The 115,343-nt window shown below is 30.8% G+C and carries 88 protein-coding genes and 1 other RNA gene (2 of these 89 only partly in view); 9 read left to right on the top strand and 80 right to left on the bottom strand.

What is annotated here, in order from left to right; translation table 11 throughout:
- From AB8B23_RS09345 to AB8B23_RS09470, 26 genes are all read right to left on the bottom strand, one after another.
- Positions 1 to 420, bottom strand: partial view of a type II secretion system protein gene (locus AB8B23_RS09345; RefSeq protein WP_369712523.1) — the 5' portion only. Its footprint begins 30 nt before the window's first position; the window shows 420 of its 450 coding nt (coding positions 1-420); its start codon is at positions 418 to 420; its stop codon lies beyond the left edge, outside the window.
- A 252-nt stretch (positions 421 to 672) separates the two neighbouring features.
- Entirely contained in the window at positions 673 to 1,584 is a 912-nt protein-coding gene (fabD, locus tag AB8B23_RS09350) for an ACP S-malonyltransferase (protein ID WP_369712525.1), read from the bottom strand.
- Positions 1,585 to 1,718: 134 nt separating this feature from the next.
- Positions 1,719 to 2,084 carry a hypothetical protein gene (locus AB8B23_RS09355; protein ID WP_299570576.1) on the bottom strand — a complete coding sequence of 122 codons (366 nt, stop codon included), beginning with the start codon at positions 2,082 to 2,084 and terminating at the stop codon, positions 1,719 to 1,721.
- A 121-nt stretch (positions 2,085 to 2,205) separates the two neighbouring features.
- A complete protein-coding gene (locus AB8B23_RS09360) occupies positions 2,206 to 3,183 on the bottom strand; it encodes a beta-ketoacyl-ACP synthase III (protein ID WP_369712526.1) in 978 nt (325 codons plus the stop codon).
- A gap of 191 nt (positions 3,184 to 3,374) precedes the next feature.
- Entirely contained in the window at positions 3,375 to 3,566 is a 192-nt protein-coding gene (gene rpmF / locus AB8B23_RS09365; RefSeq protein WP_071125227.1) for a 50S ribosomal protein L32, read from the bottom strand.
- Between the two features lie 220 nt (positions 3,567 to 3,786).
- The gene (locus tag AB8B23_RS09370) at positions 3,787 to 5,085 is read right to left on the bottom strand and encodes a TIGR00341 family protein (RefSeq protein WP_369712527.1); all 1,299 of its coding nucleotides are present in this window, start codon (positions 5,083 to 5,085) and stop codon (positions 3,787 to 3,789) included.
- Positions 5,086 to 5,145: 60 nt separating this feature from the next.
- On the bottom strand, positions 5,146 to 6,342 hold the full coding sequence (locus AB8B23_RS09375) for a ferric reductase-like transmembrane domain-containing protein (protein ID WP_369712528.1): 1,197 nt from the start codon (positions 6,340 to 6,342) through the stop codon (positions 5,146 to 5,148).
- A 229-nt stretch (positions 6,343 to 6,571) separates the two neighbouring features.
- The gene (locus tag AB8B23_RS09380; protein ID WP_369712529.1) at positions 6,572 to 7,816 is read right to left on the bottom strand and encodes a GNAT family N-acetyltransferase; all 1,245 of its coding nucleotides are present in this window, start codon (positions 7,814 to 7,816) and stop codon (positions 6,572 to 6,574) included.
- Positions 7,817 to 7,969: 153 nt separating this feature from the next.
- An RNA gene (gene ffs, locus AB8B23_RS09385) (signal recognition particle sRNA large type) lies at positions 7,970 to 8,234 on the bottom strand.
- A gap of 102 nt (positions 8,235 to 8,336) precedes the next feature.
- Positions 8,337 to 11,705 carry an SNF2-related protein gene (locus AB8B23_RS09390; protein ID WP_369712530.1) on the bottom strand — a complete coding sequence of 1,123 codons (3,369 nt, stop codon included), beginning with the start codon at positions 11,703 to 11,705 and terminating at the stop codon, positions 8,337 to 8,339.
- 125 nt (positions 11,706 to 11,830) lie between these two features.
- On the bottom strand, positions 11,831 to 12,352 hold the full coding sequence (locus AB8B23_RS09395) for a DUF1439 domain-containing protein (protein WP_299570724.1): 522 nt from the start codon (positions 12,350 to 12,352) through the stop codon (positions 11,831 to 11,833).
- A 248-nt stretch (positions 12,353 to 12,600) separates the two neighbouring features.
- Positions 12,601 to 15,429: an excinuclease ABC subunit UvrA gene (gene uvrA, locus AB8B23_RS09400; RefSeq protein WP_369713928.1), complete on the bottom strand. Its 2,829-nt coding sequence runs from the start codon at positions 15,427 to 15,429 to the stop codon at positions 12,601 to 12,603.
- Positions 15,430 to 16,059: 630 nt separating this feature from the next.
- Positions 16,060 to 16,452: a hypothetical protein gene (locus tag AB8B23_RS09405; protein WP_369712531.1), complete on the bottom strand. Its 393-nt coding sequence runs from the start codon at positions 16,450 to 16,452 to the stop codon at positions 16,060 to 16,062.
- A gap of 22 nt (positions 16,453 to 16,474) precedes the next feature.
- Positions 16,475 to 17,230, bottom strand: a complete 756-nt coding sequence (locus AB8B23_RS09410) for a class I SAM-dependent methyltransferase (RefSeq protein WP_369712532.1) — start codon at positions 17,228 to 17,230, stop codon at positions 16,475 to 16,477.
- Positions 17,231 to 17,256: 26 nt separating this feature from the next.
- Positions 17,257 to 18,126: an ABC transporter permease gene (locus AB8B23_RS09415; RefSeq protein WP_147005131.1), complete on the bottom strand. Its 870-nt coding sequence runs from the start codon at positions 18,124 to 18,126 to the stop codon at positions 17,257 to 17,259.
- A gap of 46 nt (positions 18,127 to 18,172) precedes the next feature.
- A complete protein-coding gene (locus AB8B23_RS09420; protein WP_369712533.1) occupies positions 18,173 to 19,240 on the bottom strand; it encodes an ABC transporter permease in 1,068 nt (355 codons plus the stop codon).
- Positions 19,233 to 20,750 (bottom strand): ABC transporter ATP-binding protein, encoded by a 1,518-nt coding sequence (locus AB8B23_RS09425; protein WP_369712534.1) that lies wholly within the window; start codon positions 20,748 to 20,750, stop codon positions 19,233 to 19,235. Before AB8B23_RS09425 ends, AB8B23_RS09420 begins: the two co-directional genes overlap by 8 nt.
- A gap of 165 nt (positions 20,751 to 20,915) precedes the next feature.
- Positions 20,916 to 21,932, bottom strand: a complete 1,017-nt coding sequence (locus tag AB8B23_RS09430) for a hypothetical protein (RefSeq protein WP_369712535.1) — start codon at positions 21,930 to 21,932, stop codon at positions 20,916 to 20,918.
- Between the two features lie 19 nt (positions 21,933 to 21,951).
- Positions 21,952 to 23,760, bottom strand: a complete 1,809-nt coding sequence (gene uvrC, locus AB8B23_RS09435) for an excinuclease ABC subunit UvrC (protein ID WP_369712536.1) — start codon at positions 23,758 to 23,760, stop codon at positions 21,952 to 21,954.
- Between the two features lie 53 nt (positions 23,761 to 23,813).
- Positions 23,814 to 24,689: an RNase adapter RapZ gene (gene rapZ / locus AB8B23_RS09440; RefSeq protein ID WP_369712537.1), complete on the bottom strand. Its 876-nt coding sequence runs from the start codon at positions 24,687 to 24,689 to the stop codon at positions 23,814 to 23,816.
- Positions 24,690 to 25,147: 458 nt separating this feature from the next.
- Positions 25,148 to 26,665, bottom strand: a complete 1,518-nt coding sequence (locus AB8B23_RS09445) for an FGGY-family carbohydrate kinase (RefSeq protein WP_369712538.1) — start codon at positions 26,663 to 26,665, stop codon at positions 25,148 to 25,150.
- An 87-nt stretch (positions 26,666 to 26,752) separates the two neighbouring features.
- Positions 26,753 to 27,742, bottom strand: coding sequence for an amidohydrolase family protein (locus AB8B23_RS09450; protein ID WP_369712539.1), 990 nt, complete (start codon positions 27,740 to 27,742; stop codon positions 26,753 to 26,755).
- Positions 27,743 to 27,787: 45 nt separating this feature from the next.
- Positions 27,788 to 29,233 (bottom strand): PTS galactitol transporter subunit IIC, encoded by a 1,446-nt coding sequence (locus tag AB8B23_RS09455; RefSeq protein ID WP_369712540.1) that lies wholly within the window; start codon positions 29,231 to 29,233, stop codon positions 27,788 to 27,790.
- Between the two features lie 32 nt (positions 29,234 to 29,265).
- Positions 29,266 to 30,219, bottom strand: coding sequence for an NAD(P)-dependent oxidoreductase (locus AB8B23_RS09460; protein WP_369712541.1), 954 nt, complete (start codon positions 30,217 to 30,219; stop codon positions 29,266 to 29,268).
- Positions 30,220 to 30,255: 36 nt separating this feature from the next.
- Positions 30,256 to 31,278, bottom strand: coding sequence for a hypothetical protein (locus AB8B23_RS09465; protein ID WP_369712542.1), 1,023 nt, complete (start codon positions 31,276 to 31,278; stop codon positions 30,256 to 30,258).
- Positions 31,279 to 31,526: 248 nt separating this feature from the next.
- Complete coding sequence (locus tag AB8B23_RS09470) at positions 31,527 to 31,988, bottom strand: YhcH/YjgK/YiaL family protein (RefSeq protein WP_369712543.1); 462 nt, start codon at positions 31,986 to 31,988, stop codon at positions 31,527 to 31,529.
- A 383-nt stretch (positions 31,989 to 32,371) separates the two neighbouring features.
- On the opposite strand from AB8B23_RS09470, the gene adhP reads away from it, so the two are divergent.
- From adhP to mgtE (AB8B23_RS09490), 4 genes are all read left to right on the top strand, one after another.
- Positions 32,372 to 33,415 carry an alcohol dehydrogenase AdhP gene (gene adhP / locus AB8B23_RS09475; RefSeq protein ID WP_369712544.1) on the top strand — a complete coding sequence of 348 codons (1,044 nt, stop codon included), beginning with the start codon at positions 32,372 to 32,374 and terminating at the stop codon, positions 33,413 to 33,415.
- Positions 33,416 to 33,712: 297 nt separating this feature from the next.
- Positions 33,713 to 34,216: a flavin reductase gene (locus tag AB8B23_RS09480; RefSeq protein ID WP_369712545.1), complete on the top strand. Its 504-nt coding sequence runs from the start codon at positions 33,713 to 33,715 to the stop codon at positions 34,214 to 34,216.
- A gap of 339 nt (positions 34,217 to 34,555) precedes the next feature.
- Positions 34,556 to 35,902, top strand: coding sequence for a magnesium transporter (gene mgtE / locus AB8B23_RS09485; protein WP_369712546.1), 1,347 nt, complete (start codon positions 34,556 to 34,558; stop codon positions 35,900 to 35,902).
- Positions 35,903 to 35,947: 45 nt separating this feature from the next.
- Entirely contained in the window at positions 35,948 to 37,288 is a 1,341-nt protein-coding gene (mgtE, locus tag AB8B23_RS09490; protein ID WP_369712547.1) for a magnesium transporter, read from the top strand.
- Positions 37,289 to 37,565: 277 nt separating this feature from the next.
- Here mgtE (AB8B23_RS09490) and AB8B23_RS09495 read toward each other — a convergent pair whose 3' ends face one another.
- From AB8B23_RS09495 to AB8B23_RS09560, 14 genes are all read right to left on the bottom strand, one after another.
- Complete coding sequence (locus tag AB8B23_RS09495; protein ID WP_369712548.1) at positions 37,566 to 38,549, bottom strand: FAD-dependent oxidoreductase; 984 nt, start codon at positions 38,547 to 38,549, stop codon at positions 37,566 to 37,568.
- A 531-nt stretch (positions 38,550 to 39,080) separates the two neighbouring features.
- Positions 39,081 to 39,218 carry a hypothetical protein gene (locus AB8B23_RS09500; protein WP_178936259.1) on the bottom strand — a complete coding sequence of 46 codons (138 nt, stop codon included), beginning with the start codon at positions 39,216 to 39,218 and terminating at the stop codon, positions 39,081 to 39,083.
- A 66-nt stretch (positions 39,219 to 39,284) separates the two neighbouring features.
- Positions 39,285 to 41,513, bottom strand: a complete 2,229-nt coding sequence (locus AB8B23_RS09505) for a heavy metal translocating P-type ATPase (RefSeq protein ID WP_369712549.1) — start codon at positions 41,511 to 41,513, stop codon at positions 39,285 to 39,287.
- 31 nt (positions 41,514 to 41,544) lie between these two features.
- A complete protein-coding gene (locus AB8B23_RS09510) occupies positions 41,545 to 42,114 on the bottom strand; it encodes a hypothetical protein (protein WP_369712550.1) in 570 nt (189 codons plus the stop codon).
- A 14-nt stretch (positions 42,115 to 42,128) separates the two neighbouring features.
- On the bottom strand, positions 42,129 to 43,034 hold the full coding sequence (locus AB8B23_RS09515) for an Imm49 family immunity protein (protein ID WP_369712551.1): 906 nt from the start codon (positions 43,032 to 43,034) through the stop codon (positions 42,129 to 42,131).
- A 178-nt stretch (positions 43,035 to 43,212) separates the two neighbouring features.
- Complete coding sequence (locus AB8B23_RS09520) at positions 43,213 to 43,680, bottom strand: CopY/TcrY family copper transport repressor (protein ID WP_369712553.1); 468 nt, start codon at positions 43,678 to 43,680, stop codon at positions 43,213 to 43,215.
- 183 nt (positions 43,681 to 43,863) lie between these two features.
- Positions 43,864 to 45,267, bottom strand: a complete 1,404-nt coding sequence (gene lacG, locus AB8B23_RS09525; protein ID WP_369712554.1) for a 6-phospho-beta-galactosidase — start codon at positions 45,265 to 45,267, stop codon at positions 43,864 to 43,866.
- Positions 45,268 to 45,300: 33 nt separating this feature from the next.
- Positions 45,301 to 46,989, bottom strand: coding sequence for a lactose-specific PTS transporter subunit EIIC (locus tag AB8B23_RS09530; RefSeq protein ID WP_314114143.1), 1,689 nt, complete (start codon positions 46,987 to 46,989; stop codon positions 45,301 to 45,303).
- On the bottom strand, positions 46,990 to 47,307 hold the full coding sequence (locus AB8B23_RS09535) for a PTS lactose/cellobiose transporter subunit IIA (RefSeq protein WP_021744668.1): 318 nt from the start codon (positions 47,305 to 47,307) through the stop codon (positions 46,990 to 46,992).
- Between the two features lie 94 nt (positions 47,308 to 47,401).
- Entirely contained in the window at positions 47,402 to 48,379 is a 978-nt protein-coding gene (gene lacD, locus AB8B23_RS09540; protein WP_369712555.1) for a tagatose-bisphosphate aldolase, read from the bottom strand.
- Positions 48,380 to 48,405: 26 nt separating this feature from the next.
- Positions 48,406 to 49,338, bottom strand: coding sequence for a tagatose-6-phosphate kinase (locus AB8B23_RS09545; RefSeq protein WP_369712556.1), 933 nt, complete (start codon positions 49,336 to 49,338; stop codon positions 48,406 to 48,408).
- 14 nt (positions 49,339 to 49,352) lie between these two features.
- Positions 49,353 to 49,868, bottom strand: coding sequence for a galactose-6-phosphate isomerase subunit LacB (gene lacB, locus AB8B23_RS09550; RefSeq protein WP_369712557.1), 516 nt, complete (start codon positions 49,866 to 49,868; stop codon positions 49,353 to 49,355).
- 70 nt (positions 49,869 to 49,938) lie between these two features.
- Positions 49,939 to 50,361: a galactose-6-phosphate isomerase subunit LacA gene (lacA, locus tag AB8B23_RS09555; RefSeq protein WP_369712558.1), complete on the bottom strand. Its 423-nt coding sequence runs from the start codon at positions 50,359 to 50,361 to the stop codon at positions 49,939 to 49,941.
- Between the two features lie 507 nt (positions 50,362 to 50,868).
- The gene (locus AB8B23_RS09560; RefSeq protein WP_369712559.1) at positions 50,869 to 51,870 is read right to left on the bottom strand and encodes a LacI family DNA-binding transcriptional regulator; all 1,002 of its coding nucleotides are present in this window, start codon (positions 51,868 to 51,870) and stop codon (positions 50,869 to 50,871) included.
- 234 nt (positions 51,871 to 52,104) lie between these two features.
- Here AB8B23_RS09560 and AB8B23_RS09565 point away from each other — a divergent pair, with 234 nt between their 5' ends.
- From AB8B23_RS09565 to AB8B23_RS09580, 4 genes are all read left to right on the top strand, one after another.
- Complete coding sequence (locus AB8B23_RS09565; protein ID WP_369712560.1) at positions 52,105 to 53,526, top strand: phospholipase D-like domain-containing protein; 1,422 nt, start codon at positions 52,105 to 52,107, stop codon at positions 53,524 to 53,526.
- 143 nt (positions 53,527 to 53,669) lie between these two features.
- Positions 53,670 to 54,638, top strand: a complete 969-nt coding sequence (locus AB8B23_RS09570; protein ID WP_369712561.1) for a metallophosphoesterase family protein — start codon at positions 53,670 to 53,672, stop codon at positions 54,636 to 54,638.
- A gap of 347 nt (positions 54,639 to 54,985) precedes the next feature.
- Positions 54,986 to 56,797 (top strand): translational GTPase TypA, encoded by a 1,812-nt coding sequence (gene typA, locus AB8B23_RS09575; RefSeq protein ID WP_369713929.1) that lies wholly within the window; start codon positions 54,986 to 54,988, stop codon positions 56,795 to 56,797.
- A gap of 33 nt (positions 56,798 to 56,830) precedes the next feature.
- Positions 56,831 to 57,253, top strand: a complete 423-nt coding sequence (locus AB8B23_RS09580; protein ID WP_369712562.1) for a hypothetical protein — start codon at positions 56,831 to 56,833, stop codon at positions 57,251 to 57,253.
- A 166-nt stretch (positions 57,254 to 57,419) separates the two neighbouring features.
- Here the strand turns inward: AB8B23_RS09580 and AB8B23_RS09585 are convergent, their stop codons facing one another.
- The 9 genes from AB8B23_RS09585 to AB8B23_RS09625 form a co-directional block, all read right to left on the bottom strand.
- A complete protein-coding gene (locus AB8B23_RS09585; protein ID WP_369712563.1) occupies positions 57,420 to 58,421 on the bottom strand; it encodes an ABC transporter substrate-binding protein in 1,002 nt (333 codons plus the stop codon).
- Between the two features lie 202 nt (positions 58,422 to 58,623).
- Positions 58,624 to 69,492, bottom strand: coding sequence for an autotransporter-associated N-terminal domain-containing protein (locus tag AB8B23_RS09590; protein ID WP_369712564.1), 10,869 nt, complete (start codon positions 69,490 to 69,492; stop codon positions 58,624 to 58,626).
- Positions 69,493 to 70,659: 1,167 nt separating this feature from the next.
- Positions 70,660 to 71,379, bottom strand: coding sequence for an amino acid ABC transporter ATP-binding protein (locus AB8B23_RS09595; protein WP_369712565.1), 720 nt, complete (start codon positions 71,377 to 71,379; stop codon positions 70,660 to 70,662).
- Positions 71,376 to 72,089, bottom strand: coding sequence for an amino acid ABC transporter permease (locus AB8B23_RS09600; RefSeq protein ID WP_369712566.1), 714 nt, complete (start codon positions 72,087 to 72,089; stop codon positions 71,376 to 71,378). The genes AB8B23_RS09595 and AB8B23_RS09600 overlap by 4 nt, the downstream gene beginning before the upstream one ends.
- A 103-nt stretch (positions 72,090 to 72,192) precedes the next feature.
- Entirely contained in the window at positions 72,193 to 72,948 is a 756-nt protein-coding gene (locus AB8B23_RS09605) for a transporter substrate-binding domain-containing protein (protein WP_369712567.1), read from the bottom strand.
- 26 nt (positions 72,949 to 72,974) lie between these two features.
- The gene (locus AB8B23_RS09610; protein ID WP_369712568.1) at positions 72,975 to 73,742 is read right to left on the bottom strand and encodes a transporter substrate-binding domain-containing protein; all 768 of its coding nucleotides are present in this window, start codon (positions 73,740 to 73,742) and stop codon (positions 72,975 to 72,977) included.
- Between the two features lie 213 nt (positions 73,743 to 73,955).
- Positions 73,956 to 74,537, bottom strand: coding sequence for a 5-formyltetrahydrofolate cyclo-ligase (locus AB8B23_RS09615; protein ID WP_021744686.1), 582 nt, complete (start codon positions 74,535 to 74,537; stop codon positions 73,956 to 73,958).
- 39 nt (positions 74,538 to 74,576) lie between these two features.
- Positions 74,577 to 75,164, bottom strand: coding sequence for a bifunctional adenosylcobinamide kinase/adenosylcobinamide-phosphate guanylyltransferase (gene cobU, locus AB8B23_RS09620; protein ID WP_369712569.1), 588 nt, complete (start codon positions 75,162 to 75,164; stop codon positions 74,577 to 74,579).
- 96 nt (positions 75,165 to 75,260) lie between these two features.
- Positions 75,261 to 77,258 (bottom strand): elongation factor G, encoded by a 1,998-nt coding sequence (locus AB8B23_RS09625; protein ID WP_369712570.1) that lies wholly within the window; start codon positions 77,256 to 77,258, stop codon positions 75,261 to 75,263.
- 256 nt (positions 77,259 to 77,514) lie between these two features.
- Here AB8B23_RS09625 and AB8B23_RS09630 point away from each other — a divergent pair, with 256 nt between their 5' ends.
- The gene (locus AB8B23_RS09630; protein WP_369712571.1) at positions 77,515 to 78,735 is read left to right on the top strand and encodes a spherulation-specific family 4 protein; all 1,221 of its coding nucleotides are present in this window, start codon (positions 77,515 to 77,517) and stop codon (positions 78,733 to 78,735) included.
- Positions 78,736 to 78,790: 55 nt separating this feature from the next.
- On the opposite strand, the gene sufU is transcribed toward AB8B23_RS09630, so the two are convergent.
- The 31 genes from sufU to wzy all read right to left on the bottom strand — a co-directional run.
- A complete protein-coding gene (gene sufU, locus AB8B23_RS09635) occupies positions 78,791 to 79,231 on the bottom strand; it encodes a Fe-S cluster assembly sulfur transfer protein SufU (protein ID WP_021744690.1) in 441 nt (146 codons plus the stop codon).
- Between the two features lie 42 nt (positions 79,232 to 79,273).
- Positions 79,274 to 80,479 carry a cysteine desulfurase gene (locus AB8B23_RS09640; protein ID WP_369712572.1) on the bottom strand — a complete coding sequence of 402 codons (1,206 nt, stop codon included), beginning with the start codon at positions 80,477 to 80,479 and terminating at the stop codon, positions 79,274 to 79,276.
- A gap of 86 nt (positions 80,480 to 80,565) precedes the next feature.
- Positions 80,566 to 81,693 (bottom strand): Fe-S cluster assembly protein SufD, encoded by a 1,128-nt coding sequence (sufD, locus tag AB8B23_RS09645; protein ID WP_369712573.1) that lies wholly within the window; start codon positions 81,691 to 81,693, stop codon positions 80,566 to 80,568.
- A 42-nt stretch (positions 81,694 to 81,735) separates the two neighbouring features.
- Positions 81,736 to 83,148, bottom strand: coding sequence for a Fe-S cluster assembly protein SufB (sufB, locus tag AB8B23_RS09650; protein ID WP_021744693.1), 1,413 nt, complete (start codon positions 83,146 to 83,148; stop codon positions 81,736 to 81,738).
- A gap of 28 nt (positions 83,149 to 83,176) precedes the next feature.
- Positions 83,177 to 83,923: a Fe-S cluster assembly ATPase SufC gene (gene sufC, locus AB8B23_RS09655; protein ID WP_021744694.1), complete on the bottom strand. Its 747-nt coding sequence runs from the start codon at positions 83,921 to 83,923 to the stop codon at positions 83,177 to 83,179.
- Positions 83,924 to 84,076: 153 nt separating this feature from the next.
- Positions 84,077 to 84,889 carry a pyridoxine/pyridoxal/pyridoxamine kinase gene (gene pdxK, locus AB8B23_RS09660; protein ID WP_369712574.1) on the bottom strand — a complete coding sequence of 271 codons (813 nt, stop codon included), beginning with the start codon at positions 84,887 to 84,889 and terminating at the stop codon, positions 84,077 to 84,079.
- A gap of 32 nt (positions 84,890 to 84,921) precedes the next feature.
- On the bottom strand, positions 84,922 to 85,797 hold the full coding sequence (metF, locus tag AB8B23_RS09665) for a methylenetetrahydrofolate reductase [NAD(P)H] (RefSeq protein WP_039901456.1): 876 nt from the start codon (positions 85,795 to 85,797) through the stop codon (positions 84,922 to 84,924).
- Positions 85,798 to 85,857: 60 nt separating this feature from the next.
- Complete coding sequence (locus AB8B23_RS09670; RefSeq protein WP_369712575.1) at positions 85,858 to 86,805, bottom strand: acetyl-CoA carboxylase carboxyltransferase subunit alpha; 948 nt, start codon at positions 86,803 to 86,805, stop codon at positions 85,858 to 85,860.
- Between the two features lie 33 nt (positions 86,806 to 86,838).
- Positions 86,839 to 87,690: an acetyl-CoA carboxylase, carboxyltransferase subunit beta gene (gene accD / locus AB8B23_RS09675; protein ID WP_021744700.1), complete on the bottom strand. Its 852-nt coding sequence runs from the start codon at positions 87,688 to 87,690 to the stop codon at positions 86,839 to 86,841.
- A gap of 107 nt (positions 87,691 to 87,797) precedes the next feature.
- On the bottom strand, positions 87,798 to 88,772 hold the full coding sequence (locus AB8B23_RS09680; protein ID WP_369712576.1) for an RluA family pseudouridine synthase: 975 nt from the start codon (positions 88,770 to 88,772) through the stop codon (positions 87,798 to 87,800).
- 15 nt (positions 88,773 to 88,787) lie between these two features.
- Complete coding sequence (gene rodA, locus AB8B23_RS09685; protein ID WP_021744702.1) at positions 88,788 to 89,888, bottom strand: rod shape-determining protein RodA; 1,101 nt, start codon at positions 89,886 to 89,888, stop codon at positions 88,788 to 88,790.
- Between the two features lie 53 nt (positions 89,889 to 89,941).
- Complete coding sequence (locus AB8B23_RS09690) at positions 89,942 to 91,162, bottom strand: M16 family metallopeptidase (RefSeq protein WP_369712577.1); 1,221 nt, start codon at positions 91,160 to 91,162, stop codon at positions 89,942 to 89,944.
- Positions 91,163 to 91,205: 43 nt separating this feature from the next.
- Positions 91,206 to 92,282, bottom strand: coding sequence for an LptF/LptG family permease (locus tag AB8B23_RS09695; protein WP_026746822.1), 1,077 nt, complete (start codon positions 92,280 to 92,282; stop codon positions 91,206 to 91,208).
- Positions 92,283 to 92,295: 13 nt separating this feature from the next.
- Entirely contained in the window at positions 92,296 to 93,393 is a 1,098-nt protein-coding gene (locus AB8B23_RS09700) for an LptF/LptG family permease (RefSeq protein WP_039901458.1), read from the bottom strand.
- A gap of 70 nt (positions 93,394 to 93,463) precedes the next feature.
- Entirely contained in the window at positions 93,464 to 94,045 is a 582-nt protein-coding gene (locus AB8B23_RS09705) for a CvpA family protein (RefSeq protein WP_369712578.1), read from the bottom strand.
- 11 nt (positions 94,046 to 94,056) lie between these two features.
- Positions 94,057 to 95,154 carry an alanine racemase gene (gene alr, locus AB8B23_RS09710; protein ID WP_369712579.1) on the bottom strand — a complete coding sequence of 366 codons (1,098 nt, stop codon included), beginning with the start codon at positions 95,152 to 95,154 and terminating at the stop codon, positions 94,057 to 94,059.
- A gap of 33 nt (positions 95,155 to 95,187) precedes the next feature.
- Positions 95,188 to 96,159, bottom strand: a complete 972-nt coding sequence (gene secF, locus AB8B23_RS09715; protein ID WP_369712580.1) for a protein translocase subunit SecF — start codon at positions 96,157 to 96,159, stop codon at positions 95,188 to 95,190.
- Positions 96,149 to 97,360: a protein translocase subunit SecD gene (secD, locus tag AB8B23_RS09720; RefSeq protein ID WP_369712582.1), complete on the bottom strand. Its 1,212-nt coding sequence runs from the start codon at positions 97,358 to 97,360 to the stop codon at positions 96,149 to 96,151. Before secD ends, secF begins: the two co-directional genes overlap by 11 nt.
- Before the next feature lie 368 nt (positions 97,361 to 97,728).
- Positions 97,729 to 98,145, bottom strand: coding sequence for a Holliday junction resolvase RuvX (gene ruvX, locus AB8B23_RS09725; RefSeq protein WP_369712583.1), 417 nt, complete (start codon positions 98,143 to 98,145; stop codon positions 97,729 to 97,731).
- 148 nt (positions 98,146 to 98,293) lie between these two features.
- Entirely contained in the window at positions 98,294 to 100,909 is a 2,616-nt protein-coding gene (gene alaS, locus AB8B23_RS09730) for an alanine--tRNA ligase (protein ID WP_369712584.1), read from the bottom strand.
- A 49-nt stretch (positions 100,910 to 100,958) separates the two neighbouring features.
- Positions 100,959 to 101,573, bottom strand: a complete 615-nt coding sequence (locus AB8B23_RS09735) for a Type 1 glutamine amidotransferase-like domain-containing protein (RefSeq protein ID WP_369712585.1) — start codon at positions 101,571 to 101,573, stop codon at positions 100,959 to 100,961.
- A gap of 14 nt (positions 101,574 to 101,587) precedes the next feature.
- A complete protein-coding gene (lptB, locus tag AB8B23_RS09740) occupies positions 101,588 to 102,322 on the bottom strand; it encodes an LPS export ABC transporter ATP-binding protein (RefSeq protein ID WP_026746814.1) in 735 nt (244 codons plus the stop codon).
- Between the two features lie 1,006 nt (positions 102,323 to 103,328).
- Entirely contained in the window at positions 103,329 to 105,677 is a 2,349-nt protein-coding gene (locus tag AB8B23_RS09745; RefSeq protein ID WP_369712587.1) for an immunoglobulin-like domain-containing protein, read from the bottom strand.
- A 24-nt stretch (positions 105,678 to 105,701) separates the two neighbouring features.
- Positions 105,702 to 108,386: a DNA mismatch repair protein MutS gene (mutS, locus tag AB8B23_RS09750; protein ID WP_369712588.1), complete on the bottom strand. Its 2,685-nt coding sequence runs from the start codon at positions 108,384 to 108,386 to the stop codon at positions 105,702 to 105,704.
- A gap of 604 nt (positions 108,387 to 108,990) precedes the next feature.
- Complete coding sequence (locus AB8B23_RS09755) at positions 108,991 to 110,184, bottom strand: CDP-glycerol glycerophosphotransferase family protein (protein WP_369712589.1); 1,194 nt, start codon at positions 110,182 to 110,184, stop codon at positions 108,991 to 108,993.
- A 16-nt stretch (positions 110,185 to 110,200) separates the two neighbouring features.
- Entirely contained in the window at positions 110,201 to 111,034 is an 834-nt protein-coding gene (locus AB8B23_RS09760; RefSeq protein WP_369712590.1) for a glycosyltransferase family 2 protein, read from the bottom strand.
- 21 nt (positions 111,035 to 111,055) lie between these two features.
- Positions 111,056 to 111,829 (bottom strand): endonuclease/exonuclease/phosphatase family protein, encoded by a 774-nt coding sequence (locus AB8B23_RS09765; protein ID WP_369712591.1) that lies wholly within the window; start codon positions 111,827 to 111,829, stop codon positions 111,056 to 111,058.
- A gap of 167 nt (positions 111,830 to 111,996) precedes the next feature.
- Complete coding sequence (locus AB8B23_RS09770; protein ID WP_369712592.1) at positions 111,997 to 112,764, bottom strand: glycosyltransferase family 32 protein; 768 nt, start codon at positions 112,762 to 112,764, stop codon at positions 111,997 to 111,999.
- 9 nt (positions 112,765 to 112,773) lie between these two features.
- Positions 112,774 to 113,247 carry a GNAT family N-acetyltransferase gene (locus AB8B23_RS09775; protein WP_369712593.1) on the bottom strand — a complete coding sequence of 158 codons (474 nt, stop codon included), beginning with the start codon at positions 113,245 to 113,247 and terminating at the stop codon, positions 112,774 to 112,776.
- Positions 113,248 to 113,268: 21 nt separating this feature from the next.
- Positions 113,269 to 114,210, bottom strand: a complete 942-nt coding sequence (locus AB8B23_RS09780) for a hypothetical protein (protein ID WP_369712594.1) — start codon at positions 114,208 to 114,210, stop codon at positions 113,269 to 113,271.
- A gap of 16 nt (positions 114,211 to 114,226) precedes the next feature.
- On the bottom strand, positions 114,227 to 115,343 hold the 3' portion of the coding sequence (wzy, locus tag AB8B23_RS09785; protein ID WP_369712595.1) for an O-antigen polysaccharide polymerase Wzy. The gene runs 278 nt beyond the window's last position; 1,117 of the gene's 1,395 nt are visible here — the last part of the coding sequence; its start codon lies off the right edge, out of view; it ends in the stop codon at positions 114,227 to 114,229.

Consider the following 115,343-nt stretch of genomic DNA (forward strand, 5'->3'; position numbering starts at 1 on the left):
CTTACTTCCTGCAGATACTTTGGCAAAAACCTCTCCATCCTGATAAACTACATTTCCTTCAATATTTCCAATCTTAAATTTCCCATTGCTTTCCAACCCAATTCCAAGTTTATTGAGATTTCCATGCTCTGTTAAAATATCCTGTAAATTCTTAGGTGCATCTCCACCATGATCAATGCTCCAAGAAGTTGTGGTATTATTAAGTTCCGCAACTGCTCCAATTACCTTACTTCTATTAGCCTTATTTAAATATTTCCCAACTTGTGGCACTGCAATTGCCGATATTATCGTAATAATCGCTACTACCAGTATCACCTCTACAAGCGTAAATCCTTTTCCCCTATCCTTTAATTCTTTGATTCTCTCCCTTTTTTTCATTTTTTCAATTTTACTCTTTTCTTTTTTTAAAATCTTATCCACGATTAACCACCTCTTTTTATTAATTTTTATTTAATAATTTATACTATATTTTTAAATAAAAGTCAATATATAAATTAAATTATTTTAAAAATCAATTAATTTTTTATAAATTATAGTTTTTTACATAAAAAAAGACTGTACCTAGAGATTTACTTCTAAGTCAGCCTTTATCACGCTTTTCTTATTTTTAAAATTTTAATTTTTTTAGTTTGTCGCAATATATATACAATCTATGAAAAGAAAAAGTATTTATTAGTTTATTGAATCTGATAAATTTTCAACATTTTCAATATTAATAACTTCAATTTCTTTATTAATTTTCTTAATTAGTCCTGCCAATACTTTTCCAGGTCCGATTTCATAAATTTTTGTAACCCCATTTTCAGCGAGTTTATTTATTGTGTCTACCCATTTTACTGGTCCAAATGTTTGGCTGTATAATTCATTTTGAATTTCATCAGCAGAATTTAAAATATTTGCTGTGGTATTTGCAATAATCCGAGTTGCTGGATTATTCCAAGTGTAATTTTCAAATTCTTTTTTCAAAATTTCTGCAACAGGTTTCATTAATGATGAATGGAAAGGTCCTGAAACTGCTAGAGGCAATGCTCTTCTTGCTCCTTTTTCCTTAAACAGTTCAAGATTTTTTTCAATTACTTCTTTCTTTCCAGCAATAACTGTCTGTTTTGGCTCATTATAGTTTACTGCCTCCACAATTCCATCAATTTCACCACATATATTTTCTACATCTTCTGCACTAAGCCCCAATATTGCAGCCATTCCGCCGTCAATATTAGCACTGCTCATTATTTCCCCTCTTTTTGAAATCAATTTTAATGTATCAATTTCATTTAAAACTCCAGCCGCATATAAAGAACTGTATTCTCCTAAACTATGTCCAGCCACAAAATCAGCGTTTATACCTTTTTCTTTTAATAATTTTGTTAAAACAACCGAAAATAGTGCGATTGCAGGCTGTGCATATTTTGTATTTTTTAGCTCCTCATCTGTTCCCTCAAAAATAACTCTTTTTATATCTTCATTATTTTTAAAAATCTCATCAATTAATTTTTTATTATCATCATTCACTTCATCATACAACTTTTTTCCCATCCCAGCATACTGAGTCCCTTGTCCTGGGAATACAAAAGCAATTTTTGACATAAAGTTCTCCTCTTATTTTCATATTTTTTATAATAAAATTATTCATTTTAATTTTACTTAAACCTTAAAATTTATTAATTTATTATTTTAATTTTGAAAAAATTCAAGTAATTTTAAATAAATATTCATTGTATTTATTTTTTTACTTCTTCTGCATCTACTATTTCTTCATTTTTTGATTCTTTAACATCTTTGCTACTAAATTTAGTTAATTTATTTTTATCAGTAATTTCCTTTACACCAAGTCCAAAGACAACTAGCCCTAAAATTAATGGAACTATAAATAATGGCAAGTCTTCCCATACATATTGAGTAACATATAAATATATTCCTACAATCAAGAAAATCCAACCATGTTTTTTCTTCTTAATAAGAAAATAACCTCCCACAAGAATCATTACAACCTGATAGTTTACAATATATTTCATAATATCCTCAGGTATAAATTTAAACAAACTTAAAACAATTATTACCAATCCCCAAAATATTTTTGAATTCATAATTTTCCTCCTATAATTTTTTATTTTTATTCATAAAATCACATCAATTTATTTTTCAAATTTATCTTTTTGTATTATTCTAGCTTTTCTACAAAAAACTCAATTTCTAATTATTTTACAACTATTTTGAAATTTCTACCAAAATCGAACCATAAGTCAGTCCACCACCAAATCCAGTAGCAACAAACTTATCACCCTTCTTAAGTTTTCCTTCCTTTATTGCCTCATCAAGTGCTATCGGAATTGATCCAGCCGAAGTATTTCCATATTTGTCCAAATTTACAAAAAATTTATCAAGTGGCTGCTTAAATCTTTTTGCAATTGACTCAATAATTCTGATATTTGCCTGATGTGGAATAAATAAATCAACATCATCAGCAGTTATTCCAGCCTGAGCCAATACATCTTCTACAGTTTCTGGGAAAACCCTTACTGCAAATTTAAATATTTCTCTTCCATTCATTTTCAGATAAATATCTTTATTATCAATTTTTTCTTTAGATATAGGCTCTTTAGTACCTCCTGCAGGCACTAATAATTCACATGCTCCAGAACCATCAGCTACAAGATGGCTCGCTAAATATCCTCCATTTTCCACTTCTCCAAGTACAACAGCTCCTGCACCATCTCCAAATAAAATACAAGTTCCCCTGTCAGTCCAGTCAATTACTCTTGACATTGCTTCTGCACCGATAACTAACACTTTCTTATAAATCCCAGCTTTAACAAAACTATGTCCAGCAGAGTAAGCGTAAACAAACCCAGTACAAGCTGCACTCAAGTCAAACGCTGCTGCATTTATTCCCAATTTATCCTGAACAAGTGCGGCAGTTGATGGAGTTCCATAATCAGATGTCATAGTTGCAACAATAATTAAGTCAATTTCATTTTTATCAATTCCTGCATCCTCAATTGCTTTTTGTGCAGCCCTAAATGCCAAATCTGATGTTCCTTCATTCTCATCTATAATTCTTCTTTCCTTGATACCAGTTCTAACTGTTATCCACTCATCATTTGTATCCACAATTTTTGCTAAATCATCATTTGTCATTATCTTTTCAGGTACATAAGATCCTGTTCCTAAAATTCCAACTTTCATATCTCACCTCAGATTTTATTTTTTATTCTCTATCTTTATTTATTTCTTTCTTTATAATTTTATACCAATTCCAGTTTAAAAATCATCTACTAAAGTCTATCATAATTCTATTAAAAATACAACTAAAAACATTCAAATTGAAAAATAATAAAATCAAAAAAAAAGCAAGACATAAATCCTGCTTCAACAAACTATTCAGCATCAGTTGCTTCATCATTTGCTAATACTTGTCTACCTCTGTAAACTCCTGTTTCCAAGTTTAATCTGTGTGGTCTTCTTATTGAACCGTCAGCTTCTACAACAATATTTGGAGCTTTGATAGAATCATGTGATCTTCTCATATTTCTTTTTGCTTTAGAGGTTCTTTTCTTAGGTACTGCCATTATTTATCGACTCCTTTCTAATTTTTATATTATTAATTTCTTTATTCAATATTGTAAAAATAATTATAAAAAATCATAATTTTTTCACATTTATACAAACTATTATAATAAATATAAAGCCATTTGTCAAGGCTTTAATATGTTTTTTCCATTTATTCACAAGATTTTTTATTTTTTTCTAACTTTTATTGAATTTCTGTTGCTTTAATTTTTCAAAAATTTATTTTTGATTCTCTTTAGATGATGTATTAACTTTTTCTTGCTTATTTTTTTCAATAATAATTTGATATTTTTTCTCAGTATCAAATTCGATATTTTTTATCTTTTCAGAAACTTCATCTGTCATTGTTTCATTCCCAACAACTAAAACAACAAAGTTTTCATTATTATTTGCATCTATCAATTTTCCAATTTTAACTTCGCTAATATTATTTGAAAAATTTTTATATAAAATATTTTCAACAGTTTTTAAATCATTTTCGAAAATTTCTTGATTTTTATTTTCAATCGGTAATGAAACATCTTCAGCATTTTCTTTTATTTTTTCTTCGTTCAGATATTTTGATAAGTCCTGTGCTGTTAAATACTTTTCATTGGATAACTGCTGTATTTTTAATTTATAGTTTTTCAATTTATATTTTTCCAGTTTTTTTTCTAATTTCTCAATATCCTGTTTTTTAAAGGCATCTCCTACAATTTTTAAAGTAACAGTTTTATCTTTTTTATTAATAGAATTATCAAAAACATAATGATTTTTTAATTCCCTTGAAATAAATTTTTTTAATGAATTTTCTCTCGCTGTATCTTGAACTAAAGTTGTTGCTGTATATATACTTGGAATAATTATGATTAAACTTACTATATAAAATATTATTTGTTTTTTTATTGAAATTTTATGTCCTGCTTCAAAAATATTTCCAGAATAAACTATCAAGCCAACTAATGTTGCTATCATTATAAAAAATACATTTATTATAAACAAATATCCTGCTCCAAGAAAAATTTTCAGATTCCCATGAGCAATCCCAAATCCTACTACACACAAAGGAGGCATTAATGCTGTTGCAATAGCTACTCCAGGAACTACATTTCCACCATCTTCTTTTGTTTTTCCAATTACTCCTGCAGTTCCACCAAAAATTGCGATTAAAACATCCCATAAAGTAGGATAAGTTCTTGCTAGTATCTGTGGTGTTGCATCATTTATAGGGCTTACTAAAAAATAAAAAGTGGAACTTACTACACTTATTAATATAAAAATTCCCAATCTAAAAAGTGACACATAAACTCTTTTTAAATTTCCATTTGATAATCCCAATCCTAGCGACTGAATTGGCGACATTAGTGGCGAAATCAACATTGCTCCAATAATTACTGCAACAGAATTTGTATTTAATCCTATTGAAGCTATAATCATTGCACAAATCAGAATAAACATTGTTTCCTTTGTAAAATCAGAATCTTCAATAATATTTCTTTTTAAAATCTTGTATTTCTCATGTTTTATTTTTTCTATCATTTTACCTCCATACATATTATAAATCTTAAATTTATTAAATTAATACTTTTCAAATTATATTTATTTAAATTTAAATCCTTCATAAACTAACTCAACAGTACTGTTTAACTTATTAAATACATTTGCAAAATTATCCATCATTTTTACTGGACCACACATAAAGACAGTTGTACCATTTTCTAATTTATAATTATCAAAATTTAAATATCCAGAAACCTTACTATCTACGAGATTTAATTTAAAATTAGGATTTTTCTGTGCGAATTGCTTCATCATATCTATATGAACTGCGTTTTCTTCTCCTCTATAAGCATAATAAAAATCAATATTTCCATCTATTTTTTCGTTCTCTCTGATGTATGAAATAAACGGAGTAACCCCAATTCCACCAGCTATCCATATTTGTTTTTCTTTTCCTTTTTCTAACAACATATGACCATATGCCCTATCAATTTTTACTTTTGTTCCTTCTTTAAGATTTTGGTAAATATCAGAAGTATAATCTCCTGAATTTTTTATTGTAAAAAATATTTTATTTCCTTTCCCACCAGAAATTGAAAACGGATGAGGCGCTTTCTCAAATCCTTCCTGAAAAATTTTAATAAAAGCAAATTGACCATATCTATAATCAAAATTTTTATCTAATTCTATTTCTAATTCTGTCGTATCATGATTTAATCTCTTAACTGATACTATTTTTCCATTATTTTTAAATCCAATTTTTTGATATAAAAATATTATATAAATTCCTGAAACAAGCCCTAAAACAGCATATACTCCTATTACTAAGCTCAATAAATTAACTGATGTAAAAGCTTTCCTTGAATACGTAAATCCATGCCAAAGACCAATTATATATGCTATAAATACTATTCTATGTATCCATCTCCATGTTTCATATTTTAATTTTTTTGAAATATATGCAACTATAACCACACTTATAAATAAATAGATTGCTATATCCCCCAATCTTGCTGGAATTCTCTCGCTCCAAAGTCCAAATCCCTTACTCTTATGGTGCATTACTAATAAAATTACTGAAAATACTGCCATTAATTTATGATAAAAATACATTTTTTCTATCCCATTAAACCATTTTTCTAATAATTTTACCCTTGTTGCCAACATAAATGTTAATGATAACGTAGTCAAAGCTAACCCTGCTGTAATATTTCTTGTAGCACCTGCACTAATCCAAGCATATAATGTTATAGCTATGCTAGCAAAAATAAAAGTTATTCCTTTAATTGATTTCATAATTTTTTCTTCCTACATAAAATATATTTTATTATATTATTATGTTATCCTTTCTCTGATTTATATTTTATAAAAAATTAGTATACAATATTTTACTTATAAAAAAATTTGAATTTATATTAAATTTTATTATACAAACTAAAAAAGATGATATTTTTTTATATTTTATTAATTTTACTAGTATTTCACTTTTAATAAAAAAATATTTCTTTAATAAAATAAACTTTAATCACTCTGAATAAACAGGCTCAATATGAATCAAAAGTCTTTTTATATTTTTATATTTGTGTTTAATTTTTTTTGAAATTTTATTTGTAATATCGTGTGCTTCTTCAATTGTCTTATTTTTATCCATTCGTACATCTACAAACATATAAATGTCTTTTCCAGAAGTAGTCATGCGAAAATCGTGCGCATTTTCAATTTCTTCAAATTGTAATATTTCTGAACGAATTTTTTCAATCAGAGCATCATCTTGTGAATCCAGCAATATCAAAGAATTTTCCTTTATCAGTTCATAACCGCTCTTTATAATATAGAGTGACACAATAAATCCTACCACTGTATCAAATGCAGGATGAATCTTTGCTAGAATAAGCCCAATCAAAACAGAAGTTGATATTACAATATCTGTCTTGTAATCGGCAAGAAGTGAATTTATCAAAGTATTATTATATTTTTTTGCTTTTTTTTGCATAAAAACCAATTGAAAAATTTTTATCAGTATTGCTAGAACAGTTATAATTATTGGAATAAATGTAGTATTTACATTATTTTCGCTGTTAAAGGAAATTAATTTTGAAAAATTATCTTTTATAAGCTCAAAAGCTGTTATCATTATAAATGTACCAATTATTACACTAAAAACAGACTCTATCTTTCCATGCCCAAATGGATGCTCCTTATCTTCAGGATTGCTTCCAACCTTTAATCCCACTATAACCAATACATTGGTAATCAAGTCAGAAAGTGAATTTAATCCATCAGAAAGCAACGACATACTGTAAAAAATTTTTCCAGCTATAATTTTTAATAAAGCCAAAACAATATTTATACAAATAGCAAACTTGGAAATAGATAACATATTTTTTTTCTGTCTTTTAGTTTCTGCCAGATTATTCAATATATATCCATCTTCTGTTTTTACAAATCGCTGTTTTTCAAGAAAATTATTCATTTTTTTATGATTAGTTATGATTAGTGAGTCAAAATTTTTATTTGTAATCCAATTAATTATATATTTTAAAAAAAAGGTTCCATATCCATTATTTCTCAATTTTGGTAAAATAAATATTTTTTTTAGTTCTGCAATATCATTAAAATCTAAGATTGCATACCCGTATAATTCTTCATCATTATATAAAAAATATATATCCTCCTTTTCTTTGTCAAAAGAAAATTTTGGATCTATCTCCAGTAAATCTATTAAAATTTTACTTATATTCTCCTTTTTATCCCATTCAACTACTTTCATCGTGAAACCTCCATTCGTAGCAAAAGAAACTAAACTAAAAAAAATAATTATTAAACCACACTTAGCTTTTTAAAACAAAACTAAATAAATTTAATTTTGAAAAAAATTTAGTTTTAAGATAATAATTTTAGTTACTTAAATAAAAACAAAAAGTCATACATCAAATTCTCGAAAACATTCTACCATCCGTTTCTTAATCCAAAAGCTCAAAAACAGCTACCCTGTAAACCTAGAGAAACTAACTTAGTGCTGCTTCGTTCCCGACCTGACACATTTCGCTAACTCTCTACAATACAGGACTATTTTATCAACACTTTTGAAATAAGGCATTGACACTAAAACTTTCCTCAAATTTGACATCACCTCTACTAAAGCGGGTTGTAGATACAGGGCACCGCTAACTCCCCGGCTAGTATGACTAAATCAGTATATCATTTTTCTTAAATATTGTCAATGTTATAAAATTTCTTTTTCATAAGCACTACAATCTAAAATTTTTGAAATTTTTCAAATCAATATGTTATTTTTCAAAACTCAAAAGTTCCATCAATTCTTTCTCATTCATCTCAAAAATGTCTTTTGATTTCTGATTATCACTTTTATTGTTTTTTTCCAAAATATTTTCACTCAACACTCGTTTCTTTTCCTGAAGTTTTATTATTTTTTCCTCAATTGTACCTTCTGTTATCAGTTTTATAACTTGAACACTTTTTTTCTGTCCGATTCTGTGAGCCCTGTCACTTGCCTGATTTTCCACAGCAAAATTCCACCACGGATCATAATGAATTACAACATCTGCTCCAACCAGATTTAATCCTGTTCCTCCAGCCTTTAACGAAATTAAAACAACCTGTCCTTCACCTGAATTGAATTTTTTGGAAATTTCCATACGTTCTTTTGATTTCACGCTTCCGTCTATGAAAAAATATTTAACTTTTTCTTTTTCCAGTTCTGCCTTTATTTCTTCCAGCGTTCCTAAAAATTGTGAAAATATGAGCATTCTGTGGTTATTTCCCAAAATATCTGGCATTAGTTCCTTTAAAAGTTCAATTTTAGCAACTTCACCTTTATAATTTTCATCAAACAGCTGCGGAGAATTACAGATTTGACGTAATTTTGTTAGAATTGCCAATACTTTTAGATTATTATTTTCTTCCTTATCAAATTCTCTAAGCTCTTTTTTTACCTGTTTTACGTATGCCATGTATAATTTTTTCTGTTCACTGCTTAATTCTACTATCGTATTGTTTTCTACTTTTTCAGGCAATTCTGTTAATACTTCCTTTTTTGTTCTTCTCAAAATAAATGGAGTAACTATTTTTTTCAAATTAAATATTTTTTTAGAATCTGGCTTATCTAATGAATTTTTATATTTTTTTCTAAATCTTGTTATGTTGTCTAAATAACCAGGCAAGATAAAATCAAAAATTGACCAGAGTTCCATAATGCTGTTTTCGATTGGAGTTCCTGTAAGTGCAAAATTTACAGAGCTGTTTAGCTTATCCGTTGCTTTTTTTACAAGGGAAGATACATTTTTTATATTTTGCGCCTCATCCAGTATTGCCACATCGAATTTTTTATTTCTATAATTTTTTACATCATTTCTAAAAGTCTGATAAGTTGTTATCAAAATTCCTTTTTCAGCTTTTTCAATTAGCTCTTTTCTTGTATTGGCAGCTCCTTCTACAAGAATTGGCTTTATATCCGAAAATTTATAAAATTCCTCCTTCCAATTATGCAAAAGTGAAGTCGGAACAATAATTATTCCAAACAAATCCTTATTTTCCAGCTGAATTTCCGAAATAAGCGAAATCGCCTGCAAAGTTTTCCCAAGTCCCATATCATCAGCCAAAATTCCGCCAAAGCCAATATCATACATATTTTTTAGCCAGTTAAACCCAATTTTCTGATAAGGAAATAGTTTTACCTTTATATTTGACGGCTCTTTAATTTCACGATTTTTTATTTTTTGGAAAAGATGCTTAAATTCCTCCATTTCATTTAATTCCTCGTTAATACTTCCAGAAATTTGTGCCAGCTGCAGGGCTTTTATCTTGGAAATTCTATTTTCTCCAATTTTCAAATCTGAAATCGCATCAGCAATCCCAATCATCTCTTCAGCAGTCCTGTTGGCAATTTTCACAAGTTCCCCGCTTGACAGCGTAATGAATTTTTCTTCATTCCTTACTGCGTCCAAAACTGTTTCCACATCTTTTCCATCAATTCCCTCAATATTGAAATTTACACTAAAAAGTTCATTTTCAGCATATTTTATATTGATTTCCACGTCAATTCTACGAATTTTCCTTATCTTGTCACTCACATTAATATTCACATTTTCAGCATATTTTTCGTCAATAATATCCGCCATCGCAAGAAATTCATTTTTGTCAATTTCCAGTACAATGTCAGCTGATTTAAGCTGTTTTGGCATATTATGAAATCTATTTCCCCAATGACAATGATTCTCAACAAACTTTGCATCTGCATATTTTTGAAAATTTTCAGAAATTTCTTTTTTTAATTTTTCATTTTTTTTAGGAATAAAATAGCCCTCATTTGTCTTAATACTTTCTTCAAGGCAGGAAATCGTTACTTGAAGTTTATTTTTACTATGCCCTTCTTCTACGAAAATATTTACTTTTCCATATTCTTCTGTAATTTGGACAACTGGAATTTCATATTTTGAAAGCACTTCCTTTATTTCGTTGACTAATTTTCCTGATATTTCATTTAGATATTCTGTTCCGCTCCTAGTTCCATCTGTAAGAGTATTCATTATCTCCCATTCCACATCACTCATTTTATGAAATTTCTCAATGTTTGATATGCCGTTTCTCAAGCTAAAATAACGGCTTGTAGATGATAAGACTATAAAATCCCTTAGAATTATTTTTTCTCTTCCACGTTTATCCTTCTGAAATGCAAATATCGGCTCATATTCTCCTGTAACATAAAGTGTCTTGCCTTCAGATCTTATTGTTTTTCTATTTTCTACAGCTGAAAATATCTGTTCTGCCAGCAACGGATTCATCGGCTCACCCTGCATTTTTCCATAATAACTGTTAAAATGCATTCCAAATCCCTGCTTATTCTTAAAATAGTCATCCAGATTCTTTATTATTTTTTTATCTGTTTCATTAAAATAATGCAAATCTGGATTGTAAATATTTTTTGGTGTAACTTCATAAGATTCTTTTTTTCCTATTGAACTGATAAAAGATTCCAAATCCTTTACATAATGCAAGCTTTTTTCTCCTGCCTTTACCCTCAAGGATGATAATGTCGGTACTATTTGGCTTATTTCCAGTTCCAGCCTGTATTCATTTTTTTCTGAATCTGGAATTTCATTCTTATCAAGCCTGTCCTTTAATTCCATCAGCTTTTCCCTGAACTCGTTAATTTCTTCTTTTTCAATTTGCTTGTAGATATTTTTTTCTTTTTCCCAAAAAGATTTTTTATCCTTTTTAAAAATTTCATCATACTCTTCATCTTCTGAAATTGCTATATAGCTATCAATATTTTCTTCCTCTTCTTCCCTTTTAAATTCCCTATTTTCCTCAAAATAAATATTTCCAGCCTCAATTTCCTTGTCAGCTGCTATTCCAGTAGCAATAATATGTTTACACGGTTTTCCAGTATCAGAATAATTTGGACAGTCACATTCATACACTATGCTTCCATCCTGTTTTCTATTACTTGCAAAATAAGTTATATCCACATAATAACTGTTCCTATAACTTCCTGCAACTCTTGATTTAACAGTTATCTTATCTCCTGTTTTTATAAGTGTAGTCAACTCCACTTTTTTCTTATTAAAATATCTAATTCCTCTATCCATGATAGATGAACTTGTGAATTTACTTAATTTCTTAAATAATTTTTCCAATTTTGTATTTTCCTTCCTAAAAAGTATCCTTACTTAATCTTATCAAAGAAATTTTGAAATTACAACTTTATTTCAAAAAAAATACAGCGAAATCTAAATTCCACTGTAATCTTAACTTATTCTTTTTAAGTTTGTACAAATAATTTCCCATTTTTTATAAACATATTTTTTACCTTAATTTTTTTCTTACCGTCTGGCTCATATTTATAAACTGGGTTTGTTTCTAAATAATTTGCTATTAATGACTTCATTGATCTTGCGACAGGCGTCGAAACCATATCTTTCCCATTTTTATCCAGTATTTTTTCTACTTGCATATCTACTAGATAAAGCTGGCTTGTTTTTTCATCAAACTTGATTTCGCTATTTATTTCAATAACTCCCTCCGACCTATCTGCCAAAAGTGAGGCATCATAATCTGTCACAACATAAATTCTGTTATCCTTAAATGAAATCTTAGGATTTTTTACAGTAATTTTCCCTACCAGGAAATTTTTTGTAATTGGAAATTTTTCCTTAGCCTTTGACTCAATTATTGAATTTGGCACACGAAGCGTCTTATTTTCCAAAAAATCGCAGGAAATTACTCCAAACATCATTATTAACATTAATAACGCCGTTTTTAAAAATGAATTTTTACTTTTCATAACCAATCTTTTTCTCCTTTTCTTTGTTACAATTTACTTGAACTTATAGTAAAACTAGTTTAAAACAGAATTCAAAAATCATGACTATTTTACTCAAACCCTAAATTATATAATTTCTAGCAGTTCAATTTTAAATGGGTTCGACTATATTTTAAAATAATTTTCAAGTATTTGCTTGACCTAATAATACAAAATATTATTTATTATTTCATATTTTTAAAATTAGTTTTATCTTTTATTACAAAATTTTACTTCAAATATTTTTTCAAAAATTTTGCTGTATGTGATTTTCGAGATTTTATTATTTCTTCTGGAGTACCTTGTGCAATAATCTGTCCGCCTTTATGCCCTCCTTCAGGACCTATATCTATTATATAGTCAGCATATTTTATAACATCAAGGTTATGCTCTATTACAAGTACTGTATTCCCCTTTTCTACAAGACGATTTAATACTTCCAGCAATTTTCTGATATCTTCAAAATGAAGTCCAGTTGTAGGCTCATCTAGCACATAAATTGTATTACCACGTGAAATTTTAGAAAGTTCTGTGGCAAGTTTTATTCTTTGAGCTTCTCCTCCAGAAAGAGTTGTCGCAGGCTGCCCCAGCTGGATATAGTTCATTCCTACATCAATTAATGTCTGCAATTTTCTCTCAAGAGTTGGAATATTCTTAAAAAATTCGTATGCTTCCTCAACCGTCATATCCAGCACATCCGAAATACTTTTCCCTTTGTAATGCACTTCCAACGTTTCCCTGTTATAACGTTTTCCTTTACAAACTTCACATTCCACATAAACATCAGGTAGAAAATTCATTTCAATTTTATTAATTCCAGCACCGCTACAGGCTTCACATCGTCCACCTTTTACATTAAATGAAAATCTTCCTTTACTGTATCCTCTTACTTTCGCATCGTTTGTCTGAGCAAATAAATCTCTTATATCATCAAATATTTTCGTATAAGTTGCAGTATTTGAACGAGGAGTTCTTCCAATCGGCGATTGATTTATGTCAATTACCTTTTCTAAATGCTCAAGTCCTTCTATTCCGCCATTTTCCAGCGGATATAATTTTCCTTTATTAAGTCTATTGTGAAGTTCTGGATAAAGTGTCTGATTTATCAATGTCGATTTTCCACTTCCAGAAACTCCTGTAACTACAGTAAATACTTCTAGTGGAATGTGTACTGTAACATTTTTCAGATTATTTCCCTTCGCATTTTTCAAAACAATTTCTTTAGTGGCTTTTCTTCTCTTTTCAGGTACTTCTATTTTTATTTTCCCATTCAAATATTGTGCAGTCAATGATTTTTTATTTTTCATAACCTGTTTTGGAGTACCTTCCGCAACGACTTCTCCACCATTAATTCCAGCTCCTGGTCCTATGTCAACCAAATAATCAGCTTCCCTCATTGTATCCTCATCATGCTCAACGACAATCAAGCTATTCCCAATATCTCGTAAATCCTTCAATGTTGCAAGCAATTTATCATTATCTCTCTGATGAAGTCCGATACTTGGCTCATCCAGCACATAAATAACACCTGTAAGCCTGCTTCCAATCTGAGTTGCCAGCCTTATTCTCTGAGATTCTCCACCAGATAGAGTTTTTGTCATTCTGGCAAGACTCAAATAATCAAGTCCCACATTTATCATAAATTTCAGCCGCTCTTTTATTTCCTTCAATATTTCAGCCGCAATTTGCATCTGCTTTTCAGTAAGTGTAATATTTTCATAAAATTTCAGCGCATCAACAACACTTATTTCTGTCAGGTCAATAATGCTCTTATCGTTTACAGTTATCGCCAAAACAACATCTTTCAGTCTTTTTCCCTTACAAGTCTTACAAGTTCTCTCCGTCATATATTTAACTTCCATTTCTTCTTTTGCTGACTCCGAAGCAGTTTCTCTATATCGACGTTCAATACCATTTACAATTCCTTCAAATTCTCTATTTCCATTATAACTAAAACTATCCCCGCTCCAAGAAAACTTAAACTTCTTATTACTTCCATAAAAAATTATATCCTTCTCTTTCCGAGTCAATTTAGACACCTTTTTATCCAAGTCGATTTTATGGGCTTTTGCCATTGCCGTAAATAAATCCCAGTTCCACCCCTTTTTTGTAGTCGCTCCTGGAAAAACAATTCCACCTTCATTAATTGATAAATTTTCATCTACAATTAATTTATTCTCATCCACTTCCAGCCTTGAACCAAGTCCATTACAAACTTCACAAGCCCCATAAGGTGCATTAAACGAAAACAGTCTTGGCACAACATCTGGAAAAATCACATCAGGATGATTTGGACAGGAAAAATTTTCACTATACTTGTTATCTTCTCCATTTACATTTGCAATAATTTTTCCATTAGAAAGCTCACTCGCTGTTTCAATAGCTTCTGTAATTCTACTCAAAAATTCCTTATCATCTTTTTTTACAACAAGCCTATCCACAACAACTTCAATATTGTGTCTTTTATTCTTATCTAAGTCAATTGTGTCATTCAAGTCCAAAATATCTCCATTTACCCGAACTCTCTGAAATCCTTTTTTCTGCAAATTCAAGAATAAATTTTTATGAGTCCCCTTTTTATCAATAACAACAGGTGACAATACAATCAGCTTATCCTTTTCATTCCGTCCATTCACAAGATTATCTACAATTTCCTGAATCGACTGTTTTTCCACCTTCTGATGACAAATTGGACAATGTGCCTCTCCAATATGTGCCCATAAAAGCCTCATATAATCATAAATTTCCGTAGTTGTCCCAACAGTTGAACGAGGATTCTTAGAAACACTTTTCTGCTCAATCGAAATCGCAGGCGAAAGCCCCTCAATACTATCCAATTCAGGCTTCTGCATTTGACCAATAAACATTCTCGCATAAGCAGACAAACTCTCCACATACCTTCTTTGCCCTTCCGAATAAATCGTATCAAACGCAAGCGAAGACTTTCCACTCCCCGAAACCCCTGTAATTACGACAAGCTCATTCTTAGGAATCTCAATATCAATATTCTTCAAATTATGCTCTCTTGCTCCAATAATTTTTATCTTGTTGTCTTTCATTTTCTTCAATGTTCCTCTCTCCTAAAATTCCTCCTCAATAAACCAATTCCTCTTTTATTTTTTTACTTTAGACTATTCTTATTAATAATAGTTTTTTTATTTTATATTCTTAATCTTTTTTAACGTAAGGGCATCAAACGCCATGCCCTTACAACCCCGCTTTACGCAAAACTTTCTTATAAAGAAAAAATAAAACTCGATTTTGAATCAAAGTTATTTTAATACAAATAGTCAAATATAATTTAAAATTTATTTCAAAATCTCAAACAGTTATTTTTTCTTTAACGAAATTTTGCTTCGTTTTTATTTCAGTTAAAAAAATTCTTTAGTTTTAATAAGTCGACGGAGCTTTTATTTGTTCAACTACGACTGTCTGACGACTGAAAGGAGGAGTTTCGGAGTTGGGCAAATAAAAGACATAGTATAGCCATAGGTATTGCGTAGCAATCTTGCCACAATTTTAATTATCAGGATAAACTTTTACTGCAAGATAAGGATTTGCGGCAATGAGCAATCCTGCAAAAATAAATAAAGAAAAGCTATTTATTAATAATAAATTTTTAAAGACAAAAAAGCCTGTTTCACAAATTTTTTTTACAATCTATGAAACAGATTTTTTCAATTATTATTTTAATCTAAATATTTTTTATATTCATTTGTTAATTCCAATATTCTTTGTTGTATTAAATTAATTTCTCTTATTGTTTGAGCTTTTTCTCTTGAACATAAACCATGAAAAATAACATCTCCAGTATAATTTTTCGATTCGGATAAATTTTTTATCCATATCTTTTGTGAATTAATTAAATTTTGTTTTAATTTATTATTTTTATCAAATTTTTGAATTAATTTGTTATATATTTCATTCATTTTTTCCCATTCATCTTTCAATTCGTCTAAATGATTTCTACGCTTTTTATCACAACTACTAAAATTTTCTCCTAATTTTAAAATAATCACTTCTGAACTTTTCGAAAAAGAAACTAAAGAAAATACCACAAATATAAAAATTATTTTTTTCATATTAATTATTCCTTTTATATTTTTATTCTTTTATTGCTCTTGTCGCCACAAAACTTGCAATATTAAGTTCATGCAACCTTCCAAATCCATTTGTATCATCGTAAATATCTGTTAGTCTAAATCCAGCCTTTAATTGTCCGCCTATCTGTTCTGATATTGTGTGGGAAAATTGAATTCCACAGTCCTGTTCTTCCAGCTGTTTTCTTTGCTCTTCGTTGACTAATGGATTGAATGGAAGACTATTAATGATTTTTTCTTCCTTTTCATCTACAGTATAATTTGTTCCAATATCCAGTCCGCACAATAAAATTCCACCTTTTTTCAAGATTCGGTAGCATTCTTTAAAAACTGGTTCAACTTTTTCAATGTAGCAGTTGCTTACTGGGTGGAAAATTATGTCAAAACTGTTATCTGCAAATGGTAATTTTTTTGTCATATCAGCTTTGATAATTTCTATTTCATATTTTTCACGTTCTGCAACCATTTTTTCAGCTTCTAGCTGTTTTTCTGAATAATCTAGCACAGTACAATTTGCACCTAAAGCTGTAAATATAGGCATTTGCTGTCCACCACCAGAAGCCAATCCTAATATTTTTTTATCTTTTAAGTTTCCAAACCATTCGTGAGGTACAGGATTTACAGGCGTTAAGAGAACATCCCAATTACCATTTTTGGTATTTAAATACGTTTCATGGCTAATTGGTTGTCCCCATTCCCAGCCTTCTTCAATCCAACGGTCAATTGTTTCTGCATTTATTTCCTGATAAGATTTTGACATTTTTATTCCTTTTTTGTTATCAAATTTTATTTTTCATACGGCAATCCTGATGCTTTTGGTGCTTTCGATTTTCCTACAAATCCAACTAATGCCAATAAAGTCAAAACGTATGGTATCATTGTCAAAAATTGCTGAGATATTGGTAACCCGATTGTTTTTGAGACATCTGCAAATGCTTGTCCGAAAGCAAATAATAGGCTTGCCAAAATTGCTCCTAATGGATTCCATTTTCCAAAAATCATTGCAGCCATGGCAATGTATCCACGTCCTGCTGACATATTGTTTGAAAAAGATGGAAGCAATACTGCTGTAAGATAAGCCCCTCCAAGCCCTCCTAATGCACCTGATATAAGCACAGCGATGTATCTTGTCTTATAAACACTTATTCCAACTGTATCGGCCGCTAACGGATGTTCTCCCACGGAACGAATTCTCAATCCTAAAACTGTTTTATATAAGAAAAAATACATTGCTATAGCGATTGCATAGATTATAATTATCATTAATGGACGATTTGCCAATGACTTTGCCAATGGAGTACTTCCAGCAGTTTTATAGATGGCTTTTATAGAATACGAAGTGATTGCAGCTGCAAATAAATTTATTGCAACTCCACTTATAATTTGATTTCCTTTAAGATTAATGCTTATTACTGCGTGAATTAGTGAGATTAAGACCCCCACTATCACTCCAAAAATTATTCCTAAATATGGATTTCCTGTAGCAATATTGACAACTGCTGTTGCAAACGCTGAACTTAGCATAATTCCTTCAAGTCCAATATTAACAACTCCACTTTTTTCAGAAATACACGCTCCTACAGCTGTTATTAAAATTGGAGGTGCTATTATTATTGTTTGTTGCAATAAATTAAATATTTGTTTTAATACAATCATTTTATTTTTCCTTTCTGACTCAATATTTTTTATTTGATAATTAAATTTATACCGTTTTCTTTTTATTAAGCATAAATTTAAATAAATTTTCTGACGCTACGAAAATAATTATTAATGCTTGTATAATAAATACAATATCTTTATCAATCTGGTATCTTTGCTGCAACATTTGTCCCCCAACTTCAAGTGCCGCATAAAATATCGCTGCAACTAATATTCCAAATGGGTTATTTTTTCCAAGAAGTGCTACTGCAAGTCCTGTAAATCCATAATCTCCCATTATTAACTCAGTGTATGTGTACTGTGATGCTCCACCTAAAACACGTTCAGCTCCTCCAAGTCCAGCACATGCTCCAGCGATTCCCATTGCCAAAAACATAATATGTCTTGGATTGATTCCTGCATTTTCAGCAACTGTATCACTTTGTCCGACAGCTTTTATTTCGTATCCTTTTTTAAAATATTTGAAAAAGAAAAATATTCCTATTGTCAGAAGAATTGCGATTATAAAACCAAAATTTAAGTTTTGTTTTGTAATTTTTGAAAAAAGTAGCGGTAATCTTGCTCCTTCAAAGATACGTGGAGATTGTGTATTTTGTGAAGCAGGATCTTTTAAAGGCCCATTTAACAAGAAATTTTGCACTTCAATCATAATATAGTTTAACATAATCGTACTGATTACTTCACTTACTCCAAATTTTGCACGCAACAGTCCAGCTATTCCAGCCCAAAGAAATCCAGCAATTATAGCCACAATTATTACAACAATCACATTTCCAAAAACATAATTTCTAAATGTGATTGCCCAGAAAGTAGCCGCAAGTCCTCCTGCAATCATTTGTCCTTGCATTCCTATATTAAATAATCCCGCTTTAAAGGCTACCATTGTGGCAAGTGCTGAAAATATTAATGGTGTTGCAATAAATAATGTCTTTGCAAGTCCACTAAATAATGGAGATCTTGGCGAAGTTTGATAAAAAGCTGCTCGCATCATATCGGTATAGGCTGTAAATGGATTTACACCTTTTGTTATCATTATCATTCCACCAATAATTAATGCGATTAATACTGCAATTATAGATGGTAGAAAATCCTTTATCTTATTTTTAATCATCTATTTTCCCTCCTGCCATTAATATTCCTATTTTTTCTGTTGTTGCATCTTTTCTATCCAAAATCCCTACAATTCTTCCCGAATACATTACTGCAATTCTGTCACTTAACGCCATTATTTCTGATAACTCTGCCGAAACAAGCATTATAGCCTTTTTCTGAGTTTTTTCATTCAAAATCGTATTATGAATCATCTCAATTGCACCAATATCGACTCCTCTTGTAGGCTGTGCCGCAATAATAAATTTATTTTCACGTTCCAGCTCTCTTGCTACAACGACTTTTTGCTGATTTCCTCCAGACAGTCCGCCAAATTTTATTTTTCCATCTGTAGGTCTAATATCGTATTTTTCTATATATTCATTAGTTTTTTTCTCAATTTCACTATAATCTAGCAATATTCCTTTAGAATATTGATCCTGAAGTCCTAAAGCCATATTCTCCTCTATAGTAAAATCATCAATAGTTGCTCTTTTATGTCTGTCTTCAGGTATATGGGAAAGTCCTTTTTCCTTAATAAGTTTTGGTGATTTATTTTCCAACTCATCGTTATCTATAAAATATGTTCCACCATCAACTTTTATAAGTCCTGCCAAAGCCTCAATAAGTTCAGTCTGTCCATTTCCCTGTACTCCGGCTATTCCCAGCACTTCACCTTCACGGATTTCAAATGAAACATCCTTAACTTTCTCAATGCCTCCACTTTTTATTGTCAAATTCTCAACTTTTACAACTACATCCCCAAGTTTTACATCCGGACGTTTCACTTCGAACAGCACAACACGCCCAACCATAAGATTGGCAATTTTTTCCTTTGTAGCTTCCACAGTTTTTAGTTCCCCAACGTCGCTTCCACGACGAATAACTGTAATATTATCTGATAAATCAAGTACTTCCTGTAATTTATGAGAAATAAAGATTATTGTTTTCCCTTCTTTTACAAGATTTCTCATAATTTCATAAAGTTCTTTTACTTCCTGAGGTGTAAGCACTGCACTCGGCTCATCAAACACCAATAGCTCCGCTCCTTTAAATAGCACCTTCAAAATCTCAATTCTCTGATGAATTCCAACTGATAAATCTGACACTTTTGCATCTGGATCAATATTCAGTCCATATCTTTCAGAAACTTCCCTAACCTTCTTTCTTGCAGTATTCAAATCAAAAAATACTCCACCCTTTTTAGGTTCAAATCCTAAAACCATATTTTCAGCAACTGTCAATGTATCAACTAGCATAAAATGCTGATAAACCATTCCAATTCCCAAGTTTGCCGCAGTCGTAGGACTTTCAATATCAATTTTTTCCCCTTTATAAAAAATCTCACCAGAAGTCGGAGAATACAATCCATTCAAAATCTTCATAAGCGTAGACTTACCTGCTCCATTTTCCCCAACAATTGCATGAATCTCCCCTTTTTTTACTTTTAGCGTAATATCATCATTTGCGACAATTTTTCCGCCCAAAAATTCTTTACGTATATTTTTCATTTCCAAAATATATCCGCTCATTTTTCCTCCTACTTCTCTAAGATTTATCCTTATTCAATATTTTTTCATCCATAAATCATTCATTCAAAAACTTTTTTAATTATTCTTAAATTAACAGAAATTTTTAAACAAACGATTTAAGATTTTATATTAAACAAATTTATTATTTACATAAAAAATATAATTTTAAAAAAAGTCTGATACATAGTAGTTTGAACTTGTTTTTAGCAAACTAAGTACTTCTATTGGCTTTTTCACGACATTTATCTTATAATCCTTGTAATAATATTTTGGATTTTTTCCTCCTATAAATACTACTGTATTGTTTTCATTATAAGTATAGCCATGATATTCACTATTTTCAAGTAGTAATGGTGTTCTTTTTAATTTTAGCTGATTTTTCGCAAGTTCTTCTATGATTTCGTTAGGAAAGCCTGTTAGATAAACATTTCTTTGAAGTTCTGGCAATACTGCCTGATCTTCTAGTTTATCAGAAATTAGAATATCTTTGTCAAATTTGTACACAGAATCATCTTTAAACTTGTTTAATCCTGAATTTTCATAAGTTTCTTTTATAAAAAATTCAACATTTGATTTTTCAAAATTTTCTACAACTTCTTTTCGATTGTTTCTCAACTCTTCAATCAAGAACTCCTTATCCAGTTCTGAATAAACGTTTTTGGGATTAAAATCAGTTTTATTTAAAAGTTCATAAAGTACATAAATCTGTCTATTCAAATATTCCTGATCTGTCCCAAGGTATTCTGTCAAATTAGCACCGCTTGACATTGCAACCATCTGCTGTCTATAATATTCATCCAAAGAAGATGCAGGCAGCTCTAATATTTTTTCCTCTTCTGAAAGCTGATCAATTTTTATATCCTGCATTTCCTGATAAAATCTATTTTCCAGAAGCAATGAATATTTCTTTCCTTTTTTTATATTTTTCAGGAAAGTATTAAATTCATTGTAAAATCTGTTTTTTCCAAACAAATCTGTCGGATAAGTAATTTCGAATAATTTTATCTCGTAACGCCCCGGTATAACCTTTCGCATTTTCTCTTCCCCATCAATCATCACTTTTACCTGATTAAATCGTGGCTGTTCTTCTTCCTTCCATTTTATCTCCTTTTTTATTTTATCAAAAAGAGCAAAACTCGTTATACTGCATCCAAGCAACATCAAAATTATTAATTTTTTCAAGTTTTTCCTCCTAATATTTTTATAAATTTTCTTTTATAGAAATCGCAATATTTTCTGGCACGACTTCCATCAATTCTTCCAATGTCGCATTTCGTATATTTTTTATCAATCCAAATTTTTTTATTAATTCTTTTTTACGTTTTGGACCAATTCCCGCAATATCATCTAATGCACTTTTTACATTTCGTTTACTTCTTAATTTTCTATGATGTGTAATTCCAAATCTGTGTGCTTCATCACGCAATCTTTGCAAAATTTTCAATGTTTCATCTGTTTTTTCAAATAAATATGGCTCACTTTCATAACTTTTAAAAATTTCCTCTTCCCTTTTTGCAATTCCAATTACATCGGTATACTCTATTTTTCCAAGTTTTTCCAGCACATCTACAGCTACACCTAGCTGTCCTTTTCCACCATCTATTAAAATTAAATTGGGCATTTGGTCATTTTCTATTTTGGAATATCTTCGTGTCAATGCTTCTCTCATCATTAAGAAGTCATCAGGTGTGTCTTTTACAGTAATCTTAAAATGTCTGTATTCCTTTGGCGTAGTTTCCCCATCCAGTGCTACCGTCATTGCTGCAACCGCATCTTTTCCCTGAATATTTGAAATATCAAAACATTCAATTCGGTAAGGCAAACTTTTTAACCGCAGTTCTTTTTTCAAATTACGCAATCCTTCCTGAACCATACGACGTTTTCTGTAGTATTTATCGACTTCTTCACGCAGGTTTAAATACCCCATTTCTAACAGTTGTAATCTTCGGCTATTTATTTTTGGAAAATGAAATTTTATTTCCCTATGTTTTTCAATTTTTGCCCATTCTTTTATTAAAAGTTCGCTTGACATAAATCTTTCATCACAAATGATATGCTTTGGAATATTCCTTTTTTCATAGTACGAAGTAATTAATCTCTCGAACAGGTTCTCCTCCTGACTTCTCTCCATTGAAATTATTGTATGATTTTTATTAATAACCTTCCCTTCCCGAATATTCAGCACACACAAAAACACATTTTCTCTTTTTTCCTCGAACACAAACACATCTTCGTCAATTTCCTTGCTGTATTCAATAATCTGTGTTTCAAGCATTTTTTTCAATACGCTCAACTTTTCACGTTCACTAATTGCACGCTCAAATTCCATTTCATCACTAAACTTTTTCATTCGGCTTTCCAGCATTTCAATAACTTTGTCAGAATGTCCCTTCAAAAAATTCTTGAAATTTTTGACATTTGTACTGTACTCATCTTCGATATCTTTGTATTTACAAGGTGCAGGACAAGTTTTCATATAATATTTTAAACAAGGTTTTGTTATTTTATCCATACTTCGATTGCAGTCTCGTACTGGAAATATCTTAATAAGCGACTTCATTGCAAAAAATATTCCCATTGGATATGGTCCAAAATATTCTGCATTTTCATTTAATTTTTTTGTACTTCTTACAATTTCCACTTTAGGAAATTTTTCTTTTGTAAACTTTATATATGGGTAAGTTTTTTCATCTTTTAATAAAATATTGTATTTTGGCTTATTCTTCTTTATCAAGTTATTTTCCAGAATAAGCGCTTCAACTTCTGATTTACAGATAAAAAACTCAATATCCCTAATATTTTTGACTAATTCCAGCGTTTTCTGATTATGCGAATTTACATTCATAAAGTAAGATTTCACCCGATTTTGCAAATTTTTCGCTTTCCCAACATAAATAATCTTTCCTCGAGCATTTTTCATTAGATAAACTCCTGGATGTGTCGGAATATCTTTATATTTAATTGGTGATTTTATTTCTTCTTCAATTTTCAATTTTTTTAATTTTTCCATATTTCTTCTTTTTCTATATTATTTTATAATTTGCATTCACATTTTTGAATAAATTAAATTTCTTTTTTCTCTCCCACTTCCCTGTGAAATTTTCCAATGTGATAGTCCATCCTTTGTGAAAGGTCATCATAAAGTTTATTCACGAAGGTAGCTGAACGATGCTGTCCTCCTGAACATCCAATTCCTATACGTAAATGAGATTTTCCTTCTTTTTCATATTTTGGAATTAGATACAAAAGCATATCTAACAGCTTTTTGTAAAATTCTTGGCTTTCTGGCAGTCCCATTACATAATCCTGAACTTCCTTATGATTTCCAGTTTTATTTTTTAAATTATCAATGTAATAAGGATTTGGTAAAAATCGTAAATCGAACATTAAATGCAAATCTAGTGGAATTCCATATTTAAAGCCAAAAGATGTTAAATTGATGCTTATTTTTTTTCTTTGATCTGAAAATTCCTTTTCTAAAATTTCCTGAAGCTCCTTTACCGATAACGTACTTGTATCAATCACTAAATCGGCTTTTACCATAAAATCTTTTATAATTTTACGTTCTGCTTTTATATTTGCAAGTAATGTATCATATAGATTTAGAGGATGTTTTCTTCTGGAAAGTTCATATCTGCTCAAAAGAACATCTGTTCTTGCATCCAGATAAATCATAGTATGCAAAATTTCCTCTTTATCCAGTACTTCAAGCTGTTTTGTCAATTGTTCTATAAACTCCTGATTTCTAACATCTATCGCTATTGCCACCCGATTTCTCTTTTCACTGCTAATAAATATCTCGTTCAAATACTGAAATAAATTAATAGGAAAATTGTCAATACAAAAGTACTCCCTGTCCTCAAAAAAATTCATTGCCTCAGATTTTCCAGCCCCACTCATTCCAGTTATTATAACCAGCTCTTTTTTTGCTTTATCCATAAAACAGCCCTCTTTACAAAATAAATTTATTTTTCATTTCACTTAAAATTATTATAGCATATCTCTTAATAAATATAAATAATTTTTCTTTTAGCAAATAAAACAATTATCACAAATATTTTATTCCAAAAAAAGACTACTTAAAATTTTAAGTAATCTTACATCCTATTTATTTTTTAATCATATCTTATAAGTTAATAAAAATCAATTTTTCTTTTTTATTTGAATATACAAAAAATATTGACAAAGCTAATAATTAATGAAATTGTTAAATTGAAATTTTACGAATATAAATTAAGATAATATGAAATGAAATACTAATTGTAATGAAATATTTCTACTATAAACACAAAGATTTTTTCAATACTCAATATGCAAGTTAAGATAAAAATTTCTATAACTAATAAAAATATTACCCACTTATTTTATCTTTTTCAAATGGATAATATTTTTAATTTTTATAATTCTTCATTTAATTTTTTTAAACTATGAAAAGTTGTATCCATACTTTTTAGGATTTCCTGATATACTTCATATTTTTTTATATATTTTTTATGTTCTTCTTCAACAGGCTCGTATCTGTCTTTTATTCTAACCATCTTTTTTATAGTGTCTTCCAACGAAGTTTTTTCTATTGCCTGATAACTTGCAATCGCTCCACCAAGTCCACCTAACTCACTTCCTTCTAAAGTTTCAACAGGAATATTTAAAATATCAGAAAAAATTTGACACCATTGTTTTGAATTAGTTCCGCCTCCTGAAATACGAATTACATCTGGTCTTTTCCCTAAATTTTTTTCCAGTTTATCCAAGTGCTGTTTATGAGAAAATACAATTCCTTCATAAACAGAACGAACCATTTCTAATTTTGTAGTTGTCGCTGTAAGTCCCAAGAAACATGATGGCGCCTCAGTACGGGTATTACTTCCATACAAGAATGGCAAAAATATAACTTTGCTATAAGAAGCCGTGGTATCTTTTAAAAATGCTTCAAGTCCAATATAAATACTTTCTGTTTCTTTTAGGCTGGACATTTCTTCAGACATCAGCATATTTAAAATAATATCTAGATTTCCAGCAGAAGTTGGACTCGATTCTTCTACTAAAAAATCTCGATTTGGAAAATACGAGTTCATTTGACCGCTTTCATATGATGCAGGTGTTTTCGATGGATAAGTATTTATATTCCAAGTTCCTGCAATAACACTAAATGTAGAGCTGTCTAAAACTCCAGAACCTATTGCACAAGCATCAATATCAAATAATCCACCTACAACAGGAGTTCCTTCTAAAAGCCCTGTAATTTCAGCAACCTCTTTTGTAACTCCTCCGACAATTTCATTATAATCAACTAATGGCGGCAGTGCTTCTTTCATTTCAGGAATTTCAAAAAATTCTAAAATTTCATCATCATAGGCTCCTTTTTCAAAATTAATCCAATGATTTCCCGAAGCATCTCCATATTCCTGATTTACTTTTCCAGTTAGTTTAAAACGAACATAATCCTTTGCAGATAAAATTGCTCCTATATTATTATAAGCTTTAGGTTCGTTTTCTTTTAACCAACGTAACAATACCGGATTTTGAACGCCAAAAACATGCTGTCTTGTCTTATTCCATATTTTTTTTATTTTATTTTCAAATTTATTAGCTAATTCTCCCGCTCTTCCATCTGTTGATAAAATTCCGTTCATAAATTCATTGTGATTTTTATCTAGTACATAAAGTCCTTTTCCGTGACCAACACAAGCGACTGCACTGATATCTCTTCCAGTTAGATTTGATTTTTTTAGAACTTTTTTTATCGAATCATAAATAGCTTCTGAAGTTTCTTTTAAATCAACTTCCCTGTAATCTGGTTTTACTTCTTTTCTCATCGTATGAAAAGAAGAGACACCAATTTCATTTCCATTTTCATCAAAAATAATAGCTTTTGTGTTTGTTCCTCCATAATCTATACTCAAAAAATATTTCATAAACTATTCTCCTTTTACAAAAAGTCAACATTAAGAAATACAAGAAGCAAAAGCTCCTTGTATTTCAAATTAAATATTTTAAAATTCTTAAATATTTATATCTATTCCTTCTGTTGCAGAATCAACAGATTCTTTTATAGCTTTTACTGCTTCAGGTTTAAAGTATACTCTCTGAGCATTATTATAGAAAACATCCTCTAATTCTTCTTTTGTAAAAATATCTACATTTTCAAGCCAAGTTGCTAATTCATTATAAGTGTTAAATGTTGCAGACCAAGGAGAATCTGTTCCCCAAATAAGTCGTTTTGCTCCCAAAATTTCTTTTGCAATAGTTACATTTTTGTACGAATTTGGAAATGGATAATCTTCAGGACTATCTATATCTTGAATAGCTGATAAATCAGTATAAATATTAGGATATTCCTTCCACATATTAAGATCCGCTCTCACTCTTTCAGGAGTTGCCGCATGTGGGAATGATAAATGACAAACTACAAAATCAATATTAGGATAAAGTTTTGCAAGATTTGCAATCGCTTGTGGCTGATGGCTTATTTGATCCCAATTACCATAATCTACTGTAACAACAAATCCAGGATAATCCGCCAAATAGTTAAATAATCTTGTTACAAACGGATCTGTATCTAGTCTAAATGGATTTGTATTTCTATATCCATGAATTCCTCCATCTTCACTTATTTCAAATTTTATTGCTCTAAACCCTAAAACTTCTACATATCTTTTAGTAATTTCAAGCGCTTCCTTAGCATAAGGATCTACTGAAAAGGCTCCTATAAATCTTTCTGGGTATTTTTTTATTGTGAGATAAGTGTAATAATTTTGATATCCATGTAAATGTCCTTGTAAAAGTACAGATTTTTCAATACCATTTTCATCCAGCAACTTTAAAAATGATTCTGCTGTAAATTCTGTATCTCCATAACCTTCAGGAAATAACTGAGTTACATCTCCATCATCCCATATTACTTTTCCATTTCCAAGCGGAGTCATTCTCCCTTTTTTATTGAATCCAGCAACTGCTTTTACAATATGTGCATGTGCATCTATTTTTTTCATATTTTTTCTCCTTTAATTACATAATTATAATTCAATTTTTCTAATTTAATCTTGTCCCATAAATATTTTTTCTTTACTTCCTTCAAATCCACTGTTTTTATCAGCCATTTTTTTCAAATAAGCATAGATACTTTCTCGTTTTGTTCTTAAAAAGAATAGTCCTACTAGATATACAACTATTGTAATTCCTATTAATATAGGATTTCCTGAAATCCAAGCAAAGAAAATTAGTGCATTCAGCGGTCTAGCTGTCAAATTAAAACTTGCTATTAATGCTGCCCCTGCAGGTAAAGCTTTTGTTGCAATTGCCGCACTTGTATAATACGGTGCTATAAAACTACTTGCATAAAGTCCTAAACTTAGCCAAATTATTCCATTTAATATTGTTTTTAAAATATTTCCTTTAGTAACAGCTATCATTGCTTCAATTATAAAAGGAATTGCGATTAAATCAACCATTGGCAATGTCTTATTTCCTGGCAAAACAAATGACAGTATTGCCATAACAGGAATTAATAACACTCCTGCGATAATTGTTGCAGGTTCTCCAAATCCTACTCCATCATCAACTGCAATAAACCATCTTCTTTTATCAGTTTCACGTTCATTTGAAGCATCTTGCTTTTTATTTTTTTCAACTGCTTCTGCAAGTGGTCCAAACGCTTTTGCAAATACTCCTGTAATCAATGGAAATATTGTCATAACAGCTGATAATGCAACAGCAAATCCTAAAATTTGTCCCCAGGCAGCTAAAGTTCCTAATGATTTTATATTCCCAAAAACTCCCATAATAAGTCCTAAAATTGCTCCAAGCATTGTCGGTTCTCCAAAAACTCCCAATTTTCTCTTTAATGTTTCTGGATTTAATTTTGATTTGTGAAGTCCCAATAAATTCCACAGAGGATCAAGAATAATCGCTGGAACTAATGATTCTACATTATGAATTGAATTGATTGTTGCATTTTTAACTCCATAATATTCAGACCATCTATCAGCAACTGTTTCTGATAAAAGCAGTGAGTAAAGTAACATAAAAATCATAAATGCAAATGACAATGCAAAATTTTGAGTAAATTGATATGCCATTGCTCCCCAAATCATATATCCAAAATTATTCCATAAATTTGATGGAACAAATACACGAGTTACTCCAATTACAAATAACAGAATTTCAATTAATAATCCAAATACAAAAAATGAAAGTCCAATAGTTGTTGAAAATGAAAGTTTAGAACCCATTTGCCAACCCATATCCACAACTTCCAACTTTAATCCTGTAGCTTTTACCATTTGATCAACTAACTGAGTTACTGCTGGCGCAAAACTTCCTATTACCCATCCAAATCCTGTAAGACCAATACCTGCATAAAGTCCGCTCATAATAGATTTTTTAACTTGTACTCCAAGTGCTACACTTACTACAAAAATCATTATAGGTACAACTACTGCTGGTCCCAGCGTATTAAATATATCACTAAATACTTTTAACATAATTTTCTCCTTAAAATTTTTATTTTAATTTTTTACGGATTTACTACATTTCTTGCATTTCCTGCAAAAAATTCAATAATGTTGTCAGCTGCTTCTTTTGCCAAAGTTATTCTTCCTTCAACAGTTCCTGTTCCAGCGTGAGGTGCCATAATCACACTGTCTAAGGCTCTTAATTCTTCTGAAACTTTAGGTTCAAACTCAAACACATCAAGCCCTGCTCCGGCAATTTCTCCTGTTTTGAGCGCTTCCACCAAATCAGCTTCCACTACAATTGGTCCACGAGCGGCATTTATAAGGTAGCTTCTATTTTTCATTTTTTTGAACGCTTCTTTATTAAATTTACCTTTTGTAGTAGGTAATCCAGGAGCATGGATTGTTATTACATCAGAATTTCCCAATAACTCATCAAACTCAACATATTTTACATTTAATTCTTTTTCCTTCTCTTCACTAAGTCTAAAAGTGTCGTGATACAAAACTTTCATACCAAAACTTTGAGCTAATTTTGCAACTGTTTGTCCAATTCTTCCAAATCCATAAACTCCTAAAGTTGCTCCTTCCAATGATAATCCTTGATATTTTCTTTCACTTGGATCAATCCAATTTCCATCTCTTACGATTTTATCGTAAAATGCCAATCTTTTTGCTGCGGCCAGCAACAGTGCAAAAGTCATTTCCGCTGTAGGAACTCTCACTGCCTGTGGTGAATTTGAAACTACAATTCCCTTGCTTTTTGCAAATTCAATATCAACATGGTCAAACCCTACCGCATTTAAAGAAATTAATTTCAAATTTTCTCCAGCTTCTATAAGCTCTTTGTCTGCTTTTTGCCCCATCAATAAAAGTGCATCATATTTATGAAGATTTTCCAGCACATATTCTCTAGTGAAAGGTTCTTCTGAATAAGTCACATCAAATTTTTCCATTAATTCTGTAAGTCCTTCTTTTGGTACAATCCCTGTTACTAATACTTTTTCTTTTGCCATTTGATACCTCCTATATTTTTATTTATCACTAAAATTTTAAATTTCTGAAATTTCATAAAGCGTCACTTTATGATTTCCATTATTTGCCGAAAATACATATGCTTTTCCAGTTTTTTCAAAGGCTATTGCATTACTTGATGCACATTTTTCTTCAATTATATTTTGAACAAATTTTCCATTTTCATAACTAAACAGCGACAAATCAGCTTTTCCACTTCTATAACCATACAAAAATACATTTTTACCTTGTAATTTTCCACCCCAGATAGCATGTCCAAACTCTGTTGGGTCTGGATATTTATATAATTCTTTTGAAAAATCTTCATTAAAAACTCTAAGTGTATCTCCATGAAATCCTTGAATTATAACATTTTCCTTTTGAGAATCGCCATCCAAATCAACTTGAACAATATCACTCGTTTCTTCGCCAAAAATTATATCAAGTCTCCAGTCTTCTGTGTCTGAATACTCAGGATAAGTTAATTTCACAATTCCTTCCACAGCTGTAATAAGTGAGTATCCTTCTTTTTGAACTTCATAATATCCATGATTTTTTAACAATCTTAACGGCAATTCTTTCAAATTTGTTAATTCTGCACTACCTAAATCAAATTCACCAACAAAAATTTTACCTTTATCAGACCAATCTTCGACAAATTTTTTAGAATTTGCAATCGTACAACCAACAAATAATATTTTTCCATCTTTTTGTTTTATCAAATCAAACCTATGCAAATACGGAAAATCTGAAATTTTTTTGACTTCCCATTTTTCATCTTTATATTTTCCATAAACAATTTGACATTCTTTTGAATTGAAACCTGGATAAAATTTTTGAGTTGCTAAGAAATCCAGCGTACCTGGCACTTGAATAATGCTCATTGTCCCACCTACAGTATCCCAGACAATTTTTTTTGAAAAATTATCATTTATATCATAAGCAAAACAAGAATTTTCAACTTCTGATGCCACCAGCAAATAATCTTTATCATCTTTTTGAATACGATTAACTGCATAGCATGATGGTAATTCATCCGAAAAAACCTTTTTTACATTCACTTTTTTCCCTCCTTTCCAAAAAATGATTACTTTAAAACAAAAGTTTTTTTAATTTAATAATAACTTAGATACATCTAAGCAAAACTTGAAATAATAATAGACTTGTTCGGCAACTTTATATTTTTTATCTCTAAGTAAGATGTCTCAATCCTTTTAGAGAAATATTTATCTCATTGTATTTTCAAATTTAATATCGTTATCAAACAGGTCTAATAAAGACTAAAATTATTTTAATTAAAAATAAAAAATTAAAGTTCCTTTAATGGTACTTTAAAGACAAGTTTTTTTATTTTCTTTGATTCCTTCACTTTTAATCCTGGCATATGCACATCATTTGGATACAGAATTAAAATGTCTCCCTCTTTTAACAGAACATTAAATAAAACATTACCTGAGTAAATAACTAAATCTTTTTCTTCTTCTATTTTCTCAACTTTCATATTATTTGAAGTGTTAAATGCCACATATTCCTCTCCACAAAGCATTATTTGTACATCCAAATTTTTTAGATGGGTTTCCATGATTTTATCTTCCTCTGTGCCAGTTTCGTAAGCATTTACATGCATTTTTATTCCTAAATCAATATCATACGCTCCACCATCAAGCTTTTTTAGTTCCTCTAAATTTATATTTGTATATTCAATACATTCTTGAACTTTTTTAGCAACATTTTTATTTTGCAAAGTATCTCTTAAATTTGTATACGTCATTTTGACCTCCGAAACATTTCTTTACTATCTATTAGTAAGTATAACTTGTTTTCTCCTTTTGTCAAGATTCAAAAAATGAAATTATAACAAAAATTTTATTCAATTTTTTCATCTTTTCTTTTACCAATAATTTCGATAATAGATATAATTTTATCACTTAAAATTTTAATTTCAAATAATAATGATAATTTCTAATTTTTAGGAAATTTTGATGTATTATTTTTACTAGGTGTTTCTTCTTTTATATATTACTTTAACATCTCAAATTATAAAAAAATTATTAAAAAATATTTGACTTTTTTAAATTTATGAGGTATATATTATTATATGAACATATTCACATATATCAATATGAATTTAAAAAGCTGAAAGGAAATAGTATAATGAAAGCGGTAGTAGTTAATCAAGAAGGAACTGGAATAGAAGTTGTAGAAAAAGAATTAAGAGGACTAAAAGCGGGAGAAGCGTTAGTTGATGTGGAATATTGCGGTGTTTGCCATACTGATTTACATGTGGCTCATGGAGATTTTGGAAAAGTTCCTGGAAGAGTTTTGGGACATGAAGGAATTGGAATTGTAAGAGAAGTTGCAGATGGTGTAACATCTTTAAAACCTGGAGATAGAGTAAGTATTGCTTGGTTTTTTGAAGGTTGTGGAAGATGTGAATACTGTATCAATGGACAAGAAACATTGTGTAGAGATGTAATAAACGCAGGATATTCTGCTGACGGAGGAATGGCTGAACAATGTATAGTTACAGCTGATTATGCAGTAAAAGTTCCAGAAGGATTAGATCCAGCTCAAGCCAGCAGTATCACTTGTGCAGGAGTTACAACTTATAAAGCAATAAAAGTTGGAAAACCTCAACCTGGACAATGGGTAGTAATCTACGGTGCAGGAGGATTAGGAAACTTGGCAGTTCAATATGCTAAAAAAGTATTTAATACTCACGTAATTGCTATTGACATAAATGATGACAAATTAGCACTTGCAAAAGAAGTTGGAGCTGACTATATTATAAATGGTAAAAAAGAAGATCCTGTTGCAAAAATTAAGGAATTAAGCGGACTTGGGGCTCATATTGCTGTAGTTACTGCTGTATCAAAAGTTGCATTTAACCAAGCTATTGATTCAGTAAGAGCCGCTGGTAAAGTTGTTGCAGTTGGACTTCCATCAGAAACTATGGACTTGCCAATCGTAAAAACAGTATTAGATGGTATCGAAGTAATCGGATCACTTGTTGGAACAAGGGAAGACTTAAAAGAAGCATTCCAATTTGGAGCAGAAGGATTGGTTGTTCCTGTAGTTCAAACAAGAACTATTGATGAAGCTCCTGAAATCTTTAAAGAAATGGAAGAAGGAAAAATTCAGGGACGTATGGTAATCGATATGCACTCACATTCTTGTGGTTGCGGACATAAACATTAATTTGTTTAATTAAATTTATCTAAAATAAGCAAAGAAATGTAATTAACTTAACTGTTAGTTACATTTTTTATTTTAAAAAGCTTCTACTATAGATGAAGAAATATAGGAGACTCTTAAATAAAAATATTCAACTGTTAAAAATTGACAATATATTTTTAGTAACACTAGTTTATAAAAAGGGAAAAATCTAAAATAATAGTTCATATTTGTAATATGTAGATTATTATGGTATACTACATTTAAATCTATTTAATTTAAAATTTTAATACAAAATGAGAAATTATGGAGGTGTTCACAATGGGATTTCATGAGATTAAAATTCAGGATTTTGATTTAAATCCTTTTACAAGTACAGGTAAAGACTGGTGTCTTGTCACGGCGGGAGATGAGAACGGGATAAATACAATGACTGTCACGTGGGGAATGATGGGATACCTTTGGCGAGGTCCTGTTATTTCAGTTTATATAAGACCTACAAGATATACTAAAAAATTTGTAGATGAGCAAAATTGTTTTTCTTTAAGTTTTTTTAATGGTTATAAAAAGGAACTTCATGTACTTGGATTAAAATCAGGAAGAGATGTAGACAAAATCGCAGAAGTTGGATTTAATCCAATATTTTTAGATGGTGTGCCTGCATTTGAAGAAGCAAAATTAGTTATTGTAGCCGAAAAATTATATATAGATGATATAAAACCTGAAAACTTCATAGATAAGAACATACCTGAAAAACTATACACAAAGGAAGAGCCTCATATAGTTTATACAGGAAGGGTAAAGAAAATATACGTAAAAGACTGATTTTTATTATCTGCATAAATAATTACAATTAAAGGGAAACTCTTAAATTGAGTCCCTTTTTTTATTAAAAGAAATTTCTTAGAAATTTATTGACAATCATTGGTTTGTCTGATAAAATTTTATGGGCATAAAGTTCATTTTTTAGAAATTTATGCTGATTTTATATTTTATGGAGGTGAATGTTTTGAACGAAGAAGTCCCGGAAGAGAAACTGAATAATCTAAAATTTACTAACCTATGCAAATAAAGGGAAGCTCTTCGTGTTGTTATTCTCCTAATTTTTAATTTGCATAAGAAGTAAAAAACTTTAACAAATTACAAAAAAGAAAGGAGATAATAATGGAAAACAACACTATTCAAACACTTATAAATGAAAAAAAATATTTTGAAATTAGAAAATATTTGAATGAATTAAATACTGTTGAAGTTTCAGAACTGTTAAATCAGTTTGAATCTTCTGAATTAATAATGATTTTTCGGCTACTTTCCAAAAACAGGGCAGCAGATGTGTTTTCATATTTGGATACAGACCATCAGGAAATGATTATTAACACTATGACTGATGTCGAAACAAAAAATATATTTGATGAACTTTATTTTGATGATATTGTCGATATTATTGAAGAAATGCCGTCAAATGTAGTAAAAAAGATTTTGAAAAATACTGATGCGAAAGATAGACATTTGATAAACCAATTGTTAAAATATCCTGATAATTCAGCTGGAAGTATTATGACAACTGAATACATGGATTTAAAAAAGGACATGACTGTATCTCAAGCAATTTCAAAAATCAGAAATACTGTTGAAGATATGGAAAATGTTTATACTTGTTATGTAATTGATGAAGTTAGAAAACTAGAAGGAGTAATTTCCTTAAAGGAACTTATTACGAGTGAAGATGACGTTCCCGTCCAAAGTATTATGAATAAAAATGTAATAAGTGTACACACAAATGATGATCAGGAAAAAGTTGCTGAAATAATAAAAAAATATAATCTTATTGTTCTTCCAGTTACAGATGATGAAAATAGACTTTTAGGAATTATTACAATTGACGATATAATGGACGTTGTGGAACAGGAAGCAACAGAAGATTTTCATAAAATGGCCGGAATTTCACCAGTTGAGGAATCTTACCTTAAGACAAGCGCTTTTACTATGGCAAGGCAGAGAATCAGCTGGCTTATTGTGCTTATGATTTCTGCCACATTTACAGGAAGAATTATAAAAAGTTACGAGGATGTACTACAGTCTGTAGTTATACTTTCCTCATTTATTCCAATGCTTATGGATACTGGAGGAAATGCAGGAGCACAATCTTCAACCATTGTAGTCCGTGCTTTAGCATTAGGAGAGGTCAATATAAAAGATACTTTTAAAATACTAAGAAAAGAGTTTCTTATTTCATTTATAGTCGCCATTGTTCTGGCAGCAATTAATTTTCTAAGGATTATATCTTTGACAAAAACTCCTTTGAATGTTGCCATAACAGTTTCGGTAACTCTTGTCTTTGTAGTTATAATTTCGAAAATAATAGGTGCTTTCTTGCCTATCATTGCCAAAACATTTAAAATGGATCCAGCAATAATGGCAGGTCCATTAATAACTACAATACTTGATGCCTTAACTCTTACTATCTATTTTAGATTCGCAGCTATATTTTTGAGCAACATCATAAAATAAATATTAAGTATCTATAAATAAAAAATAGGAAAGTAAGGAGGAAAAATGAAAGAAATAATTGAAGCTCTTTTGAAAGAAAAAAAATACTTCGAAATAAAAAAACAATTAAACGAATTAAATACAGTTGAAATTTCTGATATATTAAATCAGTTCAAATCGCCTGAACTTGTGATAATGATTTTTAGACTGTTGAAAAAAGATAAAGCGGCAGATGTATTTCCATATTTGGATTCAGAACGTCAAGAAATGATTATTCATGCATCGACTGATATTGAAACACGTGAAATCTTTGATGAACTGTACTTTGATGATATTGTTGACATTATTGAAGAAATGCCGTCTAATGTTGTAAAGAAAATATTGAAAAATACTGATAAAAAAGATAGACATTTAATAAATCAACTATTAAAGTATCCTGAAAATTCAGCAGGAAGCATTATGACAACTGAATATGTCGATTTTCAAAAAAATATGACTGTTTCAGAAGCAATTGAATTATTAAGAAAAACAGGAAAAGATAAAGAAAATATATATACATGCTATGTTACAAGTGAAAATGGAAAACTTGAGGGAGTACTTTCACTCAAAGAATTAATTGCAAAAAAAGACAGTACAGTAATTGAAGATATTATGAACAAAAAATTTGTAAGTGTTCACACAGATGACGATCAGGAAGTTGTCGCAGATTTGTTCAAAAAATATGATTTTATTGTTATGCCCGTTGTAGATCATGAAGGCAGAATTTTAGGAATTATTACAGTAGATGACGTAATGGATGTTGTCGATCAGGAAGTTACTGAAGATTTTCATAAAATGGCAGGGATTACTTCTTCCACTGATGATTCTTACTTAAAGACAAGCGTTTTTACAATGGCAAGACAAAGAATTGGATGGCTTGCAGTCCTTATGATTTCTGATACAATTTCAGGAAATATAATACAGGGATATGAAAAAGTACTTGCAAAATCAATTATTTTGACAGCATTTATTCCAATGTTAATGTCAAGCGGAGGAAATGTTGGTTCACAATCTTCAACTGTTGTAATCCGTTCACTAGCACTAGGGGAAATTTCTCCAAAAGATGCATTCAAAGTACTTAAAAAAGAATTCTCAATAGGTATTATGGTTTCAATAGTCCTATCAGTTTTAAATTTTGTAAGACTAATTACTTTAGAAAAAATAAATCCGACAATCGCCTTTATTGTTTCAATAACTCTTGTATTTACAATAATAATCTCAAAAATAGTAGGAGCATTGCTTCCACTTGGAGCAAAAATTTTAAAAGCAGATCCAGCTGTTATGGCAACTCCTTTAATAACTACTATTTCAGATGCTGTAACACTTATTATCTATTTTAAATTTGCTACAACATTCTTAAGACTTTAAAAAATAACAACTAAAACTTTTAGATATTCATAGATTGTATAATATATTGAGACAAACTAAAAAAATTTGAATATAATCATTTTAACTATATTGGAATAACTATAACTGTTAAATCTGTAAATGATGGAAAGAATTGGAAAATGGATAATGATGAAAATAAAGATTTTTTAATATTATTACTTTAAATATGTTTATTAATTAACTATATTAGTAACTTTATACTTACTTCTTTTTAAATAAAAATAGGGCAGTTCCTTGACTCCCTATTTTTTAATAATTAATATTTTGTAATTAGATATTCGAATGCTCCTAATGCAGCTTTTGCACCCTCTCCCATTGCAATAATAATTTGTTTTTGTCTGATGTTTGTAACATCTCCCGCAGCAAAGATTCCAGCTACAGAAGTTGAATTATTTTCAGGATTAATTACAATTTCTCCAATTTTATTTGTTTCAACCAAGTCTTTTACAACTTCGCTTCTTGGTGACAACCCAATTTCCACAAACATACCTTCTACATTCAATGTTTTTTCTTCATCAGTTTCTCTACTTTTATAAACAATGCTTTCAACAAATTCATTTCCATTCACTTTAACTGTTGCAGAATTTAAAATAGTTTTTACATTTGGCTGCTCAGCTAATTTTTCCTGTAGAACTTTATCTGCCTTTAATTCTGGCATAAATTCGATTAATGTAACTGATTTTGCAATTCCAGATAAATCAAGCGCTGCTTCTACACCTGAATTTCCTCCACCAATTACAGCCACATCTAGCCCTTTATAAAAAGGTCCGTCACAAGTTGAGCAGTAATGCACTCCTTTACCAACATATTCAGCCTCTCCAGGGATATTTAAACTTCTAGGTTTTGCTCCAGTTGCTACGATAACTGTTTTTGTTTTATAACTTTTTCCATCATCAGTTACCAAGATCTTATCTTTTCCATCTTCTTTTATCTCTTTTACTAAATGCCCTTCTTTAAATGCAATTTCATGCTCTTTTAAATGTTTTTCCAAAGTTTCTGCAAATTTAGCTCCAGTTGTCAAAACAGTTCCGATAATATTCTCAATTTCATTTGTATCAAGAACTTGTCCACCAATTTTCACTCCAACCATCGCTACATTAAGCCCTTTTCTAGCCGCATAAATTGCTGCAGAGACAGCCGCAGGCCCAGAACCAACTACAGTTACATCATAAAGCTTATTTTCATCAATTTTTGCTAATTTCCCTTCATTTAAAGCACCAAGATTCAAGCTAAAATCCATTTTCCATACCTCCAAATTTAATTTTTATTTATTTCATAATAATTTATTTAATTTTGTAATCATTACAATTTATTTTAATATAATTTTCCAAAATTGTCAACAATAAAATTTTAACTTTAATAAATGTTATATTTAATTTATCAACAATTTCCAATATTTTCTTACCTATTAAAAAATTAAAAATTAAACCCACTAGTTATAAATAACCAGTGGGCAAAGGTAGGAGAAAATCAATTCAAGCTGACTATCTTTGATGGCTAAAAATTAAGAAAAGAATGATTATAGCCAATAAAACAGTCCAGTCTTGATTAATCATCTTGACCACCCCAAATCTATATGCTTTGTTGTCGTTTAAGTTTGCGGAGCTTAATCGACAGAATATTATATCATAAAAAATACCCCCATTCAATTAAGAACGAGGGATTTTCCGCATTTTTTCTATAAGCATATAGATTGTTTTTTATTCAAAAATATTATATCATTTTTCAAAAAAAAATCAATACTAAAATTTTATATTTTTTTATACAGGAATCATTTCGTCAATTTCTCAAATGTTTTTTTATACTTCTTCAAAACTTTAGAAGAAATTATTTCCAATTCCTTATCTTCTGCAATTTTTACTGATTTATTCTCAACTTTCTTTGTTAAATTTCTTAATTTTGTCTCCATATTACTTACATCTTATAAAAATAATATCATAAATATGTCATCAAATTCAATCTATTTTCCGAAATATTATTTCACTTTAAAAAATTTCAATCTTAAAGCATTACCCAAAACAGATACTGAACTAAATGACATTGCAAAAGCCGCTATCATAGGATCCAATTTTGGTCCATTGAAAAATGCATAAAATATTCCAGCGGCAAATGGTATTCCAAGTACGTTATAAAAGAATGCCCAAAATAGATTTTCCTTTATATTTGTGATTGTTGCTTTACTTAATGCTATTGAACCCGCAACATCTCTCAAATCGTTTCTAATTAAGACAATATCAGCTGATTCTATCGCAACATCTGTTCCATTTCCTATCGCAATTCCAACGTTTGCCTGAGCAAGTGCTGGTGAATCGTTAATTCCGTCTCCAACCATTGCAACAAATTCATCTTTTTCCTGAAGTTCCTTTACTTTTTGAGATTTCTGATTAGGCAGCACTTCTGAAATTACATCATCTATTCCCACTTGTTTTGCGATAAATTTGGCAGTTTTTTCGTTATCTCCAGTTAGCATTATTGTCTTGATTCCCATTTTTTTCAGTTTTTCTATAGCTTCCTTGCTTGTTTCCTTGATAACATCTGCAACTGCAACAAGTCCTGCCAATTCGTTATCAATCGAAATGTACATTGGCGTTTTTCCTTCATTCGACAAAATATCATAATCTTTTTGAGAAATTTCCACATTGATTTTTCGATTTTCCATCAATTTTCTATTTCCAATTTGAACTTCCTTGCCTTCAAATGTTGCACGAATACCGTAACCTGGCATTGCCCTAAATTTTTCATACGGCTTAATTTCAATATTTTTCTCTTTTGCTTCGTTTACGATTGCTTCTGCCAATGGGTGTTCTGAATCATTTTCCACACTTGCAGCAATTTTTAACAATTCATTTTCATTATATTTCCCATAAGCAATCAAATTAGTAAGTATAGGCTTTCCTTTCGTAATCGTACCAGTCTTGTCAAATACAACTGTTTTTATTTTGTATGCTGTTTCAAGAGCTTCTCCACTTTTGATAAGGATACCGTTTTCAGCCCCTTTTCCAGTTCCAACCATTATTGATGTAGGTGTTGCAAGTCCCAATGCACACGGACACGCAATTACAAGTACAGCGATGAAAAACGACAATGCAGTAACCAATCCACTTCCACTCAGAAACCAAGCAATTCCTGTAATTATCGCAATCCCAATAACAATCGGCACAAAATATGCCGACACAATGTCTGCCATTCGAGAAATAGGAGCCTTTGAACCCTGTGCCTCCTCAACCAGCTTTATAATTTGTGACAAAACTGTATTTTTACCAATTTCAGTCGCCTCAAATCTGATACTTCCATTTTTATTTATACTTCCTCCAACAACCTTATCTCCAACTTTTTTGCTTACTGGCAAACTTTCTCCTGTCAACATTGACTCATCAACAGAAGTCGCCCCTTCCACAATTCTTCCATCCACCGCAATTTTTTCTCCCGGCTTCACAATAACAATATCTCCAACTTTTAAGTTTTCAATCAGAACTTCCTTTTCCGCTCCATTTTCAATAATTTTAGCCTTTTTAGGTTGAAGTCCGATAAGTTTTTTTATTGCCGATGAAGTTTGACCTTTTGTTTTTGCCTCCAGCAGTTTTCCAAACAAGATTAACGTAATAATTGCACCAGCTGACTCATAATATAAATCCATATGTGCTTCAGGGTCTACAATTACAATTCCAAAAGTTGCGTAAATTCCATAGAGTACCGCCGCCGTTGACCCAATAGCAATTAATGAATCCATTGTTGGAGATTTTCTTACTAAATTTTTAAATCCATGTGAAAAAAAATCTCTCCCAGCATAAATAATAGGCAAAGTCAACACAAACTGTGCCAAAGCAAAATTAAGCGGATTTACCTTAGGATTCAAAAATTCAGGAAGTACTGCCCCAAGCATATGCCCCATCGAAATATACAAAAGTGGAACAACAAAAATAATTGCCAAAATTAATCGATTTTTCAAGCTTTTTATTTTCTCTTGATAAAGTTCCATCTTTTTATCTTCTGTCATATCCTCAACCAGTCCATACCCAGCCGACTCCACTATTTCCCTAATTTTATCAAAATTGTACTTCTTCTCATCATATTCAATATTCAATTTTTCAGTTGCAAAATTAACTGAAGCATTAATATTATTATTTTTATTAAGTGCCTTTTCCACAGCATTGGCACAAGATGCACAGCTCATTCCAGTTACTGTATAATTTTCTGTTTTCATGTTATGCTCCTTTCATTTTTTCAAAAATTCATTAACAATTAAAATCTAATTCCTCTAACTTTGTTTCATTTATAAATTTAATAAATTCTTGATAGCAGTACTTGCTTATTTTATCATCCATTTCTTCCACAATATCATCAAGATCTTTACCGTCATCAGTATACTCTTCTTCCTCTTCGTTAAGCACTTGAAATTTTTTAACTAATCCAGGAGCTAATTTTTCTAAAACTTCTTCATAGTTTTCTTTCTTAAAAATTTTTTCATAAATAGCATTATTATTAATATCAAAATTTATGATCCCATACACTATTCCCATTGATAGTGAATAACTGCAAAAAATATAGTATAAATTATCTATTCCTTTATCTTTTGCAACTTCTTGAAGTTCATTTCTTTCCTGACTTGGAGAAAAAGTTCTTGCATAACTCCAATTGGCACGTCCCTGTAATGTTAGAAGTTTTTCATCATAATAAACAATTGTATCATATTCAAGTTCTAGTATAGCATCATAGATATCCAAATCATCCAGTATATCATCTTCTTTTATCATATTATCTTTTTTATATTTAATTCTTGTGTAAAAGTCTATTATCTCTGACATAATCTTATCACCTCTTAATCAATTGGTATAAATGTTGAATAACTTTCTGTCCATTCTCTCCATTCTTTTGGAGTTATTGTTTTTAAATCAAATTTTTTCATAAAATCGTATGGATCTTCATAACTTTCTAATGGAGTATTATCAATTATTTCTTTAGGGGCAACTTCATTGTCTATACCTAAATCAAATCCATGAAGCAATGCTATTTTTGCATATATTATAACATAAATATGTAAATAAAAACTATAGTTAGTAATACGATCTTTAACCAATACCTTTGCTATTTTAGGCATCATCATCATATCTATCGTTTCTTTCATTTTTTCAATATCCTTTAATGCTAAAGCCTTCAAAAATTCCATTCCATAAACACGGTATCTATAATAACTATCTCTAAAATTTTTAGATTTTTTCAAATATACTGAACATCGCTTTTTCACTTCTTCAAAATCACCAATCATTGCTAATAAAGTTGTCCTTGTTATAAAAAAATCTCCATATGTATTAGTTAAATTTTTATAAATATCTTTTTCTGAATCATAATCATTAGGTTGTATTTCCTCTATATTATTTTTTAAAAACACTATAAAATCAGGATTATTTGACATCAGCATATAAAATAAATCTGAATTATCCAAAAATACTTTCTCATCTAATGGTTTTGATAAAAATTCCAATTTAGCAATTATATAGCAATAATATCTACAAGTTTTTATATCCTTTTCTACAAATAATTTTTTTGAAGATAGTTGTAAATATGAGAAACCTATATTTCTCATACAACTTAGCTGATTTCCTTTTTTATTTTCAATATAATTAAGTCTTTTGTTTATTGATTCAAAATCTAATTGGTTACTTGTTTCATTCAAAATTCTATTCACACCGAATTCGTATTTAGTTTTTCCCGCTAGAATATTCATTCTATACCTCCAGTTATCAAATTTTATACTTACTAAATATGTTCTTCTTTTTATTTTGAGAAGGAGTTAAAACTCCTTACTTCATAATACCTTACTTTATTAACACTTACAGTTTTCCTAACAAGTCTATTACTAAAATAACAAATTACTCTTGTGATTTCATTTAGTACACTATATCTTAAATATGCTTATGTCCATTATGCTCACAATTACACTGCCCTTCAACACAATCACACAAAACTTCTTCCACAGCCGTTTTCCTCCTTTCCTCTACAGCCTTTAAAATCAAATCCAAGTCGTCAAAACTCAGTTCACTGTTCTCAATAACTTTCCCTATCATTTCTCCAACTTTCGTTTTACAAATTTTATCAAAAGTTCCTAATATATAACTGTTAGCAACTTCCTTTTCTGTAAAATCTGTCAAATAAATATACTTGTTCCCAATTTCCCTCTTTTTCAAAATATTCTTTTCCAGCAGCCGATTCAACAGCGTCTTTATTGTAGCCTGTTTCCAGTTCATTTTCTCACAAAGCACCTCTGCCACAAACTTGCTCGTAACTTCGCTATTTGCCCACACAACTCGCATTACTTCCCATTCTGCATCGGTTATATGCTGTTTTTTATCGATTCTGCAATTTTTTTTCACGTTCTCACCTCCTTTAATGTTTACGTTTGTAATCTTTTTACATTATATAGTTTACAACAGTAATCGTTTTTTGTCAAGTATTTTTTTGTTATAATAATTTTACAGGGTTTGTCACTCTAAAAATAAATTAAAATGTGAGAGCTTTTACACTCTCACACGAAAAAATTCAAATATATAAATTTTTTAAACTTCTTTTGTTTCTGATACTTTTTTATACCAATAGGCACTTTTCTTTGGATAACGCTTTTGTGTTTCAAAGTCTACGTAAAATAGTCCGTAACGTTTTTCATAACCATTTGACCATGAGAAAACGTCCATTAGTGACCAGAGGAAGTAGCCTTTTACGTTTGCTCCATCTTTTATTGCATCTGAAATTACTTCCAAATGTTGTCTTATATAATCTATTCTTGCATCGTCATATACTGTATTATCTTCAAAAACGTCTTTATAGCCTAAACCATTTTCAGTAATATAGATTTTTTTGTAATTTGGATAATCTCTTTTAACTCTTGAGATTTGATCATAAAGACCTTGCGGATAAATTATCCAGTCCCAGTCAGTTCTTGGGATACTTTCATTGGCTTTTCTTTGGCCTACCCCTTTTATCTGATATTTAGAACTTCCTTTATTTCCTGTTGCATTGTGAATAATTTCAGTTTCACCATCATATTCAGCCATCCAGTCACTCATATAATAGTTTATTCCAAGAAAATCGTTCAAATCTTTTGCAGTTTTCAATTCTTCAAAATCTTCTGCCCTTAAATCTAATTTTCCGCCATTAACTTTTAAAATATGATTCACACCATCCATTGTTTCTTTTGAATATTCACCTTTAAAAGTAGCATCCAAAATAAATTTATTATGAATAATATCGTCCAGTTCTGCGGCTTTCACATCTTTAGGATTGCTTGGATCATAAGGATATTTTGTCGGCAATGCACAAACCATTCCTATTTCCCCATTGTATCCATTTTGCTTAAATAAATTTACTGCTTTTGCATGTGCCAAAACCATATTATGATGTGACTGAAACAATTTTTCAAAGTCATATTTTATTCCTGGCGGAAATTTTCCAACCAAATATTGTCCGTCGCCAATAGGTCCTATTTCATTAAACGTTGTCCAATAGTTTACTTCAGTAAATTCTTCAAAACAAAATTTAGCATAATCTACAAAATGTTCTATATTTTCACGATTTAAGAAATCTCCATTTGAATGTAAAACTTCTGGCGTATCAAAATGATGAAGTGTTACAAATGGTTCAACATTTCTTTTTTTACACTCTGCAAACAATTTATGGTAAAATTCCACTCCTTTGTGGTTCACTTTGCCATAACCTTCAGGAAAAATTCTTGACCATGCAATTGAAATTCTTATTCCATTTATACCGAACTCTTCACAAAGTTTCAAATCGACTGGATATTGATGATAAAAATCACTCGCAGGTTCTGCCGTATACCAATAGTTTTCTTCTAAAAATTTATCCCATGCAACTGGTCCCTTCCCATCAGTTTTGATTGCACCTTCAGCCTGATATGCTGCTGTCGCTCCACCGAAAATAAAATCTTCTGGTAATTTTTTTGACATAATTAAACCTCTCTTAGTATTAAAATATATTAATTAATCTTCAAATTGTGCTTGTACAAAATCTAATGCACCTTTACCGTCACGAGTCAAACTAATATATTGAGCCCCTTCGGTTTTTGCTAACTTAATTCCTAATTTATCAGTTTCTGCCTTCATATCTTCAAAATTTGATGCAACTTGCGGTGCAAGAATAACTAAATCAAATTCAGGAAGTATTTCACGGTGTGCACCATATCCACCTGCTGCAGCTTTAACTGGAACATTATGTTCTTTTGCCGCCTTATTTAAAGCGTTGGCCAAAAGTCCGCTTGTCCCTCCACCAGCACATAATACAAGTACATTTGTTTCTTTCGTTATATTATTTTGAACAACACCAGCTTTTTCAAGAATGTTATCTGCTTTTTTAGTGTTGAAATTTGCAGCAACTTTTTCTTTTAATTCATCGTTTGTTTTTCCTAAACGTTCTTCCTCAAGAATCTGCTTATCGTATACTTTTACAAACGGATAATAGATAATAAAATCTACAACAATTAAAAGTGCTGCTAAAACAAATGATAGTACTTGAAGATTTGTTCCTAATATTATACCCAGTGGTCCTGGAGTTGTCCATGGAAGATTAGCAGTAAAACTGTTCATTCCAAGTACGTCTATAAATATTTTAAAAATCCACACATTTACTATTGGTGCAAAAATAAACGGTATAAAGAATACAGGATTTAATACAATTGGAGCACCAAATAGAATTGGCTCATTTACACCAAAGAATGTAGGTACAGCAGAAGCACGTCCAATAGCTTTATTTCTCTTGGATTTACAAAGCCACATGAACATAAATGGTACAATTAAAGTGGCTCCAGTTCCTCCCATTGTAACTATAAACATTTGTGTTCCTGAAGTCAAAATTTTATCTGCATGATGTCCAGCCCTCATAAGGTTTAAATTTGCATCTATATTAGCATAAGTAACAACTGCAATAGCTGGCTCTACAATTGAAGGCCCATGAATTCCGACAAACCAGAAGAAAGCATAAGCTCCAAATATAATAGTAATTCCTACATATCCATCAGCTGCTGAAAATAATGGTCCAAAAAGTTTACCTACTGCTTCTGCAACTCCTGTTCCAATAAAGTGACGCACAAAAATCTCAAGAACATAAAGTAATACTATTGATAAAGTAAATGGTATTACATCTTTAAAAACTTGTGAAATATTAGGTGGAACTTCTGACGGCATTTTTATAGTTACTTCGTTTTTTACACAGAATTTATAAATTGTTACAATTATAAATGCTGCTAAAAATGCAGTTAAAAGTCCTTTTGTACCTAAGAATCCAGTTGAAATTCCACCTTCAATCGGATCTGCCGCTAATAACAGCAGTCCAACCATTGAAGCTAAAAGTGTAGAAAGATAATTAATTTGATTAGTTGCCGGCATAGAACGATTTACAGAATCTGTTAATGATTTAGCTGTTGTTCCTGCTACTAAAAATGCTAAGATTCCCATAGAATAACCGTATGGTTTCATTAATAAAGCCTCTATATTTTTTGGCCAAAAAAATCCAAAAGCATTTGGTACATAAGCAATTAAGATAAAAATACTAGAAAATAGTATAACTGGCATACCAGCTATAAAACCATCACGAATCGCTCTTAAATATATATTCCGAGATAATTTTTCAAAAAAAGGCTTTCCTTTTTCTATAAATTCAATCAGTTTTTTCATTTACTTTGCTCCTCTTTTATATAATTCTATCAAATGTTTCATTAATTCTTTCAATAATATTGTCGTCATTAAATGATCCTGTCCATGAACCATAATAAAACTCATTTCCAAATTTTCTCCAGCTGCTTCTTTACCTAAAATATCTGTTTGTGAATTATGAGCACCAACCAAACATTCCTCAGCTTCTTTTACTAAATTTTCTGCTTCTTCGAACTCTCCATTTTGTGCTTTATTTAATGCTGTCATCAATTTAGATCTTGCATCTCCTGCATAAGCCACTATTTCAAATCCAACCATTGTAACATCTTCTTTAGTCATAATTCTCTCCCTTTTTACATAATATTTTTATTTTTCTAACTATATTTTTTTAATTCTTACTTTTGTTTTTTTTATTTTTGATTTTTCTAAAATCTTATTTTTCCTTCCAAGATGTTGCTGTTCTTTCAACCACTTCATTTAGTTCTTCGATGTTTTTTCTTCCAATTGTATTCAACCATTCCACAGTTGCTTTTTCACCTTCCTTAGCAAACACTTCTACTCCATTTGCCCAAGTAGCTCTTCCACATAGTACTCCATTAAATTTAGCACCTGAATCATGAGCAAATTTTAATGTCTCCTGAAAAAGTTTTGCACTTACTCCAGCACTTAGGTAAATATATGGCAATGATGTTGCTTCTTCCTGAAGTTTGAAGTAATTTGCAGCTTCTTCTTTTGTATAAACAGTTTCTCCATCGCTAAACCCTTCTACAAATTTCATATTTACTGGAACTTCCACTTTTAAAACATCAACATTGTATCTCGGATCTGAAAATACTTTCATTGCTTCAATAACTTTTCTAGGTTTTACTTTTGCATATTCTGCCGTGCTGTTGTCATCAATTTTACAGTCGTAACTTAAAATTTCCAAAAAGAAAGGTATATCTTCTGCGACACATTCAGCTCCTACTCTTTCCATATATGCTTTTTTCTGAATATTAATTTCTTCACTTTCATCTACGTCATAATACAATAAAAATTTTACTGTATCTGCCCCTTCTTCTTTTAGCCTTTTAGCCGACCACTCAACAAGGCAGTCTGGCAATCTTCCAACTGCATTTGCATCATATCCTGTCTTTTCATAAGCTAATAATAATCCAGCATCTTTATCTCTAGCTTTTGCTGCATCCAATCCGTATTCAGGATCTAATAAAATTGAAGAAGAATATTTTGTTAAATGTTTTGAAACTAATACTTTAAACTCCTTTATTTGTTCAGCTGTTGCTTCAGATTCTTGATGTTTATTTAACATCTTTTTCAAAGCTCCTCTTTGGTCAATTGCTAACGCTGATATAAATCCATTTTTATCACTTAAATTTTCTAAATATTTTCTTTTTTGTTCAGTTAATTTCATTATTTATTCCTCCTTATAAATTTCGTTTAATATTCAACTATCTCAATTTTGCTAAATACTTTTTCATAATTTTCCAAATTTACAAATCCTGTCAATTTTTCCATCGCATTTAACATTCCCAGCGTATTAGCCTTCTTCAATAAATTTTCGTCACTTGCATTTTCATAAATTGCCGATGTAATTCCAGCCACTGTGGAATCGCCAGAACCTACAGGATTTACAACTTCTATTTTTGGAATATTAACTTTGTAAAATTTATCATTATGCTTTGCAAAAGCGCCGTCTGCTCCGAGCGAAACTATAATCCATTCAATTCCGTCAAATAATTCATTTTTCAAAGTTTCCTTTAATTCTCCAATGTCTTTCGATACTTCTTTCCCAATCAACTGCGATAATTCTTCTGTATTAGGCTTTATAACTTTTGGCTTATATTCATGCTTTAAAACTTCCAGCAACGCTTTTCCTGAGCAGTCAAGTACAACAGGCTTTTCATATGTATTACAAATTTGAATCATTTTTGAATAATAGTCATCTTCCAGCCCATTAGGCAAACTTCCTGAAATCGAAATAATTTCAACTTCTTGTACTAATTTTTCAAAGTATTCCAAAAATTTTTCACTTTCAGATTGACTGATTGTAGGCCCATTTTCCAAAATTTCTGTCTGATTTCCTTCGTGTAGAATTGCAATACAGTTTCTAGTTTCCCCTGAAATTTCAAAAAATTTGTTTTCTATTCCCATTTCTGTTAATTTTTTCTGAATATCCATTCCTAAAGCCCCGCCTATAAGCCCTGTCGCAACAACTTTATCCTCTAGCTGTTTTAACACTCTTGTTACATTCAGACCTTTTCCTCCAGGTGTCTTGCTTACTTTAGAAATTCTGTTTACTGTATCTAAATTAAATTTTTCCAAAGGATATGAAATATCAACAGACGGATTCATTGTTACAGTTAAAATCATTTTATCCAGCCCCTTTAATCTTTATAATCTCCTCTGTCCCATTTTTCCAAGAATTCATTGAAAAAATTATCATTTTTCTGTTCAGGATTTATAGTTTCCACTTCTTTTATTTTTGCAATCAGTTTTTCACTTTCATCATTTTTTTTATACTCAGCCTTTATAAAAGCTTCCACGATATCAAATAATAGTAGTTCTCCTATTATCTTCCCACCAAATCCAATAACATTTGCATTTAAATATTCTTTTGCATGAATTGCAGTCGTCATATCACGCACTAATGCTGAACGTACTCCAGGAACTTTATTTACACCATTATTAATTCCAACACCTGTTCCACATATACATACTCCTAAATCAGCTTTTCCGCTGACAACAGCTTCTCCAACTCTTTTTCCATAAATTGGATAATGAGTACGTGTAAAGTCATAAGTTCCACAATCTAATACTTCATAACCTTTAGATTTCAAAAAATCTGACAATGCAATTTTCACATCTGTTACAATATGATCACATCCAATAGCTATTTTCATATCTTTACCATCCTTTTTCATTCATAATTTAAATTTATCTATACATATTTACTCAATTCTTTTGTCCTAATTAACACATTTTATTTAACATATCCACTCTTATTTGATGTCTACCGCCATCATATCCTGCTCTTAAAAATTCCTTTACAATATTTTTAGCAAGTTCTGTTCCGACAATTTTAGAACCCATAGTTATTATTCTTGAATTATTATGTCCTCTTGTCATATATGCTGAACGTTCATCTGAAACTTCTGCAGCAATCATTCCCTTTATCTTTGTAGCCACCATAAAACTTCCATCGCCATACGCATCAAATACAACCCCAAGACTATCCTCGTCTGCAAGAACTTCCTTAGCTACTGCAACTGTCGTATCAACAAAATCTCTATCTGCTGATTTGTCAACAACATCAAATCCATTTTGAATCAAGTAATCTTTGACAATATCTTTTAATTCTTTACCATCTACGTCAGCACCTAATACAACTTTCATTATTTTTCCTCCATTTTCTAATTTTTTCTCTACGTAGTTTTACTTTTTCCAAATAATATATTATTTATCTCACAATTGAAATATACCCCAAAAAATCGAAATTACAACACGTCAACACCCCTAAAAATAAGGGTTGTTTAGTAAACAAAATTTTTTTGTTTATAATTTTATATTTATTTTAAAAATTGATTTTGGTAAACATATAAGTTTTTTCTTGATTTGAAATTTAATTTTTTTTGTAAATTTTTTAATTTGAAAAGTAGTAACATCATTTTAAGACTAAGCTCCTTTTAAAAATAGAAACAAATTTTTATAACAGAGTTATTTGACAACTAATTCATAATTATTCAACTTTTTTATTTTTTATTCTTTATCAAAAAGATTTATAATAAATTCATTATTTAAACAAAATTTAGTATAAAAACTGAAAAGTAAAGATATAATTATTCTTCTAAAATTTAAAAAAAATGAAACAAAAATAAAAAACGAGGACATTTATTGTCCCCATCAAATACTTCCACAGCTCTCCCTTTCAATCAGTTCCACAGGCAAATAAACCTTTTTCCTGTAACTTCTATTGTGTTCTATAAGTTCCACTAGTACATTTATTGTTTCTTCGGCAATAATTTTTGTATCAATTCTAAGTGTTGTTAGTGGTGGATTCATATATTGGGAGATTTTTAAGTCATTAAATCCAATAATCGAAATATCATCAAAAATTTTTAGTTTCCTCTCCCTTACAGCTTTATAAGCTCCCATGGCAATAGAGTCATTTGCACAAAATACTGCAGTTGGCCGTTCTTTTAACTTAAGCATTTCCCTCATCATTCTGTATCCTGATTCTGCAGAAAATTCGTCCACTTTTACAAATTTTTCATCATACAGTTCATATTCCTTCATAATTTCAATAAAATACTGCTCGCGAAAATCCACAAGATTTCTAACTATTTGATTTCTTCCACCAAGCAAACCAATTTTTTTATGCCCCAGTTTCGTCAAATAATCAATTACAATTTTTACTGAATGTTTCATATCAAATTTTATATAGTCAATAGAATTATCAAAATTATAGGCATCCACACAAATAATATTATCATTCAGCGACTTTAAAAAATCCAGCTGGCTTCTTTTTATTTCCCCAATCACAACAATGGCACTGGAAATAATGAAATTCATCAAAATTTCCTCATTTTTTTCAAATGTCTGCAACTCAAAAACTTTACTTTTTATCCCTTTTTTCTTCAACGCATATTCCAAATCCAGCCGTAATGATACAAAATATGGATCCTCACTTTCTATCCTTTCATCAAAGGACTTTATAATTGAAATATTTAACTGCGTACTTTTTCTTTTTGTATTTTTTTTCTTATAATTTAGCTCCTTAACGGCTTCCAGTACCCTTCGCTTAGTTTCTGCTGTAACCCCAAAATACTCATCATTATTCAAAATCCTTGAAACAGTAGCAATTGAAACTCCTGCGCGCCTTGCAACATCTCTAATCGTAGACATCTTTTTACCTCTCAGCAATCTTAAATTTTATTATCATTTATAATATGCTTTACTTAATTTTCTATTTGTTTTTTAATATATTTTTTCAATTTTTTTAATAAAAATACCAGTTAGTTTACTAAACGAAATTTTATAGGATCAAGTTATGGAAAAAATTATGAAAAACTGTTATAATTAAATTGTTTAAATTAAAAAATTATTTAAGTTTAACAGTTTACAAAAAGGAGAATTATTGTGAATAAAACAAATATTTTAATATTTATATTTTTACTATTTGGAACGGTTTCGTGTACGCCACTTTCAGAAGGGCTCACAATGAAAAGTGAAGTTTATAATGCAGACAATGTGGATTTTTATTATGATCTGACGTATAAAAAAGACGGAGAAACGCATTATGAAAGGCAGATTTGGGAGCAGGCCTATGATATTCTGGATAAGGCAGAGGATTTTTTCCTGATGGATATTTTTGTATTTAATGACTATCTTGGGAAAGGTGTCAAGGAAAAGCTGCAGCCTTTACCGATTGCAGAGGAGTTTGCACAGAAAATCCTTGAAAAAAGGGAAAAAGATCCGAATGTGGAAATATACTTGATACTCGATGAAAGTAACACTTTTTATGGAGCATTTGATAACAAAACTCATAAGAAGCTGGAGCAGGCAGGTGTAAAAATCGGATATGTGGATTTGACAAAATTGAGAGATCCGATGCTTGTTTATTCGGCTCCATGGCGTCTTTTTATACAGCCTTTTGGAAATCCAAAAAATCGTGGAAAAACTAAAAATCCAATTTACGAAGGTACTGACAAAGTTACAATACGTAGCATTTTACGAGCATTAAATGCTAAAGCTAATCACAGAAAACTTATTATGAATGAAACTACAGCAATGCTGACATCGGCAAATCCACATGCAGAAGGTTCAAAGCACTCAAATGTGGCATTTAAGTTTTCATCGCCAATTATTAAGGAAATTTACGAAGGAGAAAAGCCAGCTGCAAAAATTACTAAAAAAGACGGAAGTTTAAAGCAAAAATTACCAGATAAGGATTTTAGTAAAATTCCGTTTTCTAAAAATGACAAGCTAAAATTACAATATTTTACGAATGGAGCAACAGCTAAAGATATTTCCCAAGAATTAAAAAATACTCAGTTTGGGGAAAAAGTCATTATTGCCCAGTTTTTCCTTGCAGACAGAGGAATAATTAACGATATAAGAAAAGCTGCACGGCGTGGAGTGAAATTTGAGATAATTTTGAATAATTCAAATGCAGGACTTCCAAATAAAGCTGCTGCTGGAGAACTAATGAAATATGCAAGAAAACATAATTATGACATAAATGTCAAGTTTTACAATAAAGGAGAGGAAATGTACCACGTAAAAATGCTTTCCATCTTGAAAAAAGACTATTTGATAACTTATGGAGGTTCAACAAACTTTACAAGACGTAATATGCGTAATTTTAATTTGGAAAATGAACTGAAAATTATGTCAGCTTATGACCAGAAAATTTCCAAAGATATTTTGGATTATTATGACAGATTATGGACAAATAGAGATGGAGAATTTACATTACCTTATGATACAGAAAAAAATGAAAAGTTAATGAATGATTTGTTATTCAGGTTTATGGAAATGAATGGATTTGGGGCTTTTTAAAGATAAATGCAGGATTGCTCATTGCCTTAAATCCTTATTTTGCAGTGAAGGTTTATCCTAATAATTAAAATGATTTATTTAAGTAATTAAGAAATAAATATATAAAAAAATTTTGATTATATTAAAGAAAAAGAGTGATTTTTATGGAAAGTGAAATTAAGACGGATAAGATTAAGATAGAAAAGATAAATGAGAATGATTATAATCGAATTTTTGTAATGTCAGATATTCATGGACAGTATGATTTGTTTTTGAAAATGCTGGATAAAATCAAATTAAAAAGAGAAGATTTACTTTTGATTATAGGGGATATTTGTGACAGAGGTAAAAAGTCTTATGAAATCTATATGAAATGTATGAAAATGATAAAACTTGGGTATAACTTAAAGTTTATTTTGGGAAATCATGAAGATATGCTTCTTGAAGACTTGGAAAATGATTATCCATTAAGATATGAAACAGAATATTCAATTTATAGACATTCTAAATATTTTGAAAATAAAACTATGACAGAATGGCACCAAGAAAATTTTTTTGATGAAATTAGTTGGCTTGTAAAATGGCTCAAAAACTGTCCTTTAATAATTTATGGGAGTAAAAATATTTTTGTTCATGCAGGGCTTGATTTGAAGAAGGTTTTGGAAAAGCAAGAAAAGGAAACAGTGCTTTGGACCAGAGAAGAGTTTTGGCTTATGGAAAATGTAGAACTTGAAGAATACAAAGGTAAAAATATATATTTTGGACACACGCCTAATATAAATGGAAGAATTTCTAAAAAGACTGATAGAATAAAGGGGATAGACTGCGGTGCATTTTTCACACATTTTTTAGGATGTATAGAAGTAAAAAGTCAAGAGGGAATGTATGTTTATGAAGATGAATTTATAGAATTCGATGAGGTTTCAAGCAAAGTATTTTTGGAACTTTGGAATGAGGAAGTGGCAGAGTTTATAGATTCTGAAAAGTATAAGATTAAAAGTGGGAAAGGGGAAGTAATAATTTTAGAAAAATTAGATAAAAATGAAAAAAAAATTTTAGCAGATTTTTGGAAAAAATATGAAAAATTGCTTGGAAAAAATATTGCAAATTATATTAAAAAGAAGAAATTATAAGTTAAAAAATTTAGGGGAATTGACATTTTTAGAAAATATGATATAATAAATGTGTAAAAATCCCGAAGGGAGACTTTGTATAATATTTAAAAAAATGTGCTACAAATTAGACTGGAAAAATCCAGTCTTTTTTGTTATAATATTAGGTGAGTTTTAGCACAACTCACAAAATATTATATAAAGAAGATAGTGAGATGGTAGATTTCATTGCGATATTTATTCTTTTTGTAATTATTTATTACAGTTTGAATAGATAGAGCATGAATTTCATCTCTATTCCTTGCCCTTAGGGGGACATTTTAAAATTTAAGGAGGAAATATTAACAATAAATTTGTTAAAACAAAAAATGAACAAAATTAAAAATATTGCAATTATTGCACACGTAGATCACGGAAAAACAACTCTTGTCGATGCTTTATTAAAGCAGGCAGGGACATTTGGGGAACATGAAAAAGTAGATGAAAGAATTATGGATAGTAATGATTTGGAGAAGGAAAGAGGGATTACGATTTTTTCTAAAAACGCTTCATTTCATTATGATGGTTATAAGATAAATATTGTGGATACTCCTGGCCATGCGGATTTTGGTGGGGAAGTACAGAGAATATTGAAAATGGTAGATTCTGTTTTACTTCTGGTAGATGCATTTGAAGGTGTTATGCCACAGACTAAATATGTATTAAAACAGGCATTAGAGCATGGACTTCGTCCAATTGTAGTAGTTAATAAGATTGATAGACCAAATTCAGATCCTGATGCAGTTGTGGATTCTGTTTTTGATTTATTTGTAGATTTAGGGGCAAATGATATTCAGCTTGATTTTCCAGTAGTTTATGCGTCTGCAAAAAATGGATTTGCTAAACTGGAACTGGAAGATGAAGATAAGGATATGAAACCGCTTTATGATAAAATTATGGAGCATGTGGAAGATCCTGAAGGAGATGTGAATGAGCCGCTTCAAATGCTTGTTACAAATACTGAATATGACGAATATGTAGGAAAATTAGGAACTGGAAGAATTTATAACGGAAAAATTGAAAAAAATCAGGAAATTACATTAATTAAGAGAAATGGTAACTTGGTAAATGGTAAAGTTACTAGAATTTATGGATATGACGGACTTAAAAAAGTTGAAATGGAAGTAGCGTATGCTGGAGATATTGTAACAATTGCGGGAATTGATAAAATTGACATAGGAGAAACTGTAGCAAGCAGAGAAAATCCTAAGCCATTACCATTAATTGACATCGATGAGCCTACACTTGCTATGACATTTATGGTAAATGATTCACCATTTGCAGGACAGGATGGAAAATTTGTAACTTCGAGAAATATTTTGGAAAGATTACAAAAGGAAGTAAATCATAACGTGAGTATGAGACTTGAAATGACAGATTCGCCAGATGCATTTATTGTAAAAGGAAGAGGAGAGCTTCAATTATCTATTTTGCTTGAAAATATGAGAAGAGAAGGCTACGAAGTAGCAGTTTCAAAACCTGAAGTTATTTTTAAAGAAGAAAATGGACAGAAAATGGAGCCAATCGAACTTGCAATTATCGATGTTGCCGATGAGTTTGTAGGAGTCGTAATTGAAAAATTAGGACTTAGAAAAGGTGAGATGGTAAACATGAATCAAGGAAGCGATGGATATACAAGACTTGAGTTTAAAGTACCATCACGTGGATTAATTGGATTTAGAAATGAGTTCTTGACAGAAACAAGAGGAACAGGAATTATAAACCACTCATTCTTTGAATACGGACCTTTCAAGGGAGAAGTTACAGGACGAAGAAGAGGAGTTTTAATCGCAATGGAGCCTGGAACAAGCCTAGGGTACTCATTAAATAACTTACAGCCACGTGGAATCTTATTTATAGGACCAGGAGTAGAGGTTTACGAGGGAATGATAGTTGGAGAGCATTCAAGAGAAAACGACTTAGTTGTAAATGTATGTAAAGGTAAAAAACTTACAAATATGAGGGCCGCTGGAAGTGATGATGCTGTAAAATTAGCGCCTCCAAAAGAATTTACACTGGAATTAGCACTTGAATATATTGAAAATGATGAGTTAGTGGAAATTACGCCTAACTCTATCAGACTTAGAAAAAAATATTTGAATGCTAATGATAGAAAAAAATATGAAAATTCTAAAAATTAAATATTAATATAAATTAGTAGCGATGTGATTTTTATGGATAATATAAAACTGCAAGAAAAATTAAAAACCGAGTTGTCAGATGAAAAAATAAAATTTATTGAAAAATATAGTTTGGAAATAAATTCCAGAAGGCAATGGGTAACTAGAAGAAATAATACACCAGAGCGTTTGTATTTTTCACATAAGTTTATTTCACAAAATAATATTTTAGAAATAGTTTTTAGAAAATATCAGCTTTGTTTTGCAAAATTGAAATATTTTAGAGCAAATATTGAAAAGTATGATTTTTATAAATATACTCCAAAAGAAGGTTTTATAAAGACGCAATTGTGGGATGTAGAATTTTTTTATCATAGAAAATCAGAAAAAATAATAGATTTAAGATATTTACAGCAAATAAGAAAAGTGGAAGATTTTTTGGAACTTATCGAATGGCTTGATAGTTTTGAAAAATAACAAATAAAAACTGGAGCTAAAAAAATTTAATAGTTCCAGTTTTTTTTATTGTTTTAAATTTATAAAATTTATTAGACTTGTTCGGAAATTTAATATTCCTTATCTTTTTACATGTAATATTTATTTTGTTATATTTCTAAATTTATATAGTTATTAAGCAAAGCTGTTAATTTTTTTTAGTTTCTATCATTTTAGCCTGTTTTAAAATGCTGTCTGGTATTTTTATTCCTAATAACTGCATATTTTGCTTATTAATTTCTATTTGAAGATTTTTAACTGTTTCTATTGGGATTTCATTTGGCTTCTTGCCTTTTAATAAAATTTCCGCTGCTATTTCTCCAGAACGGTAACCGATATTGTAGTCGGTAGTTCCTTGTGAAATTAGCCCTCCTGCATTCGAGTAAACGTCATTTGTAGCTAGAATTGGGACTTTTGCACTATTAAAAACATCAAGTATTGCTTTAAAATATGATGCTACTGTGTTGTCCTGAATGGCATAGTAGATATCAATGTTCTTTGAAATAAGATTTGCCGCAGCAACCATTTCTGTACCATTTGTAACAGCTTTTTCTACTACTGTGAATCCATACTCTCCTGCCAGTTTTTTTAAATTATTTACTTCAGAAACTGAATTTTGTTCAGACGAATTATAAATGATTCCTATTTTTTTCGCTTCTGGTAATAATTCTCTCATTAATTTTAAATTTTCTGTAATTGGGGCTGCGCCACTTGTTCCTGTAACATTAGGAATTCCTACTAGTCCTGCACTTTTTGGATCTGTAACTGAACCAAATATAACTGGTGTTTCTTTTCCAATCTGATTTTTAGCCGCTTGTGCAGTTGGTGTTGTAATTGCAAATACCAAATCTTTTTTGTCTGCTGCAAATTGCTGCATAATTAGAGTCTGATTACTCATGTCATTATTTGCAATCTTGTCATCATAATCAACCTTTACTCCGGCTTTTGCTAATGCATCTTTAAAACCTTGCTTTGCTGCATTTAATGCTGGATGATCTACAATCTGTGACAATCCAATCTTATAAACCTTTTCACTAACTTTGGAATCCTTTTTTTGTTCCTGAGAATCATTACTTTTGTTATTTCCACAAGATAAAAGCATCCCTCCTAACATACCAAATAATAGTACACCTCTCATAATTTTTTTCATCTGTTTTCCTCCTAAAATAAATAATTTTTAAATCGTATTATTATTTTACCATATTTTTTAAAAATTTCCAGCATATTTTCATATTACTTTATCTTATAAACAAAAAAAGAGACTACTATTTCTAGTAGTCTCCTATAATTAAGCTATTTTTTTGTAGCCATTAAGATATTTTTTTCGCTATTAAAGCATATTTATTTTCTGATTAGTACATTAATTTCAATCCTAATCCTGCTTTAAAGTTATGTCCTTGTGTATCATATCCTGTATTAACAGTTAATCCCACTCTTCCATTATCCAATCCAAATTTCAAGTCAGATTTGAAGTTTCCTCTTCTATCTTCTTTATCACCTTTGATTGTGTAATAGTCTGTCCAAGCTCCTCTGATTCTTGCTTCGTTTTCTACATTGTTAATTCTTCCAAGTTCGTTTTCGTAGCTGAATCCAAGGTTTGCAGTAAAGTTAGTGTTCTTGAATACAGGTTGACTGTAACTGAAATCAATTCCAGCTTTAGGTTTGATTGAGTAGTAGTCATCACTCTTAATATCAAGTGCCATGTCTCCATCTTCATGGATTCCTGAGAATCTTCCATATTCAAAGTTTAATCCTATACTTGGAGTTATACTGAATCCTTTATTAAGTCTGAATACTTTTTGAAGATTTGCATTAACTCCTGCACCATAAGTATAATAATCAGATTTAGCTCTGAATTCTTTGTCGACTACCCAGTATCTACGTTTAGTGTTAGTTCTTCCGAAGAATCCATCTCCACCTATAGTTAACGTAAATGTTCCATACTCATCAAGTGGTGTTTGTTTATACAATCCTGATTTAAGCATTGCTTGATTTTCATATGATCTTGCAAGATCTTTAAATGTGAAGTAATTATTTACTGCACCTACATAGAATCCTGAACCTTCACCTAATCTAACTGTTTCATCTCCATGTAAATATACGAATCCTCCTGCATTACTTTCCCAATCAGGTTGTCCTGCTGTATCTGTCTTATACTCATTCTTTTGTCCGAATGCTTTGAATTTATTTGAATCTTTAGTAGCGTTTCTTTCACTTCTTAATTGAGCTACTTCACCACTAAGGATATCTGATGTTGCTTTAGTTCTTTGTTGGATTCCACCATAAATGTGTCCTCTCATTTGATCAAACGCTTGAGCAAGGATATGTCCTTCACCATTACCTAAGCTATTAAGTTTATTGAAGATCATTTTTTCTTCACTTCCAGGTCTTGCAATCTCATAAAGATTATCAAGGTTGTTAGTAAAGTTAATTAATGACTTATCATCGTCGAATGCAAATGAGTGATATGGAACTTTACTCATATACAATTCTCTAATTTGGTTATTGTCATCAATATTTGCAGAAACTTGCCATGTTAAGCTTGCTGATAATGGATTTACAGTAGCTCCTCCAGGCAATCTTCTCAATGCATCATTAAATGGTTTCAAGAATGAACTTCTTTCGATTGTTCCATCAGGATGTGTAATATCTCCAAATCTTAATGCTTTTGCATTTGTATACATTGTAGCTTCTGTACCGAAGTATAAATCAACTTTTCCTAAGTGTGTTAAGTTTTCAATACCATTTATAGGATTTGTATATCTAACACCTGATGTATCTACATACATTCCAATATTTGTTACTTCAGAAAGTTGATTTGTACGGTAGCTTGGCCATGCAGGGTTTCCAAATTCATCTCTAGTAGAAAGATCAATAATTCTAGTTCCACCTGTTTGAATACTATTTGTAAGAGTTATGTTACGTGCCCATTCTCCTATATTCTTAGCATCTGTATCAATATTTGTTATAGGTACTTGCACACCATCAATTGTAACTGTTGTAAGAGGTACAATATCAGGTCTTGTTATTGTAGTTCCTACACCTGTAGTCTTAGGATTTCCATTGCTTCCTTCTACAATTGAACTTTCAGATCCACCATACAGATCAGTTGCACCTTTACCGTCATTTCTTCCGTTATCTGCATCAGTCTTACCATTTAATTCTCCTGCAGTCTTAGCAGTTGCGTATCTTGAATCTTCAGATGTAACGTGAATAACATTTCCAGAACCATCTACAACGAATTTAGATTTATCTGTAACAATACCAGTTGAACCTGTTCCTGTTACGTTGATTACCCCATAGTTCTTAATGAATCCACCGTTTATCGCGATAACACCTTTAAGATTTTGAGCATTACCTGTGATTACTCCTGTAGATTCATTTACTCCCATAGCTCCTCTGTCGATATACATTCCAATCGCACTATCTCCAATCAGGTTAATAGTACCATAGTTTCTAGCTATTGAACCTTTACCTGTTGCTAACATACCGATTCCTGCTTTTTCTTGTACGTTGATTACTCCATGGTTTTCAATGTTTCCTTGTCCACTAGTTCTATCGTATACAGTTTCACCTTTACTGTTTGTTCTGTAATGGTTACGTCCTGCTCCCATACCTACTGAATACATTAAGTTTACAGTATCTGAAAGACCTGTTGTTATTGTTCCATAGTTTTTAGAAGCAACTGCAGTATTTTCAGATATAATACCCACATTACCATATCCTACAGCTTCATGAGTAGGATCTAGGCTACGTTTAGCAAGGTCATATTGGGATCTTAAATCAATAGTTCCTTTGTTTACTACGCTACCTTTTGTATAGTATGCAGTATTGTAATCTCCATCCATTGTAACATTTGCATACGATGTTGCATCTGATGCGTCATCTGCTGAGTAATAGTACACAGAGTTACCTTGTTCATATATTTCTAAAGGTCTTCTAGCTGGATTTTCTGTTGGTTTTGTAGATTTTACATGACCGCCTTGGTTGTTATCAGTAGAGTATGCAAGTTTAATTACAGGTGCATTTCCAGCTTCTCCAATTGTTACATTAGTATAGTTTCCTATGCTTCTTCCACCTGTTCTTTCAGCAAGAACAATTCCGTGTGAGAATCTATCAATTTCCATATTTGCACTTACATTTACGTTTCTTGAAGTATTTGAGAAATCTCTATTAGAATCAATATATACACCAATTGCAGAATCACGTTCTCTTCCAAGTTGAGATAACAAATCGTTAGGTTGTGCATATCCATTAGGTACCCCTGCACTTTGCTGTCTAGTTAATGTATATGGATTTCCATCTACATCAAGTCCTGTTGGTTGTATATGTCCAAGTACAGTATCATTACCTACTTTAATATCTGATTTTTTGATTTCTACATTTCCATCACCAGAGTAAATACCGTAACTGTTTCTATTTACTACAAACAATGAGTTAGTACCGTCAGCTTTTGCACCTGTAGTGATGTTATGTCCATAGATAGACCAGCTTCCGATATTTCTTGCACTTGTAGTATTTGATTTACCACTTGTAGTATCTCCTATCTTAATATCTCCATGATGTTCGATTGATCCAGAGTATCTGTCCATGTTATTTGAACGTATTCCAACATTGACTTTCTTCATATCTTCACGTGTCACATCAGAAGCTTTTGCTGGCATTAATGATTCATTAAGCTTGATATCTCCCCAGTTTATAAAGTTACCTCTATTTACTACAGCTCCATATGCTCTAAGGTTTGTAACTGAACTTGAATCCTCTTCAATATTTCCTTTATTTATAACTGTATCATTTACTAGAGGAGTAGCAGTATTTAGACCAGTATTAACTAATATTCCTGCAATACCTTTAGATGTTCCAGCATGAGAATTAGCTCTTTCATTTACTAAATTAACTTTATTTGTGGCAGATGCTGCAGCTTTATTTGAGAATAAAATATCAAGATCATTTTGTGCAGTTGTAACAAGTGAGTTATTTCTAGATCCAAATGCCATTGCGAATGCATTTTTATCGTTAGCACCGTTATAATTGTATTGGAATTTCTTCAGATGGCTTGAGTTTGTACCTACTGCTACATTTGTTGCATCCATTCCCCATAATCCTACTCCGTTATCTTGAGTTTCAACAGTGAAAGTATTAGAGTTTAGTGTGATATTAGTAGCTTCAGCAAAAATACCTACTCCATTTTTACCAGTAAGAATATTATTATTATTAGCACCAAATTGTCCTATATTAGTATTACTACGACTGTTTAATGTAAGGTTTCCACCAGCATTTGTAGCATTTGTAGCAGCATTATAGTTTCTATTGCTATTTACAACTGCGATACCTACACCACGTGCGTCATTATTTGTAACATTAGTATTTTGTACATCTATACCAGCTGCAGAGAGTCCGGCATCATTATATGTTACGTTGATATCAGATCTTAATGCATTCCCTCTATTTTCTGCATAAATACCTACAGCAAGATCTCCTTCGGCTTTAATCTTACCATTAATGTTCAAAATATTTATTTTGTTGTATGAAATAGACTCATCAGCATTCTTATCATAAGTTGCACGAGCATCTGAGATACCTACGATACCATAGTTTTCACCGCTTGGTGTTGATTCAGCAGTTGCTGAGAATCCTCTGTTTGCTCTTAGTGTAGACAATGAACTGTTAGCATTATATTTACCTGTTATTGTAATTTCACCGCTATTTGAGATGTTACTTGAGTCTGTTGCAAATATTCCATATCCATGATCTACAGTAATTTTTGCATTAGTTTTATTTTGTGCTGTTCCGAATATCACATTAATACCAGCAATATCAACTTTAGTACCGTTATGTCTAGTTCCTCCCCAAACATTAATCTCTCCAGAGTTTATAATTCCTGATTGATCAGCACTTGTTTTTTCCCAAACAGATTTCCCATTTACATCACCATCAAGATTTCTCCAACGACGAAGTGAATTTGCCATGCTAAGTCCTTGACCAGCTCTATATCCAGTAGCTATATCTCCAAATACTTTCTTATTAGCATCAATTTCGATTATTGTACTTTCCATAGAGATATCATTAAATGGATCATTTAATTTACTGCTATCATTATTTGAAGTTAATTTAACATCTTCAAGGTTTGTCTTATCAGCTGAAATTACTAAATGACCATTAAGTATTGTACTCTTAAATCTATTACCAACATCTGTACTGGTATCAGTAGCCGTATTAGGTGCAGTTGCAAATTTTTTGTTTTGAATTTGCATTCCTTCTGCATAAAATTTACCTATACTATCTAGATAACTAGCCGTACCTGTTGGTGATGTTCCTGCTGCATTTGTATTACCTAGATTATTCCATACTAACTTACCTGATGGTTGATTTATAATACCTAATTGAACTGCATAGTCATCATTCATAATAGCTGCTCTTACATTTTCCATTCCACGGTATTTAGCTCTATTATATTTTCCACCTGAATCTGCAGTATCTTTTGCATAATAATCTCTGATCAGTTCATAGCTTTGTCCTACTGTATAAGGTGCAGCTCCATTTCTACCATAAACGTTACCTGATAGAAGAATACCATCATACATATCTATGTTTGTATATCCTGCAGCAGTTTGATCGTTAAATGTAATTCCTGCATTATCAATATCTGATCGTCCTTCATAGGCTCCACGGTCTACATAGAATGGCGTAGTATTAGTGTGATCATTTGCAACACCTACACCATTTCCTCTACCATATCTTGCTACAGAAGAACTTGCATCGACACCTGTTACAGCTTGAGTAACAGAACCAACTTTAGATTTTGTAGAAACTGTATTTCCTACATTATTTTGATTTATGATGTCTCCTGCAAAGTAAATTTGCCCATTCTTTTCAGCAAATAATGCACCATGTTCACCTGAAATTACTGTAACACTTGCTTTCGTCGTAGTACTATCTTTTGAGAATCTTACTGATGAAGATATTTTATTTGTTGGATTGTTTGCATCAACTGTACCTTTCGCATAAGCTCCCATTCCATATATTAATGAAGATTTTGCTGCTGCTGGTGCTGTAGTTAATCCTTCTTTAGAACTTTCTGATCTTTCAGCTTTCTCAATAACAACAGATCCACCATCAATTGCAACAGCACCTATATTTTGATAAGTGTTTGCTAATTTAGAATCAGTAGCTACTAGTAATCCGTTTAGATTTCCAGCTCCATCATTAACAGTAGTATTTAATAAGTTATTATCTGCGGCTATCATTTGACCTTTTATTAAAATTGACGATGCATTGGCGTTAATAGCATCTTGCCCATCAGCATAACCAATTATTGAACGATATCCTCCTGCTCTTACATTTGCGGATGTTACTTTCCCACCTTTAGTAGCAAGAAGTGCTGTTCCTTCACGTGATACTAAGTCAACTCCTACTGCTGTAGTGTCAATTTCTGATCTGAATGCTGCAGATGGAAGGTTATAATATCCTGATAGTCTTCCATTAAATGTTCCAGTTGCATAAGCATACACTGAATTTTTTGAAGTTACTTTATCTGGAACATTATATCCAAAGTCTGAAGTTCCATTTTTAACATTAACTCCATCTGAAACTATATTAGATCCACCATTATTAGTATAATGGTTTCCAGCAACTACAACCTTAGTTCCATTCTCAGACCAAATTACAGTACTATCATTAGCTTTTTCATTAAGACCTATGTTTAATCCACCAAATTTAAGATCTGATAATTGGTCTGTACCGATAAATCCAACTATACCTTTTGTTAGATCTGATCTTTGTCCAGTATTTGCATATACCCCAACACTTCCAGCAGAATCTAATCCAGAACCTGTATCTGCTCCAATTACACCCTGTACAGATATTTTATTTGTACCTGTCAAATTAAAGACACCTGAGTCTACTTTGGTTCTATCAATTAGATTAAAAGTATTATTGTCTCTATTATTTTGGTAAGTTCTATTATTAAAGGCTAAGATCGCACTATTAGTACCATTCATGCTTACGTAGTCTAATCTTAATTTTCCGTCATTTACATAACCTAAATTTTCATATCCAATACCTCTGTTACCAGATATTCTGATTACCCCTGTATCATTAGAAGCTACAGGTACATGACCTAATTGATTGCTTAATGTAAAAGTATCCGCAAATGCATTGTTTAAGATACCAACATTATTAGCTCCTCCAGTAAGGGATATATTCCATCCTTTGTTACTACTTCCTTGTGTTATTGTTAAAGTCTTACCTAAGGTAGCTACATTATGTCCACTTTGGATATTAATACCAATATTATTAGCTCCATATCCAGTTATTCCTGTAGCTTGACCAGATCCACTATCACCTTCCATAATTAATTTATTGTTATGATCTCTGTTTCTTATTGTGATAAATACATCATCACCTGCGTCTCCTGAACCTGTTTGGATTTGAGTTGCCTTACCAATGTTAACATCTCCATTATACATAAAGATTCCAGTACCAGTACCATCTGCTGTTCCATTAGTTGAACCTATATTTATTGTTGTATTTTCAATTTTTTCAATTTTTGCTTGATCAGTATAACTATCTCCTACTAAGATACCAATATTACCGTTCTTTCCTCTAGCATTTCCATTAACATTGATAATAGTATTATCGATTGAAGCGATGGTTCTGTCGTTACCAACATAGATACCAGTATTATTTGCATCTGTTGTTAAAGCTGGTGATGTATTTACATCAAAAGTCATATTTGAAATCGTTACTTTATCACCAGTAGCACCACCAGCACCACCATAAGAACTACCTACAACATAGACACCATTACTGCTTGTTGCACCTGTAGCAAGAGGAGTTATGGCTCCGATTCTAACTGTACCATTTTTCAGATCTAATTTACCACCTAGTGCATAAATTCCATTTGAATTTGTTCCACCATCTAGATAGAAGTTTGTACCATTAACTGTTGCGACTTTTCCAGCTATACTTAAATAGATACCGTTATTGCTATTTCCAGTATTTGTGAAACTACCCCCTGAAACACCTAATGAAGCACCATCTAATATTCTTAAGCCATTACTTTCACCACTTTCTACATTAAAGTGCGTATTGCTTATTACATGGGCCCCTGTAGCACCTGTATCAATAAAGATACCATTGTTTCTCGATCCTGTGCCTTTTACAGTGAATGATGCATTAGATACGTCCAGGATACCTTTTTTAGTATAAATACCATTACTGTAACTAGGATTACCTCCTGAATTTCCTACAATAAATGTTGGAGTAGTACCAGTTCCGAAATTATAACCTATTGTTAATTTAGCTGCATCTTGGATGTTAATACCGTTTGAATAATTGTTATTTACATGAAAATGAGTTCCTGTAGATTTAATATTCTTACCAGTCGAATTTATGTATATACCATTAGATCTAGCTGAATTTATAGTAAACGTACCATCTTCTGTTTCTACAACACCTGTACTTGTTATACCATTTGCCCCTTCAGTTAGCGGTGCTGTTGTAGATGTTGCATTTGTAGTAAGCACAAAATCTGTTTTCTTAGTTTTTACTGTACCGTCATTACTTCTAATACCATTCGAATTTGTTGCATTTACAGTAATTGTACCTAATTCTGTAGTAATAGTTCCTTTTCCGTGATTATTAATACCATTTGAATTTCGTCTATTAATATCAATATCAACTTTATAAGTATCTATTGTTCCTGTATCTAAATTCATAATACCATTTGAGTCTTTTTGACTTACAACTATAGAACCTTTTCTCAATGAAATTGGCTTAGCTTTTACATTTACTATACCATTTGAACCAGTTGGTACAGGAGAAGTTCCCTCTGTAATGTTTATTTCAAAGTTTACTGCATCAAGTGTAGTTGCATTCTGGTCATTATAGATACCAGTATTACCTGAACGTTTCAAATTAATTATATTTTTATCAGTACCATTACTCAATAGGTATAAACTTCCATCATTTCTTATAGCATTTGAATCATTGTTATCAATATTAAAGATGTTATCTTGAATTTTTGTTGTACTAGCTTTCAAATTATTAATCGCATTTGAATTTTTTGAGTTAATGTCAAATTCACGTCCAGCTACACTTAAAGTAGCGGCGTCTGTTCCATTTCCATTATAAATAGCACTAGATCCAGTAGCATTTAAGTTAAGAGTGAATTTTTCACGATTACCTGTAGTATTAGTAATTAATGCATCACCAGTACCAGTATTAACTATAAGGTTTGATCCATTTGTTCTAAGTTCAAACGTTCCTCCTCTAACTATTAATTTCTTATTACTATAAATGGCATTTGAACCTGTAGCATCAACTATAAAAGTACCATCTTTAGTAGTTGCCGTAGCCAAGTTTGTTATAATATTAGAACCCGCTCCAGAAACATAAAAACTTCCTCCGTCAGTAGTCAATACTCCATCAGTACCAGCTCCAGCTTTATTTAAGATACCATTTGAACCTGCACTTGCTATGTTAAAAGTAGGAGTTGTAAGATTTACATATCCACCTTCATTATATATTCCATTACTTCCACTTGCCTTTGATTCAAGTATATACTTACTTGATGTATCATTATAAGTTCCTACAGTAGTAGTTGTTCTAAATACAGCTACAGCATTATGTCCTGTTTTAGTTTCAATCTCAAATTTATTTCCATTAGCTGTTACAGTATTAGAATTAGTACCTCCACCTACAGCAAGACCTATACGTGCAGTAGTACCTCCTATATGGAATGTATTATTATCAAAATTACTCATAGTACTAGTTGCATGAACTGCTGCATTAACACCTGTGTGGTTAGCAGTATAGTAAGTATAGGAATCGTTTAACATATAACTGTTACCACCTACTATTCCATCAACACTATTCCAACTGTAATAAGCTGGTGAGGGTGGTATTGGGATTGCAGGATGGTGTGTTATATTAGCTTGAGCTTGTACTCTAGCAAGTGCAACTGCCCAAGGAGTTTGAGGACTTTGTGCTATATATCTTGTAGTCAACATTTTTTCAATATCACTTACAGAAGAAGACGCAGTTACAGTTACAGTATTACCTGAACCTCCACTATCATCATCTTCTCCCCAAGTATCTGAAGAAACATTTGTAGAGACATTATCATATCTGATTTTAGCTTTTCCTCCAGCACCATTATAGAACCATCCAGATACTGTTTTACCTTCAGAATCAGCGTTTCCTAAATAAAATGTACCACCTGTTAATTGAGTTATAGTTGAAAATTTCATTGGATTTGTATATCTTGCCCATCTACGTAAATTATAAACTTCTGATTGTGGTGTACCTGCAGAATTTGCTGTTAAGAAAGTTGCTTCTGTTGGCATTGTAGCGGAAACACTAGGATTTACACCTGCAGCAGTACTTGCAGAACTATCATTAGCTGTACCTACACTACTATTAGAAGCTAACCCTGCATTTTCTACTGTATTAGAAGTATTTGACAAATACGTCCAGCTTTTATGACCTGTACCATTTCCAGTATTATTATTATCTAAAGAAAACGTTGCTCTATCAACTGTCGTACTAATAGCTCTAGGTGCATGTATAAAGTTATTACTTGGTGTTAAGCTCACATTTGTCCCTACTGGTGATTCTACTGCATATGTATATTCAGGCGCAGTAGGCAATGATAGAGAATCAAGTCTATCTATTTCATAAGGTCTATATGGCTCATGTATATTTGCAGGATTGATTGCCAACGAATTTGGCTCCTGATTTCTTGGTAAGTTTAATCTAGTTGCTCCATAAGCATTTTTCTTTGCATCAAACACATATTTAGTCAAGTCGTTGTTTCTTCTAAAGTATTCTAAATATTTTCCTCCACGACCTCTGTAAGAAGTTCTCCAGTCGTTATTAGTAAATCCTGTTGCATACTGGAAGGAAGCCCAAGGACTTTTTATAACATGTTCTCCTTGTTCCATAAGCATTACAAGTTCTCTTTCAGCCCCTTTAAGAGATTTTTCATTTTCCTGTCTTGCACGCAGGAAGGACTGTCTGAGATCCATTATGGATTCATACGCTTGTGATGACACTTCCTGTTGTTCCTGAACAACATCTGCTCTAAGAGTCTTAGGTGCTATTGTTAACATTCCTGTTACAAGGAATGTAATCAGTAAACTATCAGAATAATGTACATCCTTACATCTTTTTACAAACGATCGCAGATCTTTAGCAATCTGTCGTAAATTATTACTCATATTTTCCTCCTTTAAAGTTGAAATAGTCATAAGGACTATTAATCAATGTTTAAGTTTCATACACTCCTAAAAGTTACAGGAGATATTAGTCTTGTTAATCAGAAAATTATAACGAAAAATTCTAAAAACTGAACAATTATGAAATCAGATAATACAAAAACATTTTTGTAAGGAATATATTTGATAAAAGTATTAGGAGGTTCTTACCAGATATTACAAGTGATTTTTTGATGTAACAGTTAATTTATTGTTAAAATTTCTTAAATAAGTGATTGATAGTGATTTCAACAAGTGATAAATCCATGGCAATGCCATAAGTTTCCTGGGAACTATGTAAATACATATTTAACCAGGCTCTTCGGATAGATTCTACCCTGCTCATTTAACACCAAAAATATACCATTTTTGAACATAAAATATTTTATAGAAATAGATTAATTGAATTTTTATAAAAAAGCAATATCCATATCTATTTTAATATTCTAATAAGTCCTCAAAATAATTTAAAACTAACTTGACAACATTTCAACTTATCAACTTAAAATTTTCTAAAAATAAATCCCTTGGAGAATAACTTAAAAAATCAGATTTTCGGTTTAATGAAAAATAACATAATACAAAAAACTTATTGAATATTATGTTATATATTAGACCTGATTTTTCATGATTCTTATAATGAAATTATTTAAATTCAATTTTTAGAGACGAGATGAATTCTATGTCATTTTTTTATTCCTTTGTAGAATATTTTCATATTTTTCTGAAAATTCCATTCCATTGTCCAATTTTCTTAAAACTTAACGGATACAATAGCTCAATTAAAAAAAACTTATTATTCCTCAAGATTTTCCTTTTCATATTTAATAAAATTTTTATCCGCTTCATTTTAAAAGACTATTGAAACTATCTTAGTATACCTTATTAATAAAAATATGTCAAGTTTTTTCGATAAATAACATTTTCTATGTTATTTTATTTAATCAAAAATTAATTTATCTAACAATATTATTTCTTTGAGAACCAAAATTTTCCTAGAAAAAATAACTGTGTTTTTTTAAAATTTTAAATAAATAAAAAAACTATAAATTTTTTATTTATAATATTTTAATTTATATAGATTTCGGTAAAAAATTTTTTCTGAATATAGTTATTTTACTTTCTAAATATCTATAATACTTTCAAAAAATTTTGAGTTCTTTCATGTTGTGGATTTAAAAATACGTCTTTTGGACTTCCTTGCTCTACGATTTCTCCATCAGCCATAAAAATTACTCTGTCGCACACTTCCCTTGCAAATCCCATTTCATGTGTTACGACTATCATTGTCATTCCATCTTTTGCGAGTGATTTCATTACCTGTAGCACTTCTCCCACCATTTCAGGATCTAGAGCAGAAGTTGGCTCGTCAAACAATATTGCTTCTGGATTCATTGCTAAAGCTCTTGCTATTGCAACTCTTTGTTTTTGTCCTCCAGATAGGCTTGAAGGATAAAAATCTGCCTTTTCTTCCAAACCTACTTTTCTTAGCAGTTCTTTTGCCTTAATTTTTGCTTCTTCCTTATTCATTTTTTTTAGTGTGACTGGAGCTAAAATAATATTTTCCAATACTGTTAAATGTGGAAACAAATTAAATGACTGAAACACCATTCCTATTTTTTCCCTTAATTTGTCAATATTCAAATTTTTATCAGCCATATCCTCATTATCCACAAAGATATGCCCTCCATCAAATTCCTCAAGTCCATTTATACATCTTAAAAATGTACTTTTTCCTGACCCAGAAGGCCCAATTACACTTACAACTTCTCCTTTTTCTATATTTACACTTATATCTTTCAAGACAACATTATTTCCAAATTGTTTTTTTAAGTTTTTTATTTTTATCATACTTTTAGCTTCCCTTCTATTTTCTTAAATAAAGTTGACAAAATCTTGATTACAAGATAATAAATCAATGCAATAATTAGCATTGTTTCAAATGTCTTATAATTTGTTTTAAATGCAATCTGTCCTTTTCCCATCAAATCAGCAACTCCTATAACCATTAATAATGAGGTATCTTTTAGCGATGTAATGAACTGATTCAGAATCGCAGGTATCATATTTTTTATTGCCTGCGGCAAAATAACTTTTCTCATTGCTTTTCCAAAGGATAGTCCCAAACTTCTAGCAGCCTCCATCTGTCCTGCATCAATTGCCTGTATTCCTCCTCTGAAGATTTCAGCCAAAAATGCACCAGCATTCAAACTTATTATGATAATTCCAGCAATTTCAGGAGACATTTGCTGTCCACCCAGAATCCCTTTATTTATAATTGGTACAACTCCGAAATAAAAGAATATCGCTTGTACTAGAAGCGGCGTCCCCCTTATCAAGTCAATATATTCCTTTCCAATCCATTGTAAAGTCTTAATCAAATAAAAAGTAAAATTCTTCTTTTTCGTAGGTACAAAATTTATATATCCCACACTAACACCAATTAATACAGCAAAAAACAACGATATTACTGCAATTAGAAGTGTTGTCCCCAGCCCAATTAGAAATTCAATTTTGTATTCCATTAATATTTCAATATACGTCTTTAAATAGTCAAACATATTTTTTCCTTTCTAAAATCCAAGTTTCTAATTTAAAAAAGCAAATTAGCTCCAAAACTTTATATTTAACATTGTAAAAGAGCTTCATTGCTTTTTTCCTTTATTATTTTGTATATTTATCCACTATTTTTTGATATTCTCCATTTTCCTTTAATGTTTTCAATCCTTTATTAAATTTTTCTAATAGTTCCTTATTTTCACCTTTTTTAACCATAAATCCATATTCATTGCTCGTCAATTTTTCTGTTCCTATTTTGACATTTAAATTTGGATTTACTTTTATTGTATAGGCAATTACTGGATAATCCTCAAATGCGGCATCTGCCTGATTATTTTCAACTGCCTTTAATGTAGAAGCTGAATCTTCAAATACTCTTATATTTGCTTTTCCTTTTAAATTATCTTCAGCATATTTTGCTCCAGCTGTACCATTTTTTACAGCTAATTTTTTCCCTTCTAGATCCTTTACAGTTTTAATCCCACTATTACTTTTATTAACTAATGCAACAAGTCCTGATTCATAATATGGATCAGAAAAATCTACACTTTTCTTTCTTTCTTCAGTAATGCTTGCTCCTGCAATTACTCCGTCAAGCTGTCCTGACTGCAACGCTGGAATTAAACCTCCAAAATCCATTGGCTTAAATTCCACTTCAAATCCTTCTAATTTTCCAATTGCTTCTACTAATTCTATATCAATTCCAGTATATTTGCCATCTTTTTTATATTCAAATGGCGGAAAGCTTGTATCTATTCCTATTGTATATTTTTTCTTGCCATTTGCTGATTTATTTCCACAGGCAATTACTAACATTAATACCGTCATTAATATAATTATTTTTAATATTTTAGATTTCATAACAATCTTCCTCCAAATTTTAAATTTTATTTTGTGTATTTATTAATTATTTTCTGATACTCTCCATTTTCTTTTAACGCCTTCAATCCTTTGTTGAACTTTCCTAGTAATTCTTTGTTTGTCCCTTTCTTAACCATAAAACCATTTTTATCATTTGTTAATTTTTCTGTTCCTATTTTTAATTTTGCATCTGGAGTGATTTTTAAGGTATAGGCAATTACTGGATAATCTTCAAATGCAGCGTCTGCTTGATTGTTTTCTACTGCCTTTAGCATTGATGTTGTATCTTCATATACTCTTACTTGAGCTTTTCCCTTTAAATTTTCTTCAGCGTATCTTGCCCCAGCTGTACCATTTTTTACAACAAGTCTCTTTCCTTCCAGATCTTTCGCTGTCTTAATAGCTGTATTATTTTTATTTACAACCGCAACTAATCCAGCATCATAATATGGCTCTGAAAAATCTACCACCTTTTTTCTATCTTCTGTAATGTTAGCACCTGCAATCGCTCCATCAAGCTGTCCTGACTGTATAGCTGGAATAATTCCACCAAAATCCATTGGCTTGATTTCTACTTCAAATCCTTCTTCTTTTGCAATCGCTTTTATCAGTTCTACATCAATTCCTATATTCTGATTATTTTCCTTGTAGGAAAATGGTGGATAAATCAGATCTACTGCAATAATGTACTTTTTCTTTCCATCTGAAGTCCTGCCTTCATTCTTTCCACAAGCAACAGCTAGAATTAATAAAAATATCGTCAATGATATTTTAAGAACTTTTTCCATCTTCATACTCGTTTCCTCCTTAGTTTATAACGATTTTCTTAATATGATAAAATTCTAGCACAAAAAAAAATTATTGTCAAAATTTTGAAATTTTTGGTATTTTTTCTTATTTTTTCAAATTTTCTGATAAATTTTTCACATATTTATCCAAAAATTTTATTTTTTTATGTAAATAAAGTTTCAAATCGCGATTTAGGATTCTATAACTATTTTTATTAGCTATTTCAGCACTTTTTTCTCACTTACAACACAATCTAAAATTATATCATGTTCCTCCACAGGCACTTCATCAATTATCTGAAAATCATAACAAACTCCAATAAATAGAGCTTTATTATTTTTCTTTCTGACTTTTTCCAAAAAAGTGTCATAATATCCTCCACCAAACCCAATCCGATTTTTCTTAGAATCAAAGGCAAGAGCAGGAACGATGACAACATCCAATATTTCTTCATCATAAAAGTCGTTGGAAGAAGATTCATAATATCCAAATTTGTGTAAAATAAGTTCATTTTTATTATATTTATTGATTTTCATTTCTCTATTTTTGCTATTTGTAATTTTAGAAATAAAAAAATTTTTTTTTGGATGAAGTTCTAGTAACTTTGTGATTTTGACTTCAGTTTTCATATCCATAAAAATCATTATATTTTGAACATTCTCAATATATGAAGTCAAATTTTTTATAATTAAATCACTTTTTTTATTAATATCTTTATCAGAAAGAATATTCCTTTTTGCCAGAATTTCTTTTCTAATTTTATCTTTTTTTATTTGTAAATCTGTTTTTGTTTTTTTCATATGGAAATTCTCCTTTATAAAATCCCGTCTATTATTAAATTATTTTATTTTCATTGGAATTCCAGAAACTACAAAATATACCTCATCTGCCTTTTCTGCAACAATCTGATTCATTTTTCCAGCAATTTCACGAAAATATCTTCCAAGAGGATAATTTGGAACAAGCCCCATTCCCAGTTCATTTGATACAATTATTACATTTTCAAAATTTTGACTGACTTTAAGAAGTTCATTTACCGAATTTTCCACATTTTTATTTAATTTTTCCACAATTTGAACATATAAATTTTTATCAAAATTATCCCAGTCAATATCTCTTTCTTCAAAAATTATATTAGTAATCATATTTGTAAGGCAGTCTACAAGCATGTTGTGCTGTATTTCATTATTATTTTTAAAAAAATCATTTAATGAAATTTCAAAATTTTTGTAAGTTTCGGCGGTAATCCAATTGTTTTCACGTCTTTCTTTGTGTAGTCTAACCTTTTCCTTCATTTCCTCATCAAAGGCAATTGAAGTCGCTAAATATATATTTTCCTGTTTTCCATTATTTAATTTTAGCAGCATTTCTTCTGCGAACTTGCTTTTCCCGCTTTTTGCTCCACCAGTAACAAAAATTAATCCCATTTTTTCTCCTTTTCGTATTGATAATTTAGTAGTTTGATATTCAAAAAAAGAGAAAAATATATTGTTTAATTTCTCTCTTTTTCTGAAAAACTTTAGTTAGTTTCTATTTTTTCTGCTTTCAATTACTTTTTGTGCCAAATCTCCCATTAATTCTTCATATCTTACAAGTTTCATTTCAAAATATCCGCGTCCTTGTGTGATAGCTTTTAATTCATTAGCGTATTTGAATGTTTCTGACATTGGAGCTTCAGCAGTAATTTTTTGTTTTGTTCCTTTGTGAGCCTCCATTCCCATTACTTTTCCACGTTTTTTGTTAATATCTCCTATTATATCTCCAATGTATTCTTCTGGAACAATGATTGTAAGCTCCATAATTGGTTCGAGCAATATAGGTTTTGCCTCAAGCATTCCTTTCTTGAAGGCCAAGTTTGCTGCAATTTTGAAGGCCAGTTCAGAAGAATCAACATCGTGATATGATCCGTCGTATAAAACTGCTTTTATGTTAGTTACAGGATAACTTGCCAGCACCCCTTCCTTAAGAGATTCCCTTAATCCTTTTTCTACCGCTGGAATATATGATTTTGGAACGCTTCCTCCTGTAATTGTTTCTTCAAAGACAAAATCTTCATCGTCGACATATGAAAATTTAATTAATACATCTCCATATTGTCCATGTCCCCCAGACTGTTTCTTATGTTTTCCCTGAACATCAGAAGTACCTTTAATTGTTTCCCTGTACGGAACTTTTAATTCTACAGTTTTTATTGTTATTCCGAATTTTGCTTTTAATTTTTCAATAACTGTCGCAGAATGAAGTTCTCCTTGTACTCCTAGCACTGTCTGCCCTGTTTCAAGGTTTCTATGCCAAGTGAAAGATGGATCTTCTTCCATTAGACGATTAAGTCCAGAAGACATTTTTTCATCATCATTTTTGTTTAAAGGCTCTATTGCCACGAATAATTGTGGTTTTGGAAAAGTTATTTCCTTTATGGCAGTTTCTTTTTCATTAGTTGACAATGTATCAGAAGTTTTTGTACTGTTAAATTTTGAAAATACAACAATGTCTCCAGCGATTCCCTTTTGAACTTCTTCCATTTTATTCATAACGAATGTGTAAATTTTTCCAATTCTTTCTTTTGATTTTCTATTTATATTAAAAACTTCGCTATCTTGCTTAACTTCACCAGAATAAACTTTTGCGTATGAAACCTTTCCTAAGAAAGAATCAATTGTAGTTTTAAAAATTTGGCATGTAAATGTATTTTTTTCAGGCTCAATTTTTTTATTGTCATTAGGTGATGGCAAGAAATCCTTTACCATGTCAAAAGTTGTGTGAAGTCCAATATTTTTTAGAGTCGCACCGCAAATAACAGGAATTACAGAACAGTCAAGCACTCCCTGTCTAAGTCCACGATGAATTTCAGCTGTTGTAAATTCAATCCCATTAAAATATTTATCCATTAATTCTTCATCTGTTTCGGCTACCGCTTCCAAAAGCATTTCACGAATTGAATTTATTTCATCATCCATATCAGCGGGCATTTTCACAGTTGCACATTCATTTTTGTTTTTATCAAATTCCCTTGCAAACATATCAATTACATTAATATGCCCACGAAATTCGTCTCCTCGTCCCCAAGGTACATGAAATGGAGCGATTCTTTTACCGTATTTTTCTCTCAACTGTGAAAGAATCTTTTCATAATCAGCTTTTTCATTGTCAATTTTATTTACAAAAATAAATCGTGGAATATTTCTACTGTCTGTAAGCTCAAGAGCCGTTTCTGTCCCAACTGTTAAATCAGTAGTCCCGTCAACAATAATAATAGCTCCGTCAACTGCCGCAAGTCCAGATTCAACTTCTCCAAAAAAATCACTATAGCCTGGAATATCTACAAAATTATATTTTGTCCCCTGATATTCTATGGCATGAAGGCTGAGAGAACTTGTAATTTTAGTATCATTTTCATTACCTGTAATACGGCTGGCAAGTCCTGCTGTAAATTCAAGACCTTCCACCATATTACTTTTTCCAGAACCACTATGTCCTAAAATACCAATGTTTCTAATGTTATTGCTGTCATATATTCTCATAGCATTTCCTCCCTATACATTTCTATTTTTAACAAATTCTATCCTATATTAAATTTTAACTTGAAATTAGAAAAAATCAAGTTAATTTTATGATTTAATTATTTAAATTACACTTGTTATATTTCTAGAAAAAATTTTCCTTGTAATTATAAAAAAAAAATGCTAATATATATGGTAATATTCTTTAAAATTAATAACTAAATTTCCCAAATTTCTATTGGTTAAAAGGAGAATTTTATAATGAAAGGAGATAGTAATGAAGGAAAATTTTGAGAATAATACCGATTCTCTTTGGGAAAATACAGATGAAATTTATGATATTATAAAAAATAATTTAAAAAATGAAAACGAATTTAAAGTGGATTTTGGCTATACAGATGGTTTTCATAAAAGCAACAAGGATGATGATAAAAAAAATAATCACATTATAGATAATGACTTTGCAGAAAATGAAGCAACGATTCCTTATGTAATTATCAATCCTGCAAATGGTCCTTCTGACAAGGCTGATTATGACTATGTTGTTCAAATTAAAAAAAACAAGGAGCTTGGAATTAAAAATCTTGGATATGTAACTACAAATGAATATACTAAAAGTATCAAAAAAGTATGTTTTGAAATTGACAAATATATACATTTTTATGGCTCTGATAATATTTCTGGAATTTTCCTTGATGAAGTTTCATCAGGTACAAATCCATTGGAAATCGATTATATGGCACAAATATATAATTATATAAAAAATAAGTATCCCGACTCAATCATAGTTGCAAATCCTGGAGGAACAGTAACAGATGAGATGTCTAAATACTCTGATTTATGGCTAACAAGTGAAGTATCTGCAAATAACTACATCAATCATTGGACTCCAAGAACTTACAATTTTGAAAATAATCCTGAAAATGCAAGCCGTATTGTCCATGTTGTTCACTCTGCAAAACCAGAACAGTACGAAACTCTACTGAAATTGTCAAAAGAACGAAATGCAGGATTTTTAATGATTACAACCGATGTTCCAAATGTTCCTTACGAAAATTTACCACAAAATTTTGAAAATTTAATATTATCAATAAACAATCCTAAACTTGAAAATCTTTCAAATACAAGAAATGATTTAACTGAAACATCAATATTAGATAATTCATACATAAAATCCGAATCTATTGATTCAAAAAATTCTACATCCGAACAAATTATAAAAAATATCCAAACAGAAAGCTACAATCATAATTCAGACCAGTTTGTATCTTCTGGAAAATACAGTATCACTGGAAATCTTGAAATATCGAGCCTTGATTTTTGGAAACTTTTGGATTTTCATTATAAAGACAGCGTAAAAAACTTCTCCAAAAATGTATTCAATCCCCATTTTGACTTTGGATACAATATTTCAGAAGAATTTATCATAAATGCTTCAAATAAAATAAGTGAATCTGGAAACTTTGAAATTGATTTTAACAAGAACTGGAATATTTAACAAAAAAATTAGCTGTTTCATAAATATCATGATACAGCTTTTTTATATTATTATTCTACTTTTCACTCTTATCCACAATTACTTTTAATGAATGCCAGCTAAGTGTCGCACATTTTACTCTTGCAGGCATTTGAGCCACATATTCCATAAGAACAGCATCTCCTAATTTTTTACTTTCTTCTCTTGTCAATTTTTCTTCCTGCTTCATCATTTTGAAAAACAAATTTACTTTTTCCTTTGCTTCTTCCATTGTCTTCCCTTTTACCAAGTCAATCAGCATAGCCATAGAAGCCGTTGAAATGGCACATCCGCTTCCAATAAAAGCAGCATCTGTTATTACTCCGTTTTCATCAGTTTTTATTTCAAGCGTCAAGTCATCTCCACAGTTTGGATTATGTCCACGTTCTGCAAATGTCGGATTTTCAATTTCACGATTTAGTTCCTTACGTCTGCTATATTCGAGTATTGTCTGCTGATATATTTTTTCTAAATTCATATTAAACCTCCTTTTCAAATTTTTTTCTTTTATTTATTTTTCCTATAATTCAAAAACTTCCTTCACTTTTAAAAGCCCTTCTATCAGTTTATCAACATCCTCTTCATTGTTGTAAATGCTAAAACTTGCACGGCAACACGAAGGCACTCCTAAATACTTCATTAAAGGCTGTGCACAATGATGCCCTGAACGGACTGCCACATTATACGAGTCAAGTATAAATGCCACATCATGAGAATGCACATTTTTTACATTAAAAGCAATAATTCCAGCACGCTGAACATCTTTTGTAAAATATGTTTCTACAAAATCTAGCTTTTTCAATTTTTCTAAAGCAATTTTCGTAAGAGAATTTTCAATTTCATTAATTTTCTCATAACTTATTTCTTCGATAAAATTAATTGCTTCTTCCAGAGTTACTGCTCCTTCCACATTCTGAGTCCCGCCTTCAAATTTATTTGGAAGTGGTGCAAACGTTGATTCCTGTTCTGTTACAAATTCAATCATATCTCCGCCGTATAAGAAAGGTGGCATTTTATCAAGAATATCCTTTTTTCCGTACATAACTCCAATTCCCATTGGTGTAAATAATTTATGTCCTGAAAATACAAGAAAATCTGCATCCAATTTTTGAACATCGTGTTTAAAATGCAGCATCGACTGTGCAGCATCCACAAGAATGCGTATATTTTTATTTTTATTTCGTGCAATTTCAATAATTTCCTTTATTGGCTGAATAACTCCTGTAACATTTACCACAGCAGAAACAGCTACAAGTTTTGTTTTATCTGACAATTTATTTTTAAAATCTTCAATATCAAATTGTCCGTTTTCAGTAAGGTACACAAACCTTATCTTAGCATTTTTCTTTTTAGCTACAAACTGCCAAGGGACAATGTTTGCATGATGATTTGAAATTCCTAGAATTATTTCATCATTTTCGTTTATAAATTCCATTCCGTAAGAATAGGCGATTAAATTGATTGATTCTGTCGTACTTTTTGTAAAAATAACTTCTTCAGGATATTTTGCATTAATAAACTTCTGTACAGTATTTCGTGCATTTGCCATCAAGTTTGAGGCTTCCATTGATAAAGTATGCGAACCACGCCCTGGATTACCATTATATTTTTCATAGTATTCCATAATTTTATCCAGCACTCTTTTAGGCTTTTGTGAAGTTGCCGCTGTATCAAGATAGTGATTATTTCTATTCTTAAATATTGGAAATTCTTTTCTATAGTCCATTTTTTCACTCCCTATATAATTTTACCCACAAGCAATAAAAATTATATCACTTTGTGGGTACTTTTTCAAATTCATATTTTATTCTTTTAGATTCTTCTTTCCAGTTCTTCAAATAATTTCTCTCTTAACTTTTCGTCATCAATGTTATCCATTATTGGACGGAATGAAGATTCTACTATTAATTTTTTTGCTCTTCCTTCAGAAAGACCACGGCTCATTAGATAAAATAATTTTGATTCATCAACTTTTCCGACAGAAGCAGCGTGTTCTCCGATAACATCATCTTCACTACAAAATAGCGTTGGAATAGAGTCAGCCTTTATTTTATCATTTAATAAGATAGCAAATTCTCCTTCACGCCCTTCAGACTTACTCGAACCTTGCTTAAAGTAAAGGTTTCCACGAAATACTTTTTTAGCTTCATCTTTTACAGCCCCTCTTCCTTGAAGTTCCCCAATCGTTCTACGTCCACGGAAAACTACAGAATATTCCAAGTCCAGCTTTCTATCCTCATCAGCAAGGTATGCAGGCCATACATAAACTTCTGATGAATCTTCCTCAAGATAAGATTTATGGCTTATCGCATTAATCTTTCCACCTAGTTCAACGCTGTAATATTGAGTTTTTCCTTGACCTAAAGTTTCAATTTTTGATGACTCAAAATTAGAACTTTTTGTATTTAAAGTTTGTATTTTTATAATTTTTACTTCTGCATTTTTCCCAGTGAACACTTTTATAATTCCATTGTGATAAACTGGTGTGTCGTCTTCTGAATCATAAGTAATAATTACCGTAACTTTTGCAAAATCTTCCACTTCAATAACATTGTAGTCAACTAGAAAATTATTTTCTTTATTTGCACGATAATTTAAGTAAATTGGCTTTTCAATTTTTTTTCTTTCAGCAATTTTTAGGTACTTCCCTTCATTGCAAAAAGCAAGATTCTGTGTCTTAAAAAAGTCTCCTAGTCCATATTCATTATCATTTTTTAATCTTTCCAGCTCATCTATCGAGTCACTAATATTTTTTATAGCAACTCCTTCTTGATTTCCATGCTTTATTTCTAGATTATTAAATTTCTTAAATGTTTCAGGCTCTTCGTATTGATAGCCTACTCTTGTCCAATTAACTTTTTCAAGCTTTTTATATTGTTCAAACTTTTTCAGTCTGTATTCACTATTTTCAAGATTTTGTATGCTTGATTTTTCTAACATTTTTGCTCCTTCCATTTTTTCAGCAATTTGAGTTTTGCCTGTTTATCCGATTGTTCCTTCCAGCTCCAGTTCTATCAATTTATTAAGCTCTACAGCATATTCAAGCGGAAGCTCCTTAGAAATTGGCTCAACAAATCCTCTTACAATCATAGCTTTTGCTTCATCTTCGCTTATACCTCTTGACATAAGATAAAATATTGCTTCGTCGCTTATTCTTCCGATTTTTGCTTCATGTCCAATATCAACACTATCATTATTTATATCAATTATTGGTATAGTGTCTGATGTTGATTCGTTATCCAGCATTAATGATTCACATTCTACAGTTGATCTTGCTCCAGTTGCTTCTGGCAATACTTTTAAAAGCCCTCTATAAAATGCTGTTCCTCCATTTTTAGAAATTGATTTTGAATGAACTGTCGAACTTGTCTGTTTTCCTTGATGAATAATTTTACATCCTGTATCCAAATATTGTCCAGCTGCTGCAAATGTAACTCCTGTAAATTCACATCTTGAACGATCACCTTTTAGAATACTCATTGGGTAAAGCATCGAAACTCTTGATCCAAATGATCCAGAAATCCACTCAACTACTCCATCATCTTCCACTATTGCTCTTTTTGTATTAAGATTGTACATATTTCTTGACCAGTTTTCAATTGTTGAATATCTTAATCTTGCCCCTTTTCTTACAAATAATTCAACCGCTCCTGCATGCAATGCATTTTTTTGATATTTTGGAGCAGAACATCCCTCGATATAGTGCAAATCAGCTCCTTCATCTACAATAATAAGCGTATGCTCAAATTGCCCTGCTTCAGGTGCATTCAATCTAAAGTATGATTGTAAAGGCATATTTACCTTTACTCCTTTTGGAACGTAGATAAATGATCCTCCAGACCATACTGCTCCATGTAATGCCGCAAATTTGTGATCATTAACTGTAATTAATGTCATAAAATATTCCTTTAGCATATCTTCATATTCTACCATTGCAGTTTCAATATCTGTATAAATTACACCTTGTTCTTTCAATTCTTTATGAATGCTGTGATAAACTACTTCTGAATCATATTGTGCCCCTACTCCTGCAAGTGACTGCTTTTCAGCCTCAGGAATTCCAAGTCTGTCAAATGTATCTCTTATATAGCTTGGTACATCATCCCAGTTTTCATTCATAGGTGCCGAATCAGGTTCTAAATAATGCACAATATCATTTACATCAAGATCTGATAAATCTGGACCCCAGTCAGTCATAGGTTTTGAATTGTAAACTTCTAATGCCTTTAATCTAAATTCTCTCATCCATTCAGGCTCATTTTTTCTTTCTGAAATTTTTTTGATAATTTCAGGAGTAAGTCCCTTTTCAGCCTTATATTTATAATGTCCTTCGTCTTTTATATCATAGACACCACGTTCAATATCTGCAACATATGTTTTTTTTCTATTTTCCATTATTCCCACACTTTCTATTCTGTATTAATTATAATCCTAATTCTTCCTTCATTTTAGCATAACCATCTTTTTCAATGCTTTCAACTAATTCTTGCCCACCTGTCTTAACAATTTTTCCATTCATCAAAATATGAACAAAATCAGGCTTTAAATAATCCAGCACTTTATCATAGTGTGTAATTATAAGTAAAGCTGTATCTTTAGTCTTTAATTTTTGAACACCTTCAAATACAACTTTTGTAGCGTCAATATCAAGTCCAGAATCAGTTTCATCCAGAATAGCCAATTTTGGCTCTAAAACTGCCATTTGTAAAATTTCATTTTTTTTCTTTTCTCCACCAGAAAATCCGACATTTAAATGTCTATCTGCGTATTCGGGATTAATGTGAAGTTTTTCCATTTTTTCCACTAATTCATTATGAAATTGCATTAAATATTGCTTTTCCCCAGTAACAGCCTCTTTTGCCGTTCTCAAAAAGTCTTCTACAGTAAGCCCTGGTATTTCTTCAGGATATTGAAATGATAAGAAAATCCCCTTTTTAGCCCTTTCGTCGACAGCATCTTCATTAATATTTTCTCCATCCAAAATAATTTCCCCATCAACAAGCTCATGTTTTGGATGTCCCACAAGAATACTTGCAAGCGTAGATTTTCCAGCTCCATTAGGCCCCATAATTACATGAACTTCTCCTTTGTTTATAGTCAAGTTCAATCCTTTTAGAATCTCTTTCCCTTCTACTTCAGATTTTACATTTTTCAATTCTAACAAACTCATGTTAATTTTACCTCCAAAATATTTTATATATAAATTTATTTGTTTTACAAATTAAATTACACTTTATATTCTATCAAAAATTTGTAATAAAATCAATTATGAAAAAAATATTCTCTAAATAATTAACATACAGAGAATATTTTTAATAGATTTTTATTTTGTAGCAAATGCCTTATGATTCAAAGGTCCTGTATAATCATTCAATTTAAAGGATTGTTTCAGTCCTTCTGTAATTAATTTTTTTGTAGTCGCAACTGCTTCGCTTACTGTCGAACCTTTTGCTAGTTCTGCTGTGATTGAGGCGGAAAAAGTACATCCTGCACCATGATTCCATTCTGTGTCAATTTTTTCAGATTCAAAGAATTCAAAATCTTTTCCATCGTATAAGAAATCAATTGATTTTTCTCCAGCAAAAAATTTTCTTCCTTTTATAACAACATTTTTTGCACCTAAGTCACATATTTTTTTAGCCGCTTCCTTTGCTTCCTCAAGCGTGTCAATTTTTTCCATTCCAGCTAACTGCGCGGCTTCAAATAAGTTTGGAGTAACAACAGTTGCATAAGGCAATAAATGATTTTTCATGGCAATTACATTTTCTGGGAAAAGATTTTCAGTAGAGCCGCTGCTGACTTTACATACCATGACAGGATCTATCACAATAGGATTTTTCAGATTCTTCAAAATAGAGCCTACATACTCTATGATTTCTACTGTCGGAAGCATCCCTGTCTTTAATGCATCTACTCCAATTCCGTTTACAACAGTATCAACTTGCTCTTTTATAACATCCAATTCAATTGGAAAAACTTTGTGAGCCCAGCTATTTCTAGGATCCATTGTAACAATAACCGTAAGAGCATTCATTCCATAAACGCCTCTTTCCTGAAATGTCTTCAAATCTGCTTGTATTCCAGCTCCTCCACTCGTATCCGAACCTGCGATTGTTAAAACTTTTTTAATAGACATATTGCTACCTCCTATTTTATATATTTTAAAATTTATCTTGCAAATTCAATATTTTTCATAATTTCTCTTGCAATTTCAGGCTTGTTCATTGTATAAATATGAATTCCTTTAATTCCGTAAGCTAGCAATTCTATAATCTGTTCGCTCGCATACATTATTCCAGCTTTTTTCATTGACTCTAGATTATCTCCATATTTTTCTAATAGTTTATCCAATTTTTTAGGAACAGAACATTTTGACAACTCTATAATCCTTTTTATCTGTTTTGCATTTGTAACTGGCATAATCCCAGCAACTAAAGGAACTTTTATATCCAGCTTTTCAGCTTGTTCCTTAAATTTTATAAAAATATTGTTATCAAAGAACATTTGGGAAGTCAAAAAATCTGTTCCAGCCTCAACTTTATTTTTTAAATGGAACAAGTCCACTAAATCATTATTTTCATAATGTGTTTCAGGATAAAATGCTCCCCCAATTGAAAAATCATGAAATTCTCTATTTTTTCTCAAATCCCTAATTAATTCAGAAGCATACTTATAATCTCCTTTGTTATAAATCTCTTCTGTTTCCCCAACTGGTACATCTCCACGTAAAGCTAATATATTTTTTACATTATGATTTTTTGCTTCCTGGAGGTAATCATTAATTTCACTTTTTTTACTTCCTACGCAAGTTAAATGAGCCAGAACCTCAGTTTTTAGATTATTTTTTATATATGATGCCATTTCAATAGTTCCACCTTTAGTTTTCCCACCAGCACCATACGTAACGCTTATAAAATCTGGTTTATATTCTACAAGTTCAGCTGTAACATTTTTTAATTTTTCTTCAGAAAAATTTTTGTTTGGTGGAAAAATTTCAAAGGAAATTAGATGCTCTTTCTGTTCAAACATATCCTTTATTTTCATTAGACCTCCTAAGTTAAATATCAAATTATTCTTAATCAATTTATGCATTTTAAGCAGTTTTTATTCCTCAAAAAATTCCCCAATTTTTCTATATTTATCATATCTTCTTTTAAGCAACTCTCTTAGTGAAAATTTATCAATCCGTTTAAATTCCTTCACAACCATTTCTTTTAAATTTTGCGCTGTTTCTTTAAAATTTCTATGAGCTCCTCCTAAAGGTTCTTTTATAATTTCATCTATTACCCCGAGACTTTTTAGACTAATCGCATCCATTTTTAAACTTTTTGCAGCTTCTGCAGCTTTCGTTGAATCATTAAAAAGAATTGAGGCGCATCCCTCCGGAGAAATAACAGAATATACACTATTTTCAAACATTAAAATTGAGTCTGCCACACCAATTCCTAATGCTCCTCCACTTCCTCCTTCTCCAATAACAACAGACACAATTGGTACACGGAATCCAAACATTTCTGCTAAATTTTTAGCAATAGCCTCTCCTTGCCCTTTTTCTTCGGCTTCTATTCCAGGATACGCTCCAGCTGTATCAATTAATGTCAGAATTGGTAATTTAAAACGTTCTGCCATTCTCATTAATCTAAGAGCCTTTCTATACCCTTCAGGACTCGCCATACCAAAATTTCTAAAAATATTTGATTCAATGTCTCTTCCTTTTTGCTGCCCTATTATCATTATTTTATAACCATCAATTGTTGCAAGCCCTCCTACAATGGCATTATCATCCTTTGAAAGCCTATCACCGTGAAGTTCTATAAAATCCTGCGTCAATTCCTTTATATAATCCAAAGTATATGGTCTCTGAGGATTTCTTGAAATTTGAATTCTATTCCAGGCATCCATTTCATTTTCCTCAAAATCTCTATATTTATCTTCGAGGTTTTTTTCAAGTTCTGTTATTTGAGCAGAAAAATCAATGTTTCTTTCAGCTGAAAATCTTTTTAATTCGGCTATATTATCTTCCAATTCTTTAATTTCATCTTTTATACTCATATTTTTATCCTTTCGTTTGAAAAATTTTAAAGTTTACACTAATTTTTCCAATACTCTATAAATCGTTGTTTTTAAGTCTTTTCTTTCTGAAATTATATCAATCATTCCGTGTTCTAGCAAAAATTCTGCCCTTTGAAACCCTTTTGGCAATTTCTGATTTACAGTCTGCTCAATAACTCTAGGTCCTGCGAAAGCGATAAAAGCATTTGGCTCTGTTATGATAACATCTCCAAGCATCGCAAAAGAAGCTGTCACTCCACCTGTAGTCGGATCAACAGGCACAGAAATAAATGGAATTCCTGCTTCATTCAATCTTTTTACTGCCCCTGAAGTCTTTGCCATTTGCATAAGTGACAAGATTCCTTCCTGCATTCTTGCACCACCAGAGCTTGAAACTACTACAACTGGTATTTTTCTTTTAAGCCCTCGTTCCAATGCCCTTGTAATCTTTTCTCCAACAACTGAACCCATGCTTCCACCCATAAAACTGAATTCCATTGCGGCAATACTAACTTCTATCCCATTTATTTTTCCGACTCCACTAATTACACCATCTAACATACGACTTTTCTCACGTGAAGTTTCTAATTTTTCCTCATATCCAGGAAAGTTCAGTACATCTTTTGAATTAAGTGTCATATCTCTTTCCATAAAAGTCTCCTCGTCAATTAGAAGCTCAATTCTTTCAAAAGCTGTAAGCCTAAAATAATTTCCACATTTTGGACATACATTTAAATTATTTTTCAGATCCTCGTTATAAATAATCTCATTACATTGATTACATTTTTTCCACTTATTGTCATCTACAATATCAACTGTCAATTTTGATTTGGATGTAAGTGTTACATATTTATTTTTTGATTTTCTACTTGAAAATAAACCCATTTTCTTCACCTCTCAAGAATTTTATATTTTTAAATTAAAATAACAGGTGTTACAATACCCTATATGATACTATATTTATATTAGATTTTTCTTTGATAAAAATACTTTTAAAAAAATGCTTTGTCTATAATCGAAAAATTATAGTTGTCAAAAGAAAGTGAATAACAGCAAAGAAAAAATCTGCTACTTCCATCTTTTATACCATACTTCTTATCACCCACTATAAAAAGACCTTCGTGAGCAAGTTGAGCTCTTATCTGATGTTTTCTTCCAGTAATCAGTTCAATATCTAAAAGTAAAATATTTTTATTATTTTTTTCTAGTAATTTTAATATCTTTTTTGAATTTTCTAATTTATCAAGATTTATCTGCTTAAAATAAGTGATACTTTTTTTAGACTCTCCTAAAATATGCTTTTCAGAGACAATAACTTTATTTTCCATTGTTGTCAAATAATTTTCAATTTTAAAATCTTTCAAATTAAGATTTTTTTCTTTAAACTTAGGATGTTCAGTTACATTTCTATTATGAACAATTGCAAAATATTTTTTATGAACTTCATTATCTCTAATTTTTTGAGAAATATATCTAAGAAACTTTAAAGTTTTACAACCAATAACAAGACCCGATGTTTCAAAATCCAGTCTATTCGCAAAATTAATATTTTCACTTTTATAAATTTCCTTAAAAACTTCAGCAAGTCCATATTTGTGCCCTGTTCCTTTATGCATCGGAATATTTTCCTTTTTATTCACAATAAAAAAATCTTCATTTTCAAAAATAACCATTTTTTTATATTTTTCTAGATCACTTTCTAAAATTTTTAAATTTTTCTCCTTGGCTATATTCACACTGTTTCCTGTTTTTCCAATATTTCCTGAAGATAAATTTCTAATTATAATTTTATCATTTAGCAAAAGACGATAATTCTCTTTTGATTTTTTTCCATTAATTTTAATATCTCCAGACCTTATCGCTCCAAAAATCCTGCTAAGCGACTCTTCCTTAAAATTTTTTCTTAAATATCTGTCAAGCCGCATTCCTTCCATCTCAGAATTTACAATAACTTCCTTTTTCTCCAAGAATTTCCTCATTTCTTAATTATTATGAATTTTTATACTTTCAACTATCCCTATCATTATAAATGAAGCTAGAAACGAGCTTCCACCATAACTCATAAATAACAATGGTTTCCCTGTAACCGGAACAAGTCCAATTGTCATTCCTACGTTTACAATTACGTGCATAAAGATAACGCCCGCTATACCGTATAATATGAGGCGACCAAAATCATCCTGTACGATTCGTGATATCCTCATTATTTCAAAAATTAATGCAAAATATAGAAGCAAAACTAATGAGGAACCTACAAATCCCAGTTCTTCAGACAATACTGAAAAAATAAAATCGGTCTGTGCCTCAGGCAGAAATTCCAGCCTACTTTGGCTTCCTTGCAGAACTCCTTTTCCTAAAAATCCTCCAGCTCCAACTGATATTTTAGACTGTATTACATGCCATCCGCTTCCTTTTCTATCTGTTTCAGGATGTAAAAATGTCTCCACACGTGTTCTCTGATAATCACTTAGTACAAACTTGTAAATTGGATAAACTGATAACATTAGGACTATCCCTATTATCCAAATTGGCTTCATGTTTGCGCCATATAGAAAAATCATAAACAGAAATGCAGAAACTGTTATCAAAGTTGTTCCCAAATCAGGCTGGATAAGGATTAGCAAAATAAGTGGAGTTACTGGCAAAACTGCCCCAATAATGTCATTTAAATTATTAATTCCACTTTTATACTTGTTTACAATCCAATAAGCAATAATTATAACAATCGCTATCTTTACAAACTCCGACGGCTGCAGTTGAAACGGCCCTAGTGCAATCCAACGCTGTGCTCCAAGAGTCTTTTTCCCTGCAAATCGTACAAGTAAAAGCAAAATAACACATATACCGTAAATATGTCGAATGAAATATTTTACATTTTTATAATCAACTGCTGCTATTAAAAATACTAACACTGTTCCTATCCCAATCCACAGCATATTTTTTACAACCATCCCGCCCTGTCTTGTCGCACTATATACAAATATTGTACTTATCATTACAAGAGCATACACAATCAGTAATATCATTTTATCTATCCGACGGATATTATTTCTCATATCATTCAATCTTTGGTTTTGAAACATTTTATACTCCTAAATTCCTATTTTTATTTTTTAAATTATAAAATTTTTTTACTTTATTTATTAATATTTCCCAAAACTGTTATATTTTCTGCTAAATATTTCGTTTTTGCAAAAGTATTTACATCCTCAATTTTTACATCATTAACTTCATTTTTCATTTTTTCAGTATCTAAAATTTCATTTTTTCTAATATAATAATTTCCTATAATTCCCATTCTTGAACGTGGATTTTCCATTGCAAAGGCGATTCTGCTCATATATTTGTTTTTTGCTTTCTGAAGTTCATCTTCTGTAACTCCATTTTCACGTAACTTTTTAAATTCTGAAAGCGTTATTTCTATTGCCTTTTCATAATTTTCTAGATTCGTTCCAATGTACGTCGATGTCAGGCCTCCTGATAAATAATATTGATTATACGTATAAACAGAATAGGCAAGTCCATTTTTCTCACGGATTTCCTGAAAAAGTCTAGAACTCATTGAACCACCAATAATATTCGCTAAAATATCCGTATATATTTTATTTTTACTGTTATAATCTTCACTTTGATGAGAAATACAGATATTAACTTGATTTATATCTTTTGAGACAATTTTTTTTCCAGCATTAAATGAAAAATCTATTTTATCACGTCTATCAATCTTTTTATCACCTAATTTTGAAAAATATTGATCAATTTTCTGAATAATCTCGTTTTTATCAAAATTTCCAGAAACTACAACCAAAATATTGTCTTTTGTGTATCTTTCCTTATAATATTTTCTGATTTCATCTGCAGTAAAGCCTTTTACACTAGCTTCTGTTCCAATAATAGGCTTTCCATACTGCCCATTTATACTGTCTGCATAATTCATTTCAAATACTAAATCATCTGGCGAATCCTTATACATCTTAATTTCTTCCATGATTACATCTTTTTCTTTTTCCAATTCCTTTTCATCAATCGTAGAATTTGTAACAATGTCAAACAAAATATCTACAGACTTTCCTAGAAACTGTGTTAAGGCATTTATATAAAAAACTGTTTCTTCTTTAGTCGTATGTGCATTCACATTTGCCCCAAGATAATCAATTTCTTCAGAAATTTCAAAATAATTTCTAGTAGGAGTCCCTTTAAAAATCATATGTTCCAGTACATGAGAGATTCCTTCCTCCGTATCACTTTCATCTCGTGAGCCAGTTTTTACAAATACTCCAACTGAGCAGGTAGAAATACTTTCAAGCCTATCAAAAATAACTTCTATTCCACTATTTGTCCTTATCTTTTCTATCATACCATTCCCTTCTTTTTTATTTTATAAAAATCAAAAATATTTATTAGTATTCAGAATCCCTAAATAATTTTATTCCAACTATTAAAAATATAATTAACGGAATAAAACAAGCTGCATAAATTGGAACTGCTCCAGATACTGCCATTGAACGTAAAATCGTGCTGACACCATAATAGGCATAACCAATTATTACAGATAATCCTATATTTAGAGCTGCTCCCCCTCTTACATACCTACTTCCTAGTGAAAGTCCAATTAGACACATAACGAATGAAGATAATGCAAAAGATATTCTATAATAAAATTCTATTCTTAAATTTAAGGAATCTGCTCCAACTCTTGTAAAATAAACTACCTTTTCACGTAATTCAGGCATTGTCAAATTTTTTGCCTTGACTGGACTTGCCAGTACATCCTCCATTTTTGCAATAAATTTGAATTTTTTTGTATCAGCAGGTTTCATTAAATTAGTTTTATCATCGTACTCCTTTAAGTCTTTAAAAGTCCATTCATTTGTTTTTGGGTTAATTTTTCCAAAAGGAGAAGTGTATATTTTGCTTATTTCCTTAAAGCCTTTTTCAAATTTCAGTATTTCAATATGCTCCATGGTCCCAGTATTTTTATTTACGTGTTCACTAAAAAGTACTGTTTTTTTATCAATTTTTACAAAAATAAATTTTTTCTCCGCCTTGACAGGTTCCTTATTATCAATTTTTAAAGATTTTAAATTTTCTTTTTTAGTATTTGATTTTCCTAAAGCGTCGTAATTTAACCAAAATACGCCCATACTTACAAGAAATGAAAAAATCATTGGAAATAAAGCTATTCTTGCGAAACTGATTCCACTTGTTTTCATTGCTGCGATTTCCAGCTGTTTTGCCATTTTGCTTATACACAGAAGACTTCCAAGCAGAACTCCAAGAGGAGCTGTATTTGTTATTATTTCAGGTGTTCCGTATCTCAGATATCTTATGGCATCATGTCCTTTAAGCTTTCCGTCCATAATCCATCCTGTAAGACTAATACTTTCAGCTAGTAAAAATATTAAGAAAAACATCATCATTCCTAAAATAAAACTTTTTACATAGTTTAGAATTATATATTTATCTAATTTATTCATACTCCTCCTTTCGCTAATTTCCTTTATATTTCTTTATTGAAAAATATATGCACATTATAAATAAAACAAAATTAGGAACCCACATTGCAATGTTTGCTGGTACATTATTTTTTAACACCATGATCTTTGCATAACTTGCCATTCCTATATAACCAAATATAACAATCAAACTTATTCCAAAACTTATTCCTCTTCCACTTCGTCTATGCCCTACCGAAAGCAGTACTCCCAGCCAGCATAAAAATGTACTTGCAAATGGTCCTATAAGTCTTTGGTAAATTTCTACCTGTGCTTTTAATGCAGTTTCCTTTTCTTCAGGATTTTTTATATTCTGTTTATAAAATTCATTCAATTCTTTTATATCCATCTCTTTACGGCTTTTTTTTACTTCTTTCTTATTTTCCCTAAAAAAAGTAGTGATTGGTATTTCCTGCTCCTGATATAAAGCAGAAACTTGACTATTACCGTCTTTATCAAAAGCGTATCCTTTTACTTTCTTCAATCTTATAATTCCTGGATCAAATTTTGCATTTTCTGCAAGAAATACTATTGGATAAGGATTATTACCTCGTTTATTTATAATCAGAAAGTTTTTAGCTGTAGCTTTTTCATTATTTACTTCATCAATGTAAAATCCAAAGCCTTTTTCCTCATTTGTCAAAAAAACTTTTTCTTCTGACAATGAACTTGGTTTTGAAGCTAGAATTTGTTTTGTCTGTGCATTTATATTTTTTAAGGCACGGGGATTTACATATATTTCAAGTCCTAAACCAATCAATGTCAATATTATTCCAAAAATAAATGCTGGTCGAATTATTCTAAAAAGTCCTATTCCAGAACCTTCCATTGCAACAATTTCATTCGTTTCTGAAAGTCCTCCATAAACAAGCATTACCCCAAGAAATGCTCCCATAGGTATTGTTTGTACAAGAACTCCTGGTATAGCATAAAATAGATAGTCTATTATAGATATAAATGGCAAATCACTTGCAAACAGACGTTCCATAACTTCCATTATCACATTTAACATCATAATAAATGTAAATATGCTAATTCCAAATATTGACGGCAAAAAAAGTGAATTGTAAATATATCTGTCAATTATTTTCATTTTTATCAATTTTCCTTTTTTATTTTTCTTTTTATCTTATAATCATTTTTTTATTTCTGTACCAAGGTGTTTATTCAATATCTTTTGTTTTTTCAAATTTATCTGGTTTTGGATTTTTATAATTATTTAAAACGTCATCTATTACTTCTTTCTCTCTCTGGCTAACAACATATCTTTCCACATCATCTTTTATGAATTTTGGAAAAGAATCTGCAAATTTTAATGCATGTTTTGTCATAAACTGAACAGAAAGGCTTTTGTCCCTTATTTCACGTATTCTTTTACTTCCTATAGATCCTGTAATTACTGTAATATAAACAATAACTGCAACAAAGAATAACTCCATTATTCCGAATATCATTCCAGAAAATTTATCAAATCTTTTTATTTTTATACTTTTTAAAAATTTTCTATTAGCTATAAGAACGACAGAATAGATAATACATTGGACTAAAACTATAATAACAAAAATTTTTAACTGATTTTGAGGTTTAATTTTCTCTGAATTAAAAAAAAGTTTACAAATATAATTTGTTATAAAAATAATAAAAATATATTTAAACATATTGAAAAATTCCAAAGAGAATCCTCTTCTATATCCAAGAAAAATAAATATTATCAGTAAAACTATAAAGCCAATATCCAGCATCATTTTCCCTACCTCTATTTTTCCACATAAATTCTAGGTACTCTCTGACTTATTCCACATAAAATCTCATACGAAATAGTATTACATAAATCAGCAACCTCTACAACACTTATATTTTCACCAAAAAATTCTACAACATCGCCTTTTTTAGCTTCATTTTTCAATTCTTCAGGAAGTAAAATTATAAGCTGATCCATACAGACACGCCCTACAATCTCACATTTATATCCTTTATAAAAAACATACCCTTTATTTGACAAGTCACGCCTTACTCCGTCAGCATATCCAATAGAAACTGTAGCATAGGTCTTTCCAGCTTTTCCTTTATAAGTATTTCCATAACTTATAAAACTATCTTCCTTTAATGTCTTTATATAGCTGATTTTTGCAAAGAGAGACATTACTGGCTTAAATTTATACGGAGCTGTTTCTTCGTCTGTAACCCCTCCATAAAGTATAATTCCCACTCTCACAAAATCTTCTATGCTATCTTGAAACTTCAAAGTTCCAAAACTGTTGTGCAGATGTCTGTATTTTATTGATGATATTCCACTTGATATTTTTTCACACATTGCTTTAAATTTACTTTCCTGCAATTTTGTATAGTCTTTGTCACTATCCGATGATGAAAAATGCGAGAAAATTCCTATTGGATTAATATGACTGGCATTTTTAAGAATTTCATTCAGTTTTTCAGTCTCACTTTCCTGAAAGCCTACACGTCCCATTCCAGTATCTATCTTTATAAACACATCTGTAGTTTTCCCTTTTTCTTTTCCAGTTTTTTCCAAATATTCTATTTCCTCAAAATCTGTTACCATAAAATAAATATTTTTATCAGCAATCAAATCCATGTACTCATTTTCCACAGGTCCTAATATCAGCACCATAATATCATCATGAAGTTCTTTTATTTTAAGCGCTTCGTCACTTGTTGCAACTGCAAAATTCTTAATCCCTTTTTTTATAAGAGCATTACAAATTTCAAGCATCCCATGTCCATAAGCATCTGCTTTTATAACTGCTATTATTTTGTCTTTTGTCACAATTTTTTTTATCTCATCAATATTGCTATACAAATTATTTATATTTATTTCTGCCCAGCATCGCATTTTTCAATTCACCTTCTAAATTTATCATTTTGATTATACTAGCACTTTATCTTTTTCATCATATCCATTTACTGTTTTACCAGAACTTTTTATAACATCTTTAACTTTAGGCTCATTTTTACCTTTTTTCATTATATAAACCAAAGGACTTGCTACAAATACTGATGAATAAGTTCCAACAAGCATTCCTACAAATAGAGTCATACTAAATGTTTTTAATGTATCTCCACCTAAAATCAGAAGTACAATTACTGAAAATAGAGTTGTCAATGAAGTATAAATTGATCTTGTGAACACTTGATTTATTGATTTTTCAATAACTAGATCAAATGGTTCCACAGTTTTATTTTTACCTTTTCTATTTTTCTGAATATTTTCACGAATTCTATCAAATACAACAATCGTATCGTTAATAGAGTATCCTAAAATTGTAAGAATTGCAGCTATAAATGGAGTATCGATTTCATATTTAAGTAGCGCAATAACTCCAAAGGCAATAATAACATCGTGAATAAGCGCTATAACTCCTGCCAGAGCATAAACAAACTCAAATCTTATAGTAACATAAATAATAATCAGTATACTTCCTATTATTAAAGACTGAATAGCATTTGCAGTTAATTCCTTACCGATTACTGCTCCCACAGTTTCATTTTTTACAACTTCATATTTACCAGTTTTTTTACTTAACTCTGACATTATTTTTGTTTTTTGCGTATTATCAAGCTGCTCTGTTCTTATGATAACAGTATTGTCTGTATCTGAAAACTGAACTCTTTTGGCCTTTAATTTAGGAATTTCGCCAATTAAACTGTTTAATGTCTCATTTACTGCATTTTGATCAATTTTCTTATCATATTTTAATTGAATTAATTCTCCACCTTTAAAATCTACACCAAGATTTAGCTTTATTACAAATAGCGAAATCAATGAAATTATAACCATTATTGCTGAAATACCTAAAAAAAGGTTTCTACGTTGTATAACTTTTAAATTAATCTTCATTCAAAGCTCCTTTCCAGAACAGCTGTTCTCTTTTTATGTTAAATGTTTTTATGAATAATTTTAAAAATATTTTTGAAACAAATACTCCTGTAATTACAGTAGCAACCACACCAAGCGCCAATGTTACTGCGAATCCTTTAATTGGTCCAGTTCCTAGGAAAAATAGCACAGCCGCCACAAGCATTGTAGTCAGATTTCCGTCAATTATGGCAGGAAAGGCATTTTCATAACCTCTTTCAACCGCATCATGAAGCGATTCTCCAAGCCGCAACTCTTCCTTTATTCTCTCATAAGTAATTACATTTGAATCAACTGCCATTCCTAATGTTAAAATAAACCCTGCAATTCCAGGAAGTGTCAACGCCGCACCGATTCCGCTAAGTAATCCTAAAACTAGAACTCCATTTATTAAAAGTGCTATATCTGCAACAATTCCAGGTATTTTATAAATAGCAATCATAAATACTGAAATTACACCTAAGGCAATCAGCCCAGCTATTCCAGTCTGTCTTATCGAATCTACTCCAAGTGTTGCTCCAACTGTTCTATTTTCAACAATTTTAATTTCCACAGGCAATGCCCCTGATTTTAACAGATTTGCTAGATTATTGGCTTCTTCGATTGAAAATCTTCCAGTTATGATTCCACTTCCTCCATTAATTTCACTGTTAATTGTAGGTGCTGACTGTTCTTTGTTATCAAGCATTATTGCCAGCTGTTTTCCTATATTCTCCCTTGTAATCTTAGCAAAAGTATTTGCTCCTTGTGAATTTAATTCAAAACTTACAGAAGGCATCCCAACCTGATCTCTAGAAACTCCTGCTGTCTTTAATGCGGAACCTTCTAATAAAACAGGCCCGTAACCGTCCTTATTTTTTATTCTAAACTCAAGTTTCGCTGTTGTACCAATCAATTCAATAGCCTTTTGAGGATCTTTTATCCCCGCAAGCTCCACTATCAATTTGTCATTTCCACTAAGCTGAATAACAGGCTCAGCAACTCCAATACTATTTACCCTTCTTTCAATAATATTTTTAACCTTGCTCATTGTATCAGGCTCAATTTTTCCCTGTGCCTGTAATACAACTGATGTTCCACCACGTAAATCAAGTCCCAGTTTTACTTTATTAAAGTACAAAATAAGAGCTGGAACAAAAATTACCAAAAGTAACCAAACATAATGTGATTTTTTATTCTGCATTTTTTCATCCTTTCTTTTTTATTTTATTTAAATAACTATTCTTATAAATATGTTTAATACATTTTAAAATAAATATATTTTTATTACTTTTTAAGTTTTATTTATTTTTAAGTTTATTTAAGCAAGGACATCAAACGCCATGTCCTTGCATCCCGGCTTTACGCAAAACTTTCTTATAAAAGAAAAATAGAACTCGCTTTTCAATTTCAATTATTTTTAATATAAATAATTAAATATATTTCAAGATTTATTCCAAAAGCTCAAACAGCTATTTTTCTTTTAATGAAATTTTGCTTATTTTAAAATACATCAACGCTTATAATAAAATTTAATTGTTATCCTAATTAAAAATTTTATATTTAGAGTTTTTAAGACAATGTATCAAGATATTTCTGCAAAATTATTGACGCTGCAACCATATCTACTACTTTTCTACGTTCTTTTCCATTCTTTTTGGAATAGTTTTTTAGATAATGCTCAGCCTCTGTTGTTGTGTAACGCTCATCTACAAAGATAATCTGAATATTTGGAATACTCTTTTTCAATTCTTCCACAAATTCCTCTACTTTTTCCACCTGACGTTTTTTTGTGCCATCAAGGCTCTTTGGCATTCCCACAACAACTTTTTTTGTGCCTTCATCATCTAGTATTTCCTTTATTCTTTCAACAGGATTTGTCTTTGTTCTGTCAATTACTTCGAGAGCAGTTGCAAGAATTCCCAAAGGGTCACATTTTGCAACTCCAATTCTGACATCTCCCACATCTAATCCAATAAATTTTTTCATTTTTATTTCTCATTTCTTAAACAATTTGCCATTTTATAGACTTAATAAAATTATTTTTTAGATTATCTTGAAAGGGGAAGATTTCCCCCTTACTTAATAATATCTGCTTTAGTAAAAATCTAAACCTGTATATCTAAAAATAAATTTATTATAATTTTTCAGTTACAAATTCAAATGCTTTTTCAACAGCTTCTTTTACAGCACTTCCATCTTTTCCACCAGCCTGTGCAAAGTCAGGACGTCCTCCACCGTTTCCGCCAGCGACTTGTGCTGCAACTTTTACTATTTCTCCAGCCTTCACTTTTGAAATCAAGTCTTTTGTAACTCCAACTACGAAAATTGCCTTTCCATTGTTATTTGTTCCCAAAATGATGATTCCAGACTGCATCTTTTCTTTTCCTCTGTCTACAATCTCTTTCAGTTCATCAACATTTTTATCTTCAAATGAAGATTTTAGTACTTTCACACCATTTACTGCTTCAACATTTTCCAGCATTTCATTAATTTCATATTTTACAAGTTTTGTTTGCATTTCTTCATGCACTTTTACTGCAGCTTTCATATCTCCAATATATTTTTCGATAATATCAACAACATTTTTTTCGTCTGTTCTAAAAATATCAGATATTTCTTTTATTTTTTCTTCAAGCCTATTTACATAATTTAAGCTCTTATGTCCAGTTGTGGCTGTAATTCTACGTGTTCCAGAAGCAATTCCGCTTTCAGACTCAATATTGAATAATCCTATTTCTCCAGTTGATTTAACGTGTGTTCCTCCACAAAGCTCGATAGAATATCCGTCAATTTCAACAACACGGACTATATCTCCATATTTGTCTGAAAATAATGCCATTGCTCCTCTTGTTTTTGCATCTTCAATATTTTCATAATTTATTTTTACTTGTAAATTTGATAAAATAATGTCATTTACACCTTTTTCAATTTTTTCAATCATTTCTGGACTGATTGCTTCATAATGTGAAAAGTCAAATCTTAATTTTTCGTCATCCACAAGCGATCCAGACTGCTCTACATGTGTTCCTAGATTTTCTCTTAAAACTTTGTGTAAAATATGTGTAGCTGTATGATTTCTCTGAATATCTTTTCTACGGTTTACATCAATTTGCATTTTCACTTCCACGCCTACCGCTGGAGCAATTCCCCTTGTGATTTCAACCTGATGAATAAAGATATCATGTTTTTTAACCACATTTACAACTTTTCCTTCAAATTCTCCAGAAGTGATAATTCCTGTATCAGCAACTTGCCCTCCAGATTCAGCATAAAATGGTGTTTTATCAAAAATCATCTCATATCCTGAGATTCCTTCACTTTTGGCAATATGTAAAAGCGTGCTTTTTTCCTCAAAATTTTGTGAATATCCAGTAAATTCAGTTTTTCCATGTTTTTCAAAAAATTCATCTATAAATTCATCTTTTATCATATCAGAAATTGTTGTTCTGCTATCCTTTGAACGTTGCACCTGTTCTGCCAGTTTTTTCTCAAATTCTTCTTCTGATGCTTCAAATCCTTGATTTTCCAAGATTAATTTTGTAAGTTCAAATGGGAATCCAAAAGTATCATATAACTTAAAAGTCAGTTCAGCTGGCAATTCCTTCTGATTTTCTGCTTTTAATTTCTGAATTTCTTCTTCCAGCATTTCAGTTCCATTTTTCAAAGTTGTTGCAAATCTTTCTTCCTCCAGTCTTATAACTTTTTCAATATATTCTTGCTTTTCAGCTAATTCTGGGTATGCTTCATTCATTGTTTCAAGAACATAAGGCACTAATTTATAAAGAAATATATCTTCTTTTTCAAAAACTTTCTGTTTTGCAGAACTTCCAGCTCCAAAAGCACGTCTTATAATTTTTCTTAAAATATATCCACGTCCTTCGTTTGACGGCAATACTCCATCTCCAATCAAAAATACTGAGGCTCTAACGTGATCGGCAATAATTTTTACTGCTTCCTCACTTTTATTTCCTTGAATTTCAAGTACAGACTTTATCCCTTTTGTAATATTTGTAAATAAATCTGTATCAAAGTTGTTATCCTTGTTTTGCACAACTGAAGCAATTCTCTCAAGTCCTGCCCCTGTGTCAATATTTTTTTCTGGAAGCGGTACAAGTGAACCGTCTTCAAGCCTGTTCCATTCAGTAAATACCAAATTCCAGATTTCTAAAAATCTATCTCCGTCATCTCCTGGCTTTCTGTCAACTTCTTCGTTATTTTTTCCCATATTCTGAGTATCGTAATAAATCTCGCTGCAAGGCCCGCAAGAACCTACAGGTCCTGCTGCCCACCAGTTATCCTCTTCTCCAAGCCTAACAATTCTTTCTGATGGCACTCCAATTTCCTTGTTCCAGATTTCATAAGCCTCATCATCTGTTTTATACACAGATACCCAAAGTCTGTCCTCTTCCAGTTTCAATACTTTCGTTATATACTCCCAAGACCATTCAATAGCTTCCTTTTTAAAATAATCTCCAAACGAGAAATTTCCTAACATTTCAAAAAACGTATGATGTCTAGGCGTTCTTCCAACATTTTCCAAATCATTAGTTCTAATACATTTCTGATAAGTCGTAATCCTTTTAAATGGTGCCTCCTTTTCTCCCAAGAAAAACGGTTTAAACGGTACCATTCCTGCTACAGTCAGCAATAAGCTCTTATCATCTGGTATAAGCGACGCACTTTCAAAATGTTTATGCTCTTTTGATTTAAAAAAATCTACAAAACTTTTTCTTATTTCATTTCCTGTCATTATTTGTTTGAGATTGTCAAAACAATCCCGCTCCTTTCCTATTGTATCTTTATTTTATTATTGTAAAATTATTATTTTCAACCAGTATTGCTTCTTTATTATTAATCAATTTCAAATCCAATTTATCTTTATATAATTCAACCATATTTCTCGAACCTTCCACAAAAGGCTCTTCTTCAAAATGAGGAACTATGTAAAAGTCTACTAGATTTAATCCTGTATAATCATCTAATTCTGTTGCCAAAGTCTTATCATCCACTATAGAGGCATACTCTATGTCAGGAGCCGCTATTACTGAACCTGCCGATTCTCCAATATATAACAGTCCATTTTCTATTCTTTCCTTTAAATAAGGTATTAAATTTTTTCTTTTTAATTCTTGCAATAAATAAAATGTATTTCCACCAGAAATAAAAATTATTTTCGCTTCTGACAATTTCTCTTTTGCAGTCTTTTCTGAAAAAATAGAAACATCAAAATTTTCCACTTCATAACCAAAATCTTCAAATGCCTTTTGAGTAAGATGTATGTATTTTTTATATTCGTCTACATTAGTTGCTGTGGGAATAAATAGTATTTTTTTACTTTCAGTATTTTTATTCAAAAAATTTTTTACAAGTTCTATACTTTCGTATAAAGACGATGTTAAAATCATATTTTTCAAAAAAATCATCCTCTCTAATCAAGCTTGAAGTTATCCCCAAGATACACTCTTCTAGCTGTTTCATCATTTGCAATCTGCTGTCCTGTTCCTGCAATCAGAATTGTACCTTCTGCCATTATGTAAGCTCTTTCCGTAATCCTCAATGTTTCACGCACGTTATGATCGGTAATCAATATTCCGAGTCCACGTTCCTTTAACTGCATTATTATATTCTGAATATCCTCAACTGCAATCGGATCTACTCCCGCAAAAGGCTCATCAAGCAGTATAAAGTCTGGATTTGTAGAAATAGTTCTAGCAATCTCCACACGTCTACGTTCCCCTCCAGAAAGTGCATATCCCAAGCTTTTTGCTACATGAGATAATTTAAATTCCTCAATTAAATTCTGCATTGTAGCAATTCTTTCTTTCTTTTTGACTCCTCGCATCTCTAAAACTGACACAATATTTTCCTCCACAGTCAAGTTTCTAAAAACAGAGGCCTCCTGTGGCAAATATCCAAGTCCTAATCTAGCTCTCTTATACATAGGCAAAGTTGTAATTTCCTCTCCGTTGTACATTACTCTTCCATGATTTGGCCTTACAATGCCTGTAATCATGTAAAAAGTAGTTGTCTTTCCTGCTCCATTAGGTCCAAGAAGTCCTACAACTTCTCCCTTTTCCATCGACAGGCTCACACTTTTTACAACTTCCCTGTTTTTATATATCTTTTTCAAGCTATCGGCTTCTATACTAATTTTTCTAGCCATATTTTCTCCTATTTCATCATTATCATTCAAACAATTTTACTTTTATAAGTTATTACTTCGCTATATTATAAATCATTTTTACTTTTTTTTCTACTTTTTTTTAAAATTTACAAGCTTTCTAAAATTATTATTTTATCTTTCTATCCAAATACTCTACATTCAAATATATTATACTATGCAAAATTATAAAAAATATAACCATAAAAGTATTAATAAATTCCCCAGCAATTACACCAAAATTAGAAATTAAGAGTAACAAGTTAATACCTAGCTCTTCAAAAAGTGAAACTATTGGAAGTAAAAAAATAAATATTGCTGAAAAAGAAAAAACAAAACAAAGAATACCAGGAAATACCATTTTTAATTTATTTCCTTTAATTAAATGCAAATTATAATCCCAAGATTCTCTTAAATCAAATGGTCTTGCAGAAAATAACGGTATGAAGTAAAATAAGTAAATCCAAAAAATTACTAGCACCACCAAAGACACTATTCCAAAAGCTAAATTAAATTCATCCAAAAACAAAGGAAAAGGCAAATATCGAAATATGTAACTAATTATGTAATATATCAAATATAAAAGGAAAAATTTTGAGGCTGATTTATCTAATCTTGAATAATTTTTCTCTTCTATTTTAAAAATTATTTTTTGATAAAACAGAAAAAATGCCAAATAATAACAAAATTTAAAAATTTGAAGTATATTTGTAAATGATGAAATTCCAGTACTCACACTGATAAATCCTATAGTAATTTTGACACAAGATATAAAAAAGAAAAAAAGTATCCACCACACATCATTCTTGTCAAATATAAATTTCCCTAATACAAAAAAAGTATATCTTATTTGTTGAAAAATATTTAAATTCTTTTCTGTTAATTTCTCCTGTAATTCTTTCATATCCATATTTTTTTATAATTCCTTTCTTTTTTAGTTTTATTTAATAAAATCTTAAATACATATTTAAAGAAAAGTGAGTATTCTCTACCCACTTTTTCCATATTATTAAAATTGTTTTTGATAAGATGCACCGCCATATCTTAATGTTGCCACATTTCTATCTCCATTTTTACTCCAAGAAATCGGTACATCTATTGTTCCTTTATTTACGTTTACTCTTACTGATGAAGGTAAATTTCCACCATCTTCTGGAACATAAATATTTTTTGCAGCTCTAACGAGCATTTCGTGAGCTGATTCTGTTGGAACACTTACATTAAATGTTCTTTCTGCTGTATCTACACCAGCTTTAGCTATCGCAGTTAAAGTTACTCCTCTGCTTCCTCCTCCATAAAATTGTTTGTTAACTCTTCCAGACACTGAAAATAGGCTTGAGTTTGAGGAACGCCATCTTATTGTAACTGGGACTCCATTTGAGGCAGTCATTGATTTTGGCAAGTTAATTCCACTCCTTGTGCTTACTTCCCCTTCAGGAATTGACAATTTGCCTATTACTTCTTGAGTTGCTGCGGCATTTTTAGGATCTGACCTTCCTTGCTCTTCATTATCCTGAATTTCATATTGCATCTGAATGTTACCTTCATTTTCAAGAATCTTTCTATCTATATCATAAATTGCATTTTTCGATGAAATTTGTGTTTTACCTTGATAAGTTACAACATTTCCGTTTAATTTTATTCTCTTATCTTTTAAATAAATCGTAGCTTTATCAGCACTTGTATTAATTGCTCTAAATTGTGGTAATGTACTTATAATTTTTACGTTATTTCTAGCATATCCTTCCTGCTTATTCATATCCATATACAAGTAGTTTGCAGTCATTTTAGTATTATTCTTAAAATCAATCATAACCTTATCTCTCGCAAGAATAAGGTTTCTTCCAGAATCCATTTCATTATATTGTGAATCAAGAGTAATGTCCTTATAAGTCATGTGAACGTTTTCTTTAATTTCACTACGTGTAATACTCATATTGCTTCCATTTTTGTGAGAAACAAAATAAACTTTGGCAGTATTTCCTATGAAGTTTACTGCTTCTGATTCTACAAGTGGTCTTGGATCATTTACAAGATCTTTTACATTTCCACGAATTTTACCTTTAACATGTCCATCAAACCTAAATTCCTTTTTCTCAAAGCTTCCACGTCCTGTATCAGATGTAATTCTATCTCCCTGAACACTTGTCATTTCCATTTTATTTGCAAAAATATCTTTTGAAATGGTATTCATTGTTCCAGTTGCACCGTGCACATTAAAGTTTTGTTTTCTCACATTAAACGGTCCTTTCATTGTGGCATCTCCAGTTGGGAATACATACACAAGTCCAGTTCCATCCATTTTATAATCATCATAATTTGCAGTATAGTAATCATTCGTTGTAAGCGTTTCTGTCTTTAAGTCATAAACTCCGCTTCTATACGTTCCCGTTGTTTTTCTTGGTAAATAGTTATAAGTTCCGTTTCCATCCCCATTTAATATTTTGGCAACTTCATCATAAAATACATGATCTCCTGTTACTATTAGAGTTGGACTTGTATATTTCACATGTCCTCTTCCATCAACCTGCTTTTTCTTTATAAAATATGAAGCAGTATCTGCTGAAATCACACTATTTTTACCAGTATAGACGATATTTCCTTGTCCATCTACACGCTCATCTTTCATATAATAATCAACTTTATTTCCAGTCAGCTTATTTTCAGGATCTGTATAAATTACATTTCCTTCTGCGTTTCCAATTTTATTTATATCATCATAACGCATTGTATTGGCACGTAATTCCCTCTTTGTCTGCTCTTCCTTATAAACTACATGACCTTCTGCTAATGATACTTTTGTCGGGTCATGATACGTAATCTTATCTGCTGTTAATGTCTTTTTATCTTTCTTATTGTTATAACTAGCATGCCCTTTTGCTACGATTGTTTCAAATTTTGTCGTTGTTTCAACCCTGTCCGCTTCAGAAACCGTGTCGTCAACAGTATTTATTAACTTTGTCCTTACTGGTGAAACTAATGTATCTCCTTGTTTCTTATATTCCACACGTTCTGTATAAATTTCCCATTTTTTGTCCTTCGTTGTTCCAACAACTTTTTTCATTAATGTAACATCAGATGTCTTAGTATTGACTTCTCCCTCTTTTCCAGAAATTAACATTTTTTTCTTTATCAGATCTACAATTACATTTTTAAATCTGATAACCTCATCTCCTTCAGATCCAATCTGTTCATCCGCATAAATAATCGCATCATCTTTTAACCTATACATAACTTTTTTGGCTTTCATATCTTTTTGCATCTGTTCAAGCGGTGTTGGAATTTTTTTAAAAAATACTGCATATATAAAATATATCAGTATTAATATAAGTCCTCCATAACCTAGTTTTTTCCACATTATTTTTCTCCTATTTTACCAATTTTAATTCTCTCTTTTGATTTCTTGCTTTAGTTCAAACAAAAATTTCATTGCATCCATTGGTGTGATATTATTTATGTCATAATTTTCTATTTTATTCATAATTTCTAACAAACTTTCCTTTTCTTCTTCAACCTGTACTAATTTCTCCACATAAAACTGATTATTTTCAATATTTTCAAAATTATTTACACTTTCAATTTCAAATTCTTCAAAATCATTTTCAAACTCTGAATTTCCTCCAAAAAGTGATAGCTGGTGAACATCTACGGTTCTTTCTATCAATTCTTTTTTCTGCTCCAGCCGTTTCAATATTTTCTTGCTTTCAATTAATATTTCCTTTGGAAGACCAGCCAATTTTGCTACTTCAATACCGTAGGACTTGTCTGCCCCGCCTTTTACAATATTTCGTAAAAACATTACTTTTCCCTGCTTTTCATCCACTTCTATCCGATAATTTACAATATGTGCAAATTTATTTTCTAAATCAGTCAGTTCGTGATAATGTGTTGCAAAAACTGTCTTGGCACCAATTTTATCGTGAATATACATTGAAATAGCAGTCGCAATGGAAACACCGTCGGTTGTGGAAGTTCCACGTCCAACTTCATCAAGTATTATCAGACTTTTTTCAGTCGCATTGTTTAGAATGTTGGAGACTTCACTCATTTCCACCATAAATGTACTTTGCCCAGTCAAAATATCATCAGAAGCCCCAATCCGCGTCAAATATTTGTCTATAACTGATAAATTTGCTTTTTTAGCAGGAACAAAAGAACCAATCTGAGCCATTATGGAAATTAATGCGATTTGCTTCATATACGTTGATTTTCCCGACATATTAGGCCCTGTCAGCACAACAAAACTTTCCTTTTCAGTAAAGACTGTATCATTTGAAACATAATCCGTCCTTCCAATTAGCTTTTCTACAACTGGATGCCTTCCACCCTCAATTTCAAAGGAATATTCCTCATTCATTTCAGGTTTTGCGTAATCATTTTCAATGGCACTTACAGCAAAAGATACCATTACATCAATGTATGCCAGCCTTTCTGCAAGTTCTGACAAAATTTTCCGATGTTCCTTGAGTTTTCCGCTGATTCCCTTGAACAAATGATATTCCAAATCTTCGATTTTTGCTTTGGAATTTATTATTGTGTCCTCATATTTTTTCAGTTCAGGCGTAATGTATCTCTCTGAATTTGAAAGAGTCTGTTTTCTTATGTAATGTTCTGGCACCATATCTAGATTTGCTTTTGTAATTTCAATAAAATAACCAAAAACCTTGTTAAACTTTATTTTCATATTTCTAATTCCAGTTGCTTCCCTTTCACGCTGTTCAATATCCAGCAAAAAGTCTTTCCCAGAATTCATAATATTCCTTATTTCATCCAGTTCCTCATTATATCCAGATTTTATAATTCCGCCTTCACGTACCGAAAATGGCGCATCTTCTTTTATACTGTCATCAATTATTTTATAACACTCAAACAAAATATTTGCATCAATATCCTTAAAAAAATCAGTATTTCCCAAAATTTTCATTATTTCAACAGCAGATTTTATCGTTTTTTTCAATGCCGTCAAATCTTTTCCATTTTCACTTCCAAAGATTATTTTCCCCAAAAGCCGCTCTAAATCGTAAATATTCTCAAGTTTTTCTCTCAAATCCTCACGAATCAAGATATTATCAATAAAATACTGTACATCTTCCTGTCTTTTTCTTATTTTATCAATATTTAAAAGCGGATTATTTATAAATCTTTTTAAAAGCCGTGTTCCCATTGAAGTTTTACACTCGTCTAATACCCACAGAAGCGAGCCATAAACAGTTTTTTCCCTTTGATTTTTCAAAAGTTCCAGATTTCTGCTTGTAATCGCATTTATTTCAGCATAATTGGAAATATTCACAAACTCAATCTTTTCCACAGTCAGCTCATGCTCAACCTGCATAGTAGCCGCATAATCAAGTGCCATGGCTGCAGCTCCAATTATCGCCTTTTTATCCTTAATTCCATAACTTTCCAGCGATACAATCTCAAAATAGTTCATAAGATACTTCGCACTGTCCCGAACTTTACTCACAAAAGTTACAACCGAATCATTCTTTTGTAAAAAATCATCTAACTTTTCCTTTATTTCCCCGTAAAAATCCTCTATAACAAGCACTTCCTTAGGCTCAATCTTATTAATCTCATTAAATAATTTTACAAAATCATCATCCTTTTCAACTTCCGTTACCTTAAACTCTCCAGTTGTTATATCAATATACGCAATTCCAAGTTTATTCTCAACTTTCAAAATACTCATCAAGTAATTATTGCTCTTCGCATCAAGTGCCTCCACATCCACAACCGTTCCAGGCGTTATAATCTTCACAACTTCTCGTTTTACAATTCCCTTTGCCATCTTCGGATCTTCTGTCTGTTCACAAATCGCAACCTTATACCCTTTTGAAACAAGTTTTGTTATATATGAATCTGCCGAATGAAATGGAACTCCCGCAAGCGGTATATCCACATTCTTCTCCTTATTTCTCGAAGTAAGCGTAAGTCCAAGTTCACGTGACGCTTTCACCGCATCCTCAAAAAACATTTCATAAAAATCACCCAATCTAAAAAACAATATAGAGTCCTCAAAATTTGATTTTATCTCCTTATATTGCTTCATAAGCGGTGTATCTGCCATCGTTATTTTACCTCTGTTCTCTTTATTTTTTATCTTTAAATTTTATCATAGTTTATTTTCTTTTTCAATTTTTTAAAAAATTAATAAAAATTTTTTCTTTTTCATTTTTACATTAGTTTTTTTATTTAATAATTATTGTTATTTACACACTTTATAATCTTTTTTAAATGCAGAGGTATCAAACGCCATACCTCTGCACTCCTGCTCTCGAATTTTAATTTTACAGCAAAAGACAAAACTCGCTTTTAATAAAAGTTGTTTTAATCTCATGAAGTTGTTCTCAATTCAAATAAAATAGAAAAGCTCAAACAAATTGTATTTTACCGAAAAATTAAAATCTCGGAAATTTATAATAAATATTTTTTCTTTAATAAAATAAATTTTAAAAACCGACGGAGTTTTTATTTGTTCAACTACAACTGTTTAACGACTGAAAGGAGGAGTTTTGGAGTTGGGCAAATAAAAATCGTAGTCTAGCCATAGGTTGCAGGATTTGCGGCAATGAGCAATCCTGCGAAAATAAATAAAGAAAAAACTTAATAATGCAAAGAAAATATTTCTTAATAACAACATATGTTATAAATCCTTATTAAAAAATCAAGTTTTAATTTATTCTTTTTAAAATTTCATTGTAAACTCTTTCGCAATTCCCTTTATCCACATACTTCAAAAACTTTTCTCTCAACTTATCAGACTTTTGCTTCATTTCCCTATCATAATGAAAATTATTTTCGGAGATTTCGATGATTTCTTCAACGCATTTTTCTACAGTTTTGGCTTGTTTTCCGAACAAGTCTTTGTCTAAGTCTACATAAGAGCCGACTTTTTCTTCGTATTCACGTTTATCGAACTGGAAGAAGATAATTGGCTTGTTTAGATAATAAAAATCGTAGGCTACACTTGAATAATCTGTTATTAATAATTTTGATTTTTGCAGCTCTTCGGTTATGTTTACTTCTTTTGGGAGTATTTTTATATTTTTTCCAAGTTTTATATTTCCAAAGTTTTTTAGATAATCTTGCATTAACTGATGAATGTAAATGTTTAATTTAATATCATTTTTTTCTAAATAATTATTTAATTCCTTGTCTGTAATTAAATTTGCAATATTTTGGAAATATTTTGTTTCTTCAAATTTTTGGTTTTCTGAATTTTCTGATTTTAGCCAGTTTCGCCATGTCGGCATAAAGAATATTTGTTTTTCCGTAATTTTTAGATTGTATAATTTATCATATCTTGGGTAGCCTGTTATAACTGCTGTTTCTTTCGGAACTTCCCACCAAGTTTCTGTTTTTACTTTTTTTTCAAATTCTGAATCGCAGATGTTTAAATCATACGATTTTACAAGGGCTTCTGCTACTTTTGCGGTTTTTGGATTCATTGCCTGTCGGACTTTAAAGCCTACTGTTCCATGATTCAGGAATACTTTGAATACTTTTTTATGAAATTTATTTATTAATGGCACTACAAACAGGTATGGGACAATGTCTGCAGAAATTGAGTGAGAAAATAATGCAACTTTTGCATTCATAAAATACAGATAGCTTTTTACACTTCCTTTTATCAGCTTTTCTCCTGGAATTTTTTTTGCAATCTTGGCATTTCTGTTTATTACCCAGTACACTTCCTCCTGCTGTCTTGACCGTAAATACTCATACATCGCACGTCCATTATCTACAAAAAGTTCTCCTGCGTTTCCGCCTACAAGCCAAATATTTCTATTTTTGAATTTTCCTTTGTTAAATGGATAAATGAGATAAGCTATTATCATATTTATCAAGCATTTTACCTTATCCATATTTTTCTCCTAATTTTTAAATTTTATATTTTGTATATCCAATTTTTCTACCCTTCATCACAACTCTATGATATGCCCTGTTTCTTGTAACAATCATTCCGGCAAAACTTCTAAATTGTCTCTTCCAATATTTCAGAATATAAAATCTGTTTTTTCTGCCCTTTACTTCCTTTTTTACCAATGCTCCAAATCCCAATGCATATCTATAAGCACGTTCCAGATCGTTATAGTTTCCCTTTTTTGCTGGATGGTAAATTATATCATTTGCAAAATATCTTCCCTTATAGCCTTTGTGAAGCAATGTCAGCACATAGTCTGTTTCCTCCCCACTTCCAAAAGTTGCACCAACGCCTAGATTTTCATCAAATAAGACAATATCATCCTTACCGTAATTTACAAAAAAAGTTATGGATTTCACAGTTGTATCCACATTATCCTTCGTTATTTCCATGTCCTTTTTCTCCATAACACCTGTTCCATAGTCTTTTCCCCGTTCAAGTGTACGACACGAATAAATCTGATAATTTTTCTTTCTTTCAAAAAATTCTGCAACTTTTTCAAGTGTATCAGGCCGATATTCGCAATCATCATCAGGAAATCCGACAATTTCACCTTTCATCAGGATAAGTCCTCTGTTTCTATTTAAACTTAGCCCTTTTTCATCACTTCTTACATATTTTATCTTAAATTCCTCTTCATAATCTTTCACAATTTCAAAAACTTCATTTCCTTCATTCTGATCTACCACAATCAGCTCAAAATCCTTATAAGCCTGTGCCTTTAGACTTTTTAGGAATAAATCAAGTTCAGTTGTAACATTAATTGTCGGCATTACAAGGGAAATTTTCATACTCTATGTCTCCTTTTTCTTTTATTTTATATCTAAAATTGTCATATATGGAAGATGATCTGACAATTTTGTCCAGTCCTGCGTTGCATCATTAATAAAATAACTTGATTTTACCTTCCATTTTTTCGACTGGCTTCCAAAAATATAGTCAATACGTGGATCCGAAAGCGTTCTTACACCACCAACATTAGATTCCATGTAAGTATCTCTCCAGTCTTTTGTTATTTCTCCATAATATTTTGTAGTTGGTAAAAAATTAAAATCTCCACTCAAAAACTTTATATCATCTTTATCAAAAAATTTTGTAAGCAAGTCCAGCGACTCCATTTCTTCAGGCTTTATCTGTTGCTTAAAGTCCAAATGCGTATTCATTACCAGCACCTTTTTCCCAAAAGTTTTTTTAGAAAGCTCTGCAACTATCAGCTGTCTTTTTTCAACACCTTCCGACGGCAATTCATAGGTATATATTTTCTCAAGCGGATATTTTGAAATAAATGAAATTCCATATTCTCCACCATCATAATCTCTTGATTTCTTAAAGAAATAATAATCATAACCAAGAACTTTCGCAATATCAGAAGTTATATCACGAAAATTACTTCTTTTCGTAAACTTGTCAACTTCCTGAAGCGATACAAAATCAGGGTTATACGGCTTAATGCTCTCTCCCAGTTTCTGCCCATCGGTAAGCCTTCCTCCATAAATATTATATGTCATTATCTTAAATTCTTTCGCCCAGCTAACAGTTGCCCCACAAATCATAAGCGACAACAATATTTTTTTTAAATTACTCATTTTTCCAATATTTCTCCTAATTCTTCTTTATTTTCTCAAAATAACAGTTTCTCTAATAAAAATTTATCTGTTATTCCAAATTTTTCATTCAATTATATCACTTTTTTTAGTATCTACCAAACCTTTTTATTTTTACTTTTTTATTTCTATCTAAATAATCCTTATTTTTATCTCTTTTCCTTCAAATAAAACCTCGCAATTATCCTCACCTTTTTAATCATTTTTTTTACTCCTGACAAATGTTTCGTTTCCAAAAACAATCTAGCCTTCAAACTGCTCCAGCTGTCATTCCACCAATGAATTCCGTATGTTTCAGGTTTTATGCAATCATCAGAATAAACTTCCTTAAATCCATAGGGATAAAAATATTCTTTCGGAAAAATGACTATTTCTCCATTTTTCAAAACATTTTCCCTTTTCTCGCTCAAATTATATTTTTTCTCAAAAGTATACGTAAAAATCTTAGGAATTGTCCAAATTGGCTTTTTCCAAATGTCATTTTCGTAAAAATCTTTAATGTCCTTTAACACTTCATTATGCTTCATTGTCCCAAAAATTCCAACACTTATGTGTTTTTCATCCTCATACCCAATAAAAAAATTCATCTTCCCATTTTTAAAAAATTCATCTTTTCCTTCCAAAATCGGTGTCAAATCTTTAATTATTTCCATGTCTGTATCCACATAAATTCCAGAATTTTCATACATAAAATGTACTCTCATATAATCCGAAACATACGCCCAAAGCTTTCTTTCGTAACATTCACAAAAAAATCTATTTTTTGCAAGATGTTTTTCCATATCAAAATTTTTCTCATTTATCTCTATTATTTCAAAATCAGGCAGATTTTTCTTCCACGATTCTAGACATTTATAAAAAATATCTGGCTTTTTGGCGTTTCCAATCCAGACATAATATATTTTTTTTTCTATCATTATTTTCTCCTATTTTTCGCCTTTTTTCATAATCATCATATACTTTTTCATCGGATTTTCAGTAACATTCACAACTTCAAATCCAACTTTCTCATACAATTTCTTTGCCCCCGCATTATAATCGAACACATTTAACGTAATCGAATTCACGTTCTCATCTTGAAAAATTAAATTTATAAACTCTATCAAAGTCCTTTTTCCAAGCCCTCTTCCAGTAAGCTCAGGATTAATCAGAAATCTTCCAATATGAACATTGTCCATCTCTTTTCGTATTTTCTGAATAATCCCCACAAACTCATTCTCACAAAAAATCGAGTAAATATCCTTCAAATAATCAATCTGATTTTCTGTAAGTGGAAAATCAAGACTTTTTCCAGCCCATTGCTCAAGAAAGTTCCTTCCCTTTTCATTAGTCCATTTGACTATATCGTTTTTATTATTGTCATTTATTCCATCTATTATTTCTATATTTTCTATTTCCATCAACGTTAAACTCCTATTTTTCTACACCAACTCATACTCAATCTCATTTTTAACACAAAATTTCACTATTTCTTTATAAAGACTTTCATAATTTTCATAAATCATATCTTTTCTGAAATTTTTAAATTCAGAATTTGGACAAGCTCCCAATGTGAATATTCTTTTTCCAAATTTTCCTGTCATTTTTAATCTTCTGGATTTAAAAAGTGTTGTCAAAGCAACTATATCTGAATTAGTAACTTTAATTTCTTTTATATCAGATTTACTGTATTCTACATTATCAATAATAATCACATCTTTAGTAATTTTCATAATTTTCGGTGTAAATTTATTTAATTTTATCAGAAAAAATACATTTAAACTAACAATAACCAAATAAGCAATCAAAAAGAATGCTCTAGCATTTGCATTAGCCGCTGCCAATATTAACAATAAAAATGTAACGATTGTGTCAACAATAAAATTTCCAAATTTTTCTTTAATTAATCTTTCCCTAGGAATTGTAAATAATCTGTTTTTTATTACTGTGTTATTTTTTTTATATTGAATTTCATATATTGCTTTCTCAAGTTCTATACTACCTTTAAGTCCAAGGGAGTAAATAGGGATTTCAAATTTATTTATCGACATATATTTACATTTGTACCTGCTTCTATAGGCTTTTTTTTCCTTGTAGTACGTTTTAATATTGTTTTCAGTTATCTTTGCACGATGGTACTCTCTTCCATCTTCATAATAAACTAAAATATCTTTTAAAATTACTACTTTCCGATTAAACTCAAAATTTACCTTTAGCAAAGCTACTATGCCCACCAATAACATTATCAAAAAAAGCTGGTCAAATATCTCACTTCCTTTAAATAAAAAAACTATTAATCCTATCAAAAAAATTGCTATTCCAAGCTTTATCAATTTTTCACTCCACAGCATTTTAAACTCTTGAATTTTTTCATTCAATCCCACTCAACTCCCTAAAAAATCAAATCAGTTCCTTCTTTTCCGCAATTTTCCTATACATGTAGTCAAAACTGAAAATTATCACATAAACTGCTATTAGCATTGCCATATTTTTTATTAGCCCTTCCCCAAAGAATGAGCCTCTTGGGATATAAAATAAATTTGGTATGAAGTAATAGCTTGTTAATAATAAAAATCTATTTTTCACAACATATTTTTCGTATTTTATAATAAAAATTCCAAGCAGAATTGAAATTACAATTAACCAAAAGTAGCCTAAATCATACATTTCTGCAATATAATTTGAGCCAATTCCTTCTCCTTTTAAATAAGCACCTGAATTTAGGTAATATGTTAATTTATCCGCAATGGAATTGGTTGTGGCAAGCGTTTCCAGCGACTGTGGCTTAAAGCCGAATATCCCCTGCAAGATGTAGGGATAGCTTCCGTTTCCTACAATGCTGTGCTTAAAATTGATTGTGTAGCCAAGCACAAGATAACTTACTCCTTGAGAAAATAGAAAATTAAAAATTGTGTTTACCAAATCCAGACTGAATATTTTTTTACTTCGCACAGACACTAGAATTTGTGAAAAAATCACGGTAAATCCTACTAATTTTACCATTGTCTTGGCTTTTATCCTGATTCCATAGACTTTTGCGTAATACCACATTATAAAAAGAAGCTGTGTCAAAAATATTGCTCTTGCCCCCTTGAATGAATCCAGCAGTTTTACCATAAGATAAAGTGAAGAAATTGTCAAAAATTTTCTTTTGGATGGAATTGAAATTAAAAATATCAAAAATCCAATCGTCATTACTGTACCAGAGCCTTTTGTAAATGCAGGATAATCAACTCCCTTTAAAATTCCAGTATAATAAGCCTCGTATCCAGCCCGCAAAATAACCCTTAGCTGAATAAACATCTTGTAGGCTAAAGCAGGCAATGAAATTATAAACAGAGCCATTCCGACATTCGTAAACAGCCTTCTGCTTTCAAGCGTAACACTACTTCTAATCTCACTAATCTTCTCGTTTGAAATCGCAATGAAAAATCCTAGATGCGTAAATAGTAATACCAGCAGAAAAACATTTATTATCTCATTTCTCACATCATAAAAAAAATAAAAATTAGCAAAC

It is taken from the genome of Leptotrichia sp. HSP-342, from assembly GCF_041199995.1.
GTDB classification, from domain to species: domain Bacteria; phylum Fusobacteriota; class Fusobacteriia; order Fusobacteriales; family Leptotrichiaceae; genus Leptotrichia; species Leptotrichia mesophila.

Coding starts and splice junctions, on each gene's coding strand:
- fabD (WP_369712525.1), bottom strand. CDS start 1,584: ATGTCAAAAATTGCTTTTGTATTCCCAGGACAAGGGACTCAGTATGCT.
- AB8B23_RS09355 (WP_299570576.1), bottom strand. CDS start 2,084: ATGAATTCAAAAATATTTTGGGGATTGGTAATAATTGTTTTAAGTTTG.
- AB8B23_RS09360 (WP_369712526.1), bottom strand. CDS start 3,183: ATGAAAGTTGGAATTTTAGGAACAGGATCTTATGTACCTGAAAAGATA.
- rpmF (WP_071125227.1), bottom strand. CDS start 3,566: ATGGCAGTACCTAAGAAAAGAACCTCTAAAGCAAAAAGAAATATGAGA.
- AB8B23_RS09370 (WP_369712527.1), bottom strand. CDS start 5,085: ATGATAGAAAAAATAAAACATGAGAAATACAAGATTTTAAAAAGAAAT.
- AB8B23_RS09375 (WP_369712528.1), bottom strand. CDS start 6,342: ATGAAATCAATTAAAGGAATAACTTTTATTTTTGCTAGCATAGCTATA.
- AB8B23_RS09380 (WP_369712529.1), bottom strand. CDS start 7,816: ATGAAAGTAGTTGAATGGGATAAAAAGGAGAATATAAGTAAAATTTTA.
- AB8B23_RS09395 (WP_299570724.1), bottom strand. CDS start 12,352: ATGAAAAGTAAAAATTCATTTTTAAAAACGGCGTTATTAATGTTAATA.
- uvrA (WP_369713928.1), bottom strand. CDS start 15,429: ATGAAAGACAACAAGATAAAAATTATTGGAGCAAGAGAGCATAATTTG.
- AB8B23_RS09405 (WP_369712531.1), bottom strand. CDS start 16,452: ATGAAAAAAATAATTTTTATATTTGTGGTATTTTCTTTAGTTTCTTTT.
- AB8B23_RS09410 (WP_369712532.1), bottom strand. CDS start 17,230: ATGTCAAAATCTTATCAGGAAATAAATGCAGAAACAATTGACCGTTGG.
- AB8B23_RS09415 (WP_147005131.1), bottom strand. CDS start 18,126: ATGATTGTATTAAAACAAATATTTAATTTATTGCAACAAACAATAATA.
- AB8B23_RS09420 (WP_369712533.1), bottom strand. CDS start 19,240: ATGATTAAAAATAAGATAAAGGATTTTCTACCATCTATAATTGCAGTA.
- AB8B23_RS09425 (WP_369712534.1), bottom strand. CDS start 20,750: ATGAGCGGATATATTTTGGAAATGAAAAATATACGTAAAGAATTTTTG.
- uvrC (WP_369712536.1), bottom strand. CDS start 23,760: ATGGAAAAATTAAAAAAATTGAAAATTGAAGAAGAAATAAAATCACCA.
- rapZ (WP_369712537.1), bottom strand. CDS start 24,689: ATGGATAAAGCAAAAAAAGAGCTGGTTATAATAACTGGAATGAGTGGG.
- AB8B23_RS09445 (WP_369712538.1), bottom strand. CDS start 26,665: ATGAAATATTTTTTGAGTATAGATTATGGAGGAACAAACACAAAAGCT.
- AB8B23_RS09450 (WP_369712539.1), bottom strand. CDS start 27,742: ATGAAAAAAATAGATGCACATGCACATATTGTAAAAGCAGTTGCTGGA.
- AB8B23_RS09455 (WP_369712540.1), bottom strand. CDS start 29,233: ATGTTAAAAGTATTTAGTGATATATTTAATACGCTGGGACCAGCAGTA.
- AB8B23_RS09460 (WP_369712541.1), bottom strand. CDS start 30,219: ATGGCAAAAGAAAAAGTATTAGTAACAGGGATTGTACCAAAAGAAGGA.
- AB8B23_RS09470 (WP_369712543.1), bottom strand. CDS start 31,988: ATGACGTATACAAATTTAAGAGATACTTTGCAAAATAAAAATGTTGCT.
- adhP (WP_369712544.1), top strand. CDS start 32,372: ATGAAAGCGGTAGTAGTTAATCAAGAAGGAACTGGAATAGAAGTTGTA.
- AB8B23_RS09480 (WP_369712545.1), top strand. CDS start 33,713: ATGGGATTTCATGAGATTAAAATTCAGGATTTTGATTTAAATCCTTTT.
- mgtE (WP_369712546.1), top strand. CDS start 34,556: ATGGAAAACAACACTATTCAAACACTTATAAATGAAAAAAAATATTTT.
- mgtE (WP_369712547.1), top strand. CDS start 35,948: ATGAAAGAAATAATTGAAGCTCTTTTGAAAGAAAAAAAATACTTCGAA.
- AB8B23_RS09495 (WP_369712548.1), bottom strand. CDS start 38,549: ATGGATTTTAGCTTGAATCTTGGTGCTTTAAATGAAGGGAAATTAGCA.
- AB8B23_RS09500 (WP_178936259.1), bottom strand. CDS start 39,218: ATGGAGACAAAATTAAGAAATTTAACAAAGAAAGTTGAGAATAAATCA.
- AB8B23_RS09505 (WP_369712549.1), bottom strand. CDS start 41,513: ATGAAAACAGAAAATTATACAGTAACTGGAATGAGCTGTGCATCTTGT.
- AB8B23_RS09510 (WP_369712550.1), bottom strand. CDS start 42,114: ATGTCAGAGATAATAGACTTTTACACAAGAATTAAATATAAAAAAGAT.
- AB8B23_RS09515 (WP_369712551.1), bottom strand. CDS start 43,034: ATGAATATTCTAGCGGGAAAAACTAAATACGAATTCGGTGTGAATAGA.
- lacG (WP_369712554.1), bottom strand. CDS start 45,267: ATGTCAAAAAAATTACCAGAAGATTTTATTTTCGGTGGAGCGACAGCA.
- AB8B23_RS09530 (WP_314114143.1), bottom strand. CDS start 46,989: ATGAAAAAACTGATTGAATTTATAGAAAAAGGAAAGCCTTTTTTTGAA.
- AB8B23_RS09535 (WP_021744668.1), bottom strand. CDS start 47,307: ATGACTAAAGAAGATGTTACAATGGTTGGATTTGAAATAGTGGCTTAT.
- lacD (WP_369712555.1), bottom strand. CDS start 48,379: ATGAAATTAACTGAACAAAAAAGAAAATATTTAGAAAATTTAAGTGAT.
- AB8B23_RS09545 (WP_369712556.1), bottom strand. CDS start 49,338: ATGATTTTAACTGTAACAATGAATCCGTCTGTTGATATTTCATATCCT.
- lacB (WP_369712557.1), bottom strand. CDS start 49,868: ATGAAAATAGCTATTGGATGTGATCATATTGTAACAGATGTGAAAATT.
- lacA (WP_369712558.1), bottom strand. CDS start 50,361: ATGAAAGTTGTATTAGGTGCTGACGTAGATGGTAAAGAATTAAAAGAT.
- AB8B23_RS09560 (WP_369712559.1), bottom strand. CDS start 51,870: ATGTCTACGATTAGAGATGTTGCAAGGCGCGCAGGAGTTTCAATTGCT.
- AB8B23_RS09570 (WP_369712561.1), top strand. CDS start 53,670: ATGGAAAGTGAAATTAAGACGGATAAGATTAAGATAGAAAAGATAAAT.
- typA (WP_369713929.1), top strand. CDS start 54,986: ATGAACAAAATTAAAAATATTGCAATTATTGCACACGTAGATCACGGA.
- AB8B23_RS09580 (WP_369712562.1), top strand. CDS start 56,831: ATGGATAATATAAAACTGCAAGAAAAATTAAAAACCGAGTTGTCAGAT.
- AB8B23_RS09585 (WP_369712563.1), bottom strand. CDS start 58,421: ATGAAAAAAATTATGAGAGGTGTACTATTATTTGGTATGTTAGGAGGG.
- AB8B23_RS09590 (WP_369712564.1), bottom strand. CDS start 69,492: ATGAGTAATAATTTACGACAGATTGCTAAAGATCTGCGATCGTTTGTA.
- AB8B23_RS09595 (WP_369712565.1), bottom strand. CDS start 71,379: ATGATAAAAATAAAAAACTTAAAAAAACAATTTGGAAATAATGTTGTC.
- AB8B23_RS09600 (WP_369712566.1), bottom strand. CDS start 72,089: ATGTTTGACTATTTAAAGACGTATATTGAAATATTAATGGAATACAAA.
- AB8B23_RS09605 (WP_369712567.1), bottom strand. CDS start 72,948: ATGAAATCTAAAATATTAAAAATAATTATATTAATGACGGTATTAATG.
- AB8B23_RS09610 (WP_369712568.1), bottom strand. CDS start 73,742: ATGAAGATGGAAAAAGTTCTTAAAATATCATTGACGATATTTTTATTA.
- AB8B23_RS09615 (WP_021744686.1), bottom strand. CDS start 74,537: ATGAAAAAAACAAAAACAGATTTACAAATAAAAAAAGATAAAATTAGA.
- cobU (WP_369712569.1), bottom strand. CDS start 75,164: ATGGGATTAATTTTTGTTACTGGTGGAGCAAAAAGCGGGAAAAGCAAG.
- AB8B23_RS09625 (WP_369712570.1), bottom strand. CDS start 77,258: ATGAGAATATATGACAGCAATAACATTAGAAACATTGGTATTTTAGGA.
- AB8B23_RS09630 (WP_369712571.1), top strand. CDS start 77,515: ATGAAGGAAAATTTTGAGAATAATACCGATTCTCTTTGGGAAAATACA.
- sufU (WP_021744690.1), bottom strand. CDS start 79,231: ATGAATTTAGAAAAAATATATCAGCAGACAATACTCGAATATAGCAGA.
- AB8B23_RS09640 (WP_369712572.1), bottom strand. CDS start 80,479: ATGGACTATAGAAAAGAATTTCCAATATTTAAGAATAGAAATAATCAC.
- sufD (WP_369712573.1), bottom strand. CDS start 81,693: ATGTTAGAAAAATCAAGCATACAAAATCTTGAAAATAGTGAATACAGA.
- sufB (WP_021744693.1), bottom strand. CDS start 83,148: ATGGAAAATAGAAAAAAAACATATGTTGCAGATATTGAACGTGGTGTC.
- sufC (WP_021744694.1), bottom strand. CDS start 83,923: ATGAGTTTGTTAGAATTGAAAAATGTAAAATCTGAAGTAGAAGGGAAA.
- pdxK (WP_369712574.1), bottom strand. CDS start 84,889: ATGTCTATTAAAAAAGTTTTAACAATCGCAGGTTCGGATACGAGTGGA.
- metF (WP_039901456.1), bottom strand. CDS start 85,797: ATGAAAATAAAGGATATGTTTGAACAGAAAGAGCATCTAATTTCCTTT.
- AB8B23_RS09670 (WP_369712575.1), bottom strand. CDS start 86,805: ATGAGTATAAAAGATGAAATTAAAGAATTGGAAGATAATATAGCCGAA.
- accD (WP_021744700.1), bottom strand. CDS start 87,690: ATGGGTTTATTTTCAAGTAGAAAATCAAAAAATAAATATGTAACACTT.
- rodA (WP_021744702.1), bottom strand. CDS start 89,888: ATGTTTCAAAACCAAAGATTGAATGATATGAGAAATAATATCCGTCGG.
- AB8B23_RS09690 (WP_369712577.1), bottom strand. CDS start 91,162: ATGATAGAAAAGATAAGGACAAATAGTGGAATAGAAGTTATTTTTGAT.
- AB8B23_RS09695 (WP_026746822.1), bottom strand. CDS start 92,282: ATGAATAAATTAGATAAATATATAATTCTAAACTATGTAAAAAGTTTT.
- AB8B23_RS09700 (WP_039901458.1), bottom strand. CDS start 93,393: ATGAAAATAATTGACAGATATATTTACAATTCACTTTTTTTGCCGTCA.
- AB8B23_RS09705 (WP_369712578.1), bottom strand. CDS start 94,045: ATGATGCTGGATATTGGCTTTATAGTTTTACTGATAATATTTATTTTT.
- alr (WP_369712579.1), bottom strand. CDS start 95,154: ATGCGATGCTGGGCAGAAATAAATATAAATAATTTGTATAGCAATATT.
- secF (WP_369712580.1), bottom strand. CDS start 96,159: ATGAAGATTAATTTAAAAGTTATACAACGTAGAAACCTTTTTTTAGGT.
- secD (WP_369712582.1), bottom strand. CDS start 97,360: ATGCAGAATAAAAAATCACATTATGTTTGGTTACTTTTGGTAATTTTT.
- ruvX (WP_369712583.1), bottom strand. CDS start 98,145: ATGAAAAAATTTATTGGATTAGATGTGGGAGATGTCAGAATTGGAGTT.
- alaS (WP_369712584.1), bottom strand. CDS start 100,909: ATGACAGGAAATGAAATAAGAAAAAGTTTTGTAGATTTTTTTAAATCA.
- lptB (WP_026746814.1), bottom strand. CDS start 102,322: ATGGCTAGAAAAATTAGTATAGAAGCCGATAGCTTGAAAAAGATATAT.
- AB8B23_RS09745 (WP_369712587.1), bottom strand. CDS start 105,677: ATGTGGAAAAAACTAGGTTATGGAGGACTTATATTAATACTGATATAT.
- mutS (WP_369712588.1), bottom strand. CDS start 108,386: ATGGCAGATACACCGCTTATGAAGCAATATAAGGAGATAAAATCAAAT.
- AB8B23_RS09755 (WP_369712589.1), bottom strand. CDS start 110,184: ATGGATAAGGTAAAATGCTTGATAAATATGATAATAGCTTATCTCATT.
- AB8B23_RS09760 (WP_369712590.1), bottom strand. CDS start 111,034: ATGAAAATTTCCCTTGTAATGCCGACAATTAATGTTACAACTGAACTT.
- AB8B23_RS09765 (WP_369712591.1), bottom strand. CDS start 111,829: ATGAGTAATTTAAAAAAAATATTGTTGTCGCTTATGATTTGTGGGGCA.
- AB8B23_RS09770 (WP_369712592.1), bottom strand. CDS start 112,764: ATGATAGAAAAAAAAATATATTATGTCTGGATTGGAAACGCCAAAAAG.
- AB8B23_RS09775 (WP_369712593.1), bottom strand. CDS start 113,247: ATGGAAATAGAAAATATAGAAATAATAGATGGAATAAATGACAATAAT.